Source organism: Streptomyces sp. NPDC001709, from assembly GCF_053596375.1.
This window is the reverse complement of record NZ_JBSFGB010000039.1, coordinates 1-83,325: the sequence shown is the minus strand read 5'-3', so window position 1 is coordinate 83,325 and position 83,325 is coordinate 1. Positions and strand designations below refer to the sequence as shown.

Below are 83,325 nucleotides of genomic sequence, written 5' to 3'. Positions count from 1 at the left end.
TCGCCTGGCTGATCGAAGATGTCGCGGTCCTCGACTCGAACGGCCGGAAGTGCATCTGCCCCACCGGAACCGTTAGCAACGGATTAGGCTGATCGACATGACGTACACCGGAGAGGTACGGGTCGGCGGACCGGCGGATGTGCACGAGCTGAAAGACCTGATGATCACGAAGATCGCGGTCGGCCCGATGGACAACAACGCCTATCTGCTGCGCTGCCGGGCCACCGACGAGCAGCTGCTGATCGACGCCGCCAGCGAGGCGGAGGTGCTGCTCGGAATGATCGGTGACGACGGCATCGCGTCCGTCGTCACCACGCATCAGCACGGCGACCACTGGCAGGCCCTCGCCGAGGTCGTCGCGGCCACGGGCGCGCGTACGTACGCCGGCCGCGAGGACGCCCCCGGCATCCCGGTGCCCACGGATGTCCTCGTGGACGACGGAGACATCATCCGGGTGGGCCGGGTGGAACTCACCGCGCGGCATCTCGTCGGGCACACCCCGGGTTCGATCGCGCTGGTCTACGACGACCCGCACGGCCACCCGCACGTCTTCACCGGGGACTGCCTCTTCCCGGGCGGCGTCGGCAACACGCGCAAGGATCCGAAGGCCTTCGCCAGCCTGATCCACGACGTGGAGACGAAGATCTTCGACGTGCTGCCCGATGAGACCTGGGTGTATCCCGGGCACGGCAACGACACGACTCTGGGGGCGGAGCGGCCGCAACTGCCGGAGTGGCACGCGCGCGGGTGGTGAGTGTCGGCGCTCTTGTTTTCGGAGCGCCGGGCGCTCTGCTCTCCTGAGCACCGGGCGCGTGTCTCGTCGCGCGCCCCGTGTGAATGATTCGCACGTGCTGGGGGCGCGTGCGCGCTCCCGATGCGCCCTGCCGCGCAGTCAACTGGTGGCAGCCCCGCAGAGGATGACGGCTCCTGTGCGGTGGGGCCGCCGGTCTCCAACCCCGCCCTCGGCCGGCGGCCCGGGCCAAAAGGCCCATGCCGCGCGCTGCGTTCACAAAACCGCAACACCCGTTCCCAATATGCGGACAGTTACGGCCATGACCTGGACAAACGTGGGGTTCGCTGCCAATCTCCCGCCATGTACCTTGCCCCTCGCACCCTGCGCCGTGCGCTGGCCGCCGCCACCGTAGCCCTGCTCGCCACCGCTGTCGGCTGCGCTCCGCAGCCCGAGCAGAAAGCATCGGCCGCCCCGTCCGGCTCGGCCGCGAAGAGCTGCGCCAAGGGCAAGTTGGCCACCAAGACGTCCGGCAAACTGACGGTCGCGACGGACGAACCGGCGTACGAGCCCTGGTTCAGGGACGACAAGCCCGCGAACGGCAAGGGCTTCGAGTCGGCGGTCACCTACGCCGTGGCCCGGCAGCTGGGTTACGACAAGAGCGCGGTCGTCTGGCAGAGCGTGCCCTTCAACAAGGCGTTCGCGCCCGGCGTGAAGACCTTCGACTTCGACATCAACCAGGTTTCGATCAGCGCCGAGCGCAAGAAGGCCGTCGACTTCTCCTCCGGCTACTACGACGTACGCCAGGCCGTCATCGCGCTGAAGGGCGGCAAGGCCGCCCAGGCGAAGAGCATCGCGGACCTCAAGGACCTCAAGCTGGGCGCCCAGGTGGGCACCACGAGCCTCAACTACATCACCGACGTGGTGAAGCCGAAGCAGGAGGCAGCCGCGTTCGCGAAGAACGACCAGGCCAAATCCGCCCTGAAGAACGGCCAGGTGGACGCCATCGTCGTCGATCTGCCCACCGCGTTCTACATCACCTCGGCCGAGGTGACGGACGCGAAGATCGTCGGCCAGTTCGAGAACCAGGGCGGCGCGCCCGAGCAGTTCGGGCTGGTGCTGGACAAGGGCAGTGCGCTGACCTCGTGCGTGAGCGGCGCCGTCGACGCCCTGCGCAAGGACGGCACGCTGGCGAAGCTCGAGAAGCAGTGGCTGTCCGACGCCGTCGACGCCCCGGTGCTCAAGTGACGGTCACCAAGGGCGAGTCGGTCCGGGAGGGGGACGACGACAAGGGCGACATGCCCGACGGAGCCACCGACGACGGCTACGCACCCTCCGAACGACGGCTGGAGCGCGAACGCTACAAACGCGCGCGTGCCCGCCGCGCCACGGCCATCGCGGCGCTCTCCACCCTGGTCACGGCCGTCGTGCTGTACCTGGTGGTGGTCAACGCCCCGGGCTGGCCGCGCACCAAGGAGACGTTCTTCGACGCGCAGTACGCGCGCGAGGCGCTGCCGAAGGTCCTCGAAGGGCTGTGGCTGAACGTCCGCCTCCTCGTGGTCTGCGGGGCCGCCGTCCTGGTCCTCGGCATGCTGATCGCGATCGCGCGCACCCTGCGTGGCCCGGTGTTCTTCCCGCTGCGCGTGCTGGCGGCGGCCTACACCGACTTCTTCCGCGGTCTCCCGCTGATCATCAACCTGATGATCGTCGTCCTGGGCGTCCCGGCACTCCGTCTGCAGGGCGTGACGGTCGATCCGGTGCTCCTGGGCGGTACGGCCCTCACGCTGACGTACTCGGCGTACGTGGCCGAGGTGTTCCGGGCCGGCATCGAGTCGATCCATCCCTCGCAGCGCGCCGCGGCCCGCTCCCTGGGTCTCACCAACCGGCAGGCCCTGCGCTACGTCGTCCTCCCCCAGGCGATACGGCGTCAGGTACCGCCGCTGCTCAACGACCTGGTGTCGCTGCAGAAGGACACCGGTCTGGTGTCGATCGGCGGCGCGGTGGACGCCGTGCGGGCGGCCGACATCATCGTGGGCCGCAGTCTGAACTACACGCCGTACATCGTCGCGGGGCTGGTGTTCGTGGCGCTGACCATTCCGATGACCCGCTTCACGGACTGGGTGACGGCCCGGATGGACCGGCAGCGGGCCCAGGGAGGATCGCTATGAGCGACGCAGCAGCGCCCGTGCTGCGCATGGAGTCCGTCCGCAAGGCCTTCGGCGGCTCCGTCGTGCTGCGGGACGTCGACCTGGAGGTCGCCCCGCACACGGTGACCGCGCTGATCGGTGCCTCCGGTTCGGGCAAGTCCACGCTGCTGCGCTGCGCCAACCTCCTGGAGGAGATCGACGACGGTGCGATCTGGCTGGACGGCGAGGAGATCACTGATCCGCGCGTCGACCAGGACGCGGTGCGGCGCCGGATCGGCGTGGTCTTCCAGGCGTACAACCTCTTCCCGCACATGACCGTGCTGGACAACATCACGCTGGCGCCGCGCCGGGTGCACGGCGTCTCCCGTGCCGAGGCCGAGGAACGCGCCAGGGAGCTGCTGGAGCGCCTCGGACTGGCCGCGAAGGCTGATGCCTACCCGGACCGGCTCAGCGGCGGTCAGCAGCAGCGTGCGGCGATCGTACGGGCGCTTGCCGTGCGGCCCCGGCTGTTGCTGCTGGACGAGATCACGGCGGCGCTCGACCCCGAACTCGTGGGCGAGGTGCTGGAGGTGGTCCGGGGCCTGAAGGACGACGGCATGACCATGGTGCTGGCGACGCACGAGATGGGCTTCGCGCGGGACGTCGCCGACCAGGTTTGTTTTCTGGACGGTGGTGTCGTTCTGGAGCACGGCACCGCCGAGCAGGTCTTCGGCGACCCGCAGCAGGAGCGCACGCGGCGCTTCCTGCGGCGGATCGTGGAGGCGGGCCGGCTGTGACCGCCCTGGCTCACGCGTCGGTCTGGGCCGCTCCCACCAGGGCGGCCACGCGCTCCACGCCGAACACATAGCCCTGCACTCCGCATCCGGCGATCACGCCGTCGGCGCGCAGCGAGACGTAGGAGTGGTGCCGGAACGATTCGCGCTGGTGGATGTTGGAGATGTGCACCTCCAGTACGGGCATGCCGTCACAGGTGTTGAGTGCGTCCAGAATCGCGACCGACGTGTGGGAGTAGGCGCCGGGGTTGATGACGATCCCGCAGTGGTTCAGGCGCGCCTCGTGGATCCAGTCGACCAACTCGCCCTCGTGGTTGGACTGCCGGAGGTCCACCGTGCCGCCGTGCGCGGCAGCGGCCTTGGCGCACAGCGCCTCGATGTCGGCCAGGGTGTCACTGCCGTAGATCTCGGGCTGGCGCTGGCCGAGCAGGTTCAGGTTGGGCCCGTTGAGGATCATGATCGGGGCGTTGGCCAAGGTGCGGGGCACGGTTCCTCCGGTCCGGTCGGGGCGGTACGTCGACGACCGCTGCTGGCACACGGTCTATCACGGTGACCGCAGCGCATGGCGTGCTCCGCATGCCGGTGGCCTCGGCGCACGCCACGGTCGCCCGATCACCTCCGCGCGCCCCGTAACCGTTGATCACAGTGGGTAGTTGACGCGGCATGCAGCCTGTGCGTGCCGTGAACGCCCCCTCGATGCCGAGACTCGCCGCCGCGTCCCTGGCGGGGACCGCGATCGAGTTCTACGACTTCTTCGTCTACGGGACGGCGGCGGCCCTGGTCCTGGGGCAGCTGTTCTTCCCGACGTTCTCGCCGGTCGCGGGGACACTGGCGGCGTTCGGGACGTTCGGGGCGGGGTTCGTTGCCCGGCCGCTCGGCTCGGTGCTGTTCGGGCACCTCGGCGACCGGCGCGGACGGCGGCCGGTGCTCGTCGCCTCGCTGCTGCTCACGGGCGCTTCGACGGTCGCCGTGGGCTGCGTGCCGTCGTACGGGACCATCGGCGTCGCCGCGCCCGTGCTGTTGCTCGTCCTGCGCTTCCTGCAGGGTCTCGGGCTCGGCGGGGAGTGGGGCGGAGCCGCACTGCTGACCGCCGAGCACGCGCCCGCCGCGCGACGCGCGCTGTGGTCGAGCTTCCCTCAGGTGGGGCCCGCGTTCGGTTTCGTCCTGGCCAACGGGGTGATGCTCGCACTGTCCGCGGCACTGTCCGACGCCGAGTTCGCGCGGTGGGGGTGGCGGGTGCCGTTCTGGGCGGCCGGGGCACTGGCGCTCGCCGGGCTGTGGCTGCGCTCGTCGCTCACCGAGAGCCCCCGGTTCCTCGAGATCGACGACCACGCGCGCGTGCCGCTCGTCGAGGTCGTACGGCATCACGGGCGGCTGGTGCTGCTGACAGCCGGCGCGCTGGCCATCGGATACGCGGTGTTCTATACGGTGACGACCTGGTCGCTGGCCTATGCGACGGAGCGGCTCGGGGTGAGCCGGACGGTGATGCTGACCTGTGTCATGGCCGCGGTGGTGGTGAAAGGGGCCCTCACACCCCTGGTGGCGCTGCTCGGCGACCGCTACGGGCGCCGGCCGATGTGTCTGACGGGTTGCGCGGCCTGCGTCCTGTGGATGCTCCCGATGGTGGCGCTGCTGGCCACCGGCGAGCCGCTGCTGATGTTCCTCGGCATTCTGGGCGCGCTGCTCGCCTTCGTCACCATGTTCGCGGTCATCGCCGCCTACCTGCCGGAACTGTATGAGGCCCGGGTGCGCTGCACGGGCGCCGCGGTGGGCTACAACCTCGGGGGCGTGCTCGGCGGCGCGCTCACCCCGATGGTGGCAACGGCGCTCGCCGAGCAGGGCGGGCGGGTGCCGTGGGGCGTGGGCGTGTATCTGACGGGGATCGCGCTGCTCAGCCTGGTGTGTTTCGCGCTGCTTCCGGAGACGCGGCCCGTGCCCGTGCCGGCGGTGGAGCCGGCGACGGGCTGACCGGCCGAAGGGCCATGGATCGGCCGTAGACGGACCGCATGAGCCAGCGCTAGGGGTTGATCGCCAGCTCCAGGTACGCCGCGAAGAGCACCAGATGGACACCGCCCTGCAAGGGCGTGGCGCGTCCCGGCACGACCGTCAGGGAGCTGACCACCACGGTCAGCGCGAGCAGCAGCATGTGGGTCGAGCCGAGGCCGAGGACGAGCGGTCCGGACAGCCAGATGGAGGCGAGCGCAACGGCCGGGATGGTCAGGCCGATGCTTGCCATGGCCGAGCCGAGCGCGAGGTTGAGGCTGGTCTGCACCCGGTCGCGGCGGGCGGAGCGCAGCGCGGCGATGGTCTCCGGCAACAGGACGAGCAGGGCGATGATCACACCGACGACGGCGTGATGCAGGCCGGCCGCCTCCACGCCCGACTCGATGGTGGGTGACACGCCCTTGGCCAGGCCGACCACGCCGATCAGGGCCAGACCGAGCAGGCCGAGGCTGATCCAGGCGCTGCGGGCGGTGGGGGGTGCGGCGTGGTCGTCGGCGGTGATGACCTCGCCCTGCCGGGTGATCGGCAGGAAGTAGTCGCGGTGGCGCACGGTCTGGGTGGCCACGAACAGTCCGTACAGGATCAGTGAGGACAGCGCGGCGAAGGTCAGCTGGACCGGGGAGAACTCGGGTCCGGGCTTGCTGGTGGTGAAGGTCGGCAGCACCAGGCTGAGCGTGGCGAGGGTCGCCACGGTCGCCAGGGCGGCGCCGGTGCCCTCGGGGTTGAAGACGGCGGTGCCGTGCCGCAGGGAGGCAACGAGCAGACAGAGCCCCAGGATGCCGTTGCAGGTGATCATCACGGCGGCGAACACGGTGTCCCTGGCCAGGGTGGAACTCTTGTCACCGCCGTCGGCCATGAGGGTGACGATCAGGGCCACCTCGATGATCGTGACGGCGATGGCGAGCACCAGGGAGCCGAAGGGCTCGCCGACACGGTGGGCGATGACCTCGGCGTGATGCACCGCTGCCAGGACGGAACCGGCGAGCACCAGGGTCACCAGGGCGACGACCGCGCCCGGCAGCTCTCGGCCCCAGGTGAAGCCCAGCAGGACGACCGCGAGGACGGGCACGAGGATCGTCCACTGCCGGGTGAGCGACCTGAGCCGAGTGATCATGCCGCGATGGTCGCAGAGACGTACAAGGTTCGCATTCCGCTCTTTTCGGATACCTCTTGTCCTTTCCGCCGAGGGCCCCGGTACCGGCGGGAGTGGGTGTCTGCTTCACGCGGTTCCACTCCCGCCCTGGCCGTGCCTGACGCGAGCCCGGTCAGGCGTCGGCGCTGTCCTTGGGAGTCACTTCGCCCCCGGTGTGCGCCGCCTCGACGGCCACCTCCTTCCTGGCGGCCATCAGGCTGGTGATGGTGGTGACGACCAGGACCGCGCAGATCACGCCGAGCGAGACCGGGATGCTGATCTCGGGGACGTGGACACCGGACTCGTGCAGGGCGTGCAGCACCAGCTTGACGCCGATGAAGCCGAGGATGACCGACAGGCCGTACGAGAGGTGGACCAGCTTCTTCAGCAGGCCGCCTATGAGGAAGTACAGCTGCCGCAGGCCCATGAGGGCGAAGGCGTTGGCCGTGAAGACGATGTACGGGTCCTGCGTCAGACCGAAGATCGCGGGGATGGAGTCCAGGGCGAACAGGACGTCCGTGGTCCCGATGGCGAGCATCACGACCAGCATCGGGGTCATGACCCGCTTGCCGTTCTGCTGGATCCACAGCTTGGTGCCGTGGTACTTGTCGGCCACGCCGAACTTGCGTTCCGCGGCCTTCAGCAGCTTGTTCTCCTCGTACTCCTCGTCCTCCTCGTCCGCGCGGGCCTCCTGGATGAGCTTCCAGGCGGTCCAGATCAGGAAGGCGCCGAAGAGGTAGAACACCCAGGAGAAGCTGGCGATGATCGCGGCTCCCGCGGCGATGAAGACGGCTCGCAGGACCAGGGCTATGAGCACGCCGACGAGCAGGACGCGCTGCTGGTACTGCGTGGGCACCGCGAACTTCGCCATGATCAGGACGAAGACGAAGAGGTTGTCGACGCTCAGCGACTTCTCGGTGATGAAGCCCGCGAAGAACTCACCGGCCGGCTGTCCGCCGCCGAAGACCAGGAGACCGAGACCGAAGAGCCCTGCGAGGGCGATCCAGACGACGGTCCAGATACCGGCTTCCTTGATCGACACCTCATGAGGCTTGCGGCCGATGAAGAAATCGACAGCGATCAGGGTGGCAAGGCCCACGATGGTCAGGACCCACAGGGTCACAGAGACTTCCACTGCACCTCCGGCATTACGTAACGGCAAACATCAGCGTCGTCGCTGCCGGAGGTCTCTTCCACCCGCGTCGGGCCGACGCCCCGGGACCGGAACCGGTCCGTACTGACGGGTGCGCCGCAGTCAGGGAGTACTCCCCTCCGTAGGGAAGAGAGTATCCAATCACCAAGGAAAGGTAAAGAGAAAAGTAAAATAAAGACCAATACCCCTGCTCAGAGTGTCTTTACCTGTGCTTGGTCAGGGCTCTGGCCACCTCGGCGAGGACGTGATGCACGACCTGGCTGCCAACCGGGACCAGTGAGGGTTCGTAGGTCCAGGCGTGTCCGACCCAGGGGTCGGCGAAGTAGTCGTCGGGCACGGGAGTGAGTCGCATCAGCGAACGCCACAGCGGGTCGAGCAGCGGGCCGTAGGCGGCGGCGTCCTCGCGGTCGGCCACCAGCAGGAGGTGCACACCGACGTCGGGCCCCTCGTCGGCGAGATAGCGCAGCCGGGTCACCGCCCGGTCGTCGAAACCGTGCGGGAAGTCGTTGACGATCAGCAGCTGCCGCGCGGTGTCCACATCGGCCGGCAGCGATTCGGGCGCGCCGCCGCGCAGCGCCATCTGCACCAGGTCGACCCGCCGGGTGAGCTGCTCCAGCATCTCCGTCACCCCCGCAGCGCCGGTCGCGGGGGGTGCGGCGAGCACCCCGGTCCGCGTCAGCGGGCCGAACGCCGTGGCCCCGGCTCCGGCCGGGTCGATGATCCGCACGGCGAACTCCCCCGCCGGATGGACGGCGAGCAACCGTGCCGCGAGCGCCACCGCGGCCTCCAGGGCCCGGTGCCGCAGCTCGGCGGGGTCCGGGAGACCGTCGGATGCGGCCGCCGCGCCGCTGTCGATCCACAGACCGCGTTCGAGCGGCAACCTGACCAGCAGCGGAATGCGCAGCGGCACGCTCTCGGGCAGATGGAGGTCGCCGAGGCGCACGGCCATAGGCGGCTCGGTGGGCACCCGGTAGCCGTGCCAGACGGGGTTGTCCCAGCGGGCACAGGCGGGCGGGAGCGCGGGCTCGACCACCTCGGACTCGGCGGTGAGCTGGGCGAGGTCGCGGTCGAGGACCGCGCGTGCCTGGTCCACCAGCTGCGTCCGGCGGGCGTGGGCCGCCTCGCGCGCGGTGTCGGCCGCGGTGCCGAGCCGGCCACGGGGGTCGCCGAGGGCCTGGTCGAGCTCCTTCTCCAGGCGGGAGTCGGCGAAGTCGACGGCGCTGCGGTATGCGGCCGTCGTGCGGGCCAGGTCCTCGAACATGCCCCAGACCTGGTTGTACAGCCGCTCCTCCATCGACCAGCCCACGGCATCACCCGCGACGGGCTGTGCGGGCCGGCCGTCGGCGGCCGGTGCAGCCGGGGGCGGTGTGCCGTGGGGGCGGCGGCCGGGGTGCGTGTAGTCGATCCGGGCGTCGGCGTCTCGCGGCCCGGCGCCGGGTGCCTCGGTGTCGTAAGGGCTCCGCGCGTTGTCCGAGGGCGTCGGCTCCGGTCGCTGCGGGGCGTGCGTCGGTCCCGCCGTTCCGGGCGCGGGAGTGTCCCGCGGCTCCGGCGTGTGGGTGTCGTACGGCGCGGAAACCGGGGTGTCGCGCCCGGTGGCCGCGGAGGTGTTGTGCGGCACGGTCGCGGAGGTGTCCTGGTGACCGCGGGCGGCGGTGTCCTGCGGCGTCGGCACTGCACGGGAGGGGCCGTGGGCCGCCACAGCTTCTTGCGCGGCGGTCGTGAGATGGGCGGCCTCGCTCAGGCCTTGGTCGGCGAGCAGTGCGGTGAGCCCGGCCGCGTAGCCCTGGCCCACCGCACGCACCTTCCAGGCGCCCTGTCTGCGGTACAGCTCCAGGGCGAGCACGGCCGTCTCGCTGTCCAGGCCGGTGAGGGTGTAGGAGGCGAGTTCGGTGCCGTCGAGGCCCTCGACCGTGGCGTGCGGGGCGGCGACGGCACCGAATCGGAGCGGTCCTCCCGTGCCTGAAGGCAGGGCGAGGAACACGTCGATGCGGTGCACGGCCTCGGGCAGGGCGTCAAGATCGACGGCCAGCCGGTGCTCGGCCGCGGACTGCCGGGGCACCTCGACGCCGGGCAGAGCGGGGGCGCCGGGATGGGCCACCCACTGGGGGCCGTGCACCGTGCCGTTCTCGTCGCCGAGCGTGACTCCGGCCAGGACCGGTGTCCCGGCCGAGATCCGGATCACCAGCCGGACCTGGGACAGCGGGTGGTTCTGTCCCCGCACCAGCTCGGCCGTCATCGCCGTCGCCCCCCTGTGTCGTTCTGTCGTGCGCCCCGCCGGTCGAGCGTGCGGTCCTACAGGTGCGGCAGGATCGCCGGCATCAGGTCCTGGAACGTGCGGCCGTTGGCCGGGGTGCCCAGGGCGGTCATCGTCCAGCCCGAACCCGCGCGGTGCACCTTCGCCATGATCTGGGCCGTGTAGTCACCGCCGCCGTCCAGCGTGTAGCGGGCGAGTTCCTGGCCGTTGGTCTCGTCCACGAGGCGGCAGAACGCGTTCTGCACCTCATGGAAGGTCTGGCCCGTGAAGGAGTTCACGGTGAAGACGATCTGGTCGATGTGGACCGGGACACGCTGCAGGTCCACGAGGATCGCCTCGTCGTCACCGCCCTGTCCGACGCCGCCGACGAGGTTGTCGCCGGTGTGGCGGACGGAGCCGTCGTCGCTGACCAGGTGACGGAAGAAGACCACGTCAACAGGCTGCTTCTCGGCGAAGAGGACGGCGGAGGCGTCCAGGTCGATCTCGCGGGTGCGGGAACCGAACAGGCCACGCCGCTTCGCCGCCTGCCAGCCGAGCCCCATACGGACCGCGGTCAGGGTGGCCCCGTCCTTCTTCTCCAGGCTGATGGCCTGACCCTTGCTCAAGTTGACGGACACCGCTGAATCCCCTCTCGATGATCCCCTGTTGTCGCGCAGTGCGCGGTTGTCAAGAACCCTACGCAGAGGCACCGACAGTGCCGAACCCCGGCCCGCGCTTTGTGTCGGTGTTGCAACACTTGGCGCATATACCGAGGTCCGGCAGGGTGACGAGGGCTCAGGCGAGGCCGGCTTCCCGCATCTGGCGCAGCTCCTTCTTCATCTCCGAGACCTCGTCGCGCAGCCGGGCCGCGATCTCGAACTGCAGCTCCGCGGCGGCGGCACGCATGCGTTCGGTCATCTCCTCGATCTGCCCGGCGAGTTCGGCCGCCGGGCGGTCCGTGGGAACCGCGGCTGCCGCCTTGCCCTTGGCGGCCTTGCCGGCCTTCGCGCCCTTGGCCGTCTTGTCGCCCAGCGCCGGGACGGGTGCCTTGGCGCCCTTGCCGTCCTTCGACTTCCGGTAGCCGCTGCCCAGGAGCTGCTCGGTGTCTACCTCCTCGCGGGCGATCTGCGCGACGATGTCGTTGATCTTCTTGCGCAGTGGCTGCGGGTCGATGCCGTTGGCCTTGTTGTAGGCGATCTGCTTCTCCCGGCGGCGGTTGGTCTCCTCGATGGCCTTCTCCATCGCCGGGGTGATCTTGTCGGCGTACATGTGGACCTGGCCGGAGACGTTGCGCGCCGCGCGGCCGATGGTCTGGATCAGCGAGGTGCCCGAGCGGAGGAAGCCCTCCTTGTCGGCGTCCAGGATCGCCACCAGGGACACCTCGGGCAGGTCGAGGCCCTCACGCAGGAGGTTGATGCCGACCAGGACGTCGTACTCACCGGAGCGCAGCTCGCGCAGCAGCTCGACGCGGCGCAGGGTGTCGACGTCGCTGTGCAGGTAGCGCACCTGGATGCCGAGCTCCAGGAAGTAGTCGGTGAGGTCCTCGGCCATCTTCTTGGTGAGCGTGGTGACAAGGACGCGCTCGTCCTTCTCGGTGCGCTTGCGGATCTCGTGCACCAGGTCGTCGATCTGGCCCTCGGTGGACTTGACCACGACCTCCGGGTCGACCAGGCCGGTCGGGCGGATGATCTGCTCCACGACGCCGTCCCCGCGGGACAGCTCGTAGGCGCCGGGGGTCGCCGACAGGTAGACGGTCTGGCCGATGCGCCCCTGGAACTCCTCCCACTTCAGCGGGCGGTTGTCGAGCGCGGAGGGCAGGCGGAAGCCGTGCTCGACGAGGGTGCGCTTGCGGGAGGCGTCGCCCTCGTACATGGCGCCGATCTGCGGGACGGTGACGTGTGACTCGTCGATGACGAGCAGGAAGTCGTCCGGGAAGTAGTCCAGCAGGGTGTTGGGCGGGGAGCCGGGCGAGCGGCCGTCGAAGTGCATCGAGTAGTTCTCCACGCCGGAGCAGGTGCCGATCTGGCGGAGCATCTCGAGGTCGTACGTGGTGCGCATCCGCAGGCGCTGGGCTTCCAGGAGCTTGCCCTGCTTCTCCAGCTCGGCCAGGCGCTCCCCCAGCTCCTTCTCGATGTCGTTGACGGCCCGCTCCATGCGCTCGGGGCCGGCGACGTAGTGGGAGGCGGGGAAGACGTACAGCTGCTGGTCGTCGCTGATGATCTCGCCGGTGATCGGGTGCAGCGTGGAGAGCGCCTCGATCTCGTCGCCGAACATCTCGATGCGGACGGCCAGCTCCTCGTAGACCGGGAAGATCTCGATGGTGTCGCCGCGGACCCGGAAGGTGCCGCGGGCGAAGGCCACGTCGTTACGCGTGTACTGGATGTCGACGAAGCGGCGCAGCAGCTCGTCCCGGTCGATCTCGTCGCCGACCCTGAGGGGGACCATGCGGTCGACGTACTCCTGCGGGGTACCGAGGCCGTAGATGCAGGAGACCGAGGCGACCACGATGACGTCACGGCGGGTGAGCAGCGAGTTCGTCGCCGAGTGGCGCAGCCGCTCGACCTCCTCGTTGATCGAGGAGTCCTTCTCGATGTAGGTGTCCGACTGCGGGACGTACGCCTCGGGCTGGTAGTAGTCGTAGTACGAGACGAAGTACTCGACCGCGTTGTTCGGCAACAGCTCGCGGAACTCGTTGGCCAGCTGGGCGGCCAGTGTCTTGTTCGGCGCCATCACGAGCGTGGGGCGCTGGAGCTTCTCGATCATCCACGCCGTGGTGGCGGACTTGCCGGTGCCGGTCGCGCCGAGCAGGACGACGTCCTTCTCACCGGCCTCGATGCGCCTGGCCAGGTCGGCGATGGCCGTCGGCTGGTCGCCGCTGGGCTGGTAGGGGCTGACGACCTCGAAGGGCGCCACCGTGCGTTCGATGTGGGAAACGGGCCGCATGCCATCCACCGTACGACCCCGCACTGACAACGGGTCCGGATCAGCGGTTTTACCGGGTGCGGGAGCCGTGGTGCTCGGGCCGGCGCGCCTCGGGCACCGTGGGACGGCGGTCCGCGTGGGAGGGAACGGCGGCGGCCGGGACGCCCGGCTTGCGCTCGACGGGCGCGCGGACCGGCCGGCCCACGACCATCAGCGGATCGAAGATCACCACGACGCCCGCGAGGAGCAGGAAGGCGAGCGGGCCGATCAGCATCGGCGCGAGCACGGACGGCTCCGGCGCGCCTCCGGCGGTGTGCGGGGTGCTGTCGAGGTGGACACCGAGGGCGGCCATGCCCGTGTAGTGCATGCCGCTGACGGCGAGGCCCATGACGAGGCTCGCCCCCACGCTCCACAGGAAGCCCCGGACGCGTCCGGCGGCCCACAGGGCGGCGGTGGCGGCCACGACCGCTATGCCGACGGAGGCGGCGACGGTGAGTGTGTTGTAGGTGAACCGCCCGTGGAAGTGCACGCCCGCCATGCCGAGGTAGTGCATCGAGGCGACGCCCAGGCCGGTGATCGTGCCGCCGGTGAACAGAGCGGTGCCGGTGGCGCCCCGGTAGCCGACGATGAAGATCCCGATGCCGACCATGACGACGGCGAGGCCGAGGCTGGCGTAGGTGATCGGCTTGTCGTAGTGGATCGGTGTCTCCTTGATGGCGAATCCCATCATGGCGACGAAGTGCATGGTCCATATGCCGGAGCCGATCGCGGCCGAGCCGAGGGCCAGCCAGGCGGGCCGCCAGGAGTGCGTGACCAGCAGGGACCGGGTGGTGCAGCGCAGGCCGAGGGCGCCGCCGAGGCAGGCCATCAGGTAGGCCACCACTGGGGTGACGGCCCCGTAGCTGAATCCGTCGACCGTGCCTTGCATCCGCGGCTGCCCTTCCGCCCTCTTACGTCCCGGAATCGTTGAAAAATCCCCCCGACCCAGGACCGCGCGGGCGGTCAGGGTTGTCGCAGAGAGTATGACCCCCACCGGAATGGTCGAACGATTTTCCGGCAAAGAAACACGGCCTTGCCGCAGTTGTGGGGTAGCGGTGAGCGGACTGGGACGTCTCCATGCGGTCTGTGGCCATCGTGCGACCAGGTGCCGTTGACCGTCTGCTGTAAGTCTGATAACTGTCCGTATTTGCTCAACGCGAGGAGTCTGCATGCACGCGCGCCTAGTGGCCGGCGCGGCCGCCGCTGTCCTGGTGATGGCGGCCCTGCTGAGCCCGGCCTCCGACGCCCGGGCGGGCGCGGCCGGGGAGACCACGGTGATCGCCCACCGGGGTGCGTCCGCCTACGCTCCCGAGAACACACTGGCCTCGATCGACAAGGCCGCACAGCTGGGCTTCTCCTGGGTCGAGAACGACGTCCAGCGCACCAAGGACGGCGAGCTGGTCGTCATCCACGACGACAACCTGAAGCGCACCACGAACGCCGAGCAGGTCTTCCCCGGCCGGGCGCCGTGGAAGGTGAAGGACTTCACCGCCGCGGAGATCGCCCGCCTGGACGCGGGCAGCTGGTATTCCCGCGCCTTCGCGGGCACGCGCGTGCCGACGCTGAAGGACTACATGCGCCGGGTCGAGCACAACCACGAGAAGTTGCTCCTGGAGGTCAAGAACCCGGGGCTGTATCCGGGCATCGAGCAGCAGACCATAAAGCTCCTGGGCAATGAGGGCTGGCTGGACCGGAAGCATCTGGGGCGGCTGATCGTGCAGAGCTTCAGCGTCGACAGCATCCGGACCGTGCACGAGCTGAGGCCCGCGATCACCACCGCCCTCCTCGGTTCACCCACCGCGGCACAACTGCACCAGTACGCGTGCTTCGCCGATCTCGTCAATCCGTCGTACGCATCGCTCTCGAAGGCGTACGTCTCGGCCGTCCACTCCTTCGACGGGCCGCACGGCAGGCCGCTCGGCGTGTTCGCCTGGACCGTGAACGACGCGGCCACCGCACGCCGGGTCGCGGGCTACGGCGTCGACGGGGTCATCACCAACAAGCCCGACGTGGTGCGGACGGCGCTGGGTTCGGACTGAGCGCGGCGGGCGTTGTCAGTGGTGGGTCGTACCGTGGGCGCATGGACAGCCATGGGCAGGATGAGCAGCGGGTCGTGTGGGCCGTGGTGGACACGGACATCGGTCCGCTGATGCTGGCGGCGACCCGCGACGGCCTGGTCAACGTGGTCTTCCACGCCACCGACGCCGTGCGCGACCGCGCCCTGGAGCGGCTGGCGGCCCGGCTCGGCGCCGCTGCCGTGGAAGACCCGGACTCGCTGCTGCTCACGGAGGCGATACGGCAGCTGCGGGCGTACTTCGCCGGCGAGCGGCACGACTTCGACCTGCCGCTGGACTGGTCGCTGATCTCCGGCTTCAACCGACAGGTGCTGCGCGAGCTGGCGACCGGTGTGCCCTACGGCACGGTGGTCGGGTACGGCGATCTCGCCGGGCGTGTCGGGCAGCCCGGCGGGGCGCAGGCGGTCGGCGCGGCGATGGGGGCCAATCCGCTGCCGGTGGTCGTGCCGTGCCACCGGGTGGTGGAGAGCGACGGCGGCATCGGCGGCTTCGGGGGCGGGCTGGAGACCAAGCGCCAGTTGCTCGCCCTGGAGGGGGTGCTACCCGAGCCGCTGTTCTGACCGGCCGGCTACTCGTCGTAGTGCCGGGCCTCGAAGACGTTGCCGTCGGGGTCGCGGAAGTAGAAGCTGCGCGTGGCGTTGCCGCGGGCGCCGGAGAGGTCGTGGTCGATGCCCGACATGGCGACGCCGTGTTCCTCCAGACGGGCACGGAGGGCGTCGAAGGCGTCGGCCGGCAGGGACAGGCAGATGTGGTTGACGGGGTGGCCTGCGCTCTCCGCCGCACCGGGCAGCATCTTCATGCGTGCGGCGAGGCTGCGTGGGGCGAGGTCGAGGATGGTCTCCTCATTGACGCGCACGGAAGGGAAAGCCACCTTCCCCTCGGCGAACTCGGCGACCTTGATCGGCTCCAGGCCGACGGCCGTCTCGTAGAAGCCGGCCGCGGCGACCGGATCGGCCACCCACAGGACGACATGATCGAGACGCATGCTGTTCTTCGTCATGCGGCCCAGGCTGGTGGCGTCCCCCACAGGCCGCAAGCGTTTAGCGGCGACCGGCTCCCGCCAGAGATGAGGAAAGGCCGACGGACAGGAGGCGGTGCACGTGGTGCTGGTGGTGTCGGAAGAGGTCCGGGAAGCGATCGAGGCCGGGCGGCCGGTGGTGGCCCTGGAGTCCACGATCATCGCGCACGGACTGCCCCGCCCCCGCAATCTGCAGGTGGCGCTGGAGCTGGAGGACGCCGTGCGCCGGGAGGGCGCCGTACCGGCGACCATCGCCGTGCTCGACGGTCACCCCCGGGTCGGCCTGGACAAGGAGCAGCTGGAGAGGGTCGCGAACGAGGACGGCATCCGCAAGCTGGGCCACCGCGATCTGCCGCTCGCCGTGGCGGCAGGCGTGAGCGGGGCGACCACGGTATCGGCGACGGCGCAGCTGGCCGCGCTCGCGGGCATCCGGGTGTTCGCCACCGGCGGGCTGGGCGGTGTGCACCGGGAGTGGACGGTGACCCAGGACGAGTCGGCCGACCTGGGGCTGCTGGCACGCACGCGGATCACGGTGGTCTGCGCGGGCGTCAAGTCGATCCTGGACGTGCCGGCGACCCTGCAGCGGCTGGAGACGCTGGGCGTGGCCGTCGCCGGGTACGGCACGGACCGTTTCCCCGGCTTCTATCTGGCCGACTCGGGACATCCGGTCGACTGGACGCTGGACACCCCGGAGCAGGTCGCGGACGTCATGCGAGCCCAGGATGCGCTCGACGCGCCGGAGTCGGCGCTGATCGTCGCCCAGCCCGTCCCCGAGGCGGAACAGCTCGATCCCGGGCTGCACGCACGCGTGCTGGCCGACGCACTGCATGCCTGCGCGGAACAGGGCGTCACCGGACAGGCGGTGACCCCGTTCCTGCTGGACTACCTGGTCCGGCACACCGACGGCGCCTCACTGAGCGCCAATCTTGCGGCCGTGCGCGGCAACGTACGACTGGCGGCGCGGATCGCCACGGCGTGGACCAGAGGGTGACCGCGGACGCGCGCGGCGCCCTGCTGGTCGTCGGCGACGTGGTCACGGACGTGGTCGCCCGGCACCGGGGACAGCTCGCCGCCGGCACCGACACGGCCGCCGCGATCCGGACCGTGCCGGGCGGCGCGGGCGCGAATGTGGCCTGCTGGGCCGCGCACACGGGCTGTACCGACGTACGGCTGCTCGGGCGGGTGGGCACGGACGCGGCCGCGTGGCACGAGCGTGAGCTGGTCGCAGCCGGCGTACGGCCCCTGCTGGTGATCGATCCGACGGCGGCGACGGGGACGGTGATCTGCCTCGTCGACACGGGTGCGGCGGCGGAGCGTACGTTCCTCACGGACAGCGGAGCGTCTCTGCGGATCGAACCTGCCGACTGGTCCGACGCGTTGCTCGACGGCGTCGCCCGGCTACACCTGTCGGGCTATCTGCTGTTCACGGAGCCGAGCCGGGAGCTGGCGCGGACGGCGCTCGCGGCGGCACGCGCGCGTGGCGTTCCGGTCAGCCTGGATCCGGCGTCGGCAGGCTTCCTGGTGCGGCTGGGAGTGGACCGGTTCCTCGCGTTCGCGGAAGGACTGGACGTGTTGCTGCCGAGCAGGGACGAGGCATGTCTGCTGACGGGGCTGCCGGATCCGGCGGACGCGACCGCCAAGCTGAGCCGTCTCGTTCCGCTGGTGGTGACCAAGGCGGGCGCGGACGGTGCGCTGGTCGCCCGTTCCGGCAGCACGCCGGCCAAGGTCCCGGCGACGCCGGCGGTCCCCCGGGACACCACGGGCGCCGGTGACGCCTTCACCGGCGCGTTCCTCGCCGCCCTGCTCGCGGGCACGCCCCCGGAGGAGGCGGCGGCACGGGGCTGCCGGGCGGGCGCGCAGGCGGTGGCACGAGTGGGAGCCAGGCCACCGGGCACGGGGAGCGACGGCCAGCGGACTGCCGACGCCATGGCTCCCCGGACAGCCGCGGCTCAACCTGCCGGACAGCGTGAACGGCCACGGCGGAGCAGCTGAATCGACGCGGTGCAGGCGCCTAGTCCTTCCTCCCCCACGCCGAGATCATCGGCGCGGTGGCCAGGTCCATGCCGCCGGCCTCGACGTTGGCCAGGTGCTGGTCGATGTCCTCGTCGGTGACGAGCCGGTCCCGGATCTGACGGACCGTCGCGGCCTCCAGGGCGGTGCAGGCGGGCGACGTCACAGGGAAGTAGGCATCGGCCTCCACCTCGCTCAGACCGGCCCCGCGGAGCAGACGCGGGAGCTTGCGGCCGTACGACAGATCGGCGCCCCGTTCGGCGAGCAGCTTGCGGAAGCCCTGGCGCAGCCGGTTGGCCAGCCGCTGCTCGGGTCCGTACTCGTCGGGGCAGATCAGGGGCTGGAGGGCGGGGTCGGCGTCCTCGATCAGCAGCCGTCCGCCGGGTCGCAGGGCCTGGATCATGGACCGCAACGCCCTCTCCCGGTCCGGGACATGGACCAGGACGAGCCGGGCGTGGACCAGGTCGAAGCCCTCGCCCGGCGGTTCCTCGGCGCCCACGTCGTGTACCCGGACCTCCACCGGCGGGCGCGCCGCGGCGGCGAGCCGCGAGGCGTCGATGTCGGTCGCGACGACCTTGCCGGTGGGGCCCACCCGCTCGGCGAGCCAGGACACCACCGAGGTACCGCCGGCCCCGACTTCCCAGCAGCGCCAGCCGGGTCCGATGCCGAGTGCCTCGATGTGCCGGAAGGTCGTGGGATCGAAGAGCGTGGCGAAGGCGTCGAAGCGCTGTCCCGCCTGGTTCTGCCGGTTGTCCAGGAGGTATCCGTCGGATGGCGTCATGCCACGATCATCCCGGTCACCCGACTAGTCCGGGTCGGCCGATCCTCCGGGCACGAGCATGGGTCCTCCGGGCAGGGGCATGGGCCCTCCGGACACGAGCACCGGCCCTCCGGATACGAGCAGCGGTCCTCCGGATACGAGCATGGGCCGAGGCCGGCGCCGGGAGAGTCGCCGCTCCGTCCACAGGCGGGAACCAAGCGGAACGTCCTGTTCCCACAGGCTTACCCGCGCCTTGCCCTCGGCTGGCAGACTTGCGGGGCAAGGCGCGGAAGCGTTGCGTGAGGAGATCCAGGCGAGGAGATCCAGATGTCCATGGCGGGGAATCTGCGGAAGGTCACGGGGCTGGGCAGGGTCGGCGGCCTGCGCAAGGTGGCGCGGCTGGCCCGGCGGCGGCCGCGGGTGGACCTGAGCCATCCCGCCAGGTCACCGCTGGGCTCGTCGGTGGTCAACTGTGTGACGTACCAGGACGGTGTGCGTGTGCCGCAGTGCACGGACCTGGTGGATGCCGTGCGGATGGTGCGCAAGACCGGCGAGGGGTTCGTCTGGCTGGGGCTGCACGAGCCGACGGACCGTGAGTTCGCCGGCATCGCCGAGCTGTTCGACCTGCATCCGCTGGCGGTGGAGGACGCGGTCGAGGCCCATCAGCGCCCGAAGCTGGAGCACTACGGGGACACACTCTTCGCTGTGTTCAAGACCGTTTGTTATGTGGAGCACGAGAAACTGACGGCGACCAGCGAGGTCGTGAACACCGGCGAGATCATGGTGTTCGTCGGCGAGGACTTCGTCATCACGGTCCGGCACGGCCGGCATGGCTCACTCGGTCCGCTGCGCGAGGAGCTCGAAGCGCACCCGTACCAGCTGTCGAAGGGCCCGGCGGCGGTACTGCACGCGATTGCCGACCACGTCGTCGACGACTACCTGAATGTCACGGACGCGGTGCAGGCCGACATCGACCAGGTCGAGGCGGAGGTGTTCTCGGAGAACGGCGCACGGGTCGACCCCGGCCGCATCTACCAGATGAAGCGTGAACTGCTGGAGCTGAAGCGGGCGGTGGTGCCGCTGGGCCGCCCGGTCGAAGACCTGGCCACCCGGCCCATACGGGTCGTCGCCCCGGAGATACAGGCCTACTTCCGGGACGTGCTCGACCATCTGATCCGGGCCAAGGAACAGATCGCCGCGTTCGACGAACTGCTCAACTCGATCCTGCAGGCCCACCTCGCGCAGGTGACCGTCGCGCAGAACGAGGACATGCGGAAGATCACGGCCTGGGCCGCGGTGATCGCCGTGCCGACGATGGTGTGCGGGGTGTACGGCATGAACTTCGACCACATGCCGGAGCTTCACTGGCGGTTCGGATATCCGCTGGTCATGGCCGTCATGGCGGGGGCGTGCCTGGTGCTGTACCGCGGCTTCCGGCGCAACGGCTGGCTCTAGCCGCGCACGCCGCGGCCGGGCCTTCGGATCAGCCGCTCCAGGCGGGATGGCGTGGATCGTCGGCGCGTACCAGGACGTCAGCCGTGCCGGCCGGGTCGGTCTCGGACTCGTAGCGCTCGAAGGCGGGGAGCGTCCAGTGATCGGCCTCGGGGGTACGGCGGCGCAGGGCGCCCGGGGACAGGAGGAGGTGCACGGTCAGGTCGAAGGGGAACCAGTGGCGCAGCAAAAGGGGGCCGTGGAGCAACAGGATCCCACCGGGCGGGAGTTGGACATAGGGGCTGCGGGTGGCCCGGTCGGTAGTCGGATCCCACAGGTCGGGCAGGACGCGTCCGGTGCCGCCGGGGTCGAGCGGGCCGAAGACCTCGCGCCACAGAGCCCCGGTGTCAAACCAACCGGCGTAGTACGACTCCACGTCCCGCCGCCCATGTTCCAGACGCAGCGAGGCGGGACGCAGGAAGCCCTCGGCACCGACCACCAGCGAAGGGCGTCCGCGCACCCGCAGCGCCTCGCCGACCCGTTCGGCCAGGTCGCCGGGCCGGGCGGCCGGGGCGCCGTCGAAGCCGACGCGCGGCCAGGCACTTCCGTCGGCCGACCGTATGCCGACCAGCCGGTCGGCGAGCAGTTCGGCGAGCCGGTCCCAGGTGATCGCTTCGAGTCGCACAGGGCCCATGATGCCGGGTCTGCAGAGGGAGGTAAGGGCACCGGCCTGGTGAGACAGAGCCCGGATTCCTCGTGAAGGCGGCGGACGCGCTGCTCGACGGGCTCGCCGGAGCCGGGCTGCTCGACGGGGTCGCCGGAGCCGGGGTGGGCCGGCTCGTCGCCGTGGGGCTGGGTGCGCATCTACTCGGCGCGGACGGACGGCCGGTGCTGGACGACCCGGTGGCGTTCCCGCCGGAGGTCCTCCCCTTTTCGCATGGGTGCACACAGCGGGGCTGGAGCGGCTGCGGGAGCGCGCGGACGGGCCCGTCGACCGGGTGATGCTCACGCCCGCCGGAGTGGGAGGCACGCGCGGCGGCGGGGAAAGTACTGCGTATGGCCCTTCCCTCAACTCCCCACTCCCCCGGTCGGCTTGTCGTCATCCAGGCGCTGAAGCCCAAGCGGTGTGCCGCGTGCCGGCGTGGGCCGCTGTCGCTGCTGGTGCTGGAGGACGGGGCACCGCGCTGCCTGGACTGTGCGGATCTCGGGCACCTGGTGTTCCTGCCGCGGGGGGACACCGCACTGACCCGCAGGTCCAGGGAGGAGAGCGGGCTGTCGGTCGTGGTGGTGCGGTTCAACCGGCGCAAGAGCCGGTACGAGCGGCAGGGCGTGCTCGTCGAGGAGGCCGCGCTGGCCCGGGCCGAGGCCCGCTGCCTGGCGGACGCGGAGGCACGGCGCCGGCGGCGGGCACGGGACGCGCGGCGCCGGGCAGCGGAGGACGAGCGGTTCGCGGCGGCGTTCGCGGCCGAGATCCTCCGGCTGTTGCCCGGCTGCCCGGCCGATCGCGCACGGGCCATCGCGGCGCACGCGTCCGCGCGTGGCAGCGGCCGGGTCGGGCGCAGCGCTGCCGGGCGGGCGCTGTCGGAGGGGGCGGTGATCTCCGCGGTCGTGGCAGCCGTACGGCATGTGGACACGCCGTACGACCAGTTGCTGATGAGCGGGGTGTCACGGTACGAGGCGCGGCGGCGCATCGCCCCGGCCGTGGAGAGCGTGCTGCGGGCGTGGCAGGACGCCGGTATGGACGTGGGCTGAGAGCGGAAGAGGGAGAGAGCGACCGAGGGGCAGTGGGTCAGAGAGACAGAGAGACAGACGAAAGACAAGAGGAAGACCAAGGAGAGCCGCGCGTGTGGTGTCGCGTTCCTCGGTCATGGCCTGCGCCGTTTCAGGGGCATTCACTGGGAGCAGTGATGATGCCGTGCCCGAACGGGGCGGAACGAGACGTGATGGGGCGTGGAGATGATCGACGGGCCGTTTTTCGTGCTGGTCATGGTGGGGATTCTCGGCACCGGGCTGATGGCCGGGGTCTTCTGCGCCTTCTCGGCCTTCGTGATGCGGGGGCTCGCCACGTTGCCGCCCGCGCAGGGTGTCGCGGCGATGAACGCGATCAACAGCGCCGCGGTGGGGCCCGCCTTCATGACGGTGTTCATGGGCGCGGCGGTGCTGAGCGTGATGATCGCGGTGGTGACGTTCGTGGTGTGGCCGGACGGCGGAAAGCTCGGGCTGCTGCTGGGCAGCGCGCTGTACCTCTTCGGCTCGTTCGGGGTGACAGTGATCGCGAACGTCCCCCGCAACGCCAGGCTGGGCCGACTCACCCCGGGCGCCCCGGAGGCCGCCCTGTACTGGCCGGCGTACGTACGCGAGTGGACGTTCTGGAACCACGTTCGGGCCGTGTCCGCCGCCGCGGCCACCCTGGTCTACGTCCTGGCTCTTGCGTGAGCTCGGTACGAGCCCTTGAGCTGATCCGACCCTGGCAAGGCCCACCCACCCTGGCAAGGCTCACCCACCCTGGCAAGGCTGATCACCCTGACAAGGCTGACCACCCTGACAAAGCTGACTCGGCCCTGACAAGGCAGCGGCCCCCTGGCCTTGTCCTCCCCGACTCTCCCCTGACCCACCTCTGGCAGCCCCCTGACCGTTCCCTGGTCATTCCCTGATCACCACCTGATCACCACCTGATCACCCCCCTGAGGGCTGCTGGGGAGGGATCCGGGGGGCAGCTGGTGCCAGGCTGGGCGGACCCCCTCAGAAAGCGCTGTCCACCACTCTGCGCGACGGTCGAGGCGGACGTATCGTGGCCGAAAGAGTGCCCAAGGAGCGCTGAAGGCTGCCGCGCGATGACGTACGGCCCGTCGTACACCTGCGTACCCGCGCGGTACCCGTACGCGAGGAAGACGATCATGGCCGATCCCAAGGGGTTCCTGACCACGCCACGCCAGGAGTGGGCGCGGCGGCCAGTCCAGGAGCGGGTGCGGGACTGGGACGAGGTCTATGTCCCGGGGGCGCTGCTGCCCATCATCAGCAAGCAGGCCGACCGGTGCATGGACTGCGGCATCCCGTTCTGCCACGACGCCTGTCCGCTCGGCAATCTGATCCCGGAGTGGAACGACCTGGTCTCGCGGGAGGACTGGCGGGCGGCGAGCGACCGGCTGCACGCGACGAACAACTTCCCCGAGTTCACCGGCCGGCTGTGTCCGGCACCCTGTGAGGCGGGCTGTGTCCTGGCGATCAACCAGCCGGCCGTCACCATCAAGAACGTCGAGTGCGCGATCGCGGACCGGGCCTGGGAGGAAGGTTTCATCCCGGCGCGGCCGCCCGAGCGGCTGTCCGGGCTGACGGTCGCCGTCATCGGCTCCGGGCCCACCGGGCTCGCCGCGGCGCAGCAGCTGACCCGGGCCGGGCACACGGTCGCGGTGTACGAGAAGGACGACCGGATCGGCGGGCTGATGCGGTACGGGATCCCCGAGTTCAAGATGGAGAAGCGGCATCTGGAGCGGCGGATCGAGCAGATGCGGGCCGAGGGGACGAAGTTCCGTACGTCGACGGCCGTGGGGCGGGATGTGGGGGCGGCGGAGCTGCGGGGACGTTACGACGCCGTCGTCATCGCCACGGGAGCGACGGCGTGGCGGGAACTTCCGGTGCCGGGCCGGGAGTTGTACGGGATACACCAGGCAATGGAGTATCTGCCGTTGGCGAACCGGGTGTGTGAGGGGGATCTGGAGGTTTCACCGCTGTCCGCGGCCGGCAAGCACGTGGTGATCGTCGGTGGCGGGGACACCGGGGCGGACTGTCTGGGGACCGCGGTGCGCGAGGAGGCCGCGTCCGTGACCCAACTGGACATCTACACGCAGCCGGGCGCCGAGCGCGACGAGGACACCGAGCCGTGGCCGACGTACCCGAAGATCTACCGGCTGTCGGCCGCGCACGAGGAGGCGCGGGACCTGCGTACGGCACCGGCGGCGGACGTGGACGCGCGGCTGTTCGCTGCGTCCACGCTCCGCTTCGCCGGGGACGGCAGCGGGCGGGTGCGGTCGCTGCATCTGGTGGAGGTCGACGAGTTGCGGCGCCCGCTGCCGGGCAGCGGGCGGACGCTTCCCGCCGATCTCGTGCTGCTCGCCCTCGGGTTCTCCGGGCCGGACCAGGAGGACGGGCTGATCGCGCAGTTGGGGCTGGAGCTCCAGCCGCGCGGCACCCTCGCGCGGGACGACGGCTTCGCGACCAATGTCCCCGGGGTGTTCGCCGCCGGGGACGCGGCGCGCGGGCAGTCGCTCATCGTCTGGGCGATCGCGGAGGGGCGGGCGGTGGCGGCGGCCGTCGACCGCTATCTGACCGGGAGTTCACGGCTGCCGGCGCCGGTCTCTCCGAGGGATCGGCCGATGAGGGTGTAGTTGCGGCCGACGGTCTGCTGTGTGGCCGCGTAGTGCTGGGCAGTGGGGCAGTGGCGGGTTGCGGACGGTTCGGAACCGACGGGATGCGCCATCGCGGTTACCCATCGTTGCGGCAGGATCCAAGCTGGATCGAGCTGAATCAAAGCTGGATCGAGCTGGATCGAAGCTGGATCGAGTTGGGTCGAGCTGGATCAAAGCTGCTGGAGGGATCAGGTGATCCGCGTCTGCACCGACTGGTCCGGTCAGCCCTTCCTCTCGTCCGTCCCCGCCACTTTCCCCGTCGACAGGGCCACCCGGTTCCACGTGTTGATCGTGCAGATCAGGGCGATGACATGGGCCAGTTCCTCCTCCTCGAAGCAGGCCGCGGCCTCGGCGTAGACGGCGTCGGGGACGCCCGCGTCGGCGACCAGGGTCAGCGCCTCGGTGAGGGCGAGGGCGGCCTGTTCCTTCGCGGTGAAGAAGTGCCGGGCCTCGCGCCAGACGGCGACCATGTGCAGCCGGTCCTCGCTCTCACCGGCCTTGCGGGCGTCATTGGTGTGCATGTGCAGGCAGTAGGCGCAGTGGTTGAGGTGCGAGGCGCGGATCTGGATCAGCTCGACCAGCGCGGGGTCGAGGCCGGTGCGGGCGGCGGCGTCGAAGCCGATGAGGGCGCGGAAGACCTTAGGGGCGGACTTCCCGAAGTCCAGCCGGGTGCGGGCGTCCTCGGCCTCGGCGATCGCGCTGGTGAGGTCGGCTGCGGTGGCAGTGGTGTGCGTCGTCATGGCTTCAACCTACGGGCCCGACAGACCGGCAGTAGGGTGCATTTTCATGATGGAATCGTGGGTCAATTCCGCCGAGCGGATCGGCGCCGATCTGCATCTGGAGCTCTCGGGTCCGGGCGGGCGGCGGGCGGCGCTGACCCGGGCGCTGCGGGAGGCCGTGCGCAGCGGGCGGCTGGCGCCGGGCACCCGTCTGCCGCCGTACCGGTCGCTCGCCGCCGACCTGGGCGTGGCCCGCAACACGGTGGCCGACGCCTACGCGGAACTGGTCGCGGAGGGCTGGCTGACCGCCCGTCAGGGTTCGGGTACCCGGGTCGCCGACCGGGCGGAGCCGCTGCGACACGCCGTACGGACGCCTGTGAGAGTACCTTCACGCGCGCGTGGCCCGCGGCACGATCTGCGGCAGGGCACGCCGGACGTCTCGGCGTTCCCGCGGGCGGCCTGGTCGGCCTGTTACCGGCGGGCGCTGCAGGCGGCGCCGAGCGAGGCGTTCGGGCCGGGGGATCCGGCCGGGCGCCGGGAACTGCGGGAGGCGCTGACGGAATATCTGGCACGCGCGCGTGGCGTGCGGACCGAACCGGAGCGGATCGTCGTCTGCTCGGGCTTCGCGCACGCGCTGCGGCTGCTGTTCGGCCAGGGCGCGGGCGGGGTACTACGCGGTCCGCTGGGCGTGGAGGCGTACGGGCTGGACTTCCATCGCGGGCTGCTCACCACGGCCGGGGTGCGCACGGTGCCGCTGCCGCTGGACGAGCACGGCGCGCGGGTGGACGTACTCGCGCGGGAGCGGGCCGTATTGCTCACGCCGGCGCACCAGTTCCCGACCGGCGGCCCGCTGCACCCGGAGCGCCGGGCGGCGGTGATCGACTGGGCACGCGCGCGTGGGGCGGTCGTACTGGAGGACGACTACGACGGTGAGTTCCGGTACGACCGCAGGCCGGTAGACCCTACACCCTGGCAACTCAGAAAACACCAGGTCAGGGCGAGAACTGGTCTCGGGGTCAGTCGTCGTACGCCTCGCCCGACAGCAGGTCCCGCGCCATTTCTGCGATCACGTCCCGGCGGTTGGTGCTGCCCGCGGTGGCGTCCGGGTAGTCCTCGGGTAGCTCGTCCTCGACCCGCTGAACAATGTCACTGATCTTGAACGAGATCCCCGTGTCCACGGACAGACCGGCGATCGTGTCGATTGCCGTTTCAGTCCGGCGGAGCAAGTCAACGGCGAGGGCTTCATAGTCCGTGGTGGTCATGGGGGCACGGTAGCGGCGCGGGCGCGGGTACGGCCGAGAAAGCAGAAACCCCGCACGGACGAGTGTCCGAACGGGGCTCTCGGCTGTCTGGTCAGCTACAGAACGACGACTTCACGGCGGTCACGATGTTCGCGGCCTGGTCGTCCGTGAGGCTCGGGACCGTCCCGCCCTCGAATCGGGCTCGCGCGTTGCTCTGCACGGTCTTGGCATCCTTGCCGCCCTTGATGTCGAGACAGACGTTCCGGGATCGGTCAACGGCTCGGTCTTCGTTGGCGACCAGCCCCGCGTCAACGGTCCTTAGAGCGCGTATCAGCGCCTCGCGCTGCCCCGCATCGGACGAGGGGATGCCGCCGCTTGTGGGCGTCTCGGACGGCTTCACTGCGGGCTCGTCTGCGGGCTTGGCGGATGCTGTGGCACTCGGCTTCGGCGTCGCGTCTGCCAAGTCTGAGTTGTCCTCGAACAGCGACAGCACTCCGCCGAACGCGAGCACTGCAACCCCTGCGATGATCCAATTTCTCTTCTTCCGCTCCATGGCGGTCCCTCCCCTAGACGTACAAGATCAACACTCGACTATCACGTTGCCTGGACTTTGCGGGCGCTTTCTCGTCAGCGGATCACGTCGTCCGGGGTCGGCCCCGCACCGAGCTTCACGGCGTGCTCGGGGCACGCGTAGAGGGTCGTCCCGGGGCCGCTGTTGCTCTGTATCCAGCGAACGGGGATCGGAGCACGCGTGAGGGTCTTGCACTCGACACACAGGGCCACCGCGCCCGTGAACACCTTCGGGAACAGCTCGTCGGCGGTCACGCTGCCACCCCCTGGCGCTCGCTGCGGACGCCAGTGATGTTGATGGTGGGGAAGTCGTAGTCAACGCCGATTTCAGAGAACGCGGCGGCCCACCATCGTTCGCGCTGTTCCGGGGTGAGCGAGCGGGTTTCCTCGGCCTGGAAGATGGCGCGTGCGTCGTCTGCGCTCGGCCCTTGCCAGGGACGAGACCACGCGGCAGCCGATTCGGACCGGGGCGCGGGGGTGGCGGGGGTTATTGCGGGGACGGCTCGGCGTTTTCCGCGGGCGGGCAGCAGCAGCCGCAGCACCCACACCAGTGCACGGGCGATAGAGTCGCGCATGTCGTTTCAGCTCCCATTAGCTGATCGGCGGAGCCCCGGTGGACCGGTCCTAAGCGGTCCCCGGGGCGTTTTCGTGTCTGACGGTAGGCCAACCTGTATAGGTCCGTCTAGGCATGTTCAACCATGTCTAGGTTGTGTCCGTGGGATGGCGCGTTGTCTACGCTTCCGCTCATGGCAGCGCGCGAAATCGACCCCCGGGCACCGGAGCCCCCATACCGGCAGATTGCTGCCGACTTGATCGCGGAGATTGAGCGGGGCGACTTGGCTCCGGGTCGGCCGCTTCCATCCGAGAAAGAGCTAACGGAGCGATACGGGGTCGCGCGAAACACTGCGCGGTCGGCCCTCGCGGTGCTGCGGGATCAGGGGCTCATCTACACGGTGTCGGGCAGAGGGTCCTACGTGGCCGAGCCCGCCGGCGAGGACGAGCACCAGGGCGACGTATAGCGAGGGTGCCCCGCCCGCGCGCCACGGGGGCAGCACACGAACGGGGCGGGGCGGGACCTCGCACGGTGCGCACCGTGGGTTGGTCCCTCATCCGTTACTGAACACGCCCAGCGGCCCCGCAACGGGTCTTGCAACCCGTTCTCGGCGCTCATCCCCCGGGCGGGGGTGGTGGCGGTCCGAAACGGGCGTCTGCGGTGCTGGTGACAGCTAGGCTCCGGTCATGCCCGAGCCTTTCGTGAACGGCGACGTGCACCACCGCGCGTGCGGTGTCTGTCCGTCCCGCTTCCATGCAGTTGGAGAGTTCGACGTGTTCGAGCGTCCGACCCCGGAATGCCCGTTCAACAAGGCTGATGGGCACCGGTACTTGAGCGATGGGACGCCGGTCTGTGTCCACCCCGAAAAGGTCGGGTTGCCCGCGGGGCGCTACAAGAGCGAGGGCGCACCGCTTGCTGTCGAGTTGGACCTACCGCCCGACCCTTCCGAGGTGGTGCCGTACTTGCGTGACGTGCTGTGGAACGCCGCGCCGGTTCTGCTCGATGACCTGATCTCTCAGGCACAGCAACAGGTGCGGCAGCGCTTCCCCGAATTGGACCCGCTTACCGTGATGCGGCGGGCCCTCGGCTGACCGCTACGCGGCAACCGGCTCGAAGGTGATGTTGTGGGCGAGCCCCATACGGTGGAAGCCCGCCGCGGCGTACTTCTCGCGCAGGATGCCGAGCCGGCGGGTCACCTCGTCGTGCGTGATCCAGTACCGGGCGGGCGGCTCGCCCCACGCGGCGCGGTACGCCTGGTGGGTGTAGTCGTCGTGCGTCCAGTCTGTGTGTTCCTGGTCGGTCTGGTGGATGATCTGCGCGCCGACCCGCGCCGTGATCCGGGCGAGGATCTGAGGTTGAGCGATCATGGCGTGCGTCATCTCGTCCACGGGCACGGCGACGGGGATTTCCGCCGCGCGCTCATCGCCGGTCGCCTCGTACACAGCAGCCTTGAGGCACAGGGCCCGCAGACCCTCGATGAACAGCGGGGCCGCGTCGGTGGCCTGGTCGTACTCCCTGATGACCGGGCCGCCGGAAAAGCACGTCCAGTCCTCGTCGTAGCGGAGGCTCGCGGCCTTGAACGCGATGAACTCCGAATCGGCCTCAACGGCCGTCAGGATTTCCCGAGCCCGCTCCGCCACCCGCTCAGCGGCGGGAAGCATGTTGGTCGTTGCGCTCACTTCTGCACTCTCCTTGTCGGTTGCGTGCATTTCCTGACCCGCCCGGATACGGCTGTCCTTCTATTCGCAACCGGACGAGGCTTGGCCCGCCCCGGCAGGCGGTCGACCTGTCCAAGGGTTGAAGCGGTTTGATCCGCCGGGGCGAGTCGTCCCCTTGCCCGGGATCGAACCGGGGTCGTCACCAGCGCCGAGCCTTCCGAGAGTGGGCTGCGCTGAAGTGCTGCTCTTCCACTGAGCTACAAGGGGTTGGACCTTCCCTCACCGATCGGCGGGGATACACGGGACTGCATCCACCAGCGAGGGAAGGCGTTGCGCTCGCCCCTTGCCGGGATCAATTCGGCGGTGGGGGAACCGGAATAGAGCGTCCGGCAAGGGGCGGAGTTCAGGGTCTATCGAATGGTGCGGGGGTCGTTCGGGTGGCCGTGGATCACGTGCGCGTGCATGGCGTACACGATGGCTCGGGCCATGATCGCGTCTCGTGCCGTCAGCGCCTCTTTGAGACCGGTTCGCAGCCTTCCGCACACGGGACACCGTTCGGGATCAACCGGTCCGGGGCAAGGGGTCCGAAGGTCGTTAAACAGGATCAGCACGGTTCCTCATCTCGTTTGCCTGCATTCCGGCAGCGGGAGCACTCCGGGACACGGCACGGGGGCAGCGCTCCGGGCGGGAACGCGATCACGCCGGACGCCGGATCGAGCAATCCGCCGTACTGCGTCCACCAGCCTTCGCGGCTGTCCTGGTGCGGGGTACCTGCGAACGGGTCGACCTTCGGCTCCGGTGCCGTCGCCACGTCACACCCCCCAGCAAGCACGCCGGTTCTCCTTCTCGATACCGGGCCGGATGCGCTGCATGGCCGGGCTGAACGAGCGGTCGTCGGGCCCCTCATACTTCGGCTGGTCGTCGGCAATGTCGGGGCACTCCGGGTGTCCACAGCTGCACTTGGGCCACACCAGCACCGACCGGATCGGGGGCTCACCATGGTCGGGGTAGTCGACGTTCACTCTTCCGACTCCCTTCCGTCCGTCGCCCGGCGGTGGGGGTGCTGCTTGATCGTCTCGATGGTGCTTCGGACGCTGCCAAGCCGTCGCGCTGCCGATCGGTTCTTTGCAGCGGCAGCGCAGATGCAGCAGCCGTCCACGGGTACGGGCTCAAGGTCCGGTGCATGGAGTGCCGGGGTCGTCGTCGGCGTCTCGCTGGACACTCCTACATCCTCCCCTTAAGTCCGGCCTCAACAGCCCGCAGCAGAGCGCGAGTCGGCTTGGCGTATCCCGTGCGCGGCACCCACTCCGGGGCCAATCGCCAGAACCCACCAGCAGCTATGAGGGCGGTCAGTTCCGCCACGTCGTCAGCCGGGGCCGCCGGAGCCGTCTCCTGATCGGACACGATCGTTCCTCTCCGTAGTGCTTCCACTACCGGGAAGGTCCAGCGTGGCCTAGAGTCGGGCCGTCTTCAACGTTCCAGAGTCGGAGGGCACGTTGGTAAACCTGAAGGAGTTGAACCCGGACGCCTCGCCCCGGGCTGCTTTCGGAGCGCGTCTGCGCAGCGCGCGTGAGGCACGCGGGTGGAAGCAGGACGAGTTGGCTGAGCGGGTGGGCTACTCGGGTCGGCACATTTCGGCAATCGAAACCGGCCGCAAGCCGCCAACTCTCCGATTTTCGCGGAGCTTAGACGTTGCTTTCGGGTTCGTCGGAACCGCAGAGTCGTTCGAACGCGCGTGGGGGGAGATCCGCAACGGCAGTCTGCTGGAGGGCTTCCCGGAGTACGTGGGCTACGAGGCTCGCGCGGCAGAGATCCGGCTGTTTGAATCCGGCTTGGTCCCTGGACCGCTCCAGACACCGGCGTATGCGCAGGCACTAGCCGATAGCGCCGTCAAGCGGGGAGTCATTACACGCGAACAGGCCGAGGAACGAGTTTCGTTCCTCATGAAGCGCCAGACTGCTCTAGTACGTCGTGAACCACCTTTGGTGATCGTCGTGCTAGACGAGAGCTGCGTTCGTCGCCCTATCGGCGGCGCAGCTGTGATGGACGAGCAGTTAGAGCGCCTGGTGGAGTTCGCAGAGCACTCGAACACCATGCTCCAGATCGCTCCCTATGCCATCGGTGAGTACCGCACCCTCGACCGGTTGGTGAACCTGCTGACGCTCCAAGACCGGTCCGTAATCTCCTACGTTGAGTCACAGACTCAAGGACACTTGGACCGGGCACTCGCTTCCGTGCTGCCGCTGGTGAGGGCCTACCATCAACTACAGGCCGTTTCTCTGTCACAGACAGCGTCTGTAGACATGATCCACCAGTTACGAAGAGGTACGCCGTGATGACTGAGCCCGAGACCCTGCGTTGGGTCAAATCCTCCTACAGCAACAACGGTGGTTCCTGCGTCGAGTGGGCCCCGGCATACGCGACGGCCACCGACATAGTTCCCGTCCGCGACTCCAAGGACCCGCACGGCCCTGCACTGACCTTCCCGTTGTCGGCCTGGTCGTCGTTCGTCGATGCTGTCCAGCGTGACGAGTGCTGACCCGACCACCTGACCCCCGCCACTCCACCCCCTTTGGAGCGGCGGGGTTCTTGCATGTCAGGCCGCGAGTCCAAACCGACGGAACGCGGCGAGGGCGGCCCCGGCTCGGGCGCGCGGTCGATCAGGTAGACACCCCACGCGCCACGGCGCCCGGGAATCCGGTGCGGGCGCTCATGCGGCCAGCAGCAGGGTTGGGATGGGCTGGTGCTGCCCGTAGGCGCACGCTGTCCATGGCTCGTCCCACTGCTGCCACAGACCCGTTTCGGGATTTCTGACCCACTCGACCGAGCCGGCGAGCCCGCATGTCTCGCGGTCTCTGGCCAGCAGCCGGAACCAGGTGTACTCCGCTACGGCTCGCAGCAGACGGGCCACAACTCCCCCTTCAGCTTCCAGAGTGATCGTCAGGTCGTTGCATGACCTGATTCGGTTCTCCCCGAGAACGTTGGGCAGCTCGGCGCACTCGACCCACTGCCCGTTCTTTCCCCCGTGCATGGGCACGATCACGGTTGTCTGTACGTGGAACTCCTCGCGGTGCGTAACCATGAACTGAGACTAGTACAGGCGTTCGATGACCGGAAGGTCATATTCCCGTGTGTTGCTGGTCACGCGAACGCCCGTATATGGCAAATGATCCACCAGGACCACGACTCTACGACCAGCACTTTAGTTGCAGATGTGACGATGTTGCTTGGATTTTGTAAAGAGCCAACAAACTATGTGCACATGCCAAAAGCCCCCCGCCGAAGCGGGGGGTGTAGCTCTCTGTAAGCAAACTAGGAGGCGGCTCGGGTGCGGGGCGGGGGGCAAGCAACTGCGGAACGGAGTCGACCGCTAGCCCCTATTTGGCGAGTCGAGAGCAGCAGCGCAGCCTCGCCGGCTCGGCGGGCGACCGTTGCGACCGTGCGCCCCTCGGAGTCCCGGACATGAATGTCCACCAGGGCGCCGCATCGGGTGATCTCGACTGTCCCGCCATCTCGGGTGGGGAGCGTCACCATGCCTGTGCGCCCGCCTGGTACAGCTCGCGGAAACGTTTCTGCCCCTTGGCGCGTGCTTCGTGAACCTGCTTCGTGGTGGCACCCATGTCCGCGGCCAACTCCGCGTCGCTGCCGTCCTGGCCGTAGTCCCGCACGGGGGGTATGCCGTGGCTCGCCTTGAGTACGTGACGCTGCCGCTCGCCCAACAGCCCTAGCGTTCGGTGCACTTGAGAGCGAATGGTGGTGCGCCTGGTGGACTCGTAGTCGCTCGGGTCGAGCAGGTCCCCCGGGACTCCGGCCACGTTCGCCACCACGTCCCCGAGGGTGATCCCCTCGCCGTACTCGTCAGGGCTCAAGGGCCGGTCGAGCGAGTCCGTCCCGAGCCATGCCAGCAGTGCGGCACTTGCGCGCTCGGGCGACATTTTGCGGTCCCCCATTTCGTCCGTGCACGCGACGCGAACAGCGTCGTACGGGTCGCCGTGGGCGAGCGTAAGAGCAAGCTCAAAATCCTTGGCGGCTTGCGCGGTCATGCCCGGCATGACGACCTCCCTTTTAGTGTCCCGCATGGTTGAGCGCAACTCTCGGCCAATGAACGCGACGAATTGCCCTCCCTCTGTGCCCTTAAAGTTGGTCAAGCAATCCCAAACCGCTATGCGTCCCGCCTGCATGAGTTGGTCCAGCAGGTCATTGCACAGCCGACCGTCAACGATCGCGTATTCGCGGGCCCGAGCCGCGATGAAGGGTTCGGTAGTTGATATGACTTCGGAAATCGCATTGATTTCGTTTCGCTTCGCTGCCGCGATGAGGTCCGCTGAAATATGAAACATGGGGCATCGCTCCGTGTGGGTGGGCTTTGCTCCTGATAGGGAGCGGGGCTTGCCCGGAACGGAGCGGACGGGTGCAGAAAGGCCTGTCGCCCTGAATCAATGCGCTTTAAAAAAGGGCATAAAAATGCCCCGTCCCGGATGTGCAGGACGGGGCTTGCGCATTGCCGTATCGCTGCTGCATTCAAGGTTTCGGCAAGAGCCAGGGCAGCGGCAAAGGTGTTACTACAGACTTAACGGTCTAGAACGGGACGAACCTCGGAGTTCGTAACCCGAGTCGCAATAAAGCGGTGACGCCGAGTGATGAAAGCGACTCTGCCTCATCCTTACGGATGATCTGTGGATGGGGTTTGTACGCCTTGAGCACGACAGACGGCCCCCACGGTGACCCATCCGTGATCCGGAATCGGGCAACCGCAGGGGCCGCTTAAAAGTTGTACTTACCCCCCCCATTACGTCACGTTCGGTGCGGCGTGTCTGCCAGCAACGCCGACCGTGTGTAGTCAGCAATCAGCGCCGTACAGGCTGCCCCACGACCGCCCGCCTATCTCCGCTTCGGCGGTAATGGGCACACCAAAGAGATTCCATGTCATGCATCGCTCGAACTCGAGGGCGATCTCCTCGACGTCCTCGCGCGGAGCCGACGCGAGAATTTCGTCATGGATAGGCAAGCGGCAGTATTCGAGCAGACCGGCAGACTCTGCATTCAGCATGGATTGCCCGAGCACATCGCGCGCCGCACTCTGGCACATGTAGTTGGTCACGGCGTACGTGCGGTCACGGTCGAGCGGCAACCGGCGACCGGTCGCAGAAATCGACACCATGCCGGTTTGGAATGCCTCGCGCTGCCAGCGGGAAGCGGCTCGGCGAATCTCCGGATAGAGATTATCGTACGCCTTTAGAGCCCGCTGCACGTCATCGATGGGGGCGCCCGACTGCCGCGAGATCGTCTGTGCACCACCCCCATATACCTTTCCGAATCCGATGGCCTTGGCTAGCTTTCGGTGGGCTTTGGTGAAGTTCTTTCCGAACACCAATCGGGCGGTGAAGTCGTGCAGATCCTCGCCCCCGGATATCGCCTCTTTCATCCGGCGGACATTGGCGAGGGCCGCGAGTACGCGCATTTCCACGGCGCTAAAGTCCGTGCTCACGATCACGTGCCCGTCGTCGGCGAGCAGACAGCGGCGGATCATCGCGTCCGAGGACGGAAGGGTCTGGAGTGCGGGGCGCGTGATGGACATGCGACCCGTCCGCGCGGCGAGCGGGGATATGAACGGGTGCACCCTGCCCGCAGCGTCCACGGTCTCTAGGAACGTGCTCGCGTATGCCTTCCGCCACTTCCCGGCCCTCTTGGACTTGAGCACCGCGAGGGCGAGCGGGTTTGGCGTGCGGGTGTCGAGCGGTTCGCCCTGTAGCGACACGTCCGCGAGGCGGGACAACACCGCTTTGTCCACCTTCACTGCGCCCGAGTCGGTGCGCTCGGTCAGGGTCTCGCCCATGCCCGCGAACGCGTCGGCGAGTTGAGCCGTCGAGTTGACGTTCAGCACGCCGTACCGCGCGGCCTGGTCGGCGTACTGCTGTGCGTCGTCACGTAGCCGGCGGTCGAGCTGGTGCGTGTAGTCGAGATCGAGCACCAGGCCCGTGCGCTGCATGACCGCGCACAGCCTCGCTATCTCGTGCTCGTACGTGACCAGCTCGGGGCGCACGTCCAGCCGCGCGAGTTCGCGCCGTAGCACGGGCTCAAGTCGAGCGGTCAGCAGAACGTCAAGTCCCGCGTAGAGCAGATACGTTGGGTCGGTTGCGGGGATTCCCGCCCACCCGGTTTCTTTGGTGAGTCCGAGCCCCCTGAACACTGCGGTAAGGCCCGATTGCGTGTCGGGGGCCGCGGGGTCCACCCAATGAGCCGAAAGCGGCTTAAGGCCCGTTCCTATCCCGCCCTCTTGGGGCTGCCGCGGATCTATCAGGCTCGCCAGGATTCGGGTATCTGTCGTGCGGTCCCACGCGGTCAGTTCGTCCAGCGGAATACCACCGTGCCGGTCCAACACAAGCCAGTCATAAGACGCGTTGTGAATCAGCAGATGCGGAATTCGTAGGATGGCGTCCCGCGCGTACGACTCGAAATAGCCCCCGCGTTCGTACAGGATCACCCACGCGTCGCGCTGGTCACCGAATTGCACCGTGCGGAGACGAAGCGTTGGGCTGAACACGTCCAAGCCCGTGGTTTCCGTGTCGATCGCGACGGGCCCGCGGTGCCGTACCTCGTAAATCCACTTCCAGAACTCGTTCAGATCCTCGGTAGTCTCGGGCACGCGGACCGTGCAGGGCTCGCCGGCCAACTCATGCCGAAATGTGATCACGCTTCCCCCTGAAAGCAAAAAAAGGGGGCCGCCCACCGGTGAAGGTGAGCAGCCCCCTTTGTGATGTGGTGCTTACTTTCCGAAGATCCCCGGGCCAACCGCATCGGGGCTCTCGTCGGCGACGCGGAGACAGCCGAGCGCAATTCCTTTGTTGGTGCGCTTCCGTACCGCCCCGCGTTCCTCCATCGCTTCGTAAAAGGCGCGGCGGGTCCACTGTTCCTTTGCGGGCAGGTTCTCGGCCTCGCACCAGTCCCGGTAATGGTTGAATGCGTCGTTACCGTTCATCACAACCGACTCGTCGGCCCATTCGAGGACCCCGGGCAGGAAGCCCGCGAGCGGGTCCGAAGTCTCTCGGTACTCCTGCGACGCACCCGTGATGACCTGCGGGTCTCGCAGACCCTCGCGGTACCAGGCCACCGCCCCCGCCACCGCCCACGCCGCAATACCCGCGGACTCGTCCAGTAGCTTCCGGTCCAAGTCAGGGTCGCGCTCGTCGGGCGCAAACCACCGCTTGAAGGGCAGCAGCTTGACCCGTCGCCAAAGCCCCTCATCCTGCGAACGGAACTTGGGCTTATGGTTCGTGGCGAGCAACAGCAGAAACGACGGCTTGAACTCGAAATACTCTTGCCGCAGGAAACGCGCCGAGATCATGTCCTTACCAGTGACCCGCTTAAGGATGGATTCCGACATTGCCTTGCCTGCCTCGCCCTCGGACGCCATGACGAGACGCGAACCGCGCAGAGCCGCAACATCGTTGGGAATGCCGCCGCTTTTGCGTTCCTCGAACGTCGCAAACGGCGTGGTGCGTGTGATGGCGCGGAACACCGACGTAATGGTGTCCACCAGGACCGATTTACCGTTGGCACCCTTGCCCCACAAAACCCCGAATGCCTGTTCTGTGGTGTGTCCGGTGATCCCGTAGCCGATGAGCCGCTGAATGTATGCGGGCATCTCTGGCATGTCCGGGAAGATCTCGGCGAGGAAGGATTCCCACCGCGGACACCGTGCATCGGGGTCGTAGTCGATATCGAGCCCGTACGTCAGTAGGTCGGCCTGGTCGTGCGGGCGGAGTCGGCCCGTGCGCAAATCGACCGTGCCGTTGCGGAAGTTGAGCAAGTCGGGGCGGTCGTCAAAGTCGGTTGCCGCAATGGACACGTTGGGGACGGAACACAACTCGGTCAGCAGCGCGTCAATGCGGCTCGTCATCGTGAAGCCGCGCGCCAACTGGTTCTGTCCCGCGAGTACCAGGGCGGCGCCCATGCGGTGGATTTCCTGCCTCACCCGCATGTCCGAGCGCACCCACACCCGCCCGTCCCACGTGTAGAACCCGAGCCCCGCCGCGTAGCGGATACGGCCCCCGGACCACGCGACCAGCGCGTGAGCGTTCATGGCGTCGCTCTCGCCGTACTGCGAAACGAGCTTGGCGAGGATGTCCGCCGCTTCCGCGCCCTGGTCGCGGGACACGGTGTCGGCACCGGTCCGCGTAGCCAGCTCGGCGGTACGGGCCGCCGCTTCCCGCTCGGCAGTGTCGCGCACCGGTCGGGCTGTTTTCACTGCACGGTGCAAGTCATCCGCGAAGCACTCAGGAGCCGACTCGCGCCAATCGGTCAAGTCCCAGTCATGCACCGGTATTTGGAGCGAGAACGCGTCTATCCCGTGCTCGGCCAGCCCCGCAGCGAGACGGGCGGTAAAGCCGTTGCCTGCACGGTCGTTGTCCCCGGCGAGGATCACCAGTGAGCCGCGCAGCCCCTCGGCGAGTTCGGCAACCAGCTCGGGTGAGCCGGCGAGGCTGGCCCCTCGGATGGCCACCGCGTCATATCCCACGGCAACGGCCGTCAGACCGTCCCCGGGGCCCTCGGTGATCAGGACCGTTCCGTATCCGCCCTGACCGCGCATCACGCCGTAGGGCGCCCACCTGTGCCCCTTGGGGTTCATCAGGGACAGCCACCGCCCGGGGCACTGTCCTGTCAGGTCCCGCCCCTGCAATCCCCTGGTCACCCCGTCGAACCCGACCAGCGGAACCGTCAGCCGAGCGAACGAGCGGTAGGCGCGGGACAGGTGCGGGAACCCCTCGCCCTGGTGCCCGTCGTCCACGCCGATCCCGAGTTCCGCGGCGGTGTCCAGGTCGAGCCCGAACCGGTCGGCGAGATACGTCCGTGCCCGCTCGGCCCACTCGCCGGCAAAGTCCCCGAGGGCGAGCGAGCACCGGTCTGCGTACGCAGCGAGGGCCGCAGTGTACGCGACGGGGACGAGCTGCGGGCGCTCGGCCGGAACGGTCGCCCCGGGGCCGGACGCGTCGAACAGGTCCGACCAGGAGAGCCGTACCGAGCCGATCACGTCAGCCGTGGCGCACCCCGCGCGGCACGTAAGACGGACCTTGTTGTCCTCGCCCCTCCACACCCGCAGCGAGGGCCGCGAGTCGGAGTGTGCGGGACACAGCGCCGAGTAACCCCCGTCGTTCTCCTCGGCGACCCCGGAGAACCGGGCGAGCAGATCAGCGAAGTGCATGCGGCACCCCCGGCACGGTGCGGCGATAGTCGGCGAGTAGGTGCCCAAGATCCCAAACGGTCGTCGTGAAGTACCAGCGCTGTGTGTCGAGACCACGGGCGGTCAGCCGGAAGCCGTACAGGCCGAAGAACTCTTGAGCGGGCATGCCGAGCGCGAGCCGAACTCGGGTCCAGGTGCGCACCGAGACATGGACCCGCCCGTTACGGACAGCAGCCCCGCGCACCTTCTGTACGACCACGCCGTACGGGAATCCGGCGTGTACCGCTTCAATCTCGGCCTGTCGAATCCACGTTGGTACGGCGGGGCTCTTGGTGTTCTTCGCTTCCAGCACGAACGGAGCCGCGTGGATATCGCCCACGTCTTTAGCGCCCTCTTGCGCGGGGCGGCGCACGTTGTGCCCGTCGAACGGATTCAGGAACGCGCCGGACTCGTCCACCAGGCCGAGGAACGCATTCAGGTAGTCCCGCACGGAACTTTCCCACGCCGTCCCCTTGGCCTTGTTCGGGTTAGCCATCGTCGCCCACCCGTTCCACGCGGGCCCCCCGCCCCATGGCATGAGCCGCAGCAGCGAGATACCGAATCCAGTCGGGACGCTGTGTGTAGTTCAGGTTCAGGCGCAGCGTGTCCCCTTCGCCGAGCGCTCGCACGTCGCCGAGTGGCGGAGCCTGGTTCGCCGAGATAGTGAGTTGCATTGGTCCCCCCATGTGAAAGGGCCGACCACACCCCCGCGGGTACAGTCGGCCCTTTCTGTATTGTGTTGTTACGCGTCACGCTCGCCCGTGGCGTCGGGAACGATCAGCCGGACGTGTTCGGCGGAAATCCACTCACGCCTCAGTGAACGGCGCTTAGTGAAACCGGACTCGATGCCGGTCGGTCGAATGCGGAGCATGGGCCGTAGCCGTCCGTCCACCAGACGCGCAGTCACCTTGTCCACGATGGCGTCAGCCATGCGAACCCGGTTGCCCTGCCGGGCCGCGTACGCGACTAGATCCCCCTTGTAAATCTCCTCGCCGCCGTAGTCGGTGACGACTCCCCGCTTAGCCATTGTGGCTACTCCTCTTTGTAGTTCATCAAGTGCAGATAGGCCATGAACGCCTGTTGGCTCACGACCCCGTTTCCCGCCGCTTTGAGCTGCCGGGCCCGATTGAGTCCCGGAATATGGGTGATCCACCCTCGCGGCAGTCCCATAAGCCATTCCGCAAAAACCGCGGCGAGGCGACGACCACCGCGGGGCCCGAACTCGACCGGGATCGGAGCCGGCGAGCCCATGAGGGTTTCCCAACGGTGCACAGCGGGCGCGTACTCGGCCCACCATTCCGGCGGGGAGTGAAAGGCGCCCGGGGTTTCCTCGGCAACCTCGGGGTCAACGGGCAGTAGGTACGAAACCTCATCATCGAGCGTCGGCCCGTGACCGCCCGCACGCCGCTTTTCCGGATGCTGGGGGGCACCATTGGTACCCAGATTGGCTGTGGGTGTCTTGAACAGCTTTACCGCGCGGTCTTTGTCGAACAGCCGCGCCACGGCGGTAACGAGATCCTGCCCGCCGCTTCCCTGGCGTGCCTCCCGCGCGAAATCAGGTCCCTTGGATGCGTCCGACGCCAACGGCGTTGGCAGCAGGGGTGGCGATACAGAACCACCGATCTCGCATGTGGGGGGCTCCAGTAGCGGACGCGCGGAAGCAACACCATCGCGCGTCATACCCGCTCGCGGCCAGTCCCGCGAGTACGTGCGACAAGCCCCGGTTTCGGATGGCGGATACGTTCTCCAGGAAAACGAACCGTGGTCGAAGAACGCGAACGGCCCCGAGGACGCTTTCCCAAATGCCCGACCTCTCGCCATGAATCCCCGCTCGCTTCCCCGCATTGGAAATGTCTTGGCAGGGGAACCCCGCCGTAATAATGTCCACCTCTCCCGCGATGGTGGCCCAATCGAATTGGGTAATGTCTCCGATGTTGCGTGCGTGCGGATACCGAGTGGCCAGGATCAAAGACGCGTACGGGTCGATCTCCGCAACGATCTTGATTCTGTCCCCGGTCAGAGCCTCGACAGCCCGGCCGATCCCCCCGTATCCGGCGCACAGCTCAAGAATTGGGATGGGTTTTCCCCCGTGAAAGAGGGGCCCTGCAAACCGTCCTGCAGAGCCCTGCGCCGGCTAGAACTTGGGCTCGGCGATAGCGTCCGACCACGACTTGAGAACGCGGATTACCGGCTTTCGGTAAGACACGTCGCGCCCCTTCTTCGTTGTGTACTCGACCAGCTCAAGTTCAAGGGAACACAGAGCCTCGGCACCGATCTTGTCGAGCGCGTTTTCCACCTCGTGCAGAACCTCCGCCAGCTTCCACGAACCGGTCTGGAGACGGAAAAGGCCAAGGTCGTAATCCTCGGCCAGACGGAACGTCACTGAAATGGACGGAGCCGGACCCCGCTTGGCCTTTGCAGCGGCCTTACGGTCCTCCATGAGTTCTGGGCAACGGCACGGCTTGCCACGGTCCTCATCCGGGGAAAGGAACTCCACACCGTCACAGTGATGGATGAGGGCCGAGCCGTTCCAGAGCTTCAGATCGGACGTGATGGCGTCCGGGCCGGAAAGAACTACCTTCACCTTGTCCTGAGCGGTCAGAATCTCGATGAAGTTTTCCGACGTGGAATCGGTCTCGACCGGAGAACCGCCCATGAGCTGAGCGATAGCATCAGCCACTTCCGGGTCACCGGTCGTCACGCGCCACTCGGCGAGGGCAACGGGAATGCCGTTCTCCTGCTTACCTCCGTGGAACCGGCCCACGGTGTCATCCGAAAACGTCGCCTTCGGCTTGGCGGACGGGTCGGTCTCGAAGATGCGAATAGCCATACGGCTTGTCCCCCTGGTTTTGGGCATGAAAAAAGACGGACCGTGGATTACGGCTCGCCTGGTCTTGGGTGGTGCGGGTACTAGCTTGCGCGGCGCTGCGTTCCAGTGATCAGCCGGCGGACGCTCTGCGCAATCGGGCTGCCGAACACGGTTTTAGAGATCTCGCGGTCCCACTGGAATACGTGCCGCAGCGTCAGAAACACATTGAAGATCTCTTCGTCAATCCGTACGGGCTTGAAAACCCAGCCTTCCGGAGTGATGTGGAGAACGGCCGCGCCGTCCACCTTCGGCATGGGCTCGGACGTGCCATCGGGCGCAATGATCCGATCCGCGTGCGCATAGGCCGAGAGCTGTAGGGCAACGTCCGGGTATGCGGACTTGCTCGTCTTCCAGTCCACCAACAGCGTGTGCCACTCGCCGTTTTCGTGGTCGGGCTTTCCGTCCTCGCCGAGCCGGACCCGCACGAGCGCGTCAAAGCTGCCCGCGTACTGGTGCTCGTCCGACCAACACACGTCCTCGGCCCGGATGAGCTGTGGACGCACGGCGGTAAGGAACTCGGCGAAACCGATGCGGTACGGCTCCAAGTCCGGGTGCACGCGGCCGATTTCCTCCAGCCGGATCATGCGTTCAAAGAGATCGTGCGCGTCCGATCCCACCTTGGCCCGGAGATTGGTGTACCGGGTGTGGGCGTTGCGCAGGAAGTCCACGGCGCCCGCGGGGTCGCGCTCGGCGATAGCCCGCACAGCATCCAAGTTCTCGACCGCTGTTTCCGCGGTCATCCGGGCAGCCCAGAAGGTAAGGAAGGGCTTAGGCAACATCGAGACGATGGAGGTAACGCCGGGCACCTTCTCGGAGGTCTCGGGGCTGATGTAGAAGCGCGAGCCACCGCGCTTGATAGTCCGGATGGCTTCGGGCATGGCTGGTCCCCCTCGGGAATGGATGGGTTGGGGTAGAGGGGGTGGCAGAGTGACGGTTCCAACCTGTTTTTTAGGAACGCTAGAAAAAACAAGAAGAAGAGGGATCGGGGGTCACTCTCGCCACCCCGTCACCGCTGGTCGTCAGCGGCGGACTGCGAGCGCGTCCACCAGGGCGTAAAGGTCATCGAGCGTCCCCGCGTTCGGGACCGTCACGTCCGCCGGGTAGTCGTCCAGGTCGACTTCGGAGACGTGGCGGGCAGCCTCGCCCCCGGCAGATGCCCCGGGCCGCTCGATACGGACCATGAGCGCCCCCGCCGCGCGCAGTGCGTTCGCCTCGTTGGTGTAGCGCACATCGGAGACAACCACGGGCAGGGACCACCGGTCGGCGGTAGAGATCTTGTCCCGCGCGATCCGGAGCCAGAAATCGGGGTCGTCCGCGCGCACGGTCTCGCCGAGGTTCTGCAACGTGCGCCGTACCTCGGGATAGCTGTTCTTCGCGCGGTCCCAACCGTGGCGCTTCACCACGTCAGACAGCCGGATCGGAAGCGCTCCGTAGGACGTGCCCTCGGCCCCGATGATCGGGTCTAGCCGCATCGCGGCTTCCTTGAGCGGGTCGGCGAACGCGACTCGGACGAACTGATACCGGCTGACGAGTCGAGCGGCTGCCGTGTCCTTCCCGGAGCCCGCTCGCCCCATCAGCGCAACGTGTCGGTAGCTCACGCGGTCAGCCCGCCGTTGGCCTGGTCGTTGTCGCCGGTCGCCTCGCCGGCCGCAGCAGTCTTGCCGTCCTCGGTGCGCTGGACAGCCTCACCGGTGCCGAGCACCGCGGCGACCAGGGCGAGGACGAGCGCGCTCGGCAGCTCGGGGACGTAGTGCGCCACCAGGGCGAGAGCGGCGACCGCCACGGCGTAGATACGGGCCGGATGGGTCTTGATGAACTGCATTCGGGTTCCCCCTGTCATTGCTGTGTGTGAACGTCTCGGCGTTTGCAATCCCGAGCTGGTCCCCGCCGAGCGGGACAGCCGTAACGGGGCGTGGTCAGACCGCGGGGACCTTGAGGGCCGCCCACGTCTTTGCACCGGGCCACCCGTCCGCGTCATCGCCGTGGTATCCCTGTTTGCGCTGCCATGCCGCGTACGAGTTCCGGTCAGCCGTGGTCCACTGCGGCCCCGGGCCGGTCGAGTAGCGCCCGCACCCCTCGGCCACCAGCCGGTGACCCATGGCGGTGATCAGCGGTGAGCGGGGCGAGGACTTGAACCAGTCCGCACCCGGGAACGGGGCAAGAACGGGCTTGCCCGGGGTCGAGCCGAGCAGTCGCGCGAGGCTGTCCGGACCGGGCACCCCGTCTGCGTCGGCGCCCTTGTAGCCCAATGACCGTTGAAAGGCTGCATAGTTGAGCGTGTCTGCGTCCGACCACGTGGGGCCCGGACCCTCGGTGTAGTGCGAGCTGAATCCCTTGCCGACCAGGGCCCGCCCGACCCGCGTTACGTGGTCGCCCTCGGCCCCGTAGCCGTAGGTCAGACCGCCGATGGTGACCCGGGCCCGCGAGGGGGACGAACTGTTCGAGCTGTCCGAGTAGGCGGGGCGCCCGAACCCGAGGACGTACGTACGGGGGCGCACGCGCCGATAGCAGCCGTCCCCGTTCCCCTGGGACCCGCTGTTCCCCGAGGACGTGTTGCCCTCGATGGTGTGGACGCTCGTGCCCTCGGCAGCGTCCTCGGTGACGATTCCGACGTGATCGGCGAGCGGGCCCCCGTCCCACGAATAGAACACAATGTCCCCGCGTCGAACCGCCGCGTTCTTCCCGAGCCACTGGCCCCGCGAGCGGAACCAGTTCACGTGACTCGGGCAGTAGGCGAACCGACCGACGATCCCCGCGTTGCCACTGTCGGCAGCCCACTTGCTTACCGCCATATCGCACCACGGGTTGTAGTTCAGCCCGTACCAACGACCGTGCTTTGTGTCGTTGTTCGGTCCCTCCTTATAACCGACGTCCGCAGCAGCCGCGGACAGCATGGCGTCAACCGTTCCCAATGTTCCTCCCTGATTTTGGGCATAGAAAAGCCCCGCTCGGTAAGCCCGGAACGGGGCTGGTGTGTCGTGCTCGGCGTACTAGCCGGCGACGCGTGCGGCGGTCAGTCCGGCAGCAACCACAGTCGCCACTGCGGTAATCAGGGCAACGGGCAAGACGAACTTGCCTCGCTCGCTCTCAAGACCGCGAATACGGTTCTCGTGATCTTCTAGCGTCTCTTCCACGCTTTCCCCCTGCTGCCCGAGGGAACGCACGTCCTCGCGCAACCCAACAACTTCGTCGTAAATCTCTCTCGCGCCGATGCGGACCCCTAGCGGGTCCTCGCGCTCGTCATCCATTGCACCCCCGGCACTTCTTTACTTACGGAGGATTCGGCAACGCGGGGTCGACTGGTGGATCAGGGGTAAGCCCTGTGTCCGTTGGTACTCCGTTATATGTCGTGCCTCGCAGCGTGAGCACTTGCCGCACGACCCCGCCGTTGTCGCCGGATGTGCGGATTCCGACGACCCATGCGAGCGTGTCCAAAGCGGCCCCCGTTGCATCCTGCACCCGCACCACGTCCCCGAGTTCAACCCGTGGATCGGGCAGAATCTCCACGTTGGACAGCAGCGGAGCGGGGAACGCCCCAGCATCCCGCAAGGAACTGGCCAGCGCATCAGCGGAATCGGAATCCTGCACCCACCCCGAGGGATCGTGTGTGAACGACTGCACCCCGTATTTCTCCTGGCTCGGGGTGTTGTAGTACGTGGACCAGCAGTCGGACGGGGTGACCCCGCTGTCAATGCTCGGTGTGGTCATGGACACCGAGGGTCCGCCACTGTCACCCCTCAGCCACACCGCCTGATAGCCACGGTTGTACATGGTCAGGATGAGCTTTCCATCCCGCCGCTCGGTGCTCACTTCCACTGACCCGTGAACGGCCGCGGTGTTGTTCGCGTTCACGTTCGTGAAACGGATTCCGTCGCTGCCTACATTTGGCACGGTGGGCGGGGGTGGAGTGTCCAACTCGTCATCCGCAATGGTCCATGAAATGGAATAGGATGTGCCCGGATCTAGCTTGCGTACTTCCCATGATTGCTTCAGCGTCGCCTTGTTGGCCTTGACTCGTCTCCAGTTGGCCCATTTGACCGAGCAGTTGTTACGGCATGCGTCAATCTCCTCGTTAACGGTCATCGACGCGAGTTCCCGCTGAGAGGTGACCACCAGGTCCGCCCGAGTCGGTGAAGCAGTCCACCGTTTTCGACTGCGCCAACGAAATATTCCGTCCACGTCAAACTCGGCAGTGGACAAGCTGGCTTTCGCTATCTGTGTGATCGCTTCCCACGCGGTGCCGGTGACTGCGGGGATCATGCGGATAGGCAGTTCGGGCCCGTCCAGGACTGCACCCTTCTGCCACTGACCCGTCTGTGTGATGTCCTCGAAAGTCTTCGGCTTCTCTGCCTGGGCGGACACCTGTAGTGCCTCGACACGCATTCCGCCGATACGCAGAATCACCTCACCCATCGTGCAATACCCCACGGTGACGCCGCTCACGGATCCGCGAGACAGGATGAGTCCGCCACCGCCCGGGTACTGCACCGTCCCCTCTACATAGGTCGTCCCGCTGTCTCCAATCGTCAGCCACATGCCGAGATGCCACCGCCCGAATTGCTTGCTCAGCTCGGGCACACTCCACACGACCGATGCGTTATTGGTCGGTGTGCTGCTGGTGCCGCAGTAATGCGTAACCTCACCTTTGACATAGTCGGCGCGCAGCGTGGAGTACACTGCGGGAACGTATGGCGGGGTCCACGTCAGCGTGAGATCTACCGTCCGGTCCCCGCTCGTTACGTTCGTGTTGTCCAACCAAACCTCGTACCAAAAACCGCCGGGGTTGGGCACATTCCCGTGAATCGGCCGGACTTGGGGCTCATAGACAGCTTTGGTGTTGCCCGAGGACGAGCCTTGTACGGCGCATTGCCATGGGGCGTTCTTTGTGGTCCACCGTGACCAGTCGCCCGAAAGGCTCTTGAGGTAGCCGATATTTGCCGCAGCCCCGCCATGCATGCTCGCGTACAGCACCGCCCCGCTCCGCGGCGGCGGGCACGTGTGGATACCCGCATTGCGTAGCAGGTGGTCCACACACCAGGTCGAGCTAGCCACCCAGTTGGTTCTGTCGCCGAACGGGGTTGCCGTGTCGATGCCACCAGCCGGCCGGGGAAGCCTCGCAGGCATCCGCAGCCGCTCGGCCCCATCCAACGCAGACACGCGTACCGCGTCCGTGCCGGACTCCGCCGAGCGTGAGCGGACCGTGCCGCGGAAGGCGGGCAGGCTCTCGCCCCCGAGCCCCCACGTATGCACCACAGATTGGCCAGGGCGGGCAACGTCCCCGGTGGAACGGGGCGCCCAGGGCCCGTAGAGAGCGGGTGCAGGCTGTCCGCCCGTACCGGTCAGCGTCACGTCGAGCTGTGCGCTTGACGGGCCGCTGAAAGCCCGCATGGCCTCGGGCAGATCGGTTCCGTACGAGCGATCCAGCGACCAGGACATGACTTGTGCGCCGAGTTCTCGACCGCCGAGCCGGACGCCGTACGCGGCGGAGCGCTCTCCGCTCTTGAGTGCTGAGCTAAGAGCAGCGCTAGCCGTTCGCACTGGTCACCTCCACCAGCTCTAGCGTCACGTCGCGCGAGTCGAGATTCCCGGGCCGGATGGTCTGCCCGTACTCGGTGATGCTGAACAGCGGAGCCCCCTCGCCGACCGGAAGCGGCGGCGCCTGGTCCCACACCAGCAATGAGGCCGAGCCGATCGGCGTTGCCGTGGTGACGTTCCCCGCGGAAGCCCACGGACGGACGTAGGCGGCACCAGGCGGCACTACCGCCGCTTGCCGTGAACTGGTGCCCACGACCGTTCCCGCACTGTTGCGGAACTCGACCCCGGACCCACTCGCCTTACCGAACTGCGTTGTAAACACGGCCATTTGGCCCGGAACGACCGGGAAGCCCTGTGAGCCGTCCCCCGGAACCCAAGTGAGCGTCCCGGCAGTGGGGATCGTGACGTTCGCGGCTCCGCCCACATCGGACAGTGCCGCATTGGTGCCCGCCACGGCGTACTGAGTGAGCGGGGTCTTTCCTGCCTGTTGAGCCGAGGAAAGAGCCTGCCGGTACCCGAGACGCCACGCGGAGTGTTCCGGGGTCGTCATCGCGAGGATTGATGGCCCAACCGGCAGATCGGCAAATGAGCGGTTCAGCTTGACCCCGGGCCGTGCGTACACCGCGCCTTCCGGCACTGTCCGCACCATCGGCCGGTCAGGAAACGAGCTGTACGAGTAGCCCGTGTTCGCTCCGTCTGCGCCGTACCACCACAGCCGCACCTGTTCCGTCACGCCCGCAAGAGACGGAGCCCACCAGCTCACCTGTTGGCCCGGTACCACGGGGTACGCCAGAACCGGAGTCGGGGCGTACCAAACCAGCGTCGTCAAGTCGTCCGGGGCCGCAAGCGACACCAGTACCGGCGCGTAGGGCGTGCTGGTGCGGGTCACGTTCGGCGTAGAGAACCACTGTGCTTGTCCCGGGGCGGGCGCGTTGCCATGCGCATGGTTGGCGGTCAGCAGGTTCCCAACTGCCGGATCGATGACCGCTACCGGGCCCGGACCGTCCACCCGGCGGGCAAGGCGGTCCAGGTGCGCGAGGTCATCGGGCAGCATCGCTTGCCACGCGAGTTTCAACCGGCGGGGCTGCAAGGCGGGGGCCCATGTGGTGACACCCCCGCCCAGACTCCGGAATTCAGCGACCCCCAGAGTTGGCGACCGGTCGAATGTCGATGCCGCTTCCGTGAACTCCCGCAGGGCTCCGGGGCGACCGATCCACATACCCATGACGTCACCTCCTCGCTAGCTTTCGCTGCCCGTACGCTGCTGCTCGGGCAATCTCCTGGTCGTTGAGCTTGAGCACGATTTCGCGCTTTCTCTCCTCCATCAGTTCGCGCAACAGCTCTGCCATTTGAGAATTGCTGCTGTTCTCCCGCGGGGTGAACACCGGTCCGGAAAGTCGAGCGGTCTCGATCTTCGGAAGGGTGACCATGGACCGTATGCGCGCGTCCAAGGTGCCCTGTTCGGCGTCGATTCCCTCGACCACACCCGGCGGAATCCAACGGCCGATCTCGTCCCGCATGAGCCGCGAGGGACTGTTGATGCCGAGGGCATCGGCAATGGGTCCGGGAATGTAGTCCCGCGCCCAGCCGAACAGCTTGTCTTGCAGCCATCCCCCCATGGCCTTGATTCCTTCCCAAAGGCCACGGGCAAGATCAGCGCCCTTGCTGACCAGCAGTCGACCGAAATCACCTAGAGAATCCTTGATCCTCTTGGGAAGGCCACGCATCCAATCTACGAAATCCCCGAACCTCCGGATGGCAGAAGACGAGAAATCCGAGATCCAACGTCCGGCATCACGGACCCCCTTCGCCAGGGAAGACAGCCAGCCGATCACGTTTCCTATCCACCCGATGGCAGTACCGAGGGCAGAAAACAGAGCGGAAAAGATCGGACCCGCGAGCCGGATCAACACCGGAATCACAGCACCGAGAATGTCCGCCGCAAGACGGGCCAGCCACGACACAATAGAGGTGACAACCTCGATCAGTGGCCGAGCCTTGTCGACCACTTCACGCAGCTTCGTGCCGATCATCTGCACGGCCGGTGCGACCCGTTGCGCTATGAAATCCGACAGGGCCGAGAAAATCGGTTGCAGATTCTCGACAATGGACGAATAGACACGCATCACGGCAGGCCAAATGACCTCGGTCAAAATCCGGCCGAGAGACGAAAGGATCGGCACGACCGCCCCGACCACATTCGTATAGAGCGTCATGAACGCGGGTACGAGCTGGTTGAACAGCACGTTCCCGAGCCCTTGCAGCGCCGGAAGCAGCGTCGTTTGAGCGAGCGATGACAGCGACTGCAAACCGGGCATGAACGCGTCCCGCAGCGTCGCCCCCGCAGTAGCGAGGGACTGCCCGAACGACGCGATAGAGGACCCGCCGGCCGAGCTGGATAACACCCCGAAAAAGCCCGATACCAGTTCCTTACCGGCACTCAGTGCGGGGCCGAACGTGGTACCCAGAAAACTTCCGAAAGAGGTCAGCGCGGGTATCACGTTGTCGCCCATGAAGTTGGTCAGTCCGACTTCAAGAGTGCGCTTGAACTGTTCGATCCGGGCGCCCGCGTTGTTGTGCAGCGCATCGCCCATCTTCTCAGCTGCACCGCTGGTGTCCCCGAGCGCCTTTACAGCGGTTTTCGGGTCCATTGCAAGCAATGCTTGCCCGAGGTCTTCGGCTTTCGTTCCGAACAGTCCGACAGCAACCTGTGACCGTTCCGCGGGGTCCTTTATCGCCTTGATCCCGTCAAGGACTTGTTGCAGCCCCTCACGGGCACCAGGACCGCCCGCAGCGATCTTCTTCGTCATCTCCTCGGCATTAAGGCCGATGGCCTGGTATGCCTCGGTGCTTGTCTTGCTGCCATCCGTCGCCCTGATCTGAAACTCTTTCAGAGCATCGGCCATGGTGTCCGTGTCCCGGGCACCCGCCTGCATGCCCTGAGCCATAAGGCCCATCGCGTCGGAGGCGGACAATCCGAGATCACGGAATTTCGTGCTGTACTCGTTGAAGGTGTCCGCCATGTCATCGGCACGCGGACCCATCTTCTGCATTCCGGCAGTCAGAATGTCGAGCGCTTCCGTACCGTCTTTCGCAAGACCGTTCTTCAGCATCTGACCGACCGCGTTACTGGTCTGGCCCAGGTCGAGTTCAAAGGTCTTTGAAAGGTCGGTGACCTTTCCGGTTATCGACTCGATCTGTGCGTTGGTCGCATCCGGCGGAAGGATGCCGGACCGCATGACACCGGATATCGCACCCGCGGCCTCCTCCACGCTGTCCGTGACACCGTGGGCGTAGAGCTGTCCGGCAGCCTTTCCGTACCGGGCAGCGTCCTCGGGCGTACTGCCCAACTGCGCCTGAATCTTGCCGTTGATGGCGCCCTGGTCGAGCGCGTCCAAAAAGCCTTTGGTCAGCACCGCCGCAGCAGCGAGACCGATAGCGGCAAGTCCGCCCTTGAGGACTCCACCCATCTTTCCGGTGAAGCCCTCGCCGGCTGTCTGTCCGCCTTCCTGTCCGGCGCGCTCGGCGGGGCCGGTGACCTGCCTTTGCAACTCACCAGCGAACCCCTGAACTTCGGGGACAATGGACACGTAGCCCATTCCCACTTCAACAGCCATGCCGGATCACCCCCCGTTCTCCGGCTGCAACTGCGCGAGATACCGGGCCACTTCGCGCGCATCGCGCTTTGTCCCGCCGATGCGGCCCGAGCGGACACCCGGGCGGGGAATGGGCTGCGGGCGCCTGGTCGGGTGCTTCGCACCCTGATTGCCCCGCTGCCAATTCGCCTCGCTCAACCGGTCATGCACTGCGGCGAGTAGCTGCGTCTCCAGCGTCCAGACGGAATCCGGTCCGGCCATGGATCGGGCCAACGCCGAGTCGGCTGGAAGGCCCGTCACCAGGGCACGCAACCGGCGCCATGTCAGCCCCGATCCGGACCGGAACAGGTCGCGCAGATCGGTCCCGTAGTACCGCTGCAAATCCGCTTCTATGGCCTCGCCGTACTCACTCAGGAGTCGGACAAGGCCGAGGATTCCCCCAGCGGAACCCCCTCGTGCTTCTGCCACTGGCGGAAAAGCTCACCGAGTGCAGCGATGGGGGCCGGGATTGCGTCGAACCGTGGCCACTGCTCGCCGAGTCCCTTCTTAAGAAGGTTCTCGATGTCCACGGCGCTCGGGCTGTCCACGTTCACCGCGGACAGGACCGACTTATCAAGCTCGCCGGCTGCGGGCATGGTGAACACCGTTCCCGCGAGGGTGAAGGAAAAGGGTTCCTTACGTGCTTCCTTGACCCAGGTGTCAAGGTCGAAAGTGCTAGCCATGTGCTCTGTGCCTCTTATTGTTTTAAACGGAACGTTTCGCCGTGGGATTACTGCGCGGGCGCGGAGCCCCACGCGGGGTCATCGCTGTACTTGATCGCGACGGTTCCGTCAGCGCCCGGATAGGCGGTAACGGTCAGCTCGTAGGCAACGGCCTCATCCGACTTGTAGGTAATGTCGCCGGTCTCGGTGACCTCGCCGTCCGGAATGACGATGCGGATATGCGAGTCACCGTCGATCACGTCGAAACCGAATGTCCGGCGGTCCGGGCCCGGGGCCTTGATGGCAAGAACGCTCTTGCCGCTCGTGGTGGTCACCTTCGAGCCCTTGTGGTACAGCTCAAGGACCGTCTTACTGGTCTCAATGGCCGTGAACTGAAACGTCATCTCGGACGAGCTGATGACCTTCCGGACGGTCTGCCCGCCCTGCCAACCCTTGATCTCGGTCGTGTCCGTCGAATTGGACTCGGTGATCCCGTCGTCCGAGATCCAACCGATATCGGTGAACGCGGCATCCCAAGCCGTGGTCGAATCCGTGGGCAGCTTGGACTTTGGTGCAGCCACATACGCAGCACCCGTGACCGCAACGCGCACCGCGTTAGCGTTCAGAGACATAGGTGTCCCCCCGTAGAAATAAAGTGGTGTTTCAGAGAGCGCGTCCGCGCATGTGGATTTCCACCGCGAACGCGAATCGCGGGGCGCTGGTCTGGTCGTCGGGAAGCCACATCGGGCCCCCGACTTCCGACACCCGGTAGACCGTCACCCCGTCGCGCACCCCGGGAAGGTCACCGAGCAGTGCGCGCGAGAGCGCCGCGAGATCGTGTGCCGCGGATTCGCTCTCGCCCCAGCAATGGACGTCGAGCCGAGGACGGTCCGATACGGGGGTCTCCTGCGTGCCCCCGATGCGCTGCACCCGGACAAACGCTGAGGGCCGCGGGGACGGGACACGGGAGACGACCGGGACGGGCCGACCGTGCGCCTTGAGAGCGGACCGCAGATAGCCCGTGACAACCGCCACGGCGTCCGGCATGACGACGATCGGTCTACTCACCTCCGGCCCCGTCCATGCCCCGCAGCAGCGCCGTACGGGTGCCTTCGGCGTCTCCGTGCCGCTTGTAGTTGCCGATCACAGCAGCACGCCAACGACGGGCGCCCAACGCCGAATCGGTGCGGAACTCGCCCCCGGTCGTGCTCTCGGCCGAGGACGCGATACGGGCCGCGATGCGCTCGACCTGCCGCCCCGCTTCCGGAGTCCGCATCAGCGAGCGAATGCCGGTCATGTTCGGGCGGAACCTCACCCCGCCACCTCCTTAAGCCGTGCCTCGGTGTGGTGGTGGCGTCCCCCGACGATGTACCGGGCGGGTTCCCCGTCGGTGTCGAGCAGCCGGCCGAGGACAACCACGCGGTCACCTGGGATCAGGTCGATATCGACTCCGCGGCGCGTGATCAGCCGTAGGCCGGTCGTCACGGCGGGGCGGTCCCCGTCGTCCTCGCTCGTCGAATCCGGCTGCACCGACACCCGCCGAACCGTGGTCCTGGTGGCGCTCGACCAGTCGCGTTCGCTGGTGGTGTTGCCGTACCGGTCCACCACGAACGGAGCCCGCAGGATCACGACCGTCTGTGTGTAGTGGAGCGTCACCAGGGCGCCCCCTTGTTGAACCCGACCACCGCAGCGCGGGGCCGGTAGCGGGCGAGCTGGTCCCGCTCGATGGGCGAGAGAGACGCGCCGATGGTCTCGGCCGCGTAGGTCACGTTCACCGAGCCGACCGATTCTTGCCGCAGGTCGGACGGGTTGGTGAGTACTCGGCCGGCGAGCGTAAGCACGATGGCGCGTACGTCCGCCGGGACGGTCTCGTATCCGTGGGTGTAGGTGACGACCACGGGCCTGGTTACCGCGAGCGGGGACCACAGCTCATCCCGCCACACGCGGTACTCGTCCGGTCGCAGCACCCGCGCCCCCACGCGGACCAACTCGACCGAGATAACCGGCCGTTGGGGCAGCCGGACCACTCGTTCCCGCGGGGCGAGAGCAACCGTGGTCGTGCCCCGGGTGAAGCGCTGCCGTGCCTCGGCGCGCACGATGGCGGACGCTGTGTCGAGCACCAGGGCGGCCCCGGCGGGCAGCTCGTCCGGCTCGCGCTGCATCCACGCGGCGAGTTCGTCCGCGGTGGCCAGTGCGGGGAGTGCCATTACGCGTTTCCTCCCCCTCTTACTTCACTGTCTGAGCGCCGCACGCCAGACACCGCGAAACGGTCCGCGGGGCCCCGGACGAGTCGAGTACCGGAAAGGACTCGACCCGCGCCGGGGCACCGCACGAATCCGTGTGCGGAATCTTCGGGGCGGACGCTGCCCGCTTACGCGGTGGCATTCCGTCCCCTTCCCTTACTTGGCGAGGACGCCGTTAAGGCGAGCAGCGCCACGGCCACCGAAAACAGCGAGTCCGGTGTAGAACTCGATTCGCGTGCGGTAACTCGGCTTGGACTCCAGCTCGCCCAGATCCGTGACCTGAATACCGCCGTTGGTGAGACCGGTCACCGCGCGGTCGTCCTCGGCCTGGCCGAACCGAACCGCGTAAATGGAACTCGCGTCGGTGGCGGTTCCCTGCGTCTCGGTCTGCGGCAGAATGTCCACACCCCCGGCAGTCTGGCCCGGGTCCAGCAGCGGAATACCGTTGTACGTGGCGACGGTCTTTCCGGTCAGAGCCTCGCGTACCATCTCGTAACCGCCGATCCGGCGGGCAGCCGACTTGATCTTGGCGATTACCGCGCGGTTCGCGTACAGGGCGCCATTGCCCGCAGTCAGGCCCGGTACCTGCGCAACCAGCGAGTCGAGCAGGTCAAAGAACGCGTGCGAGTCCGACCCGCCGTTGCCGATGATCGGAGCCCCATTGGTGCCCGCGGAAATGACCTGCGCACCCGTCAGACGCTTACGCAGACCGTCAAACCCCTTGGGCTCCGTCGCAACGTCGCCGTTGAAAAAGGCGTCCTGAAACTTGAACGCCGCGGCCTTGATCTTCATGCGCGTCTGAATCGCACGCTGATCGTTGAGATTGCCGCGGGTCTTGACGATGAACTTGTCAACGTCCGCGTCACCGCCGAGAATCACAAGGCTCTCGGACTTCTGGTTCACGGTGCCCGTGGACTCGGCGTAAGCCTCATTCACCGAACGGAACGCGACACCCGGAAGGGTGGCCTCCTCGTTGTACGCGTAGGAATTGCCCTCGATGGTGAGCAGCGGCAGCCGGTCAAGGATGCTGGATTCCTGCACGAACGTTTCGATAACGCCCCGCTGAAGATCGGTCGTGCTGAGCTTGGCAGCCTCGGGAAGAGTCAGTGCCATGTGTCGAATTCCCCCTGAATTTGGGCATGAAAAAGGGGACGGCACCGTTTAGGCGCGTCCCCTGGAATGGGTGAGCGGAAAGAGTCCCGCGAGGGCGGTTACGCGCCGTACGCGCGCCGCAGACGGTCAAGCGGAGTGGCGGGCTCGGGCTCGGCGCTCTCACGCTGTCCGGCGCCCACGTCGCCCCACACCGGAGCGGACGAGTCGGCCGCAAGATAGGGCTTGTCCTTGACGAGCTGGTCCACGGCAGCAGCCACCGCGGCAACGTCGATATCGCCCCCGGAGCCGGCGAGCGCCGACACGTCCAGCAGCGCGAGCGCGTCCGCCGGATCACGGAGCTTGCCCGCAGCAGCCGCGCGCAGCTCGGCGCGGACGAGCTGGTCCCGGAACTCCCCGCGGATCTCCGTCCGCAGCGCGTCAAGGTCCGTGCCCCGCTGTGCTGCGTTGGCCCGGCGGAGCCGTGCCGATTCCTGCTCGGCCACGGTGGCGCGCTGCTCGGCAGCCTCGCGGGCGGTCCGCTCGGCCTTCACCGCGTCGGCCTGGTCGCCCTCGGCCCCCTTGCCCGTCCCGCCCGTGGGCTCGGTGCTGGTCCCCGTACCGGTCGCGTCCTGGTCGCCCTCGGGGCCGTTGCCTGGGGTGTTCTGCGGGTCGTCTGCCATCGGTGATCCCCTCTATGTGATGTAGCCGTATCGCTTCAGCATGGCTATTTGGTGCTCGCGGTTGTCACCCGCGAGTTTGAAAATGGTCTCTGGCATGAGCCGCGCCGTTTTCGCGCGCTCGTACCGTTTCCCGGGGACTTTCTCGAACCCCGAACGCATCGCGCTTGCGGCGAGTCCGCGTTTCGTCGTGCCCTCGGTCGTGACTTTCATCGGGCCCCGCCCCGTCACCGCAGTTGCCATCCCTCGGCGCGCGTTGACGAGCTGCCCGAGATCGGCCCCGTGCTCAAGTGCCTTGACCCCCGCGGGCCCGAGCCGCTTTCGCTGTTCCTCGGGGCTCATCTCGCGGAACAGGTCCTCCGGGGTCTTGGTCTGTCGCCACTCGGCATCCGTCATCGGCTCCATGCCGCAGTCACAGCGGGGGTGCCGTTTGAAGCCCGTTGAGTAGCTGTACTGCCGTCCGGACAGCACGATGCACCGCACGCACGCGGGCAGCCGCACCACGCGAACGTAGGAGACACAGCGCGGGTGCGCCGCCATGGCGACGGAGGTAGCCGTACGGGACGTGTCGGCTATCTGTGTGCTCGCCATCATGGCCATTTGGGTAAGCCCGCGGGCCGCCGCGAGTTCGGCGCTCTCGCCGGCTGCCAGGGCCCGAGCCGTGGTGATGGCGGGCAGTTGCAGCAGCGAGGCGAGCGGACGACCGTCCGACGCGACACCCACCAGGGCCGCGGAGTCGAGCACGCCGAGCGGGGCCGCAATCGCCCCCTGTACAGCCATGGAAGCGGCGACAAAGGCTTGTGCGCCCTGCGCTGCTGTGAGCTGTCCTGCGGTGACCGCAGCGAGGATCTGACGCCCGGTCTCGCCCTGCATGGCGGACAGGATGCGGTCAGCGGGAACGTCCCGCCAAAGCCCCTGTATCGCCTCCACAACGGTCCGGGAAAGGGACTGGACTTGGGAGTACCGGTCGGCGGACAGCTCGGCCGTGCGGGTCACTACGCGGCCCCCAGGGATTCACCCTCGGGGTCATCGGCAGGTTGCCCGTCGTCGGCCGGGTCGAGCTTGGGTCCGAACAGGTCCGCCACGTTCCCGCCGAGGATCGCGCCCGCGGCATCCGTGCGCATCGTCTTCCAACGCTCGATCTCGTCCGGAGTGACCCCGGGAATCCGCTCCCACAGAGCCTCATCCGGCACCCCGATCGCCTTCAACTTCACCAGCGCATCGGAGTATTGGGAGTCACTGCGAAACTGCGGATCACGCCAGACCACCGAGCCGAGCGCGAGGGAATCCGCACGCCCCGACTCACCCTGTGCCAGTGCCTCTAGCCGCATGATCTCGCGGAGCGCCGAGCCGAAATGGCGTTGGCGTTCCGTGACCTTTGCGACTAGCCCCGCCTCGCTCGCGGCGACACCATCGGGCGAGACGTTGACGAGCTGCCCCGCTAGATAACTCGGCGGGGTGCGGGTCTGTGCCGCGATGTGCTGCACCGCAACCTCAATGACCTTCAAATAGTTCTGTAGATCAGCGGCGGAGAACTCAGCAATGGACGCGCCCTGTTTCTCCAGCCACAACAGGCGGTCTTTCCGGAACTGGTCTAGCGGCAAGTCCTCTTCGCCGACCACTTCCCCCGACTCCGGGTCCACGATTTCGCGGACGGGCCGGTCCATGCCGAGCACCGCACGGGCGGGCAGCGCCAATCCGTCTGATGCGGTCATGAGGTGAGCCCACAGCGTGTTCACGGCATCCTGTAGCGGAAGCACAGTCGCAATCTCGGACCGTGGCTTTCCATACAGCCGTGACCGGTTGGGCAGTTCCACCAGCGGGACCACACCGAGGGGATTCGGTACGTGGCTCGGCTCGCCCCGGGAAAGTCCCGCGGTGCGACCGGTCCACTGTCCGCCCTCGCGGGTCGGACGCTGCCACCGATAGACCATGGTCGGCGTGAACAAGGTTGCAAACTCTGTGTCGTAGTCGCGCCACGTCATCAGCCCCGCTTTGCGGAGCCGGCGACGACCCGGCACGTACTCGACTATCGCGTTGGACGAGTGCTGAAAGGTGATCTCGACCGCATCGGTGTTCTTCCAGACCAGCGCGAAACTGCGGCCCGTAATAAGGGCTTCCAGCAGCGCTAGACCAATCTCAACATCACATTCCGAGCGGCGCCATGCCTTCCCAGCGTCCTTATCAACCGTCCCGTCTTCCAGCCGGAAGGCGAGCGGCATAAGCCGTTCAACCGTCGCATCGGGCACCACGGCACACCAGTTGTCGGAGAACTCGTCAAAGAGTCCGCCGGTCTGCGTACTGAACTCGGGCGAGGCAAACAGTAGGGGCCGCTCACCCTCGTATGCGTCCGACCACTTCTTAGCGTGGTGTCTGCGGCGCTGTAGCTTGCCGTACAGCCGCTCTGTCATTTGCAGCGGAGTCTCTGCCATGCTTCCCCCCTTACGCACTTGCCGCGCGGTGCCGCTTGATCGGTCGGCGAACATACCCGTCCAGAGCCATGACCGTTGCGGCGATACCGTCAATGCGAGCGCTCGACTTTCCGCGGTCCGGTTTCACGGGCCGTAGGTTGTCGTTTCCGTCCCGGTACACCTCGACCACCGAAGCATTCCAACGCAAGATCGGGTTACCGCCGTGGTGTATGCGGCCCTCGCGGAGCAAGCGTTCAAGTTCCTTGCTTCCGGGGCTCATTCCTAGATAGGTCTGCGCGACCGGTACCACGTCCACACCACGGGTTTTCTGCTCGATGCGCTGCACAAGCTGACCGGCAAACATCCGGTCGTACGAAATCCGCTGCACGTCCAGGCGGCGACAGTCCGCGATGATCTGACGCTCAATGGCGCCATAGTCGATTGCGTCGCCCTCGGTGAGCGTCAACAGCCCATCGGCGGCCCACTGCTTCAGCGGTACCTGTAGCTGTGCCTCCAGCTCGTCTAGACGTTCCTCGGGCAGCCAGAACCGCGAGATCAATTCCAGCTCGACCCCCGGTTTGCGGGACTCGACAGCGAGCACCCACGCCGACAGGTCACTGACCGCGGACAGGTCCACCCCGCCCCACGCGCGCCGGTACCGGAAACGCTGCTCGTCCACGGCACCCGCGTTCGCGTCCCACACAGGAAGCGGCAGCCACCGCGAGGACGAGCGCATACGTCTGTTCAGTGACAGCCGACAGAACGTAGGGAAGTAACTCGGCGTGGACTTGGCCTTGTTCGCCTCGCGGCGCATGTAGGCGAGCGAGGGCGAGACACCCAATCCGGGATTCGCCTTACGCCATGTCTCCTCGGTGTAAGGGTCGTCGCCTTCCTCGGCAGCCCAGATGACCCCGTAATGCCCGGGGTCCGAGATCACGTTGTCCGCACAGCGGCGGGTGTACGTGTGTTTCTCGTCGTAAATGCTGCCCTCGGTGCCCTCATCTGCGGTCGTGATGAACACGACTAGAGGTTGGTCACGGGCACCCGTACCAGTCTCGATAGCGTCGATAAGGTCACGCCGCTTGTGCACGTGCACCTCATCCACAATCGCGCCGGACACGTTCAGCCCGTGGGCGGTCTCGGCAATCTTGGACAGGGCACGGAAGACACCGCCCGTACGCGGCACGCGGATAAGCCCGCGCAGGACTTCAACGCGGCCCCGGATAGCGCGACTTGTCAGCGCCATGCGCTTAGCGTCGTCAAAGACTCTTTCGGCCTGCGGCAGTGAGCCGGCTGCCGCGTAGACCTCGGCGCCTATCTCGCGGTCCGCGAGCAGCAGCACCAGGCCGATACCTGACGACAGCGTTGATTTCCCCGCCTTACGCGGAACCTCGATCCACACCGTCCGAGCCACGCGGACCGCTCGGCCCAACTCCGGGTCGAACCATAGCCATCCGAAGATCGGGGCAATGATCCACACCTTTTGCCACGGCGCGAGTTTGAGCGGTGTCCCGCCCCATCGGCCTTTCGTGTGCTTCATGGACTCGATAGCCGCAATGGCTCGTCGGGCGGTGGGCACGTCGAAATAGGCGCCCTCGCGCTGCGGGGCCTGGTGGGCGAGGACGAGCGGGCGGGACTTGACCGCCTCGGCTATGTCGTCCTCGGACAGCCCGAGTTCTAGCAGCGCCGCATACGGGACGGGCAGCCCGTCAGTCAAAGATCCCGTCATCGTCGCCCCCGCTTTCCGGCGGGGTAATCCGCGTGGCCGACGCGGGCGAGAGCCCGAGTTCACCGACCAGCGACCGGAAGTGACTCCGGTACTGGTGGGCGATAGTCACCCACGGGGATTTCACGTTCCCGCGCTCCGTCTCGACCACCAGGCCGGTACGGCTCAACTCGCGCTCGGCCTGCCAGAGTCGGGCGACCGTCACGCAATATTCAATGGCTGTCTCTCGCTGCGGGTCGGTCAGACCAGCGGAGTGCACCAGGGCGGGAACTGTCCTCGCCCACACGTCCGCCGCTTTCTCCCGCACGTCCTCGGCGGTATCGCCCGGCAGCAGCTCGGACCAATCCGGCTCGACCGGGGACACAGGGGCGAATGTTGCGCCCTCGGAATTTCGGTCGGCGCGGAATGCGCCCTCGCGCACCGCCTGAATGTGAGGCTTGGGCTTCTGCCCAGGAACAGCCACGGAAGGTCACCTCCACAGAAACGATCTATTTAGCCATGCGAGTTTTTTGCCTCCCTGCCGATCAGCGTGGGGAGGGGGAGGGAGTACCCCCCTGGTCGGGCTGCGCCCTATGTCCGAATTGGTTTCGCATTCGCGGCAGCCCAACCACCAGGTTGGCGTTTCGCGGTCTCGCGGTTGTGACACGTCGTGCACAGCGGACGCAGACGAGAGAACGCGTCCGGATCGGCAACACCTTGAGCAACCAACTGCCGTCGCGACAAAGGGAAATGGTCCGCGACCACGGCCGTGCGACCGCACAGCAGACACCACGGGTTGCGGTACAGGTAGGCACGTCGGATGCGCTGCCAACGCGTGTCATAGCCCCGCTCAGCACTAGTCCCACGCTGTTGCTCGGCCTCGCGTCGGTGAGCCTCACAGCGACCACCACGCGCAGTCAGCTCGGGGCACCCGGGGACAGAACACGGGGGGCGGGGTCTTCGGGGCATGGGGGTACCTCCGATGGGGTGGGGGATCGAAACAGCGCCCGCACACGAGGGGTGGGGCGCGTAACGTCCACAGAGCACGGGCAAGGCGGCACCAACCGGTCACCCGAACGGGCCCATACCGGCAGCGCCCCGAGAGGTCCAGTACGCGGCCCGCAGTGAGCATGAACAGTGGTGCGCCCGGCGTTGTCCGGTCCGTCTGGACAGGGTCCGCAGTGCGCCTGCCGTCCATGCGATGTGATTTTTCGCCCCCGGCTGGCCCTGCTTATATCGAACTGGCGTTTTGAGGTTCATGCGACGGTGTGATGTGCGACGGCTGTCCGTTGGGAAGGTTCTGCCTGGTCCATGACGTGTATGCCGCCGTGCTCTTTCAAGGGGGATCTCATGATTCGTGTCCGACGTGCAGCCAGCCTGGCTGTCGCCGCCGTGACGGCTGGACTGGTCCTCGGGCTGGCCAGCCCAGCCGCAGCCATCGAGCCTCCAAGCGGCTTTTTCGGCGGCACCCTGATGTTCTGCTCAAGTAGTGTCGTCCTTGACGTATCTTTCGGCTGCACGGCACCACCCAAGCCAGCCTCGGAGTACCCCACGGCACAGGCAGCACGCAAGGATGCAGCCCGGCGCGGGAAGAGGGCGGAGTGGTGCTTCCTTGCCCCTGCTGGTGAGGTTGGGGTGGGAGTTCTCTGCCACGCCGTCTGAGCGGGTGCTCTGCGTGCCTTCGCTGTGATCCAGTGCGAGTCTGTCTCTGGGGCGTCCGACAGGTGGAACCAGTCGGAGCACTAGGCGAAGTTGCCTGAACCTCTCCGCCCTGGCGTGAGCCGTCAGCGCCCGCGCCGGGGCGGAGTGACGTTCGGACGGTTAGCTAGCACCGAACTCCGTGCTCGTCTTGAGCTGGTGACACCCCCGACACAGCACCTGAACGTTGCTGTCTATGTCCTCGCCACCGAGGGACAGCGGGCGCACATGGTCCACGTCCAGCGCGGGCGCAACCAGCGCCCACCAGTGGTCAGCTCCGGACACCCGGGGACGGAACAAGGGGGGCGGGGTTTTCGAGGCATGGGGGTCACCTCCATCACGCTTGGGGGGAATTGGACACGGAAACCGGGGAGCCGCCATGTTCCGCATGGGACGCTCCTTCCATGACTGATCACCCGGAAGGGGAAGCCGTGGCAGACCAGCAAGAGAAGGCCATCATCGAAGTCAAGGGTCAGCGATTTGCGCTGACTCCGGTGGACCCGGACGCCGACCCGGAGAAAGTGGCCGACGGACTCGCCGCTCTTGAGGCAATCGTAGATATCACGATGGTCATCGCGCCGGACCTTCAGACTGACCCCGAGGAGTAGCCGTGCCCTGCACGTGCAGCCCTCGGTCTTGTGCCGGGGGCTGTGTCGTTCCTGCGACGGGGGCCGCGCGGACTCGAACCGCCACCACCGCCCGTTGCCCCCGGTGACAAGCCGGGGCTACTCGGGCAGGGGGCACGCCTACACTGCGTCCACCCGTGGTCAGTTCGGGACACCCAGGGACAGAGCACGGGGGGCGGGGCTTGCGCGGCATGGGGTACCTCCGAACAAGGGGGCGGGGGAACGACTCTGCTCAACCTCGTTCGGGTGATGAGCGCATGTTCACACTCCGGCTTGGGCAACTCTCGGGCGGCTCGAACCAGCCTCCGAGTCATCCACAACAGCCCGACATAGAACGGGGAACATCATGCACCGCATCGCTGCCACAGCCTTCGGGACCGTCGCACTCCTCACTGCCATCACCCCATCCGCCACTGCAAGTCCCGCACCTGCCGCCGGAAGCACGCATGCTTTGAGTCAATCATTCCCAGCAGCGGGGCGCATCACCTCAACACCTGCATACGGTGAAGGTGAGTTCTTGCCCCACGACGGCCAACACTGCATCAACGATGAAATTCCCATTGCCTGGTGCACGGTTATGGGAGCTGGCGAAATCGCAATTTCGAAGATCCTCGGCTCATTCGGCAATGATCCGAAAGAGCCGCTGAGCCGCGAACTCAGTTTCAGTCTTCAGCCAATGGAATCCCCGGCATAGCACCTGAACGTTCCGATCCGTACGGTCCCTCTCAACGAGAGGGACCGTACGTGATCCACGTCCACAGCGTCCGCCGGCCCGGGTCAGCTCGGGGCACCCGGGGACAGAACAAGGGGGGCGGGGTCTACGGGGCATGGGGTACCTCCAGACAGGGGCTGGCGGATCGTTTCGGCATACCCCGTTCGGGTGGCCAGCGCATGCCCGTGCGCTAACTGGGGCAGCGTGCGGGTGACTTATTAGGTCCGCGCCGGTTTCACCCCTAGGGAGGAAGATCTTGACTCCCCGTGTGTGTTCCTGCCGTGCCGGAATGGCCACGACAACCGTGCGCACCGCACAGGCTCTTCTACTGACGGGTGGTACCCATGTCTGAGCTGAAGCAATCCAAAACGGAATGGACCTCGGACAATTGGCACAAGGTCTGCGGCGAGTTCACGTTCCACCCAAACTTCCGCTACCAGATGAGGGACAAGAAGGTGAATGGCGTGGCCATTTGGGGCGTACAGGTGCCTGACCTGGAAAACGCCTGGTGGGAGCCGAAGTTCGAGTTTGCTTACGACATCTGGACATCCAACGTTGTCTCCAGCGAAGTGGTGCCCACAGTGGTCACCCAGCGGGGTGAGCACACCGTAGGTCTGTACGCTGCCGTCTATAAGGAGGGCACTAAGTACACCTCACGTGAAAAGCTCACAGTATTCAAGAGTACGGAAGGTCTCTCATATTCATTCCGCGGAACCTTCCCGATGGGGCGCAGGATCGAATGCGGCTCCGGGAAGTTTCGCGTGGAATGGGCAATCAGCCGAATTGAGAACGATGGAACGCGGGACCGGCAGGGGGACGGCGGGCCAGAGGGCGTCATCGAGTGGGACTCCGACGCAGCTGAGATCAAACGGAGAATCGCGATTAATCAGAATGTTTATGGTTAAAACCGTGGCGCCCTTCCGCCCCATTCGAGCCCGATCACGGCCCGGACGGGGCGGTGCCCTTACGCGGCACGAGCGGCCCCGAACTCCGTGCTTGTCTTGAGCTGGTGGCACTCGACGCACAGCACCTGAACGTTGCTGTCTATGTCCTCGCCACCGAGGGACAGCGGGCGCACATGGTCCACGTCCACCCCGTCCGCCGGGAAGTCGCCCAAGCACCAGTCGCACCAGGCCGAACCCCGTTCCTGCACTCGCCGGCGGAGCCGTGCCGCAGCGTCACGGTGGTTCGCCCGTCGTCGGCCCCGTGCTCGTCGGGTGCGGACACTGGCCCGACCCTCGTACGTCGCGTGGTGCGTCTTGCAACGTCCGCGGTGTGTGGCGGGCTCGGTGCAGTCGATACAGCGCATGGTCACCCCTAGGTGTTCGAGTTCGAGCAACACCCCGTTCGGGGCAGTCGAGTTGGCTACGGTCGAGCCATGGAAAACATGTGTCCGCGCTGCCACGGCCCCTTGATCGACGGAGACGACCAGGGCGGAGCATCCCGCGCGACGGAAGATCGAGACATCGACGTGTGCGGCGCTTGCTGTGTTGACGAAGCAGTTCGGCAAGCGCTCGGACGGGGCCTCATCTGCGTGTCGATGTGGCCGGTAGGCCGGAACCACATGACGTGGGATGACGTGCCGCAGATGCCGAGTATTTAGCTCATCTGTGTTTGGCGTGCCCGCCCCCGGAGTCGAACCGGGAAACTCACCCTTCTAAGGGGCGCGCCTCGTACCTGATTGGGCTAGGCGGGCTGGTGGCGCTGCATGCGAGTGCAGCCCTTTCCCTGCCGACTGGCGGTCACTACTGAAGGAGTGAGGTAACGATGCGGATCAATCTCGAATCCGACGGTCTTTTGGTCAGGGTGACGGTCGAGGAGGTTCCTGGGGATGATGAGACTGTCAGGGTGAACTTCGACGTCGAGGAGTACCCCGGCGATGAGGAAGCTGTACTCGCCGAGGTCGAATTTGGTAGGGCCAAGGCCAGGCACACCTACGACACCAGGGTCGGCACTTACACCATCAGGGCCACTGGCACCGCCACCCACACCGCAGTCGCCACCTCGTTCACGGTCCACGGCCAGCTGGGGTTGACAGTGAAGGTGGGGTCAGGACCGAACTGGAACAAGTCCGGCGCCACCGTTACCGGCCTCAGAGAGGGTGCTACCGCCAGCGTCAACTTCGACACCGAGGCTGAAGATGGAGAGCCGGTCACCACCCCAGCAGCCGGCTCAGACGGAACCGCCACCATCCCCGACAACACCTTCACCTATCCGGAAGAGCCCGGCACATATGACGCCGTCGCCACCGCCACCGGCTATTGCCACGGCGCAGATACCGTCACGATCGGGTCGTAGGCGGCGAGAACCGTCCGGGCCAGGGCGGCACCTGCCCCGGCCTTGATCCACTCATCCCGGCGCCGCCGGATCGTGGTCGCCAGCACGCCCCGTCAGCAACCCGTTCGTAGCCAATCCCGGAGACCAGGGCGAGCACGATCCGGTGGAAGACGACCCCGTCCGGGATCCGCGGATTGTGGCAGCCCGGAGGGTGAGTGTCCTCACGACCGGGCAGCGAAGCGAGGAGCTCCTCACGGATCGGGGCGATGATGGACGCAGGCACGACGGACACGAACTCTCCCGATGGTCACAGAGCGTAGAGAACTCCATGATCATCCATTTCGAGTCCGTCGTGCCGTCCTGCTGTCGCGTCCATGACCTACTGGCGGACGCGCTTACAACCCCTTTCGGCTCACCCCGAAGGGTGGGTTACTCGTGGGCGGTGCAGTCCCCGCACGCGTTGCCTCACGACCCCTGCGACCACCCCGGTAACGCGGGGCGCGTGGTGCACGGGCAACGCTTGTTCCGAGAGGCAGGCACTCAGACCGCCTGCTGTCCCCCTGTAGGGCGGGTGCGCGGTAATCCTGCTCTCGGTATTGATAGGGAGCGAACCTTGCCCGCCCCTTTCGGAGCGAACCGTTTCCCTTCCCTGTATTGATAGGGAGCGAGCCTTGCCCGCCTCTTCCGGGGTGAGCTAGCTCCCTTCCTGGTGTTGATAGGGAGCGAGTCTTGCCCGGGGCCGAACCGTGGCGGTGTGCCGAACAGTGGTCCGGTCTCTCTTCTCTCTTATTTTTTCTACGTGTTCTAAAAAAGTGGTTGGAACCGTCACTCTGACACCACCCCGCCCCGCTGTTGGGCCGCTCGTCGTCGGCCGAGCCGGCGGGGGGGCTGTGGGCGGGAACGTAAGATGCCCCGGCGGTCACGGCGGGACCTACCGGGGCGGGTGCGGCTGGTTGTACTGCACCGCGTAGAGCGGGTACCTAACCGCGTGTCGCACTGTAGCGGGCGCTTGGGTCGCCGCTTGCTGCGGGCAGCAGAAAGCCCCGGCGGTCGCTGGGGACCAACCGGGGCTGTCTCGGGCCCTACAGGGGCCGTTACGCGGCTTGCTCGTACTCGTCCGCGTCGGGCTCGGCGCCCTCGGGCACGGCCCACACGATGGTCACGCGCTCGTCGCCCTTGAACCGCCCGCCCTGCTTCTCGGACTTGGTGACGACCACGTTGTCTATCGCAAGGTGGATCAGGTCTCGCTGTAGCTGCGGGTCGGCAGCCTGCCACGTCTCGGCCGCGTGCCCCTCGATCAACCACGTGATATCCACCCGGCCCCCGCCGGTCAGCTCGTTCAGCCGTGCCTCGGCAGCGTCGAGCCGCCTTTCAGCAGCGTTCTTCTGCGGGATGCGGTACTTGGCCGAGCGGCCCGTGTAGAACCCCTGCCGGTCGTCGGCGTGGAACTTGTCGAGCTGTTCCGACGCTGCCTTGTACTCCGCGCGGGCTTCCTTGATCTCGTCGCCTTCCTCGGGGCGCGTCAGTGCGTGCCACCGCTCGGCAACAGCGATCAACAGCGGGTCTTCATCGTTGGCGCGGTGCAACCGGTCAGACCACTGCTCGACCACGTACCGCTCAATCGCCGGGCGCCACACGGACGCCGGCCCCGTGCACGCGCCCACTGCTGCGCGGTGCTGGCAGTTGTACGACTTCCCGTCCAGCACCATGGCGTGACCGCACGACGCGCACCGCATCTTCCCGCTGAGCGCGTGAGTGGGGCGCCCCTCGACCCGCGTGTTGTCCACGATCTGATTGCCGCTCAGCACGCGCCGAGCACGGGTAGCAACGTCCGCGGAGATCATGTCGGGCAACACGTCCCGCTCGACACAGCGCACCCGCTCGCCCTTGTCGTTGACGTAGTTGACCGGGGCTTTGTGGGACTTCCCGCCGGGCGAGACCGTAAGCCATCCCTCGTACACCGGGTGAATCACAATCGCCCGGATACTGTCAGCGCGCCAATGCTTGCCCGTGCTGGACTTGATGCCTTCCTCGTTGAACTTCCGAGCGAGGGCCCGCGAGGACGCACCCTCGGCAATCTCGGTGAAGATGCGCACGACGACTTCCCACGGGGACAGTTCCTTACGGCCCTTGACGATGCACAGATAGGGCAACCGGTCCGGGGACAGTCGACGGGTTTCCTTGTCGGCGACCAGGCCGAACGGAGCCTTTGCGAGCCAACGTCCCTCGTTGCGCTGCTTACCCTTCGTGGTCCGCACGTTGTACGAGAGACGCTGCGAGTACTCGCGGGCGTTCTCGGCACGGTCGATGATCCATCGGCGGTCGCGCTCGTCCATCGAGTCAAGCCGCTCGTAATCGAAGATCACGCGGGCTTTGCCGAGGATCGGTACCACCGCTTCCGCGCCCTTACGGCTGAACCGGTCGAGCGCGTACACCCACAGGCACGGAACCTCACCGTTCAGCACGGCGGACATGGCAGCGTCGTACTTGGGGCGCTGCACGTCGGACCAAGCGGACAGGTTCTCTTTCCAGACCTTACGAACGCAGTACCCGTGTTCGTCGGCCCACGCGCGGCCCCGGTCTTCCTGTGCACGGATGGACAACGCGCGCTCGCCCTCGCGCACGATCTTGGACTTACGTAGCAGGAGATCCACCCACGGGCGACCGTGGCACGCGCAGACCCCGTTTTGGGTGGTCGTTTCCATACCGCTGTTAGGGCGCGAGCCTTGCCATGCGGAGCGAGTCAGGGTGGCCGTTGCCATGTCCTACCCCTTGTGACCTGCGGGTTCGGCCCGCTACCGGTGAGGTCCCAGGGTGTTGGACCTACACCCGTCGGCGCGCTCCAGGGCCTCGATCCGGAGCGGGTGATCCATCTCGGGTCGGTCAGCAAGAGCCTGTCCCCGGCACTGCGGCTGGGCTGGATGGTCCTGCCCGAGCGGTACGTCGAGCCGGTGCTCGCAGCGAAGGGCGAGCGGGAGGGCTGGGCGAGCGTCCTGGACCAGCTGGCCCTGGCGGAGTTCCTCGTCTCCGGGTCGTACGACCGTCATGTGCGGCGTATGCGGCAGCGCTACCGGCGCCGGCGTGACCGGCTCGTCGCCGCGCTCGCCGCGCACGCGCCGCACGTCGAGGTGACGGGCATCGCGGCCGGGCTGCACGCGGTGCTGCGGCTGCCGCCCGGCACCGAGCGGTCCACGGTGAAGGCCGCCGCGTGGCAGGGCCTCGCCCTGGACGGACTCGCCGCGTTCCGGCATCCGGAGGCGCAGGCGGGGGCGACGGTGGGTGACGGACTGGTGGTGGGGTACGCGGCCGCCGCCGAACACGCCTACGGCGCGGCGTTGGAGACGCTGTGCGGGGTGCTGCCTCCGGGGTGAGGAGTGGCGGTTCGGAGATCGGGGCCGGCGGCGGTGACGTAACCGCGCGCCTGCCCGCGCACAGCGCCTCCAACGCCGCGCGCCCCTACCGCTTGCGCGCCACCGCCCCGTGTCGACCGCCACGACTGTCGGGTCCTGCCCTGTCGTGCGGCGCTCCATAAGCGTCCGACGTACTGAATGATCAAGTCGGCGCCAAAATTAGGAAGTTGAGCGAGAATCAGCACATGGTCCGGATCAGGACAGCAGGAAGTCGGCCTCACCCGCCTTGGCGCCCTCGATGAACGCGGTCATCTCGTCCGCGGTGTAGATCAGCGCCGGGCCGTCCGGGTCGGTGGACTGGCGTACCGCGATCCGTCCGTCGGCCAGCTTCATCGCCTCCAGGCAGTTTCCGCCGTTGCCGCCGCTCCAGGGCTTGTGCCAGCCCTCGCTGCCCAGCTCCCGCGCGGGCATGCCGTTGTAGACGTGGCCGCGCGGCTCGATGCGATCCATTCACAGCTCCTTGCGGAGATCCCGGAGGATCTCCTTCGTGCGTTGTGCCGTAGCGGCCTGCGCCGCCATGCGGTCCATGACCTCGAGGTGGGTCGCCACCTCGGTGCGCGCGTCCAGGTAGACGGCGCCGGTCAGGTACTCGCTGTAAACCATGTCCGGCAGCTCCGGCATGGCGAATCGGAACAGCACGAAGGGCCCGTACGTCCCCGGGTGCGGCCCGCTCGCGAACGGGGCGACCTGGAGCGTCACATGGGGCAGCTTCGTGGCCTCGAGCAACTTGTCGATCTGCGCGCGCATCACCTCCGGAGGGCCGACCGGGCGGCGCAGGGCGGTCTCGTCCATCACCGCCCAGAAGCGTGGGGCGTCGGGACGGGTGAGCAGTTGCTGGCGCTCCATGCGCAGGGCGACGTGCCGTTCGATGTCGTCCGGGCTGGTCTGGCCGATGGCACCGGACTTGAGTACTCCGCGCGCGTAGTCCTCGGTCTGGAGCAGGCCGGGGACGAAGTGCGGCTCGTAGGAGCGGATGAGGCTCGCCGCGCCCTCCAGGCTGACGTACATCGAGAACCAGCCGGGGAGGATGTCGTGGAAGCGCTGCCACCAGCCGGGTCTGTTGGCCTCCTCGGCGAGCTGGACGAAGAGTTCGGTTTCGTCGTCGGGAACGCCGTAGGCCTTCAGCAGCAGTTGCAGGTACGGGATCTTGAGGGCGACCTCGGCCATCTCCATGCGGCGGACGGTGGCGGGTGCGACGCGCAGGACGCGGGCGGCGTCCTCGCGCTTCAGTCCGGCGCGTTCCCGCAGGTCCAACAGGCGCCTGCCGAGGACCACCTGGCCCACCGTCGGCGCGGACCGCGGTTCGCTCACGCTCCCACCTCCATCGAAAGCCCCACCGAAAGCCCCACCGAATGCCCCATCGCGAGCTCCGTAGAAGCCTCTGCCGAAAGCTCCACCGCACTGTTTCCCGACAGCCCTGCGGCGCCGTTCGAAGATGCATTCGAAGACCGGATCGGATCTCCGATGACCCCAATTGGCGCCGCTCGACGTGCTGTTGCGAGCAGTGTGCCACGGCCTCTGACCGAGTCACACAGCACTCTGCAATTTTCAGAGTGGCCCTTGCCAAGTGTTCACGGCGGGGAGATAGTGGCAAGCGTGATTCCGTCCGCGCCCTTAGGAACAGACGCCGCCGCAGACCGTCCCGGTCTCGGTGCCACCACCGGAGCAGTCCCTCAGTGGGGCGCTGCCGGGCGCCGGTTCCGTTTCGAGCTGGCCGCACGTCCGGGTTCCGTCGCACAGGCAAGACGTCTGGCGCATGCCCGGCTGACCGGCTGGTCGGTGTGCGCGGACACCTGCGACAGCGCGGCCCTGGTCATATCCGAGCTGGTCACCAACGCGATCGTGCACACCGCGAGCAGTCGTGTCGTGTGCGAGCTGCACGACCACGACGACACCGTGCGCATCGCCGTACGCGACGAGGGCTGTGCCCCCGGCGAACCCCACCCGTCACCGCAGCGGCCCGACGAGGAACACGGGAGGGGATTGCTTCTCGTCGACGCGCTGTGCCGGGCCTGGGGTGCGCAGGAACACGGGCTCGGGCTGCTGGTCTGGGCCGAGCTGGCCCGCCAGAGCGACGTCGCCCACGACACCGCCGGTCCGTGCAACGACCTGGGCTGGGGTGCCCGCCCCAAGCCGGGCCGCCCGGACGACTCCGGCGAGGACGAGTCGCCGGAGGGCCGGCACGGGGCCTCGGGGCGACCGCCACACCAGACGCCGGAACAGCAGCGCCGTCATGGGGCGCCGGAACAGCACCGGCACCGCACCCTGGACCGGCCCCCGCACCAGCCTCTGCACCGGGCCCCCGAGCAGCGCCGCGCCGGGGAGCGCCCGTGACCGCCGGCCACGACTCCGACCGGCACCACCACCTGTCCGACTCGGCCCAGCCCGACCCGACCCACTCCGATACGCCCGACATCATCGGCGGGGGCCAGGACAGCGCCACGAACTCCGGCCGGTCCGAGGTCGCCGGCTTGGACCGGCACGACCCCACCCGCACCGGTCGGGCCGAGGCAATCGGCACAGGCCACGACAGCCCCACAAACTCCAGCCGACCCAACGTCAGCGACTCGGACCGGCACGACCTCACCCGTCCCGGCCGACCCCAGGCAATCAGCACAGGCCACGACAGCCCCACAAACTCCAGCCGACCCAACGTCAGCAACTGGGACCGGCACGGCCCCACCCACACCGGCCGACCCGAGGCAATCGGCGCAGGCCAGGACAGCCCCACCCACCCCAGCCGGCCCGAGTCCATCGGCGCAGGCCCCTGCAGCACTCCCGGCGCCGACCCGCGCAGCGTCGGTGCCCCCTTCCGGAGCCGTGCCGTCGGCCAGGGCCTCGGGCTCGACACGCTCGTGCGGCTGCAGCGTCGCAGGTCCGTCCCGGATGGGCCCCGCCGGCTGACGGTGCCGGAGGGGATGACCGCGCCGCTCGGCTGGGACGCCGTGGCCGTGCCCGACCGGCTCGGTCCGCTCGTCGTACCCCGGCTGCCGCGGCTGGGCTGTGTGTACACCGACGGCGACCGCTGGTGGTGGATCGTTCCGTCGGACTCCGACTACGCCCTGCCCTGGCCGTCCCCGGCCCACTACGCCCCCGGCGCCCTGATCACCGGCACCGCCCGGCTCATCCACCGCCCGGACGGCACGGTGCCGTACACCCCGCCGATCCCGCTGTACCTGGCGCTGTGCCGGGCGACCGGGACGACCCCGGACTGGTCTCTGCGCTCGCCTCGACCGTGACGCCCACCGGGGTGCCGGGTTCCGTCACATAGGCGGCTGCGGCTGGTCCGCGGCTGGTCGCACCGTCGCAGCGACAGCCACACACAAGACATGGCCCCGCGCCCCTGAGACGGCTGCCCCTCAATCGGCTGATGCGCTGCCCCCTCCGCGAATGCTCACGGCACGCCCCCTTTCGCTCCCCCCGCACTCCCCCACGCGCCCTGCCCCACCACCCGTACGCCCGGACATAGTGGCCCTTCCGTCACGGTCCGGGAGGTCAGCGTGGGGAAGAAACGGGGGACGCCCGAGCCCGCGGTGTCCGCGTCGGAGCGGCTGCTGTTCGGTGGGCCGCTGCGCTACGACAAGGGCTGGAGCGAGCACGAGGACGCCATCCTGAAGTTGAGCTTTCGCGCGATGCTGGTCCGGCTGCCCGGCATGCTCGCGTCCAGCCTCCGCTTGGCCCTGCAGGCCGACGCCCGGGCCGCGCGAATCGTCCTGGCCGCCGAGGCGGTCCGCGGCGGCGCCCAGGCGGTGAGCCTGCTGGCCGTCAACAGCGCGCTCGGCAGGCTGCTGACCGGCACGGACATCGGGCAGCGACTACGCGCGGCCGCCCCCGCCCTGCTCACCATGGCCGCCGTATCGCTCGTGGCCGTCCTGCTGCGGGCGGCCTCCACCTACGCCACCGGGCGGCTGGAACCCAAGGTGGAGCGGGTGGCGACCGAGCTGTACCTGGAGCGGGCGGCGAATGTGGAGCTGGCCGCGATCGAGGACCACGCCTTCCACAAACTGCTGGACACCGCCCAGTACGGCGCCGAGTCCGCGCGCCGCATGATCTCCTACGGCACCCGGGTGATCGGCGCGCTGATCTCGCTGATCGCGGCCGCGGGCGTGCTGGCCGTGCTGCATCCAGTGCTGCTACCGCTGCTGGTCACCATGACCCTGCCCAGCGCCTGGAGCGCACTGACCAACGCCCGGCGCCGCTACGAGTCCTTCCACGTCTGGGTGCAGCACGCCCGCGCCAGCCGGCTGATCAGCCACCTGCTCACCGAACCCGCCGCGGCCCCGGAGATCCGGGTGCACGGCGTCGGCCCGTTCCTGCTGCGCCACTTCCGGTCCATGTCGGAGACGGCGGAGGCGGAACAGGCCCGGCTGTCCCGGCTCGCCGCCCGGACCGGCCTCATCGCGGCGGGCTGGACGGGCCTCGCCACCCTCGCGACCTACGCCACGCTGGGCGCGCTGCTGCTGGCCGGCGCGATGGCCCTGTCGGTGGCCGGTACGGCGGTGATCGCGATCCGCACGGGTGCGTCGAGCCTGGACACGCTGGTGCTGGAGATCAACCAGCTGCACGAGGAGGCCCTGTTCGTGGGGGATCTGCAGCGGCTGTACGCGGAAGCGGCCGAGCGGGCCATCCCGGCGGGCGGCGAGGCCCTGCCGGAGGATCCGAAGGAGATCCGGTTCGAGCACGTCACCTTCGGCTATCCGGGTGACGCGGCCCGTCCCGCGCTGGACGACGTCACCCTCACGTTGCCCCTCGGCCGGATCATCGCGCTCGTCGGCGAGAACGGCTCGGGCAAGTCCACGCTGGTCAAACTGCTCGCGGGCCTGTACACCCCGGACCGGGGCCGGATCCTGTGGGACGGCGTCGACGCGGCGCGGGCCGACCGGCGGCTGCTCGCCGAGCGCATCGCGATGGTGGCCCAGGACTTCAAGCGCTGGCCGTTCACCGCCCGGGTGAACGTCGCCGTCGGCCGCTCCGCCGCGCCCATGACCGAGGAACGCCTGACCGCGGCGATCAGCGAGGCGGGCGCCGAGGAGGTGGTCGCGGATCTGCCGCACGGTCTGGACACCCTGCTGGCCCGCGACTTCAGCGGCGGGCACGAGCTGTCCGGCGGCCAGTGGCAGCGGCTCGGCATCGCCCGGGCGGCGTACCGGCGCGGGCGGGTGCTGATCGTGGACGAGCCGACGGCCGCGCTGGACGCGCGGGCCGAGCTGGAGGTGTTCGAGAAGATCCGGGCGCTGGCCGGCAGCGGGCAGACGGTCGTACTGATCACCCACCGGCTGGCCTCGGTGCGGCACGCCGACCTGGTGCACGTGCTGGAGCACGGGCGGCTGGTGGAGTCCGGCACGCCTGAGGAGCTGCTGGCCAGGGGCGGTGTCTACGCGGAGCTGTACGCGCTGCAGGCGGAACAGTTCACGGTGCGGGTACCGGCGCCGCGGCCGACCTGAGCCGGCTCACTCCGCCGCGTCGCCGCTCCGCACGATCACCAGGAACGTGTCCGTGGCGAGGTCCATGACGACCTCGGCCGGCAGGCCTTCCAGACGCCGTGCCCGCGCGAACTCCTCAGCGGGCCAGGATCCCCGCGGACCACCGGCGGGAAAGCGTTCGAGCACCGTTCGCCCGTTCACCGTCTCGCACCTCCAGAGAGCGTCGTACTGATAGGAGTTAACGCCCCGGGGAAGGGAAACGCCTCGCTCAACGACGGGACTGAGACATTACCTACACCCTTTCGGCGCGGACCGTGAGGATCCGTTCACTTTGTGAAATGAATCGGACTCTCCGTGTCAATACCCGTACTCGTCGTGACGCAGATTCCGCAGGCGCGGCGCTCAGTACCGCACCGGCAGGGCCAGCAGCCCGCGCGCACGCAGGGACGGACGCCGGCTCAACTCCGCGTCACCCAGCGCCAGCTCGGGGAACCGCTCCAGCAGCGCGGCCAGGGCGATCTCCGTCTCCGCGCGGGCCAGGGGCGCGCCGAGGCAGTAGTGGATGCCGTGACCTAGGGCGAGATGTCCGGCGGCGTCACGGGAGAGGTCGAGGCGGTCGGGGTCGGGGAAGCGGGCGGGGTCGCGGTTGGCGGCGGACAGGGACACCAGGACGGTCTCCCCCGCCGGGATGGTGACACCGGCTATGGTCACGTCCTCCACCGGGAAGCGACGGATGCCGAGCGGCGCGGGACCGTCGTAGCGGGCGAATTCCTCGACGGCGGCCGGGATGTGTGCCGGGTCCTCGCGCAGGGCGGCGAGCTGGTCGGGGTGCTGGAGGAGGGCGAGCACGGCGTTGCCGATGAGCTGGACCGTGTTCTCGTATCCGGCGAAGAGGATGATGAAGGCCAGGGACATCAGCTCGTCCTCGCTGAGCCGGTCGCCCTCGTCGCGTACGGCGATCAGGTCGGACAGGAGGTCGTCGGCGGGTTCGGCGCGCTTGGCGGCGAGGAGGCGGGTGAGGAAGCCGAGCATCGCCGCCATCGCCTCCTTCGAGGCGCCCGGGCGGGCCGGGTCGGGGGCCGTGAGGGTGTCGGTCCACTGCCGGAAGTCCAGCCGGTCCTCCTGCGGGATGCCGAGCAGGTCGCAGATGACGGTGATGGGCAGCGGGGCGGCGTAGGAGGCGATCAGGTCCGTGGTGCCGTGCGAGCCGAGCGCGTCCAGCAGCCGGTCGGCGGTACGGCGGATGGGCTCGCGCAGTTGATGGACGCGGCGCGGGGTGAAGGCGCGGCCGACCAGGCGCCGGATGCGGGTGTGGTCGGGCGGGTCCATGTTGAGGAGGTTGGCGTCGAGAGCGGGCGGCAGGGAGAGCCCCTTGTACGTGCCCGCCGTGGCGTGCCGTTTGTCGAGCGAGAGCCGTGGGTCGGCGAGGGCGGCCCGGACGTCGTCGTACCGGGTGACGAGCCAGGCGGGGGTGCCGTCGGGTCCGGTGATGCGATGCACGGGCGCGCTGTCGCGCAGGCGCCGGTAGACGTCGTAGGGGTGGTCGATGAGCCCGTCCGCGAGATCCATGATCCGCAGCCTAGGCGCTCCGCCGGGGCGCCGTGAGAGGCCGTCGTTCGCCTGCGGGTCCGTCGCGGCCGGTCGCTCCGCCCACGGGATCAGGCGCCGTACTCCTGGATGCGCCGCCCATGACTCCGGTCGGTCAGCGCGGGCAGCCGCTGCTCCAGCTCCCGTACGACGGAGGGCACATCGACGGTGAGAAGGTGCCGGTCCCGCATCAGGACCCGGCCGTCGACCACCGTCGTGCGGACGTCCGACGAGCGTGCGCTGTGGACGAGGGTGGCGGCGAGGTCGTGGACGGGCTGGGTGTGCGGGCCGGTGAGGTCGACCAGGATGATGTCGGCGCGCCGGCCGGGCGCGAGGGTGCCCGCGCTGCCCGCGAGGCCGACCGCGCGGGCGCTCTGGAGCGTGGCGTGGTGCAGGGCCTGACGCGAGGTCAGCCAGCGTGGATCGCCTTCGGCCGACTTCTGGATCAGTGAGGTCAGCGCCATCGTCTCCCAGACGTCGAGGGAGTTGTTGGAGGCGGCGCCGTCCGTGGCGAGGCCGACGGGGACACCGGCCGCGCGCAGGGCCCGTAGCGGAGTGGTGTCCGGCCAGGCGAACTTGAGGTAGCCGCGGGGCGCGGTCGCCACCGCGGTACGGCCGCCCGTGCGGGCCAGCAGCGCGAGGTCGCGCTCCACGATGCCGGTGCCGTGGGCGATGAGCAGGTCGGTGTCGAGGAATCCGGCGCGGTCCAGGATCTCGATGGGGGTGAGGCCGTGCCGGGCCAGGCTGGTGTCGGTCTGGTCGCGGTTCTCGGCGGCGTGGATGTGGACGGGCAGACCGTGCCGGCGGGCGAGTTCGGCGGTGGCGGCGAGGTCGGTGCCGGTGACGGTGTAGGGCGCGTGCGGGGCGAGGGCGGTGGTGATACGGCCGTCGGCGCTGCCCCGGTGGCGCAGGGCGAACCCGGCCGACCGCTCCCGCCCTTCGGGGCCCTCACTGGAGAAGTAGGCCTCGCCGAGGTGGGCGCGCAGACCGCACTCCGCGACGACGGCGGCGACGGTGTCCATGTGGAAGTAGTGGTCGGCGAAGCAGGTCACCCCGGCCCGGATCATCTCGGCGCAGGCGAGCCACGCGCCCAACTCCACGTCATGAGCGGTGAGGTTGGACTCGACCGGCCACACGACGTCGTTGAACCACTCCTCGACGGGCAGGTCCTCGGCGAGACCGCGCAGGACCACCATCGGGGCGTGCGTGTGGCAGTTGATCAGCCCCGGCATGGCGACCTGCCCGTGCGCCTCGATCCGCTCCACGGCGGGCAGCTCCCGCACGGACGCGGCACTGGTGACGGACTCGATGACCCGGTCCCGTACGACGATCGCCGCGTCCCGGCGGAACCCGATCCGTTCCTCCCGCCCGTCCTCGTCGTGCTCCAGAACGGTGCATCCGGTGATGATGAGGTCGGCGGGAGACTCGGTCATCACGCCAACGTACGACGCGGTCGTCACCTCGCGTGCGCCGAACCGCGCATCCGGTCACCGCTCTGCCACGGGAAGGGCGCGGCCGCGGGAGCGGCGGGGCGGACCCGGCCGAAGGCCCGAGCCGGTCCGCCCCGCCGCCGGTCCGGTCAGCGCCCGAGTTCGCAGCTCAGGTGAGCCAGCAGCAGATTCGGGTCCTGCTTGGTGAAGTACGCGGCGCTGTCGACGTAGACCGTCCCGTCGTGTACGGCCACGGAGGTCGGGTTGGACAGCCCGTCCGCCTGCGTGAGGACGGCGGTGTGGGTGCCGTCGGGGTGCACCTCGACGAGCTCGTTGTCACCGATCAGGGCGGCGAGGACGGTGTCGCCGTACGGTGTGGCGAACGTGAAGTCGTCGATGTGGTCGAGGCCGGTGGCCCGGTTCTCGACCGGCCCCGCGGAGCCGTTCGGCCGTACGGGAATGCGCGACAGCGTCCCCCGGTCGCTGTTGGACACCCATACGGCGCCGCCGTGGACCTTGACGCCGTTGGCGCCGAAACCCGCGCCGGTGACGGGCACCGGGGTGAGGGCGGTGTCCTTGGCCCACACGGTCGGCGCACCCCCGGCCTGCGGAACCCGCCACACCACCCCCTGCACCGAGTCGGCGGCGTAGAGCACCCCGTGGCGTTCGTCGAGGGCGAGGCCGTTGGGCAGCGCGGTCGCGGGCAGTTGCGCGATCTGCCGGGGCGCGCCGCCGTCGGGGGCGATGCGCCAGATGCCGGTCTTGTCGGTGCCGGTGGCGTAGTCGACGTAGAGCGTGCCGTCGTGGGCGCGGGCGATGCCGAAGACGGTCGCGGCCTTCAGGTTGGGGGTGTTGGCGTTCGGCTCGTCGGGCAGGGTCGCGCGGATCGTCGTGTGCCCGTCCGGGGTGACGTGGGCGACCTGCCGGGCGCCGGCGAAGGTCAGGTCGGCCGAGCCGTCGGGCTCGACCGCGATGTTCTCCGGCGTCTGTCCGGCCGCGAGGTCGAAGTGGGCGACGATGTGCGGCTGGGACACGGTCGGTTCACCGGCGGACGCGGGCGACGCCGCGAGCACCACGGCGGCGACGACGGCCGTGGCGGCGCCGCTCGCGAGTCTGAGACGAGTGAGTCGGGACATGAACCTCTCCTAGGGCGGGGGGAACATGGATCTTTCTCGTGGATCTTTCTCGTGGATCTTTCTCAGGGACGCAGGCGCGCGCCCGCGGGTTGACTCGCCCTGATTCAGAAGTTAATTGACAGGTAGTCAGTAACGAGTGGGCTCACCCGGCGAGAGGCAGCTCGGGCAGCCGTAGCGCCGTCCGCTCCCGGCCCTCGTCGAACTCGGCGAGCAGATCGGCGAGTCGGTCCAGGTGCCGGGTTGCGAGGTGGCCGGAGGTGTCGAGGTGGACGGCGCAGGCGGTGGTGGTGTCCACGAGCCGTTCGAGGGTGGCGACGATCTCGTCGGCTCCCGCCGAATGCCGGGCCAGCGAAGGAAGTTCGGCGGCGGCGAGGGCGATGGCGGTGCGGGCCTCGGCGAGGGTGCGGTAGGCCTCCCGGCGCAGTGCCCACCGCTCGGCGCGGTCGCCGGACTCGCCGAGGACGTGCGCGAGGTAGGCGTGCGCGGCGCTCCCGGCCGTGGCGAGCCGGGCCCGTACTGCGCCGCCGCGCTCCCCCGGCATCGGCAGATGCCCGACGACCAGCACGAGCGCGCACGCGAGCAGGGTCTCGCCGATCCGGCTGACGGAGGCCTGCGGCTCGCCGCCGGCCATGACCAGGGCGAGGACGAGGACGGTCACGACGGCGGTCAGGGCGGCGAAGTGCCGGGTGGCGACCGGCACGAGCGCCCCGCAGACCGCGACCAGCGCGATCAGCCCCTCCGGCCGTGGCAGCAGCGCGGCGAACCCGGCGAACACCAGGGCGCCCAGCACGGTCCCGGCGGCCCGGCACAGCACCCGGGAGGCGAGCGGCCCGAGGTCGGGCTTGACCAGGAAGACGGCGGTGGCGGGCAGCCAGTACCAGTGCTGGTGCTGGCCGTACCAGCGGGTGTGGTGCAGGGCCTGCGCGATGGCGGCGCTGGCCCCGAAGCAGAGGGCCACTCGCAGCCCGTACTCGCGCCCGCCGGTGCCGAACGCGGCGCGGACGGCGTGTCGCACATCCCGGCGCCGGGTGGGTGGCCGCTGATGTGCGTCCTCGGCCCGGTCGAAGGCCTCGGCGGCGCGCAGCAGGGCGTCGTCGAGAGCGCGCAGGGCGGGGGCGGACCGGTGGGGAGCGGGCAGCGGGCCGGTGCCGGTGTTGCCCCGGACCGCCGCGGCGAGTCGCCGGGGCCCTTGCGCGGCCCGCGCCGAGACCGGCTCCCCGGTCCAGAACAGGGCGGTGGCGGCCTCGGCGAGGGGCAGGGCGGCCGCGTACTGGGCGTGCAGCCGGCGCTCGGCGGCGGAACTGGCGTACCGGCGCAGCCGGGGCCCGGCGAGGGCGTCCTGGGCGTGATCGAGGGCGGCCGTGAGCGCGGCCCGCCGGGCGGTGGCATGCGCCCCGCCCACGGCCTCGACCAGCGCGGCGACGGCGTCGTACACCGCGGCGACCGCCGCCCGCTCCCCGTCGAACCGGAAATCCCCGGCGAGCGAACCGGGCGTGGGCAGGGCGAGCCGCAGCACCAGCAGCCAGCCGGCCCCGGCGAGGAAGGCGAGGGCTCGGTGCCAGCCGCTCTCGGCCGCGGGCATCCCGGCGCCGATCGCGGCGCCGACGAGCAGCTGCGTCCCCGCGGCGGAGGCGACGGGCCCGACCGCGCTGACCCCGCCGGCGACCAGCCCGAGCCCGGTGAGCGCCAGGGTCAGCGGTACGGCGGCCAGCCCCTGCCCGGCACACGTGCCCATGAGCAGCCCGAGGGCACCGGCCAGCGCGGGCACTCCGAGCCGCCTGACGGCGGCCCGCCGGCTGCCGGGCCGGTCGTTGATACCGGCGAGCATCGCACCGATGGCGGCGAGCACACCGGGGGCGATGTGTCCCGTGCCGACCCCGGCAAGCAGCAACGGCCCGGCGGCAAGCGCACCCCGGACCATCGCGCTCCAGGGCACGGGACCACGCTGCGCGAGCAGGGCATGGGCAAGCCAGGGGGGTGCGGCGGGCCGGGACACGGGGCTCCTGTCCATACGAGGGCGGGGTGGGCCTTCGGACGACGGTGGCCGGGCTGCGGGATGTGCCTTCCACGGTAGATCGCGTTCCCTGAGCGAACGGGGCGATCACGTTTCGGGGATGTGAAAGGTGGCGGGGCGGGCGGTTTCTTTATGAACGCAATCAGCGATGGCGCGGCAAGCGACCGACCCAGGGGTCCCACCGAGCGGATCAGATTCCGTCACCTTGCGAAAGTACGCCGCCAAATACACCGATGCGCCCTGGACAACCCGGCGGCCCAAACCGATCACGGTACGCCCGGTCCACCTACGAGAAGTCGATCAGTCCGGACGACCTCACCGACCTGTGTCTCGCACCGGCGACAGCATCTCCCCAGCAGGCATTGACCGCGATGGGCGACCCGGGCCTCGCAGAGCACCTCGTCACCGGCCGCCTCGACCGGATCGCCCCGTCTGCGGGCGCAGCCGTGGGCGGGGTGCTCCAAGGGTGCACAGGCCCAGGCCTACCTCGCGTGCACCACGCCCGGGATACGCATGGTCTGGGGCTCTCCCGGCACTGGCAAGACCAGGGTGCTCAAGCGGGCCCTGGACGACCTGGTGACCAGGGGACAACGAGTCCTTCTGGTGTCGGGGACCAACATCGCTGTCGACAATGCCGTGGAAAGGCGCGGTGCGGACCAGGACGGGTCTGAAGCCAGGCGAGATGGTCCGCGTGGGAACGCCCCATCTGGCCGCCGTCGCGGACGACGCCCGTGTGGCCTTGCCCTTGCTGGTGCGTGCCCGCCTCGAACAGACGGAGAGCAGGCGTGCGGCCGCGGAGTCCGAGCTGATAGCTTTGCGGAACTCCGCTCTTCTCAGCAGGCTGCGGGACCTCGACCAGCTGCTGTCGGGCTACGACCCGGAGGCCTACGACCAGGCCTTGCAGCGCCTGGCGAACGGTGCCCTGCTCGATGAGCTCACCGAGGAGGCGCGGCGAAGAAAGGACGCGGTTGCCGTCGCCACCGATGCGCTCCAGCGTTCCGCTGCCACCATGCGGGAGCACATATCGGCTTTCGAGGCCCTCGCGCCGCAACGGGCCCTGCTGGACGAAGCTTCCCGCCTGCAAGGCATTCTCGACGGCATGGAGAGCGAGGCGCTGCGGACGCAGTCCGCCGCCCGCCGGGCGGGGCTTCAGCTGGACGAGGCTCGGGGATACCTCGAAACCCTGGAGCAGTTGGCTTGTCGGGAAACGACCGCGTTTCACGGCGAATTGCTCACATGGCCGAGGCCGTCGCGGTCTCGCGTGGATAGATGAGGGACCGCAGTTTGGCGCGAGTCTCCGGATCCGTGGAGTACATCACTGTTCCGACCATTCCCCGGGTCAGCAGGACCTTGTAGGTGTTGCGGATCAACCGGTCCACGTCGGCGTCGGGCGTGGACTTCTTGAAGACCGGGTCCTTGGAGGCCGCGCGATCCACGACCCAGCGGTCGTCCCGCCAGACCAGATCCGGGCCGAGAATGACTCCGCTCCAGTCATACTCGAATCCCTGGGCGGTGTAGACACATCCCACCTGGCCGAAGCCCGCCGGATCAGTGGCCCAGAGGGCGGCGGGTGGGGCGCCCGCCACGGAACGCTCACCGAAGACGTTCCAGGGGCGGGCCCATTCGCCGATGGTGACATCGGCGGGGAGCGGTTGGCCCGGCTGTGTCTTCTTCGTCCACGGCCAGCAATAGCCGGCCGACATCCGAGCGCTGTACCCCTCGGCCCGGCGTGCGGCGAGAAACGCCTCCAGTTGTTCGGGACTGTCGACGGCCTCGAGTCCGACCTTGCCGTCGGGCTCCCACTCGACAGCTCCGCCGGGTTCCAGGGCGAGCAGGCGGAGCACCCAGCGCAGATAGGCGTCACTGCCGCCGCATCGGAACTGGCTGTCGAGAGAAACGACCCTGCACTGCAGCCCTTTCCTCGCCGCCGCGGTCTTGATCTCCTCCACGGTGCCCATCTCGCCGGGCCGGACGACTTGGTGCTGATCCAGGAGAAAGACGGGCACACGCGCCGCGTCGATGAGTTCGTCGATCTGTGCTTTGCCGGTTCTCTGCTCGGCTCGCGTGTACCGGTTGGCCGACGTCTCCCGGATCCGGTGGGCCTCGTCACAGATCAGGACGTCCAGGCCGTTGCGTTCGGCGGTCATGAAACTATTGAAGTACTTGAAAAGATCCTGCACTTCACGCCTGCGCGCACCTGCGACCTTGCGCATCGTCTTGGTGAAGGACTGTGATCCGGTCGCGTGCAGGGCCGCGACGCCTCGCCTGTAGAGTTCTCCGAGGAGCGAGAGCGCGATGACGCTCTTGCCGGTGCCCGGCCCGCCGGTGACGACGACGACTTCCTTGTGATCCGCCTGCCGGGCTCGCCGAACGGCGGTGAGTACAGTCTCGTAGGCGACGCGCTGTTCATCAAGCAAGACGAACTGCTCGCGCTCCTGCACTTCCTGGGCAGCCACGGCGATCAGCTGCTTCGACGGCTGCACCTTGGCAGCCACGAGTTCGTCGGCGGCCGAGGCACCGGACTCGGGTGACAACTTCGACCGCAGGTACTCGAGGAATTCTCCCCGGCGGTCGGCGGTGAACAACCGCCCACGCTCGCTCTGCTCCACCTCGTACAGGCCGCTGACACCGAACTCGGTGGCGTTGTGCAGATAGGAGACGCCGGCGACACGGTGCGGATGCTCGGCCAGAACCCGGTTGAATGCCACCAGATAGTCGCAGTAGCCACGCACCTGCTCGATAGGATTCAAAACGGGCTGCCTATAGGCGTCGACACGGCAACGCAACGGGTCCCCGTCCTCGGGCTGCGCCTGGCTCCACTGCTTGAGTTCCACCACGACGTAGGAGGGTTGCCGCGTCCGCGGATGAACTCCCGCGAGAACCACGTCGGCGCGCTTGCTGGTGAGAGGCAACCCGTACTCGAGGAGCATTTCCACCTGACCGAGACCGGAGTCGACCAGAGCCTTCGCCAGCACGGGGAGGCTGTTCTCCCAGGAGCGGATTTCGGATCCGCCGGGCTTGTAACCGTGCATGTGGACGAACTGGTCGGTGAGCCGGAGAAAGAGTGAGCCAGCATGGATCTCGGCGGCGACCGCGGCAGCAGAGTCGCGGAACAGCAAGGACAGCCCCCAGACAGCACGAAGTAGCTCGTGCGGGTGGGGGCATGTCCTTCGGAAACTCCACCGGAGCGGAGCGGAAGCCCGTCGGGCCGCAGTGACGTTTGTCTGAAACTCTACCGAAGAGGACGCTCAGGGGTCTCACCAGGCTGGGGTACGAGCGCCGCTCAGCGATGTCTGAAGCGCTCCGGGTCTGATGGAGGCTCGATTCCCTGAGAGGATCGAGTCATGGCCCGTCCGTCCCCTTACCCTGCCGAGCTGCGTGAGCGTGCG

General features: G+C 68.0%; 82 protein-coding genes, 2 tRNA genes and 3 pseudogenes. 29 read left to right on the top strand and 58 right to left on the bottom strand.

Features of this window, described 5'->3' with window-relative positions; all coding sequences use genetic code 11:
• The first annotated feature begins 97 nt into the window (after nucleotides 1–97).
• The 4 genes from ACWC0C_RS38745 to ACWC0C_RS38730 all read left to right on the top strand — a co-directional run bounded on the left by ACWC0C_RS38745 (nucleotide 98) and on the right by ACWC0C_RS38730 (nucleotide 3,653).
• A complete protein-coding gene (locus ACWC0C_RS38745) occupies nucleotides 98–754 on the top strand; it encodes an MBL fold metallo-hydrolase (RefSeq protein ID WP_450869096.1) in 657 nt (218 codons plus the stop codon).
• A gap of 339 nt (nucleotides 755–1,093) precedes the next feature.
• Nucleotides 1,094–1,978: an ABC transporter substrate-binding protein gene (locus ACWC0C_RS38740; protein ID WP_450869094.1), complete on the top strand. Its 885-nt coding sequence runs from the start codon at nucleotides 1,094–1,096 to the stop codon at nucleotides 1,976–1,978.
• The gene (locus ACWC0C_RS38735) at nucleotides 1,975–2,898 is read left to right on the top strand and encodes an amino acid ABC transporter permease (protein ID WP_450869092.1); all 924 of its coding nucleotides are present in this window, start codon (nucleotides 1,975–1,977) and stop codon (nucleotides 2,896–2,898) included. Before ACWC0C_RS38740 ends, ACWC0C_RS38735 begins: the two co-directional genes overlap by 4 nt.
• Nucleotides 2,895–3,653, top strand: a complete 759-nt coding sequence (locus ACWC0C_RS38730) for an amino acid ABC transporter ATP-binding protein (RefSeq protein WP_450869090.1) — start codon at nucleotides 2,895–2,897, stop codon at nucleotides 3,651–3,653. The genes ACWC0C_RS38735 and ACWC0C_RS38730 overlap by 4 nt, the downstream gene beginning before the upstream one ends.
• 10 nt (nucleotides 3,654–3,663) lie before the next feature.
• On the opposite strand, the gene aroQ is transcribed toward ACWC0C_RS38730, so the two are convergent.
• A complete protein-coding gene (gene aroQ / locus ACWC0C_RS38725; protein ID WP_449195922.1) occupies nucleotides 3,664–4,137 on the bottom strand; it encodes a type II 3-dehydroquinate dehydratase in 474 nt (157 codons plus the stop codon).
• Nucleotides 4,138–4,346: 209 nt separating this feature from the next.
• On the opposite strand from aroQ, the gene ACWC0C_RS38720 reads away from it, so the two are divergent.
• On the top strand, nucleotides 4,347–5,618 hold the full coding sequence (locus ACWC0C_RS38720; protein WP_450869105.1) for an MFS transporter: 1,272 nt from the start codon (nucleotides 4,347–4,349) through the stop codon (nucleotides 5,616–5,618).
• A 49-nt stretch (nucleotides 5,619–5,667) separates the two neighbouring features.
• On the opposite strand, the gene ACWC0C_RS38715 is transcribed toward ACWC0C_RS38720, so the two are convergent.
• The 6 genes from ACWC0C_RS38715 to ACWC0C_RS38690 form a co-directional block, all read right to left on the bottom strand.
• The gene (locus ACWC0C_RS38715; protein WP_449195923.1) at nucleotides 5,668–6,768 is read right to left on the bottom strand and encodes a calcium:proton antiporter; all 1,101 of its coding nucleotides are present in this window, start codon (nucleotides 6,766–6,768) and stop codon (nucleotides 5,668–5,670) included.
• 151 nt (nucleotides 6,769–6,919) lie between these two features.
• Nucleotides 6,920–7,921: a TerC/Alx family metal homeostasis membrane protein gene (locus ACWC0C_RS38710; protein ID WP_450869088.1), complete on the bottom strand. Its 1,002-nt coding sequence runs from the start codon at nucleotides 7,919–7,921 to the stop codon at nucleotides 6,920–6,922.
• Nucleotides 7,922–8,141: 220 nt separating this feature from the next.
• The gene (locus ACWC0C_RS38705) at nucleotides 8,142–10,175 is read right to left on the bottom strand and encodes a TerD family protein (RefSeq protein WP_450869087.1); all 2,034 of its coding nucleotides are present in this window, start codon (nucleotides 10,173–10,175) and stop codon (nucleotides 8,142–8,144) included.
• A gap of 56 nt (nucleotides 10,176–10,231) precedes the next feature.
• A complete protein-coding gene (locus ACWC0C_RS38700; protein WP_449195926.1) occupies nucleotides 10,232–10,810 on the bottom strand; it encodes a TerD family protein in 579 nt (192 codons plus the stop codon).
• Between the two features lie 157 nt (nucleotides 10,811–10,967).
• A complete protein-coding gene (uvrB, locus tag ACWC0C_RS38695; protein ID WP_450869085.1) occupies nucleotides 10,968–13,115 on the bottom strand; it encodes an excinuclease ABC subunit UvrB in 2,148 nt (715 codons plus the stop codon).
• A gap of 49 nt (nucleotides 13,116–13,164) precedes the next feature.
• Nucleotides 13,165–14,022, bottom strand: coding sequence for an MHYT domain-containing protein (locus tag ACWC0C_RS38690; protein ID WP_449195928.1), 858 nt, complete (start codon nucleotides 14,020–14,022; stop codon nucleotides 13,165–13,167).
• A 280-nt stretch (nucleotides 14,023–14,302) separates the two neighbouring features.
• On the opposite strand from ACWC0C_RS38690, the gene ACWC0C_RS38685 reads away from it, so the two are divergent.
• Together ACWC0C_RS38685 and ACWC0C_RS38680 are read left to right on the top strand one after the other, a co-directional pair.
• A complete protein-coding gene (locus ACWC0C_RS38685; protein ID WP_450869083.1) occupies nucleotides 14,303–15,172 on the top strand; it encodes a glycerophosphodiester phosphodiesterase in 870 nt (289 codons plus the stop codon).
• A 41-nt stretch (nucleotides 15,173–15,213) separates the two neighbouring features.
• On the top strand, nucleotides 15,214–15,768 hold the full coding sequence (locus tag ACWC0C_RS38680) for a methylated-DNA--[protein]-cysteine S-methyltransferase (RefSeq protein WP_450869081.1): 555 nt from the start codon (nucleotides 15,214–15,216) through the stop codon (nucleotides 15,766–15,768).
• An 8-nt stretch (nucleotides 15,769–15,776) separates the two neighbouring features.
• On the opposite strand, the gene ACWC0C_RS38675 is transcribed toward ACWC0C_RS38680, so the two are convergent.
• Nucleotides 15,777–16,208 (bottom strand): VOC family protein, encoded by a 432-nt coding sequence (locus tag ACWC0C_RS38675; protein ID WP_449195931.1) that lies wholly within the window; start codon nucleotides 16,206–16,208, stop codon nucleotides 15,777–15,779.
• A 100-nt stretch (nucleotides 16,209–16,308) separates the two neighbouring features.
• Between ACWC0C_RS38675 and ACWC0C_RS38670 the strand changes: the two genes are divergently transcribed.
• Both ACWC0C_RS38670 and ACWC0C_RS38665 read left to right on the top strand, forming a co-directional pair.
• The gene (locus ACWC0C_RS38670; RefSeq protein WP_450869080.1) at nucleotides 16,309–17,217 is read left to right on the top strand and encodes a pseudouridine-5'-phosphate glycosidase; all 909 of its coding nucleotides are present in this window, start codon (nucleotides 16,309–16,311) and stop codon (nucleotides 17,215–17,217) included.
• Nucleotides 17,202–18,218 (top strand): carbohydrate kinase family protein, encoded by a 1,017-nt coding sequence (locus ACWC0C_RS38665; RefSeq protein WP_450869078.1) that lies wholly within the window; start codon nucleotides 17,202–17,204, stop codon nucleotides 18,216–18,218. Before ACWC0C_RS38670 ends, ACWC0C_RS38665 begins: the two co-directional genes overlap by 16 nt.
• Nucleotides 18,219–18,237: 19 nt before the next feature.
• On the opposite strand, the gene ACWC0C_RS38660 is transcribed toward ACWC0C_RS38665, so the two are convergent.
• The gene (locus tag ACWC0C_RS38660) at nucleotides 18,238–19,017 is read right to left on the bottom strand and encodes a class I SAM-dependent methyltransferase (protein ID WP_450869076.1); all 780 of its coding nucleotides are present in this window, start codon (nucleotides 19,015–19,017) and stop codon (nucleotides 18,238–18,240) included.
• Nucleotides 19,018–19,323: 306 nt separating this feature from the next.
• Here ACWC0C_RS38660 and corA point away from each other — a divergent pair, with 306 nt between their 5' ends.
• Nucleotides 19,324–20,451, top strand: a complete 1,128-nt coding sequence (corA, locus tag ACWC0C_RS38655) for a magnesium/cobalt transporter CorA (RefSeq protein WP_450869074.1) — start codon at nucleotides 19,324–19,326, stop codon at nucleotides 20,449–20,451.
• Between the two features lie 28 nt (nucleotides 20,452–20,479).
• On the opposite strand, the gene ACWC0C_RS38650 is transcribed toward corA, so the two are convergent.
• Nucleotides 20,480–21,112, bottom strand: coding sequence for a uridine kinase (locus ACWC0C_RS38650; RefSeq protein WP_450869072.1), 633 nt, complete (start codon nucleotides 21,110–21,112; stop codon nucleotides 20,480–20,482).
• 71 nt (nucleotides 21,113–21,183) lie between these two features.
• Here ACWC0C_RS38650 and ACWC0C_RS38645 point away from each other — a divergent pair, with 71 nt between their 5' ends.
• The 4 genes from ACWC0C_RS38645 (at nucleotide 21,184) to ACWC0C_RS38630 (ending at nucleotide 24,812) form a co-directional block, all read left to right on the top strand.
• Nucleotides 21,184–21,429 (top strand): hypothetical protein, encoded by a 246-nt coding sequence (locus ACWC0C_RS38645; protein WP_450869070.1) that lies wholly within the window; start codon nucleotides 21,184–21,186, stop codon nucleotides 21,427–21,429.
• Between the two features lie 54 nt (nucleotides 21,430–21,483).
• Entirely contained in the window at nucleotides 21,484–22,179 is a 696-nt protein-coding gene (locus ACWC0C_RS38640) for a DUF2293 domain-containing protein (protein ID WP_449195937.1), read from the top strand.
• Between the two features lie 204 nt (nucleotides 22,180–22,383).
• Nucleotides 22,384–22,863, top strand: coding sequence for an anthrone oxygenase family protein (locus tag ACWC0C_RS38635; RefSeq protein ID WP_450869103.1), 480 nt, complete (start codon nucleotides 22,384–22,386; stop codon nucleotides 22,861–22,863).
• A gap of 461 nt (nucleotides 22,864–23,324) precedes the next feature.
• Nucleotides 23,325–24,812, top strand: coding sequence for a glutamate synthase subunit beta (locus ACWC0C_RS38630; protein ID WP_450869068.1), 1,488 nt, complete (start codon nucleotides 23,325–23,327; stop codon nucleotides 24,810–24,812).
• Between the two features lie 242 nt (nucleotides 24,813–25,054).
• Here the strand turns inward: ACWC0C_RS38630 and ACWC0C_RS38625 are convergent, their stop codons facing one another.
• Nucleotides 25,055–25,573 (bottom strand): carboxymuconolactone decarboxylase family protein, encoded by a 519-nt coding sequence (locus ACWC0C_RS38625; RefSeq protein ID WP_450869066.1) that lies wholly within the window; start codon nucleotides 25,571–25,573, stop codon nucleotides 25,055–25,057.
• A gap of 46 nt (nucleotides 25,574–25,619) precedes the next feature.
• Here ACWC0C_RS38625 and ACWC0C_RS38620 point away from each other — a divergent pair.
• Nucleotides 25,620–26,510: pseudogene (locus tag ACWC0C_RS38620) on the top strand (aminotransferase-like domain-containing protein); the annotation flags it as partial.
• A 395-nt stretch (nucleotides 26,511–26,905) separates the two neighbouring features.
• Here the strand turns inward: ACWC0C_RS38620 and ACWC0C_RS38615 are convergent.
• The 3 genes from ACWC0C_RS38615 to ACWC0C_RS38605 all read right to left on the bottom strand — a co-directional run bounded on the left by ACWC0C_RS38615 (nucleotide 26,906) and on the right by ACWC0C_RS38605 (nucleotide 27,938).
• Nucleotides 26,906–27,346, bottom strand: a complete 441-nt coding sequence (locus tag ACWC0C_RS38615) for a hypothetical protein (RefSeq protein WP_450869065.1) — start codon at nucleotides 27,344–27,346, stop codon at nucleotides 26,906–26,908.
• Between the two features lie 74 nt (nucleotides 27,347–27,420).
• Nucleotides 27,421–27,618, bottom strand: coding sequence for a hypothetical protein (locus ACWC0C_RS38610; protein WP_450869063.1), 198 nt, complete (start codon nucleotides 27,616–27,618; stop codon nucleotides 27,421–27,423).
• On the bottom strand, nucleotides 27,615–27,938 hold the full coding sequence (locus tag ACWC0C_RS38605; RefSeq protein WP_450869061.1) for a hypothetical protein: 324 nt from the start codon (nucleotides 27,936–27,938) through the stop codon (nucleotides 27,615–27,617). The genes ACWC0C_RS38610 and ACWC0C_RS38605 overlap by 4 nt, the downstream gene beginning before the upstream one ends.
• A gap of 123 nt (nucleotides 27,939–28,061) precedes the next feature.
• Here ACWC0C_RS38605 and ACWC0C_RS38600 point away from each other — a divergent pair, with 123 nt between their 5' ends.
• Nucleotides 28,062–28,382, top strand: a complete 321-nt coding sequence (locus ACWC0C_RS38600; RefSeq protein WP_450869059.1) for a GntR family transcriptional regulator — start codon at nucleotides 28,062–28,064, stop codon at nucleotides 28,380–28,382.
• A 220-nt stretch (nucleotides 28,383–28,602) separates the two neighbouring features.
• Entirely contained in the window at nucleotides 28,603–29,007 is a 405-nt protein-coding gene (locus tag ACWC0C_RS38595; RefSeq protein ID WP_450869057.1) for a hypothetical protein, read from the top strand.
• A 3-nt stretch (nucleotides 29,008–29,010) separates the two neighbouring features.
• On the opposite strand, the gene ACWC0C_RS38590 is transcribed toward ACWC0C_RS38595, so the two are convergent.
• The 3 genes from ACWC0C_RS38590 to ACWC0C_RS38580 form a co-directional block, all read right to left on the bottom strand.
• Nucleotides 29,011–29,595, bottom strand: coding sequence for a hypothetical protein (locus ACWC0C_RS38590; protein WP_450869055.1), 585 nt, complete (start codon nucleotides 29,593–29,595; stop codon nucleotides 29,011–29,013).
• Between the two features lie 149 nt (nucleotides 29,596–29,744).
• Nucleotides 29,745–29,841, bottom strand: a tRNA-OTHER gene (locus ACWC0C_RS38585).
• Nucleotides 29,842–30,386: 545 nt separating this feature from the next.
• Complete coding sequence (locus ACWC0C_RS38580) at nucleotides 30,387–30,596, bottom strand: hypothetical protein (protein ID WP_450869053.1); 210 nt, start codon at nucleotides 30,594–30,596, stop codon at nucleotides 30,387–30,389.
• A gap of 474 nt (nucleotides 30,597–31,070) precedes the next feature.
• Here ACWC0C_RS38580 and ACWC0C_RS38575 point away from each other — a divergent pair, with 474 nt between their 5' ends.
• Both ACWC0C_RS38575 and ACWC0C_RS38570 read left to right on the top strand, forming a co-directional pair.
• Entirely contained in the window at nucleotides 31,071–31,910 is an 840-nt protein-coding gene (locus ACWC0C_RS38575; protein ID WP_450869051.1) for a helix-turn-helix domain-containing protein, read from the top strand.
• Complete coding sequence (locus tag ACWC0C_RS38570) at nucleotides 31,910–32,113, top strand: DUF397 domain-containing protein (RefSeq protein WP_450869050.1); 204 nt, start codon at nucleotides 31,910–31,912, stop codon at nucleotides 32,111–32,113. The genes ACWC0C_RS38575 and ACWC0C_RS38570 overlap by 1 nt, the downstream gene beginning before the upstream one ends.
• Nucleotides 32,114–32,284: 171 nt before the next feature.
• Here ACWC0C_RS38570 and ACWC0C_RS38565 read toward each other — a convergent pair whose 3' ends face one another.
• From ACWC0C_RS38565 to ACWC0C_RS38420, 30 genes are all read right to left on the bottom strand, one after another.
• A complete protein-coding gene (locus tag ACWC0C_RS38565) occupies nucleotides 32,285–32,656 on the bottom strand; it encodes a hypothetical protein (RefSeq protein WP_450869048.1) in 372 nt (123 codons plus the stop codon).
• 445 nt (nucleotides 32,657–33,101) lie between these two features.
• Nucleotides 33,102–33,914 (bottom strand): hypothetical protein, encoded by an 813-nt coding sequence (locus tag ACWC0C_RS38560; RefSeq protein WP_450869046.1) that lies wholly within the window; start codon nucleotides 33,912–33,914, stop codon nucleotides 33,102–33,104.
• Nucleotides 33,915–34,414: 500 nt separating this feature from the next.
• Nucleotides 34,415–36,268: a DNA polymerase gene (locus ACWC0C_RS38555; protein ID WP_450869044.1), complete on the bottom strand. Its 1,854-nt coding sequence runs from the start codon at nucleotides 36,266–36,268 to the stop codon at nucleotides 34,415–34,417.
• A gap of 72 nt (nucleotides 36,269–36,340) precedes the next feature.
• Nucleotides 36,341–38,776 carry a phage/plasmid primase, P4 family gene (locus ACWC0C_RS38550; protein ID WP_450869042.1) on the bottom strand — a complete coding sequence of 812 codons (2,436 nt, stop codon included), beginning with the start codon at nucleotides 38,774–38,776 and terminating at the stop codon, nucleotides 36,341–36,343.
• A complete protein-coding gene (locus ACWC0C_RS38545; protein WP_450869040.1) occupies nucleotides 38,763–39,290 on the bottom strand; it encodes a hypothetical protein in 528 nt (175 codons plus the stop codon). Before ACWC0C_RS38545 ends, ACWC0C_RS38550 begins: the two co-directional genes overlap by 14 nt.
• Nucleotides 39,291–39,536: 246 nt before the next feature.
• Nucleotides 39,537–39,821, bottom strand: a complete 285-nt coding sequence (locus tag ACWC0C_RS38540; RefSeq protein WP_450869039.1) for a hypothetical protein — start codon at nucleotides 39,819–39,821, stop codon at nucleotides 39,537–39,539.
• 5 nt (nucleotides 39,822–39,826) lie between these two features.
• On the bottom strand, nucleotides 39,827–40,297 hold the full coding sequence (locus ACWC0C_RS38535) for a DNA (cytosine-5-)-methyltransferase (protein WP_450869038.1): 471 nt from the start codon (nucleotides 40,295–40,297) through the stop codon (nucleotides 39,827–39,829).
• Nucleotides 40,298–40,349: 52 nt separating this feature from the next.
• Nucleotides 40,350–40,856, bottom strand: coding sequence for a DNA cytosine methyltransferase (locus ACWC0C_RS38530; RefSeq protein WP_450869101.1), 507 nt, complete (start codon nucleotides 40,854–40,856; stop codon nucleotides 40,350–40,352).
• Nucleotides 40,857–40,928: 72 nt separating this feature from the next.
• Complete coding sequence (locus ACWC0C_RS38525; RefSeq protein ID WP_450869036.1) at nucleotides 40,929–41,624, bottom strand: recombination directionality factor; 696 nt, start codon at nucleotides 41,622–41,624, stop codon at nucleotides 40,929–40,931.
• An 80-nt stretch (nucleotides 41,625–41,704) separates the two neighbouring features.
• Entirely contained in the window at nucleotides 41,705–42,541 is an 837-nt protein-coding gene (locus tag ACWC0C_RS38520) for a hypothetical protein (protein ID WP_450869034.1), read from the bottom strand.
• A gap of 141 nt (nucleotides 42,542–42,682) precedes the next feature.
• Nucleotides 42,683–43,237, bottom strand: coding sequence for a deoxynucleotide monophosphate kinase family protein (locus ACWC0C_RS38515; RefSeq protein ID WP_450869033.1), 555 nt, complete (start codon nucleotides 43,235–43,237; stop codon nucleotides 42,683–42,685).
• A gap of 20 nt (nucleotides 43,238–43,257) precedes the next feature.
• On the bottom strand, nucleotides 43,258–43,485 hold the full coding sequence (locus ACWC0C_RS38510) for a hypothetical protein (RefSeq protein WP_450869031.1): 228 nt from the start codon (nucleotides 43,483–43,485) through the stop codon (nucleotides 43,258–43,260).
• A 94-nt stretch (nucleotides 43,486–43,579) separates the two neighbouring features.
• The gene (locus ACWC0C_RS38505) at nucleotides 43,580–44,557 is read right to left on the bottom strand and encodes a peptidoglycan-binding protein (protein WP_450869099.1); all 978 of its coding nucleotides are present in this window, start codon (nucleotides 44,555–44,557) and stop codon (nucleotides 43,580–43,582) included.
• A gap of 96 nt (nucleotides 44,558–44,653) precedes the next feature.
• Nucleotides 44,654–44,911, bottom strand: coding sequence for a hypothetical protein (locus ACWC0C_RS38500; RefSeq protein WP_450869030.1), 258 nt, complete (start codon nucleotides 44,909–44,911; stop codon nucleotides 44,654–44,656).
• 22 nt (nucleotides 44,912–44,933) lie between these two features.
• The gene (locus ACWC0C_RS38495; RefSeq protein ID WP_450869028.1) at nucleotides 44,934–46,340 is read right to left on the bottom strand and encodes a hypothetical protein; all 1,407 of its coding nucleotides are present in this window, start codon (nucleotides 46,338–46,340) and stop codon (nucleotides 44,934–44,936) included.
• An 847-nt stretch (nucleotides 46,341–47,187) separates the two neighbouring features.
• Entirely contained in the window at nucleotides 47,188–48,423 is a 1,236-nt protein-coding gene (locus tag ACWC0C_RS38490; RefSeq protein ID WP_450869026.1) for a hypothetical protein, read from the bottom strand.
• Nucleotides 48,424–48,427: 4 nt separating this feature from the next.
• Nucleotides 48,428–50,815, bottom strand: coding sequence for a phage tail tape measure protein (locus ACWC0C_RS38485; RefSeq protein WP_450869024.1), 2,388 nt, complete (start codon nucleotides 50,813–50,815; stop codon nucleotides 48,428–48,430).
• 389 nt (nucleotides 50,816–51,204) lie between these two features.
• A complete protein-coding gene (locus ACWC0C_RS38480) occupies nucleotides 51,205–51,516 on the bottom strand; it encodes a hypothetical protein (protein WP_450869022.1) in 312 nt (103 codons plus the stop codon).
• A 47-nt stretch (nucleotides 51,517–51,563) separates the two neighbouring features.
• Nucleotides 51,564–52,127, bottom strand: coding sequence for a phage tail tube protein (locus tag ACWC0C_RS38475; protein WP_450869020.1), 564 nt, complete (start codon nucleotides 52,125–52,127; stop codon nucleotides 51,564–51,566).
• Nucleotides 52,128–52,158: 31 nt separating this feature from the next.
• On the bottom strand, nucleotides 52,159–52,563 hold the full coding sequence (locus tag ACWC0C_RS38470; RefSeq protein WP_450869018.1) for a hypothetical protein: 405 nt from the start codon (nucleotides 52,561–52,563) through the stop codon (nucleotides 52,159–52,161).
• A complete protein-coding gene (locus ACWC0C_RS38465) occupies nucleotides 52,556–52,792 on the bottom strand; it encodes a hypothetical protein (protein WP_450869016.1) in 237 nt (78 codons plus the stop codon). Before ACWC0C_RS38465 ends, ACWC0C_RS38470 begins: the two co-directional genes overlap by 8 nt.
• A 14-nt stretch (nucleotides 52,793–52,806) precedes the next feature.
• Nucleotides 52,807–53,151 carry a hypothetical protein gene (locus ACWC0C_RS38460; protein ID WP_450869014.1) on the bottom strand — a complete coding sequence of 115 codons (345 nt, stop codon included), beginning with the start codon at nucleotides 53,149–53,151 and terminating at the stop codon, nucleotides 52,807–52,809.
• Nucleotides 53,148–53,702: a hypothetical protein gene (locus ACWC0C_RS38455; protein WP_450869012.1), complete on the bottom strand. Its 555-nt coding sequence runs from the start codon at nucleotides 53,700–53,702 to the stop codon at nucleotides 53,148–53,150. The genes ACWC0C_RS38460 and ACWC0C_RS38455 overlap by 4 nt, the downstream gene beginning before the upstream one ends.
• Nucleotides 53,703–53,894: 192 nt before the next feature.
• Complete coding sequence (locus tag ACWC0C_RS38450; protein ID WP_450869010.1) at nucleotides 53,895–54,851, bottom strand: major capsid protein; 957 nt, start codon at nucleotides 54,849–54,851, stop codon at nucleotides 53,895–53,897.
• Between the two features lie 98 nt (nucleotides 54,852–54,949).
• On the bottom strand, nucleotides 54,950–55,510 hold the full coding sequence (locus ACWC0C_RS38445) for a hypothetical protein (protein ID WP_450869008.1): 561 nt from the start codon (nucleotides 55,508–55,510) through the stop codon (nucleotides 54,950–54,952).
• 12 nt (nucleotides 55,511–55,522) lie between these two features.
• Nucleotides 55,523–56,380 carry a VG15 protein gene (locus ACWC0C_RS38440; protein ID WP_450869006.1) on the bottom strand — a complete coding sequence of 286 codons (858 nt, stop codon included), beginning with the start codon at nucleotides 56,378–56,380 and terminating at the stop codon, nucleotides 55,523–55,525.
• 122 nt (nucleotides 56,381–56,502) lie between these two features.
• Nucleotides 56,503–57,939, bottom strand: coding sequence for a phage portal protein (locus ACWC0C_RS38435; protein ID WP_450869005.1), 1,437 nt, complete (start codon nucleotides 57,937–57,939; stop codon nucleotides 56,503–56,505).
• A gap of 10 nt (nucleotides 57,940–57,949) precedes the next feature.
• Nucleotides 57,950–59,635, bottom strand: a complete 1,686-nt coding sequence (locus tag ACWC0C_RS38430) for a terminase large subunit (RefSeq protein WP_450869003.1) — start codon at nucleotides 59,633–59,635, stop codon at nucleotides 57,950–57,952.
• The gene (locus tag ACWC0C_RS38425; protein ID WP_450869001.1) at nucleotides 59,628–60,065 is read right to left on the bottom strand and encodes a P27 family phage terminase small subunit; all 438 of its coding nucleotides are present in this window, start codon (nucleotides 60,063–60,065) and stop codon (nucleotides 59,628–59,630) included. Before ACWC0C_RS38425 ends, ACWC0C_RS38430 begins: the two co-directional genes overlap by 8 nt.
• 1,379 nt (nucleotides 60,066–61,444) lie before the next feature.
• Complete coding sequence (locus tag ACWC0C_RS38420; protein ID WP_450869098.1) at nucleotides 61,445–61,702, bottom strand: HNH endonuclease; 258 nt, start codon at nucleotides 61,700–61,702, stop codon at nucleotides 61,445–61,447.
• A gap of 23 nt (nucleotides 61,703–61,725) precedes the next feature.
• Here ACWC0C_RS38420 and ACWC0C_RS38415 point away from each other — a divergent pair, with 23 nt between their 5' ends.
• The 3 genes from ACWC0C_RS38415 (at nucleotide 61,726) to ACWC0C_RS38405 (ending at nucleotide 63,564) form a co-directional block, all read left to right on the top strand.
• Entirely contained in the window at nucleotides 61,726–61,929 is a 204-nt protein-coding gene (locus ACWC0C_RS38415) for a hypothetical protein (protein ID WP_450868999.1), read from the top strand.
• A 364-nt stretch (nucleotides 61,930–62,293) separates the two neighbouring features.
• Nucleotides 62,294–62,641: a hypothetical protein gene (locus tag ACWC0C_RS38410; protein ID WP_450868998.1), complete on the top strand. Its 348-nt coding sequence runs from the start codon at nucleotides 62,294–62,296 to the stop codon at nucleotides 62,639–62,641.
• A gap of 362 nt (nucleotides 62,642–63,003) precedes the next feature.
• Complete coding sequence (locus tag ACWC0C_RS38405; protein ID WP_450868996.1) at nucleotides 63,004–63,564, top strand: hypothetical protein; 561 nt, start codon at nucleotides 63,004–63,006, stop codon at nucleotides 63,562–63,564.
• 59 nt (nucleotides 63,565–63,623) lie between these two features.
• Here ACWC0C_RS38405 and ACWC0C_RS38400 read toward each other — a convergent pair whose 3' ends face one another.
• Both ACWC0C_RS38400 and ACWC0C_RS38395 read right to left on the bottom strand, forming a co-directional pair.
• Nucleotides 63,624–63,776 carry an HNH endonuclease gene (locus ACWC0C_RS38400; RefSeq protein WP_450868995.1) on the bottom strand — a complete coding sequence of 51 codons (153 nt, stop codon included), beginning with the start codon at nucleotides 63,774–63,776 and terminating at the stop codon, nucleotides 63,624–63,626.
• Nucleotides 63,777–64,279: 503 nt separating this feature from the next.
• Nucleotides 64,280–64,355 (bottom strand) — tRNA-Leu (locus tag ACWC0C_RS38395).
• Nucleotides 64,356–64,426: 71 nt separating this feature from the next.
• Between ACWC0C_RS38395 and ACWC0C_RS38390 the strand changes: the two genes are divergently transcribed.
• Entirely contained in the window at nucleotides 64,427–64,957 is a 531-nt protein-coding gene (locus tag ACWC0C_RS38390; RefSeq protein ID WP_450868993.1) for a hypothetical protein, read from the top strand.
• A 1,073-nt stretch (nucleotides 64,958–66,030) separates the two neighbouring features.
• On the opposite strand, the gene ACWC0C_RS38385 is transcribed toward ACWC0C_RS38390, so the two are convergent.
• Entirely contained in the window at nucleotides 66,031–67,698 is a 1,668-nt protein-coding gene (locus ACWC0C_RS38385) for a recombinase family protein (RefSeq protein ID WP_450868992.1), read from the bottom strand.
• A gap of 66 nt (nucleotides 67,699–67,764) precedes the next feature.
• Between ACWC0C_RS38385 and ACWC0C_RS38380 the strand changes: the two are divergent.
• A pseudogene (locus ACWC0C_RS38380) lies at nucleotides 67,765–68,307 on the top strand (aminotransferase class I/II-fold pyridoxal phosphate-dependent enzyme); the annotation flags it as partial.
• A 234-nt stretch (nucleotides 68,308–68,541) separates the two neighbouring features.
• On the opposite strand, the gene ACWC0C_RS38375 reads toward ACWC0C_RS38380, so the two are convergent.
• Both ACWC0C_RS38375 and ACWC0C_RS38370 read right to left on the bottom strand, forming a co-directional pair.
• Nucleotides 68,542–68,796, bottom strand: a complete 255-nt coding sequence (locus ACWC0C_RS38375; protein ID WP_023551555.1) for a DUF397 domain-containing protein — start codon at nucleotides 68,794–68,796, stop codon at nucleotides 68,542–68,544.
• Complete coding sequence (locus tag ACWC0C_RS38370; RefSeq protein ID WP_449195942.1) at nucleotides 68,797–69,657, bottom strand: helix-turn-helix domain-containing protein; 861 nt, start codon at nucleotides 69,655–69,657, stop codon at nucleotides 68,797–68,799. It lies immediately after the preceding gene.
• Nucleotides 69,658–69,906: 249 nt separating this feature from the next.
• On the opposite strand from ACWC0C_RS38370, the gene ACWC0C_RS38365 reads away from it, so the two are divergent.
• The 3 genes from ACWC0C_RS38365 (at nucleotide 69,907) to ACWC0C_RS38355 (ending at nucleotide 73,790) form a co-directional block, all read left to right on the top strand.
• The gene (locus tag ACWC0C_RS38365) at nucleotides 69,907–70,680 is read left to right on the top strand and encodes an ATP-binding protein (protein WP_450868991.1); all 774 of its coding nucleotides are present in this window, start codon (nucleotides 69,907–69,909) and stop codon (nucleotides 70,678–70,680) included.
• Nucleotides 70,681–71,201: 521 nt separating this feature from the next.
• Entirely contained in the window at nucleotides 71,202–71,585 is a 384-nt protein-coding gene (locus ACWC0C_RS38360) for a hypothetical protein (protein WP_449196089.1), read from the top strand.
• Nucleotides 71,586–71,846: 261 nt separating this feature from the next.
• Complete coding sequence (locus tag ACWC0C_RS38355) at nucleotides 71,847–73,790, top strand: ABC transporter ATP-binding protein (protein ID WP_450868989.1); 1,944 nt, start codon at nucleotides 71,847–71,849, stop codon at nucleotides 73,788–73,790.
• A gap of 6 nt (nucleotides 73,791–73,796) precedes the next feature.
• Here ACWC0C_RS38355 and ACWC0C_RS38350 read toward each other — a convergent pair whose 3' ends face one another.
• The 5 genes from ACWC0C_RS38350 to ACWC0C_RS38330 form a co-directional block, all read right to left on the bottom strand.
• Nucleotides 73,797–73,970 (bottom strand): hypothetical protein, encoded by a 174-nt coding sequence (locus tag ACWC0C_RS38350; protein ID WP_449195945.1) that lies wholly within the window; start codon nucleotides 73,968–73,970, stop codon nucleotides 73,797–73,799.
• Nucleotides 73,971–74,171: 201 nt separating this feature from the next.
• A complete protein-coding gene (locus tag ACWC0C_RS38345) occupies nucleotides 74,172–75,338 on the bottom strand; it encodes a cytochrome P450 family protein (protein ID WP_450868988.1) in 1,167 nt (388 codons plus the stop codon).
• A gap of 89 nt (nucleotides 75,339–75,427) precedes the next feature.
• Entirely contained in the window at nucleotides 75,428–76,789 is a 1,362-nt protein-coding gene (locus tag ACWC0C_RS38340; protein ID WP_450868987.1) for an amidohydrolase, read from the bottom strand.
• Between the two features lie 146 nt (nucleotides 76,790–76,935).
• On the bottom strand, nucleotides 76,936–77,922 hold the full coding sequence (locus ACWC0C_RS38335; protein WP_450868985.1) for an SMP-30/gluconolactonase/LRE family protein: 987 nt from the start codon (nucleotides 77,920–77,922) through the stop codon (nucleotides 76,936–76,938).
• A gap of 142 nt (nucleotides 77,923–78,064) precedes the next feature.
• Nucleotides 78,065–79,933, bottom strand: coding sequence for an FUSC family protein (locus ACWC0C_RS38330; protein ID WP_450868983.1), 1,869 nt, complete (start codon nucleotides 79,931–79,933; stop codon nucleotides 78,065–78,067).
• 435 nt (nucleotides 79,934–80,368) lie between these two features.
• On the opposite strand from ACWC0C_RS38330, the pseudogene ACWC0C_RS38325 reads away from it, so the two are divergent.
• Nucleotides 80,369–80,590 (top strand): annotated as a pseudogene (locus ACWC0C_RS38325) (AAA domain-containing protein); the annotation flags it as partial.
• Nucleotides 80,591–80,627: 37 nt separating this feature from the next.
• Complete coding sequence (locus tag ACWC0C_RS38320; protein ID WP_450868981.1) at nucleotides 80,628–81,209, top strand: hypothetical protein; 582 nt, start codon at nucleotides 80,628–80,630, stop codon at nucleotides 81,207–81,209.
• On the opposite strand, the gene ACWC0C_RS38315 is transcribed toward ACWC0C_RS38320, so the two are convergent.
• Entirely contained in the window at nucleotides 81,169–83,055 is a 1,887-nt protein-coding gene (locus ACWC0C_RS38315) for a DNA/RNA helicase domain-containing protein (RefSeq protein ID WP_450868980.1), read from the bottom strand. The genes ACWC0C_RS38320 and ACWC0C_RS38315 overlap by 41 nt on opposite strands.
• Nucleotides 83,056–83,325 lie beyond the last annotated feature (270 nt).

Excerpts from the sequence above, each read along its gene's own strand:
- ACWC0C_RS38375 (WP_023551555.1), bottom strand. The coding sequence starts at position 68,796 with ATGGATCGCATCGAGCCGCGCGGCCACGTCTACAACGGCATGCCCGCG.
- ACWC0C_RS38485 (WP_450869024.1), bottom strand. The coding sequence starts at position 50,815 with ATGGCTGTTGAAGTGGGAATGGGCTACGTGTCCATTGTCCCCGAAGTT.
- ACWC0C_RS38705 (WP_450869087.1), bottom strand. The coding sequence starts at position 10,175 with ATGACGGCCGAGCTGGTGCGGGGACAGAACCACCCGCTGTCCCAGGTC.
- ACWC0C_RS38445 (WP_450869008.1), bottom strand. The coding sequence starts at position 55,510 with ATGGCAGACGACCCGCAGAACACCCCAGGCAACGGCCCCGAGGGCGAC.
- ACWC0C_RS38465 (WP_450869016.1), bottom strand. The coding sequence starts at position 52,792 with ATGACCGGCATTCGCTCGCTGATGCGGACTCCGGAAGCGGGGCGGCAG.
- ACWC0C_RS38330 (WP_450868983.1), bottom strand. The coding sequence starts at position 79,933 with ATGGACAGGAGCCCCGTGTCCCGGCCCGCCGCACCCCCCTGGCTTGCC.
- ACWC0C_RS38615 (WP_450869065.1), bottom strand. The coding sequence starts at position 27,346 with ATGGAGCGGAAGAAGAGAAATTGGATCATCGCAGGGGTTGCAGTGCTC.
- ACWC0C_RS38605 (WP_450869061.1), bottom strand. The coding sequence starts at position 27,938 with ATGCGCGACTCTATCGCCCGTGCACTGGTGTGGGTGCTGCGGCTGCTG.
- ACWC0C_RS38505 (WP_450869099.1), bottom strand. The coding sequence starts at position 44,557 with ATGCTGTCCGCGGCTGCTGCGGACGTCGGTTATAAGGAGGGACCGAAC.
- ACWC0C_RS38570 (WP_450869050.1), top strand. The coding sequence starts at position 31,910 with ATGACTGAGCCCGAGACCCTGCGTTGGGTCAAATCCTCCTACAGCAAC.
- ACWC0C_RS38415 (WP_450868999.1), top strand. The coding sequence starts at position 61,726 with ATGACTGATCACCCGGAAGGGGAAGCCGTGGCAGACCAGCAAGAGAAG.
- ACWC0C_RS38440 (WP_450869006.1), bottom strand. The coding sequence starts at position 56,380 with ATGCAGGGCGAGACCGGGCGTCAGATCCTCGCTGCGGTCACCGCAGGA.
- ACWC0C_RS38545 (WP_450869040.1), bottom strand. The coding sequence starts at position 39,290 with ATGGCTAACCCGAACAAGGCCAAGGGGACGGCGTGGGAAAGTTCCGTG.
- ACWC0C_RS38335 (WP_450868985.1), bottom strand. The coding sequence starts at position 77,922 with ATGTCCCGACTCACTCGTCTCAGACTCGCGAGCGGCGCCGCCACGGCC.
- ACWC0C_RS38405 (WP_450868996.1), top strand. The coding sequence starts at position 63,004 with ATGTCTGAGCTGAAGCAATCCAAAACGGAATGGACCTCGGACAATTGG.
- ACWC0C_RS38435 (WP_450869005.1), bottom strand. The coding sequence starts at position 57,939 with ATGGCAGAGACTCCGCTGCAAATGACAGAGCGGCTGTACGGCAAGCTA.
- ACWC0C_RS38490 (WP_450869026.1), bottom strand. The coding sequence starts at position 48,423 with ATGGGTATGTGGATCGGTCGCCCCGGAGCCCTGCGGGAGTTCACGGAA.
- ACWC0C_RS38455 (WP_450869012.1), bottom strand. The coding sequence starts at position 53,702 with ATGGCACTCCCCGCACTGGCCACCGCGGACGAACTCGCCGCGTGGATG.
- ACWC0C_RS38340 (WP_450868987.1), bottom strand. The coding sequence starts at position 76,789 with ATGACCGAGTCTCCCGCCGACCTCATCATCACCGGATGCACCGTTCTG.
- ACWC0C_RS38420 (WP_450869098.1), bottom strand. The coding sequence starts at position 61,702 with ATGGCGGCTCCCCGGTTTCCGTGTCCAATTCCCCCCAAGCGTGATGGA.
- ACWC0C_RS38685 (WP_450869083.1), top strand. The coding sequence starts at position 14,303 with ATGCACGCGCGCCTAGTGGCCGGCGCGGCCGCCGCTGTCCTGGTGATG.
- ACWC0C_RS38515 (WP_450869033.1), bottom strand. The coding sequence starts at position 43,237 with ATGGGGCGAGCGGGCTCCGGGAAGGACACGGCAGCCGCTCGACTCGTC.
- ACWC0C_RS38715 (WP_449195923.1), bottom strand. The coding sequence starts at position 6,768 with ATGATCACTCGGCTCAGGTCGCTCACCCGGCAGTGGACGATCCTCGTG.
- ACWC0C_RS38565 (WP_450869048.1), bottom strand. The coding sequence starts at position 32,656 with ATGGTTACGCACCGCGAGGAGTTCCACGTACAGACAACCGTGATCGTG.
- ACWC0C_RS38720 (WP_450869105.1), top strand. The coding sequence starts at position 4,347 with ATGCCGAGACTCGCCGCCGCGTCCCTGGCGGGGACCGCGATCGAGTTC.
- ACWC0C_RS38675 (WP_449195931.1), bottom strand. The coding sequence starts at position 16,208 with ATGACGAAGAACAGCATGCGTCTCGATCATGTCGTCCTGTGGGTGGCC.
- ACWC0C_RS38525 (WP_450869036.1), bottom strand. The coding sequence starts at position 41,624 with ATGGCTATTCGCATCTTCGAGACCGACCCGTCCGCCAAGCCGAAGGCG.
- ACWC0C_RS38500 (WP_450869030.1), bottom strand. The coding sequence starts at position 44,911 with ATGGATGACGAGCGCGAGGACCCGCTAGGGGTCCGCATCGGCGCGAGA.
- uvrB (WP_450869085.1), bottom strand. The coding sequence starts at position 13,115 with ATGCGGCCCGTTTCCCACATCGAACGCACGGTGGCGCCCTTCGAGGTC.
- ACWC0C_RS38410 (WP_450868998.1), top strand. The coding sequence starts at position 62,294 with ATGCACCGCATCGCTGCCACAGCCTTCGGGACCGTCGCACTCCTCACT.
- ACWC0C_RS38510 (WP_450869031.1), bottom strand. The coding sequence starts at position 43,485 with ATGCAGTTCATCAAGACCCATCCGGCCCGTATCTACGCCGTGGCGGTC.
- ACWC0C_RS38480 (WP_450869022.1), bottom strand. The coding sequence starts at position 51,516 with ATGGCTAGCACTTTCGACCTTGACACCTGGGTCAAGGAAGCACGTAAG.
- ACWC0C_RS38550 (WP_450869042.1), bottom strand. The coding sequence starts at position 38,776 with ATGCACTTCGCTGATCTGCTCGCCCGGTTCTCCGGGGTCGCCGAGGAG.
- ACWC0C_RS38390 (WP_450868993.1), top strand. The coding sequence starts at position 64,427 with ATGCGGATCAATCTCGAATCCGACGGTCTTTTGGTCAGGGTGACGGTC.
- ACWC0C_RS38680 (WP_450869081.1), top strand. The coding sequence starts at position 15,214 with ATGGACAGCCATGGGCAGGATGAGCAGCGGGTCGTGTGGGCCGTGGTG.
- ACWC0C_RS38600 (WP_450869059.1), top strand. The coding sequence starts at position 28,062 with ATGTCTAGGTTGTGTCCGTGGGATGGCGCGTTGTCTACGCTTCCGCTC.
- ACWC0C_RS38595 (WP_450869057.1), top strand. The coding sequence starts at position 28,603 with ATGCCCGAGCCTTTCGTGAACGGCGACGTGCACCACCGCGCGTGCGGT.
- ACWC0C_RS38690 (WP_449195928.1), bottom strand. The coding sequence starts at position 14,022 with ATGCAAGGCACGGTCGACGGATTCAGCTACGGGGCCGTCACCCCAGTG.
- ACWC0C_RS38740 (WP_450869094.1), top strand. The coding sequence starts at position 1,094 with ATGTACCTTGCCCCTCGCACCCTGCGCCGTGCGCTGGCCGCCGCCACC.
- ACWC0C_RS38560 (WP_450869046.1), bottom strand. The coding sequence starts at position 33,914 with ATGTTTCATATTTCAGCGGACCTCATCGCGGCAGCGAAGCGAAACGAA.
- ACWC0C_RS38745 (WP_450869096.1), top strand. The coding sequence starts at position 98 with ATGACGTACACCGGAGAGGTACGGGTCGGCGGACCGGCGGATGTGCAC.
- ACWC0C_RS38660 (WP_450869076.1), bottom strand. The coding sequence starts at position 19,017 with ATGACGCCATCCGACGGATACCTCCTGGACAACCGGCAGAACCAGGCG.
- ACWC0C_RS38385 (WP_450868992.1), bottom strand. The coding sequence starts at position 67,698 with ATGGCAACGGCCACCCTGACTCGCTCCGCATGGCAAGGCTCGCGCCCT.
- ACWC0C_RS38625 (WP_450869066.1), bottom strand. The coding sequence starts at position 25,573 with ATGACGACGCACACCACTGCCACCGCAGCCGACCTCACCAGCGCGATC.
- corA (WP_450869074.1), top strand. The coding sequence starts at position 19,324 with ATGTCCATGGCGGGGAATCTGCGGAAGGTCACGGGGCTGGGCAGGGTC.
- ACWC0C_RS38475 (WP_450869020.1), bottom strand. The coding sequence starts at position 52,127 with ATGTCTCTGAACGCTAACGCGGTGCGCGTTGCGGTCACGGGTGCTGCG.
- ACWC0C_RS38630 (WP_450869068.1), top strand. The coding sequence starts at position 23,325 with ATGGCCGATCCCAAGGGGTTCCTGACCACGCCACGCCAGGAGTGGGCG.
- ACWC0C_RS38730 (WP_450869090.1), top strand. The coding sequence starts at position 2,895 with ATGAGCGACGCAGCAGCGCCCGTGCTGCGCATGGAGTCCGTCCGCAAG.
- ACWC0C_RS38635 (WP_450869103.1), top strand. The coding sequence starts at position 22,384 with ATGATCGACGGGCCGTTTTTCGTGCTGGTCATGGTGGGGATTCTCGGC.
- ACWC0C_RS38345 (WP_450868988.1), bottom strand. The coding sequence starts at position 75,338 with ATGGATCTCGCGGACGGGCTCATCGACCACCCCTACGACGTCTACCGG.
- ACWC0C_RS38520 (WP_450869034.1), bottom strand. The coding sequence starts at position 42,541 with ATGCCCGAAGCCATCCGGACTATCAAGCGCGGTGGCTCGCGCTTCTAC.
- ACWC0C_RS38640 (WP_449195937.1), top strand. The coding sequence starts at position 21,484 with ATGGCCCTTCCCTCAACTCCCCACTCCCCCGGTCGGCTTGTCGTCATC.
- ACWC0C_RS38450 (WP_450869010.1), bottom strand. The coding sequence starts at position 54,851 with ATGGCACTGACTCTTCCCGAGGCTGCCAAGCTCAGCACGACCGATCTT.
- ACWC0C_RS38540 (WP_450869039.1), bottom strand. The coding sequence starts at position 39,821 with ATGGCTAAGCGGGGAGTCGTCACCGACTACGGCGGCGAGGAGATTTAC.